The sequence below is a fragment of the Streptomyces sp. TRD_SC_5 genome, assembly GCF_056836825.1.
The window spans coordinates 6,485,001-6,597,115 of the sequence record NZ_JBWZZS010000001.1; the positions used below are offsets into that span (position 1 = coordinate 6,485,001).

The following is a 112,115-nucleotide window of genomic DNA, read 5'->3' on the forward strand; positions in this document are numbered from 1 at the left end:
GCCGGAGGTAGAGCACTGGATAGGCGATGGGCCCTACCGGGTTACTGACCTTAGCCAAACTCCGAATGCCGGTAAGTGAGAGCACGGCAGTGAGACTGTGGGGGATAAGCTCCATGGTCGAGAGGGAAACAGCCCAGAGCATCGACTAAGGCCCCTAAGCGTACGCTAAGTGGGAAAGGATGTGGAGTCGCAGAGACAACCAGGAGGTTGGCTTAGAAGCAGCCACCCTTGAAAGAGTGCGTAATAGCTCACTGGTCAAGTGATTCCGCGCCGACAATGTAGCGGGGCTCAAGCGTACCGCCGAAGTCGTGTCATTCCAGCACATACCCCCAACGGGGGCTGGGATGGGTAGGGGAGCGTCGTGTGCCGGGTGAAGCAGCCGCGGAAGCGAGTTGTGGACGGTTCACGAGTGAGAATGCAGGCATGAGTAGCGATACACACGTGAGAAACGTGTGCGCCGATTGACTAAGGGTTCCTGGGTCAAGCTGATCTGCCCAGGGTAAGTCGGGACCTAAGGCGAGGCCGACAGGCGTAGTCGATGGACAACCGGTTGATATTCCGGTACCCGCTTTGAAACGCCCAGTATCGAATCCATTAATGCTAAGGCCGTGAAGCCGTCCTGGAGCCTTCGGGCAAAGGGAAGTGGTGGAGCCGCCGGCCCAAGGTGGTAGTAGGTAAGCGATGGGGTGACGCAGGAAGGTAGTCCAGCCCGGGCGGTGGTAGTCCCGGGGTAAGGGTGTAGGCCGAGGGGTAGGTAAATCCGTCCCTCATTGAGGCTGAGACCTGATGCCGAGCCGATTGTGGTGAAGTGGATGATCCTATGCTGTCGAGAAAAGCCTCTAGCGAGTTTCATGGCGGCCCGTACCCTAAACCGACTCAGGTGGTCAGGTAGAGAATACCGAGGCGTTCGGGTGAACTATGGTTAAGGAACTCGGCAAAATGCCCCCGTAACTTCGGGAGAAGGGGGGCCATCACTGGTGATCCGTTTTACACGGTGAGCTGGGGGTGGCCGCAGAGACCAGCGAGAAGCGACTGTTTACTAAAAACACAGGTCCGTGCGAAGCCGTAAGGCGATGTATACGGACTGACGCCTGCCCGGTGCTGGAACGTTAAGGGGACCGGTTAGTGCGCTTTCGGGCGTGCGAAGCTGAGAACTTAAGCGCCAGTAAACGGCGGTGGTAACTATAACCATCCTAAGGTAGCGAAATTCCTTGTCGGGTAAGTTCCGACCTGCACGAATGGCGTAACGACTTCTCGACTGTCTCAACCATAGGCCCGGTGAAATTGCACTACGAGTAAAGATGCTCGTTTCGCGCAGAAGGACGGAAAGACCCCGGGACCTTTACTACAGTTTGATATTGGTGTTCGGTTCGGCTTGTGTAGGATAGGTGGGAGACTGTGAAGCATGCACGCCAGTGTGTGTGGAGTCAATCTTGAAATACCACTCTGGTCGTGCTGGATGTCTAACCTCGGTCCGTGATCCGGATCAGGGACAGTGTCTGATGGGTAGTTTAACTGGGGCGGTTGCCTCCTAAAGAGTAACGGAGGCGCCCAAAGGTTCCCTCAGCCTGGTTGGCAATCAGGTGTTGAGTGTAAGTGCACAAGGGAGCTTGACTGTGAGACCGACGGGTCGAGCAGGGACGAAAGTCGGGACTAGTGATCCGGCAGTGGCTTGTGGAAGCGCTGTCGCTCAACGGATAAAAGGTACCCCGGGGATAACAGGCTGATCTTCCCCAAGAGTCCATATCGACGGGATGGTTTGGCACCTCGATGTCGGCTCGTCGCATCCTGGGGCTGGAGTCGGTCCCAAGGGTTGGGCTGTTCGCCCATTAAAGCGGTACGCGAGCTGGGTTTAGAACGTCGTGAGACAGTTCGGTCCCTATCCTCTGCGCGCGTAGGAATATTGAGAAGGGCTGTCCCTAGTACGAGAGGACCGGGACGGACGAACCTCTGGTGTGCCAGTTGTCCTGCCAAGGGCATGGCTGGTTGGCTACGTTCGGAAAGGATAACCGCTGAAAGCATCTAAGCGGGAAGCCTGCTTCGAGATGAGTGTTCCCACCCCCTCTGAGGGGTTAAGGCTCCCAGTAGACGACTGGGTTGATAGGCCAGATGTGGAAGCCCGGTAACGGGTGGAGCTGACTGGTACTAATAGGCCGAGGGCTTGTCCTCAGTTGCTCGCGTCCACTGTGTTTGTTCTGAAGTAACGAACTGTGCCTTTACCGGTTTGTTCAACTTCATAGTGTTTCGGTGGTCATAGCGTTAGGGAAACGCCCGGTTACATTCCGAACCCGGAAGCTAAGCCTTTCAGCGCCGATGGTACTGCAGGGGGGACCCTGTGGGAGAGTAGGACGCCGCCGAACAAATTTTATGCCTCGGCCCCTGGACTTATGTCCAGGGGCCGGGGCTTTTTTGCGTTCAGGGCTCGTAGTCTCAGGACCGGAGTTGGTCCGAACAACGTATTCGAGTGAAAGCTGGGCTCCGATGGGAACTGTGGTGCATGTCCCCCAGACTCGGGACATGATCGGGGAGGAGCTCTCCGGCGACGAAGCCCTGACCGCTCTGCGGCACTACGGGGGACGCAAGTTGTTCCTCGATGCCTTTGCGCGTTTCCGGTACGCGGACGGCTTCAGCCACGCACGATCACTGGCCTTCCAAGTGGTGCTGGGCATAGTGCCGTTCGCCATCGCCGTCGTGGGCGTCGCCGCGAGCGTGCACACCGACAGTGTGGGCCGCGTGGTGGAGCTGACGCTCGGCCACATCGTGCCGGGCGCCAGCAATGAGCTGGTCGAAGAGGCTCTCGCGGACACCCGCCGCAGCGCCGGCGGCAGCACGCCCATCGCGGTCGCGATGTGGCTCGGGCTGGCCTTCGCCGTACTGAACCTGACCTCGGCCATGGGGCAGATCGAGCGCGGCAGCAACCGCATCTACGGCATCGAGAGGGACCGGCCCTTCCTCACGAAGTACGGACGAAGCCTGCTGTTGGCCCTGGGGGCCGGGATGCCCATGGTGCTGGGCTTCCTCGTCCTCGTCGCCGGTGAGGCGGTGGGGGATTCGCTGGTCGAGGCGCTCGGGTGGCCCGAGTTCCTACGCGACGTATGGCGGCCGATTCAGGTGCCCGTCGGTGTCCTGTTGGCCTTGCTGGCATCGGCGGTGATTTTCCGCTGGGCTCCCCGGCGCGACCAGCCCGGTTACACCTGGCTCGCCGTCGGATCCGCCGTACACCTGGTGCTGTGGGTGGTGGCGACCTGGCTGCTCGCCCTGTACGTCGCCGAGAGCGGCTCCTTCGGCGCGGTGTACGGGCCCCTCACCGCCTTCGTCGCCCTGATGCTCTGGGCGAACCTCACCGGGATCGCGCTGTTCCTGGGCATCGCGTTCGCCGCCCAGCTCGAGGCCGCCCGCGCGGGCATCCGCGAGCCGGTCAGGCCCGATCCGGGACCGGGGGCTTGAGCCGGGACGGGGAAGTCGACGTCTGCCGCGAGACCACGCACCCGCGACTGGTGGAACGTCAGGAGGAGGAGACCTCGGCAATGGAGCGTCCCGCCCACGCGGGCGGCTCCTCCGTCAGCGACGTCAGCCGCTCGCGGGTCGCGTCGGGGAACGGTGCCGCGCGGCCCGCCTTCCGGTCGACGTGGACCGCGAGCAGTTCGGTTGTCGCCACCGGCTCGTCGTACGCGTCGCCGACGTACAGCTCATGGGTGAAGCGCGCCTTCTTGGCGTCCACTCCCAGGACCCGCGTCCTTACGGAGAGTTCGGCGCCTTCCGCGACATCGCGCAGATAGCGGATGTGCGCCTCGACCGTGTAGAGGGAGCAGCCGGTGCTCTCCCGGTACGAGGAGTGCAGACCGGTCTCGATCATCATGGCGTCCGTCGCGTACCCGAAGACGAGGACGTAGAAGGCCTCGCTCATATGGCCGTTGTAGTCGATCCACTCGGGCCGTACGGTCTGGCGCAGGAGGGGGAGGGGCTCGGTCATGTCACTTCTCCAGTCGTCCGGTCGCCCGGTGTACGTCGACAACACCCTGGTCCCGCAGCGCGACCAGGTCCGCGATGGTGCGGCCGTCGGCCGCCTCGTCGCATCCGGCGACCACCGCGTCGTACAACTTCTTGTCCAGCTCGGGTGCTTCGAGCCGCGTCCAAGGTGCTTTCAGCGACGGGCCGAAGTGGTCCAGCATGTGGGCCATGCCGCCGTCGCCGCCCGCCAGCGCGAAGGTGAGCATGGGGCCCATGAACGCCCAGCGGAGGCCGGGCCCTTCGGTGATCGATTCGTCGATCTCGCGCACGGTCGCCTCACCGTTGGCGACCATGTGCAGAGCCTCGCGCCACAGCGCCTCCTGCAGGCGGTTGGCTATGAAGTCGGGGACTTCGCGCTGCATGGTGATGACGGACTTGCCCGCCACCTCGTAGAAGCGCGAGGCCCAGGCGACGGCGTGCGTGGCGGTCCGTTCGCCGCCGACGACCTCGACGAGCGGGATCAGGTACGGCGGGTTGAAGGGGTGCCCGACGACCAGGCGCCCGGGGTCGCCGGCGTCCGTCTGCATGTCGGTCATCGGGTAGCCGGAGGTGGACGAGGCGATGACGACTCCGGCGGGCGCGGCCGCGTCCAGCCGGGCCAGCAGATCGCGCTTGAGCTCCAGCCTCTCGGGCGCGCTCTCCTGTACGAACTGCGCCTCGGCCACCGCCTCTTCCAGCGTCGCGGTGACCGTCAGCCGGTCGGCCGAGGCGGCGTCGGCCAGGCCCAGCTGCTCCAGCGCGGGCCAGGCGGCGTCGACCAGGCGGCGCAGCTTCGCTTCGGCGTCGGGGGCGGGGTCCCAGGCCGTGACGTCGTAGCCGCGGGCGAGGAAGTGGGCGACCCAGCCGCCGCCGATCACTGGAGCACGCCGGGGTCGGCGGGCGCGCCCCACGGGATGCCCATGCACAGCTGGAAAACGGTCGGGTCGTCGAGGAGCCCCTCCGCGAGCAGCTGTTTGGCGAACCACAGCTGCCCGGTGTCGAAGACCTCCAGCTCCGGGCGCACGCCGAGCTCCTGGATGCGCTGGGCGCCCGTACGCAGCATGTCGGGGGTGGAGACGTACAGGTTGCTGCCGTCGCCGAAGTTGAGTGAGCCGCAGTCGAGGGTGCAGATGTCGGGCAGCAGGTCCTCGACGTGCGGCAGCCGGTCGAGGCCGCTCACCAGGTCGGTGCCGGGGAGGTGCCTGAGCGGCTCGTCGGGGTCGATGACCAGGTCGCCGCCCATGCCGGCGGTGAGGTTGATGACGACGTCGGTGCCGGTCTCCTTGATGCGCTCGACGACCTCGCGGTAGAGCCGCGGATCGCGCGACGGGTCGCGGACGTGGATGTGCACGACGGCGGCGCCCGCCTCTGCGGCCTCGACGGCCGAGCGGGCGATCTGCTCGGGGGAGACCGGCACATGCGGGCTCTTGCGGACGGTGTTACCGGCGCCGGTAAGGGCGCACGTGATGACGACTTCCTGGTTCATGGGCATGCGGGAGCCTCTCCTTGAGGAGTGGGGCAACGGGTGGGGATGGCGTGAGTTCAGGCTCGGGACGAGGGGACGGACAAGGTGGCTTCCACGTACGCGAGCAGCGCGGCCTGCATGTCCTCGGGACTCGTGCCCGGTCCGGTGCCGGGTGCGACGGCGAGCACCTGGGTGGCCAGGCCGTCGATCAGCGCCGTCAGCCGCAGCGCGTCGGCGTCCGGGTCGGTGGTGGGACGGAAGACGCCCTGGCCGACGCCGCGTCGCAGGACATCGGCGACGGTGGCACGCCACTGGCGGTAGTACGCGACGTGCAGCCGGCCCACGGCGGTGGAGCGGGCCGCCTCGGCCCACAGGTCGAGCCAGACGCTCCACCGCCACCGCTGCTGCTCGGTGTACGGCGTCTGCAGCTCGATCAGCTGCCGCAGCTCGTCCGCGGCGTTACCGGCGCCTTCCGCGCCGGCGACCCTGGCCGCACGGCGGGCGGTGTCCTCGTCCATGCACCAGCGAACAGCGGCTTCCAGCAGCTCGTCCCGGCCGGGGAAGTGGTAGTGGATGGCGGCGGTGCTCGTGGCGCAGGCCTCGGCGATGTCGGCGACCCGTACGGCATGGAAACCGCGCTCAGCGATCAGCCGCACGGTCTCGCGGACGATCTGGAGCGGCCTGCCGCCCTCGGGCGCCGCGACCGCCGCCGCACGATCGCGGCGTACGGCGGAGGACTTGGCGGAAGCCTCGGTACGGGACCCGAGCAGCCAGGCCGCGTCCACATCGGCGGTATCGGCGATACGGGCCAATTCAGCCACTGTGAACCGGCGTGCACCGCTGAGCGAACGCGACAGTTTCGACGGGTCCATGACGATCCGTCGGGCGAACTCGCGCTGGCTCACACCCGCGGCGCCGATCACCCGGCGCACCCGCTCGGCGACCTCACCGCCGGAGTCACCGACTCGGTTTCCGGGTTCTGGCTGCATGGTCGGCCACCGTACTCGCGCGTTGAGAGGATCGCAACGACCGCAATGGGTGAGGCCAGTCATTGCAGGAGATTGTGGCTGATGATGAGGTGCTGACTGGTGAGTCAGTCACCTGTATAAGCCGTGAAAACCCCCGGCACAGCGGTGATAGCGGACTTCTGCAACTTTGGGCAACTACCGATCAACTAGGTTCAGGCAATGGCCAGTTGCATTGTTATTGATGGTCGGACATGGGCATATACGCCCCAGCGTACGCGGGGCACTCAAGGGGAGGCCGAACATGACCGTAATCTCGCCACGTCGACTGGGCCAGCAATTGCCGAGCGTGCCCTTTTACTGTCCGGTGCCGTCCTTCGTCCACCCCTCGGCCGCGGCGCTCAACGACATCACTGTGCGGTGGATGCTCCGGCAAAGCCTCGACGCCGACGATCATCAGCGCAGGCGGCTGGCTCTCTGCGACTTCGGCGGTCTCACGGCGTCCACCATGTCGTACGGGCAGCTCGAACCGCTCACCCTGATGGCCAAGTTCCACGCCGTGCTCTTCTCGCTCGACGACGGCGTGTGCGACGAGGCCTACGTCACCGCGGATTCGCTCGCCCAGGAGACGTCCCGGATCGTGCGCGCCATAGAGGCCCCGACCGCCCACCAGCCGGATGATTCGCCGCACGCGGCGGCGCTGCGCTTACTCCGCCTCGAGCTGGAGCGGTATGCGTCCCGGCAGCAGATCCGTCGCTGGACCGACGCCATGCGCGTCTATACCTCGGGGCTGGTGTGGGAGGCGGCCTGGCGCCGCAGTCCAAGACTGCCCTCGCTCAACGACTACATCACGCTGTGGATGAGGGCCATAGGGATGGCCCCCTCCACCGCGATGATCGAGATCGTCGCCGGCTACTCGGTACCCGACAACGACCTGGAGGACCCGCGCGTACGGGCCCTCACCGAGATCACCTGGACGCTGGTCAGCTGGGACAACGACCTCTACTCCCGCAACAAGGAACTGCTGCGGGCCGGCGACGACCTCAACCTGATCGACGTCCTGTGCCAGGAACTCGGCTGCGATCCGCACCACGCGCTCCAAGAGGCGGTGGCGATGCGGGACCGCGTCATGGTGCTCTTCCTACGGCTGCGCGACCAGGTAATGAGGGAGGCGGGCGGCGGTCTGCGCCGGTACGTACAAGGGCTCGGCCAGTTCATCCGGGGGCACCTCGACTGGGCGTCCGCCTGCCCCCGGTACCAAGTGCCCTTCGCCCCGGAGGGCAAGCCGGACGAGGGGTGGTGGAAGCAGCGTCCGGCCGACGACAGCTTGGAGCCGCTTCCCCTCCCGACCATCTCCTGGTGGTGGGACCAGCTGGCGGTCAGTAACCGCGCCACCAGCGAATGACCGCCTGCCACATCCGCTTCGGTGCCACCGGCCTGCGCTGAGCAGGAATCATCAGCGGGCTGCGCACCGCCGCGGGCGGCGGTGCGGGCACGGACTCCGGTGCGGGCCGCGGCACCTGGGCGGGCTGTGGCACACTCGCGCCGGCCGGCGAATTCACCTGCCAGTCGGGCTGCGGCGTCCTGCGCGACGCCGTGGTCAGGGCGCCGGCGGAGTCGTCCAGCGGCTGGCACGCGGCGAACTTCACCGGAAGCGCGATCAGATGCCTGGACATGAGCGCACTGCTGTACTCCAGCTCGTGCTCCTCGACGGCGAGCAGCAGATCGGGAAGCCGCATCAGCAGTGCGTCGATGCCGGTGTCGGCGATGGCGCGCCCGATGTCCTGCCCCGGACACTCGTGCGGCCCGCCGCTGAAGGCCAGGTGGGAGCGGTTGCCCTGCATGGACGCGTGCGGGTCGGGGCGTACCACCGGGTCGACGTTGGCGGCGGCGATGCCGACGATCAGGGCGTCACCCTTCTTGATCTGCTGGCCGCCGAACTCGGTGTCACCCACGGCCCAGCGGCCGAAGATCGAGGTGAACGGGGGCTCGTCCCAGAGGGTCTGCTCGACCGCCTCGGGCAGCGTCATGTGACCGCCGCTGAGCTGGGCGCGGAAGCGCGGATCGGTCAGGACCATGCGCAGTACGTTGGCGATCAGATTCGTGGTCGTCTCGTACGCCGCGATCAGCACCAGCCGCAGATGTTGGCTGACCTCGTCGTCGGTGAGCCCGGCCGGGTGCTCGACGAGCCAGGTGGTGAAGTCCCCCTGGGGCGCCGCCCGGCGCTTGGCCACATGCCTGCTCAGTACGCCCATCACATAGGCATTGCTGGCGTTCGCCGTCGCCGTGCCCTTGATCATGTCGCGGGCGGACTGCACCATCCGTTCGTTGTACTCCTCCGGCATGCCGAGGATCTGGCACATCACCATCATCGGCAGGTGCTCGGCGAACCGGCTCACCAGATCGGCCTTGCCGTCCTGGCAGAAGCTGTTGACGAGCCGGTTGCTGTACCGGTTGATGTGGCGGCGTACGCCCCGGGTGTCGATGCGCCCGATGCTGTCGGTGACCGCGCCGCGCAGCCGCTCGTGTTCCCCGCCGTCGGCGAAGACGCAGATGGGCTGCCAGGTGAAGATCGGGGCCAGCGGGTGGTCGGGAGGCACGGTGCCGTCGGAGACCAGGCGCCAGCGGCGCGCGTCGCGGGAGAACTGCGAGGGGGTACGGGTCATGTGCAGGTTCTCGGTGTGTCCGAGCACCAGCCAGGCCGGTACGTCGCCGTTCAGCAGCACGGGCGCCACCGGGCCGTGCTCGGCGCGAAGCTTCTCGTACACGGCCATCGGATCGTTCGCGTGCTCGGGCCCGTACAGCCGGCGCAGGCCGCCCGGGCCCGTACCGGCGATGGCGTGGGCCGGGCATCCCGGGGGCGGAAGAGCCCCGTCGTCCGCTCCGGGGAGATGGTGGAAGGGGGTTGTCACGGTCACTCCAGGGATCGGGAGATCGGGCGATCAGGCGGGCTGTTGCAGGGACAAGGAGTGCAGATAGCGCATCAGCGTCAGGAGGGTGTCGCGGCAGGACCCGCGCCCTCGCGCGTCGCAGTCCACTATCGGCACTTCGGGGGGCAGGTCGAGGGCGGTGCGCAGCGCGTCCACGGGGTGCCGGGGCGCGTCGGGGAACGTGTTGATGGCGACGACGAACGGCACACCGCGCTCCTCCAGGCGACCGATCACGTCGAAGCTGACCTCGAGGCGGCGGGTGTCGATCAGCACCACCGCGCCCAGGGCGCCCTCGAACAGGCCGTTCCACAGGAACCAGAAGCGCTCCTGGCCGGGTGTGCCGAAGAGGTAGAGGATCAGTTCCTCGCTGATGCTGATCCGGCCGAAGTCCATGGCGACGGTGGTGGCGGTCTTGCCCTCGAGGTTGTCGTCGACACCGACCCCGGCCTGGGTCATGGTCTCCTCGGTGGTCAGCGGACGGATCTCGCTCACCGAACCCACCATCGTGGTCTTGCCCACTCCGAACCCGCCCACGATGACGATCTTCACCGCGGCCGTGGCCGTGTCGGGGAGAACGTCCTCGCTGCGCGGGCCGGTGATCGTGTCAGAGCTTCTGAAGTCCATGCATCACCGCTTCGAGGAGGGACCGGTCCGGCAGGGTTGCGCGGACGATGGGCGCCCGCGATTCGACCAGTTCGATGGTGAGGAGATCGGTGAGCAACGCCGTCACCACGCTGAAGGGCAGGGAGAGATACGCCGAGATCTCGGCCACGGACAACGGCGCCCGGCACAGCCGCAGAATGGCGGCCTGCTCGGGCTGCACCGTCGGCGTCGGTTCAGTGCGGGAGACGACCATCGTGACGAGATCGAGCGGGGCCCGCTCCTCGCCGTCCGGGCCGCCGGTGAGCACGTACAGCCGTTCCGGGTCCTTCGTCCCGGGTTGTCGCCGTTCTCGCTGTGGAGGACTCATACGGTTCGCCCGTCATGGCGCGGAGGGCTCGTCAGGTGGGCGCCGATACGGATGACCAGGTCTCGCATGCGGGTCCCCATGAGGCCCGCGTCCACCGTGTCGTCGGCGAGCACCGCGAGGTAGGCCCCGGTCCCGGCCGCCATCAAGTAGAAGAGGCCGCCGTCGACTTCGATGACGACGAGCCGCATCTTGCCTTCGCTGTACGGGATCTCAGCGGCGACGGCGGCGGCGAGGCTCTGGAGCCCCGCGCAGGCTGCCGCGAGCCGGTCGGCGGCGTCGGGGTCGCCGCCGTGCCGGGCGATGCGCAGACCGTCGGCGGACAGGACCACGATCTGCTGGACCTGCGGTACGCCGTCGGCCAGCTCCTTGAGCATCCAGTCGAAGTTCGCCCGTTGCTGGATCACTTGAGATCTCCCTTGTCCAACGCATCGTCAGGTTCGTCATCGGCGGACGGGTCCGGCGCCGTGCCGTTGAACCCCTTGGTGAAGGCTTCGAGCCAGAGCCCCGGCTCCGGCTCCTCCTTGTCCGCTCCGTGGGCGTTGCCATTGGCGTGGCCGTTGAGCGGCGGGCGTTGCTCGGGCGGCAGGTTGTGGGAGCCGAGCGGCGCCCGGCCCCGGCTGCGGCGCTGCGGAAGCCCCTGTGACGTCCATTCGGTCACCTCGGGGACGTCCTCCTCCCTGGCGACCGGTACGTGTACCGGCCGCTTCGGCTGAGAGACCGGCCGGGGCTTGCGCCTGGGGACGCGCGCCTCTTCCGCCTCGGACAGGCCGGACGGGCCCTGTTTGGGGACGGCCGTGGCACCGATGCCGTGGGCGAGCCCGGGGGCGCGCCCGGTGGTGACCACTTCGCGCGGCACGATGAGCACCGCGCGGACGCCGCCGTACGCGGACTGCCGCAGCGCGACCTTGAGGTCGTACATCTGCGAGAGGCGGCCGACCACGGCCATGCCGAGCCGCGGTGTCTCACCCAGGTCGTTGAGGTCGATGCCCGCCTGGGCCTGCGCCAGCATGCGCTCGGCCCGGGCCCGGGCCTCCTCGCTGAGACTGACGCCCCCGTCCTCGATCTCGATGGCGATGCCGGTCTGCACCTCCACGGCTGTGACATGTACGCGGGTCTGCGGAGGCGAGTAGCGCGTCGCGTTGTCGAGGAGTTCCGCGCAGGCGTGGATGAGCGGTTCGACGGCAGTGCCGATGATGGCGATCTTGGCGATCGAGTGCAGATCGACCCGCTGGTACTCCAGGATCCGGGACATGGCGCCACGCAGCACGCTGTACAGCGGTACGGGCTCGGGCCATTGGCGCCCCGGGCGGCCGCCGCCGAGTACGGCGATGGAATCGGCGAGGCGGCCGATCAGCGAGGTGCCGTGGTCCAGGCGCAGCAGGTCGTCGAAGACCGCGGGGTTGCGCCCGTGGTCCTCCTCCATCAACCGCAGCTCGCTGGACTGCTGGTGGACGATGGCCTGCACGCGGCGCGCGATGTTGACGAAGGCTCGCTGCGCGGAGTCGCGCATCGCTTCCTCGTTGTCGACGATCTCCAGGACGGAGCGCACCAAGGCGCGCTCGGGCATGGGGAGATCGCGGTACGCCGGGTTCCCGTCCACCATGTCCCGCATCACCTCGTCGGGCGACTGGCCCTGCCGGAGGCGGCGGATGGTGGCCGGCAGCAGCTCGTTGCTGAGGTGCAGGGTCTGCCGGTCGTGTCCGGTGACGCGCTCGTCGAGGAGTGCGAGGCGCTGCCCGTACTCGGCGCGCAGGGCGCGCATCGCCCGTCCGCGGCGCACGACTTCGGCGGCGACGGCCGTCACCACGGCGGTCGCCAGGGCGCCGAGCCAGACGACTGGTATCCGGGCGGAGTCCGGTACGACGACGCAGGCGACGGCGGTCGCCGCGGCCATGAGCAGGACGGGTGGCACGAGCGCGCGGAAGAAGGGGGATTTTCGGTCTGTCGGAGGCGATTCAACGCGAACCATGTAAACCCTCTGGCGGTCGATTCTGGGATGTGTTCGAACTATCAGACACTTGCGAACAAGTGCGTGATTTCATATCAACTCGGCGCGCTTCGAGCGAGCTTAGCCAGATCGGATCAGTGCGGCGGCAGATTCGCGTAACCCTCTGCACGGGCCCAGTCGGCGGGTTTAGACTCGCCAATTTTGCACACTGGGCTCATGCGTGTGCGCAAGGAGTAACCGAACGTGTGAGGATTAGGCCCTGTGTACGCGCGAAGGCCGCTTCCGCGGTAGCGGAAGCGGCCTTGGCTGTGCGATGGGGGGCGTTGACCGCCTCAGGCGATGGACGCCGAAACGATCGCCGCCACCGCGACGTTGCACGACGCCGTCACCCACACCGCCGGGTGCGGCTCGTCCTGGACCAGCGTTTCGCCCAGCTTGCCCGGCGTCACCAGGTCGACGACCAAGAACGCGACTGCCATCATCACGAGCCCCAGCACGCCGAACGCGGCCGTCGACACAAGTCCCTTGCCGAAGTCGTTGTACGTCGTCCAGATCGAGGTGAACACGATCCCGCCGATGCCGAGCAGCGCCGAGCTGAGCAGAAGCGCCGCGTTGCGGTTGCGCTCCTGCCAGATCTGCCGGCCGAGCTTGCCCGGCGTCAGGGCGTCCACCAGGAATATGCCGAGCGTCAGCAGCACCACGCCCAGGGCGCCATAGGCGGCGGAGCGGCCAAGTCCGTTGATGATGTCTTCCATTGGTCTCAGTCTCCGCGCGTGAAGTCGATCGTGGTCAAGGAGAGGCAAAACCTATCGCACGAGGTTCCTGGGGCTGCTGGACGGGTTGCGGGTCGGCGCAACGGCGTCCCGCCGGAGCGATTACGATCCGAACTCATGAGCGCTTCTGACCAGGACCAGGCAGTCACCGATCCCTCGCCCGTACCCGTACGGACCGGCGGTCTCACGCCCCGTCAGGCCCGGCGCATGCGCATCGCCGCCGCGTCGGTCCTGATGGTGGCGGTGGCAGCGGTGCTGGCCGTACGGATGGCGAGCCGGTCTTCGGTCCTGGTCGTCGGGGTGTACGGACTGGCGCTGATCCTGTGCGGCGTCGTGATCGAACTCAGCCGACGCGGGCGCACGCGGCTCGGCACCTGGCTGCTGGTGACCGGCCTGGCGGCGGCGGTGGCGGCGGACGCCTTCCTGATCCCCTGACGCGGGCCCGGACGCGGCTCGGCGCCACGGGCGAGTGATCCGCCCGAGGCGCCGAAGCCGCTGTGCGGGGCCGCAGGGCCCGGGACCTCTTAGTCGAGGTAGTCGCGCAGCACCTGCGAGCGCGAGGGGTGGCGCAGCTTCGACATCGTCTTCGACTCGATCTGACGGATGCGCTCACGCGTCACGCCGTAGACCTTGCCGATCTCGTCCAGCGTCTTCGGCTGACCGTCGGCCAGACCGAACCGCATCGAGACCACGCCCGCCTCGCGCTCCGACAGGGTGTCGAGGACCGAGTGCAGCTGCTCCTGCAGGAAGGTGAAGGAGACCGCGTCGGCCGGGACGACCGCCTCGGAGTCCTCGATGAGGTCACCGAACTCGCTGTCACCCTCCTCGCCCAGCGGGGTGTGCAGCGAGATGGGCTCGCGGCCGTACTTCTGGACCTCGATGACCTTCTCGGGGGTCATGTCCAGTTCCTTGGCCAGCTCCTCCGGGGTGGGCTCGCGGCCCAGGTCCTGGAGCATCTGACGCTGGACGCGGGCCAGCTTGTTGATGACCTCGACCATGTGCACCGGGATACGGATGGTGCGGGCCTGGTCGGCCATCGCGCGGGTGATCGCCTGACGGATCCACCAGGTGGCGTACGTCGAGAACTTGAAGCCCTTGGTGTAGTCGAACTTCTCCACCGCGCGGATCAGACCGACGTTGCCCTCCTGGATCAGGTCCAGGAAGAGCATGCCGCGACCGGTGTAGCGCTTGGCCAGCGAGACCACCAGGCGGAGGTTGGCCTCCAGCAGGTGGTTCTTGGCGCGCCGGCCGTCCTCGACGAGGATCTCCAGCTCGCGCCGGAAAATGGCGTCCTGCTCGTCCTCGTCCTCCAGCTTGTGCTCGGAGAACAGACCCGCCTCGATGCGCTTGGCGAGCTCCACCTCCTGCTCGGCGTTGAGCAGCGGCACCTTGCCGATCAGCTTCAGGTAGTCCTTGACCGGGTCGGCGGTGGCGCCGGCGACCATGACCTGCTGCGCGGGCGCGTCGTCCTCGTCCTCGTCGGACAGGACGTAGCCGTCACCCTGCTGCGGCTGCTTCGTCGGCTTCTCGTCCGCGTCGTCGGCGGCGGCCGGCTCGTCGGCCCAGGCGTCGCCCTGCGGCTCCTCGGGGGCCGCGGCGGCCTTCTTGGCCGCGGTCTTCTTCGCGGTCGTCTTCTTCGCGGCGCGCTTCGCCGGGGCCGCGGGGGCCTCGTCGTCGGCGGCGGAGTCCATTACCGATATTGACGCGGGAGCCGCCTGCGACGTCGCCGAAGCGGTCTTCTTGACGGTCTTCTTCACGGCGGCCTTCTTGGTCGCCGGACGCTTCTCCTCGTCCCTCGCGACGGTCTTGCGCGCACGCTTGACGGGCGCCTTGGCGGGAGCCTTGGGCGCCGTGACCATGAGGGTCACGCCTTCTTCGTCGAGGACCTGGTTGAGGCTGCGCAGCACCCGCTTGAGCTGGTCCGCGGGAATGCTGTCCGCCTCGAAGGCGTGGCGTACGTCGTCGCCGTTGATGTGACCCTGCTCCTTGCCGCGCTCGATGAGCGCGACCAGGGAAGGGGATTCCGCAATCTCCTGTGGGAACGGGCGGGACGGACTGACCGACACGAGGAGCCTCTCGTAGCAAAAATGATGACTAGGCGAGGTCGCATGACGTAAGGGGCAGCGCGACGACACCTGTGGGTTCATCGCACGCTCGCGCCATTTCGTTACGCCTTGAATAGAGTGACCTGAACCACTTTCCCGAAACGGCCCGCTCGGAGCCCCTCCGGTAGCGTGACGGCATGATCACCGGCACGGTCCATGTACTGATACTCGGCGGTACGACGGAAGCCAGGCAGCTAGTGCGGACACTGGTTCCGGTCCCCTTCCTGCGTGTGACGACCTCGCTCGCAGGACGGGTGACACAACCAAGGATGCCTGATGGTGAGATTCGCGTCGGCGGCTTCGGCGGCCCGGGGCCGATGGCGGCCTGGCTGAGCGAGCACCGGGTCGCCGCCGTGGTCGACGCCACGCACCCCTTCGCCGCCGTGATCAGCGCGAACGCGGCCACAGCGGCCGCCGCCGCCGGCCTCCCGCTGGTCGCCCTGCGCCGCCCCGGCTGGCAGCCGGGCCCGGGCGACCGCTGGCACCACGCCGACGACCTGGACGACGCGGCGGCCCGGCTGCCGGAGCTCGGCCGCCGGGTCTTCCTGACCACCGGCAGGCTCGGCCTGGCGGCTTTCGCCGGTCTGGACGGGCTGCACTTCCTCGTACGTTCCGTAGAGCCCCCGGAGCCGCCGCTGCCGCGCCACACGCGGCTTCTCCTGGACCGAGGCCCGTACACCGTGGAGGGCGAGAAGGAGCTGCTGAGTACGTACTCCGCAGACGTCCTCGTCACCAAGGACAGCGGCGGCCCCGCCACCGCCGCGAAGCTCACCGCGGCCCGTGAGCTCGGCCTGCCGGTCGTCGTCGTACGGCGGCCGCCACCGGCGCCGGGGGTGCGGACCGCCGCGGACGTGGCCGGGGTGGTGGCGGAGCTGGAGCGGCTGGGATGCCTCAGCTCCGGCCCGATTCCCGGCGCAGCAGATACGTGTCCATGATCCAGCCCTTGCGGGCGCGGGCCTCGGCGCGCAGCCGCAGGATCCGCTCCGAGACCTCGGAGAGCCGCCCGGAGACGAGGATCTCGTCCGCCGTGCCGATGTAGGCGCCCCAGTAGATGTACGGGTCCTCCTGGGCGTACCGCTGGAAGACCTGGTGCGCGTCGAGCATCACGACCACGTCGTCCGTGCCCTCGGGCCAGCCCTCCGCCAGCCGTCGGCCCGTCGTGATCTGCACGGGCTTCGCGACCTGGTTCAGCCCGGTGCGGTGGCGTGCGACCAGGGCGGACACGCTGCTGATGCCCGGCACGACGTCGTACTCGAAGACCACGTTCCCGCGCTCCAGGATCTCCTCCAGGATGCCGAGGGTGCTGTCGTACAGCGCCGGGTCGCCCCACACCAGGAACGCGCCGGTCCGGTCCTCGCCCAGCTCGTCGGTGATCATCGCCTCGAAGATGTCGGCCCGGCGGCTGCGCCAGTCGCCGACCGCGGGGGAGTAGCCGGCGCCCCCCGCCCCGCGGTCGCGGTCCGGGTCGCGCCCCTCGACCAGCCGGTACTCCCGCCCGGCCGCGATGTGACGGTCGAGGATCTCGTGCCGCAGCCGGATCAGGTCCGACTTCTCCTCGCCCTTGTCGAGGAGGAAGAAGACGTCGACTGTGTTGAGCGCTTTGACGGCCTGGATCGTCAGATGGTCCGGGTCGCCCGCACCGATGCCTATGACATGAATCTTTCTCACCGGAGGGAGTCTGCCGCATCGGGTCCGCCGGCCCCGTCCCGCCCGCGCAGACGTGGAGCGCTCCCGGCAGCCGGTACGGGCTCCTCCTGCCGCACGACACGGTCGGCCAGCTCCTGAGCCCACGCGGTGAGTTCGGTGAGGGCGATCCCGTACGGACGCGCGTCGCCGTACGCGGCGAGACCTGCGGCCCCGCGCCGCAGCAGCGTCGCACCGCCGTTCCTGTTGCCCCGGGCCGAGTGGGTCAGACCGACGGCGAGTTGGGCGAGGCCGCGCCACAGGGCGCGTTCCTCGTCGGGGCCGGACTTCCAGGCGTCCTCGAAGACCTCGTGGGCGTGGAACGGCATACCGGCGTCGAGCAGCCGCTGCGCCTCGCGCACCGTCTCGTCCCCGGTGCGCTCAACCCCCTCGGGCTGCCGGGCCACGCCCTCGGCCCCGTACGGCAGGGGCCGCCCGAGCCCGTCGCGCGGCCGCGCGTTGCGGGCTCGCCCCTCGGGGTCGCGGTCCCTCCTGTCCTGCTTGTCCTGTTCCCTTTCGTCCATCCGTCCATTGTGGCCGGAGTCGGGACCACGCACAGAGTGAGGTATGGTTCTGTTGCGCGCCCAGCCAGGGGAAACCCCAGGTCAGGCGGCACCGGGACGTGGCGCAGCTTGGTAGCGCACTTGACTGGGGGTCAAGGGGTCGCAGGTTCAAATCCTGTCGTCCCGACGGTGCAGTTCGCAGCTCAGGGGCCGTTTTCGAACGGCCCCTGACGCATGTGCGGGCACTGATGTGCCGTCAAATGCCGCTCTCTTCCTCCTCCTCCAGTACGAGCGGCTGCTCGGCCCAGATGGTCTTGCCGGTGGAGGTGTAGCGCGTTCCCCACTGCTGGGTCATCTGCGCGACGAGGAACAGGCCCCGGCCGCCCTCGTCGTCGGTGCGGGCGTGGCGCAGATGGGGCGAGGTGTGTCCGCTGTCGGAGACCTCGCAGATCAGCGCTCGGTCGCGGATGAGCCGTAGCTGGATCGGGCCGGAGGAGGCGTGGCGGATGGCGTTGGTGACGAGTTCGCTGACCACCAGTTCGGTGGTGAAAGAGAGTTCCTCCAGTTCCCATTCGCCGACCTTCTTGGTGGCGACGGCGCGGGCGAGGCCGACCGCCTCCGGATCGGCCGTCAGATCCCATACGGCCACCTGGTGGCCGCCGAGCCTGCGTGTCCGTACGAGCAGCAGCGCCACGTCGTCGTCCACGGCGCCGGGCAGCAGCGTCGTGACCGTACGGTCGCACAGCTCGTCCAACGGCCGCCGGTGCTCGGTGAGGACGGAACGGATCTTGTCGAGCTGGTCGTCGAGGTCCCGCTCGCGGCTCTGCACGAGGCCGTCGGTGAACAGGGCGAGGAGGCTGCCTTCCGGCAGTTTCAGTTCCGCCGTCTCGAAGGGCAGGCCCCCCAGCCCGAGGGGCGGGCCCGCGGGCAGGTCGGGGAAGGTGACGGAGCCGTCCGCGGGGTCGACCACGGCGGGGGCCGGGTGGCCTGCCCGGGCCATCCTGCAGAGGCCCGAAACCGGGTCGTACACGGCATACAGGCAGGTCACACCCAGCGCTTCGTCGTAGGGCACCGTGTGACCGTCGACGGGGACGGCCCCCTCGTTCGCCGCCTGCGTGACCAGGTCGTCCAGGCGCGCGAGGAGTTCGTCGGGTGCGAGGTCCAGCCGGGCGAGCGCCCGTACGCTCGTGCGCAGGCGGCCCATCGTGGCGGCCGCACGCACGCCGCGACCGACGACGTCTCCCACGACCAGCCCCACCCGCGTGCCGGACAGCGCGATGACGTCGAACCAGTCGCCGCCGACACCGGCCTTGTTGTCCGCGGGCAGATAGCGGTGCGCCAGCTCGACGCCGGTCAGTTCGGGCAGGTTCTGCGGCAGCAGGCTGTGCTGGAGCATGAGGGCCGCGGTGTGCTCACGGGTGTAGCGGCGGGCGTTGTCGATGCTGACGGCGGTCCGGGCGACGAGTTCGTCGGCCACCGCCAGCTCACCGGCGTCGAGCGGGTCGCGGCGGCGGTCCCAGGCGAACGTGACCACGCCCAGCGTGGCGCCTTCGGCGCGCAGCGGCACCACCAGCTGCGCGCGCGGCTGCGGCTGCCCGTCGGGGTCTTCCGTGGGGCCCAGGCGTTCCTGCACCGAGCTGCCCGAGGACAGGCTGCGCGCCTGGGGTGAATCCGGCGGGTAGTCGATCCGGTGCCGTCCCGCGTGGCTTTCCGGAGCGTTCGATCCGCTTCCCGGCCCCCACACGCGGATCACGTCACGCGCGGGCGTGGTCCCGGCGGCCGGCTGATCGCCTTCCAGTACGGCCTCCAGGAGGTCGACAGTGACCTCGTCGGCGAACTGCGGGACGGTGACCGCCGCGAGTTCCCGGGCCGTGCGGGCCATGTCCAGGGTCGTGCCCACCTGGCCGCCTGCCCGCACCAGGAGGTCCAGCCGCTGCTGCGCGAGGTAGCGGTCGGTGACGTCCATCGTCTCCTCGCACACCCCCAGCGAGGCTCCGGAGGTGTCCCGCAGCCAGTAGTACGAACAGGACCAGACATGGTCGCGCTCCGGTTCGGAGGGCGGGCGGCCGCGGTAATGGAGTTCGATGACGGGTTCGCCTGTGGCGATCACCTGCCGCATCGTCTCCTCCAGGGTCGGCGGATACCGGTCGGACAGGACCTCGCCGTCGGCCACCATCTCGTCCGGGCCCAGTCCGACGTACTCCGTGGCCCCCATCTCGTGGCAGAGGGCGACATTCGTCCACACGACCCGCAGGTCGTTGTCGTAGATCGCCAGGCCCACGGGCGACTGGGTGGCCAGCCCCCGCAGCATCGCCTGCATGGCCTCCCACTGCTCCGTCTCCTCGGCGTCGGCGACCGCGAGCAGCCGGGCGGGGCCGGTGCCCGCGGGGGACAGCGAGAGCATGGTCGAGGCCACACGGACGATGCGTCCGTCGCGGTGACGCATCAGCAGCTCCCGGCGGCGGACCGGTGCCGCGCCGGGCCGGTCCACGGCCGGCAGATCCGCGGCCGTTCCGCTCTCGTCCCTGCCGTCGCCGGCCCCGCGACCCGACAGGAAAGTGGCGATCGGCCGCCCGAGCACCTCCTGCGGCAGGTATCCCAGCAGCCTCTGCGCGCCCGGACTCCAGCCGACGACCATGCCGTCGGCGTCCAGCACGGCCGTGGCCGCTCTCGAGACATCGAGGGGGCCGTGGAAGTCGGCGTCCCCGGCTGCGTTTGCCGCGCTCATGGCACCTGCCTTGTCCGGCCCGCCCAGCGGGCGGCGAGCAGAAGCGCGATGTCGTCCGGCCGGTCGGCGGCCTGCCGGGCCTCCCGGATCAGGCGGTCCGCCGTCTCGTCGAGCGAGGACGAGCCGATGGCGGAGAAGGTGGCGCGCAGCCGCTCGATGCCGTGGTCGATGTCGATCCCCGGCTGTTCCACCAGCCCGTCGGTGAACAGCGCCAGGACGGCGCCCGGCTCGAGCCGCAGTCCGGTGACGGGGTACGACGCATCCTCGGCGACGCCCAGCACGATGCCGCCGGCCAGGTCCAGCACCTCCGTCGTTCCGTCGCTGTGGCGCAGCAGCGGCTGCGGGTGCCCGGCCCGTACGGCCTGCGCGGCGCCGGACACCGGATCGAGGACGATGTAGCAGCAACTGGCGAACTGACCGGGATCGATGTCGATGAGCAGGCGGTTGGTGTCACGCATGACCTCCTGCGGGTCCTGTCCGGCCAGGGCGAAGGCGCGTACGGCGCTGCGCAGCTGGCCCATCGTGGCGGCCGCCGCGACACCGTGTCCCTGTACGTCGCCCACCACCAGAGCCAGGCCCGCTCCCGTGCCGACCACGTCGTACCAGTCGCCTCCCACCTCCATGCCCTGGGTGCCGGACAGGTACCGCGCGACGGTGTCGACGTGCTCGACGACGGGGAGCCGGTGCGGCAGCAACGCGTTCTGCAGGCCACGGGCGAGGGCGGCTTCGGTGTCGTAACGCTGGGCTCTCTGGAGGGCCTGCGCGATGAGACCGGCCAGGGCGGTGAGGACCGTGCGCTCTTCCGGGCTGAAGCCGCGCGGCTGGTCGAAACCGAGGATGCACGAGCCGACGGGGCGTCCGGAGGCGATCAGCGGCAGGAAGGCCCTGGCGCCGACATGGGCGTCCATCGGGATGCCGGGGTACGCGGCGGCCAGGTGCTCCATGGACTCGAAGAACAGGGGGCGGCCCGTCGTGAGCGTCTCCACGCCGGGCAGCCGGGCGTCGAGTGCCACACCGTCGAAGCGGTCGAGGAAGCCCTGCGGGAAGCCGGTTTCCCAGGCCAGGTAGAGGTGTCTCTCGTTCAGCAGGTAGATCGCCAGCTGGCGGCCGCCGAAGGCCGGCAGCAGCTCGTCGGTGACCACCGAGGACACCTGGCGCGCGGTGACGGCCTCGGTCAGCGCGATGGCCAGGGCGACCGGGCGGTACAGCGCCGACGCGCGGTCGGCCGGCGAGCCGAGTCCGGCGCCCGGCCTGGTGACCGAGCCGGGAGCGTAGGCCGGGTGCTCCGCCGGGGCGAGCGTCGCGGTCAGGCCGTCGTGGCCCGGATAGAGCGAGACCGACAGCCACTCCTCGGGCCCGGCCGAGCGGCGGGCCGTGAAGTGGACGTCCTTGTCGGAGAGCAGCGCGCCCCGGAAGTGCTCCTCGTACGCGGGGTGCCCGAACCACGGCAGGACCTCCCACAGGACACGGCCGGTCAGCTGGGACCGCGCGTGACCGAGCAGCGTCTCCGCGCTGTGGTTCAGATGGGTGATCCGCCCGACCCGGTCGAGCGAGAGGATGGCGTGCGGCAGCCGGTCGGCCGCCTCCGCGACCACCGGTCCGGTGCCGAAGTCCACCAGGAAGCCCCGCAGGTGTCCCCCCGGTCCGCCGCCGGGCGGCCGGGCGCGGGCGGAGAGTTCGAGCAGGTGGGAGCGTCCGTCCGGGCCCCGCAGCCGCATTCTGCGCGTCGCCGGGGCGCCGGACTTCGCCACGTGGCGGGCGACGGCCCACAGCCCGTACGCGTCCTCCGGCGCCAGCCGCGCCGCCAGCGCCTCGATCGTGCCGGGAAAGGCCGCCGGAGAGGTGCCGAGGATGGCGCACAGCTCGTCGTCGGCCTCCACCGTGCCGTGGGACAGGTCCCAGTCGAAATTCCCGATCCGCACCGGCGGCGTGGTGGCGGACGGCAGCTGTACGCAGACCGGCTCGTCCTCCCACTCCACTGCCTGTCCGCTCGCGGACAGCTCGGCGAGCGCGGCGGCGAGCCGCTCCGCGGCCTGCCGCATCCGCCGGCGGTCGGTCTCGTCGACAGGGACACCGGTCGTGGCCGGGCGCAGCACCACCAGTACCCCGAATTTCTCGCGGCCGTCGGTGACGGGTACGTACAGCGATCCGAAAGGGAACGGCAGACCGGCCATGAGCTGCGGGAACCGGCGCATGGCCTCTTCGGCGTCGGCGAGGTGGACGGGCCGGCCGGAGCGGTGCGCCTCGGCCACCGGGAACGGGCGGTTCACATGCATGCGCCACCAGGGGCGGAACAGCGTGCCGGGCAGCCCGCCCAGCACCGCCAGCCGCAGCAGGCCCGGCGTGCGGGAGCGCAGATAGACGCCGCCGGCGAATCCGCCGGCAGACTCGATCGCGTTCACGGCGGCTTGGGCGAGCACCAGGGCGAGTTCGTCCGGAGCTCGGCCGTTGCTGTTCGGGTTCCCGGTCGTCGCCCCGCTCTCGCTCGGCGGTGCGGGCCCGGCCGCGCCGTACCAGGTCACACAGCAAGGATGCTCCCCGGTTGCGGTGCCGCGCATCTTCGCGTCAGCCGACTGCCGGGTTCTCCGTGACGGCGGGCGTCGGCCGGTGGCCCGGCCAGGCGGTCAGGGCGGTCGCCAGCTGGGCGCGCGAGCGGACGCCGAGCTTCTGATAGATGCGGGTGAGCCGGGCCTCGACCGTCTTCACGCTCAGATACAGCTTCGCCGCCGCCTCCTGGTTGCTGGCCCCCTGGCCGACCAGCAGGGCCAGGCGCAGTTCCGCGTCGGTGAGTGAGGACAGGGTGTCGCCGCGGGCCGGGGCGGGTTCGGCCGTACGGGACGACGTCTCCGTGGTCAGCCCCAGCCACGGCACCGCCCCCGCCCGTTCGAAGACGGCGGCCGCGGCGTGCAGCGCGCTCTGGGCTGCCGACCGTCTGCGGCGGCGGCGCTCCACGCGGGCCAGCGCGATCAGTGCCCGGCCGCGCTCCAGCGGCAGACCCGCCACGGCGAAACTCTCCGCGGTCCTGGACAGCACGTCCGCGGCCTCGTCCGGCTTCCCGCTCGCCGCCAGGTACAGCGCGTACGCCCGGTCGCAGCCGAGGAGCACCGTCGTACGGCCGAGGCGTTCGGCCACCGGCCGCACGGCGTCGAGCAGGGCCGCGGCCTCCTCCGGTGCGTCGTTCGCCAGCAGCGCCTCCGCGAGCTCCTCGTGCCAGCGCAGCATGGACGGGTCGACGGCCGACTGGGCGCGCTCGCCGGCCTGGACCCGGCGCAGGCTCTCCAGGGCCGACGCCACGTCCCCGTTGATCAGCTGTACCCGGCCGAGCGCGTACAGGCTGCGGGAGAGGAAGACGTGGTCGCCCTCCTCCTCGGAGGCCCGGACACTGCGCCGGGCGTAGCTCGCGGCGCGCTCGAAACTGCCGCCCGCCGTCTCCGCGAGGGCCAGGGCGTACCAGGCGGGCCCCGGTGAGAGACCGGCCTCCAACGTCAGGGCGAGCGACCGGCCGGCGTGGGCGAGCGCCGCGGCGCACTGTCCCTGCCGGGCCTCGATCTCGGCGAGCGTGCTGAGCAGCTCGATGGAGTCCTCGACCGGGCCGCGCCGCTCGACCAGCGGCAGCAGGGCGCCCAGCTGATCGCGGGCAATGGTGAGGCGGCCGTCGAACATGGCGTGGCGGATCGTCAGTATCTGCGCGGCGTTACGGATGCCGAGCGGGCGCTCGAACACCTCCAGGGCCCGCGCCTCGGCCAGTACCCGCTCCGCGTCCGGCGAGCCGAGCACGCGGTCCATGCGCGCCTGTACGGTCAGCGCCTTCGCCGCCGTCCTGCGGTCGCCCACGGAGCCGGCGAGTGCGGCGGACTCGACGGCGGCGGCCCGGGAGCGTACGGGATCGCCGTCGGCCAGAACGTACTTCACCGCCAGCCGGAGCAGGACGGCCGCGCGCAGCGCCGTATCGCCCTCGGAGTCCTCCATGGCGTGGACGTAGAGCTCGTCCAGGTTGCACAGTCCCTGGCCCGCCGTGTCCAGCACCGCGAGCCGCGCGCGGACCCGGTCGGCCGGGGCGGCGTCGCGGGCCAGCAGGTCGGTGGCCGCGCGCATGGCCAGGTCGGCGCGGGCGGCGCAGGCCGCCTCCTCGGCCGCGTCGACGAGCCGGGCGATCCGCTTGGAGCTGTGCTGTACGGGCGTGCATCCGGCGGCGAGCAGGGCGAGTTCGGCCGCCAGGGCGCTGTTGCCGCGGCGCCGCGCGACGTCGGCGGACGCGGCGACCTCGGTGGCCAGGGAACCGTCGGGGATGTCGGTGGCCAGGGCCCGGTGACGTACCGCCTCCACGGGATCGTCGACGACCCGTGCGAGCGCCGCGTGACCGGCGCTGCGCTCGGTCCAGCAGGCGTCGTGCACGAGTGTCGACGGCAGCAGGCCGGCCGTGAAGCCGACGGTCCCGTCCTCGTCGAGGGAGACCAGGTTCGCGCGTTCGGCGACGGCGAGATCGGCCTCGGCGGTGGGACGGCCGGCGCGGCGTATCAGGGAAGCGGTCGGCCGCAGGGCCAGCGCGGCCAGCAGGAGCGTGGAGCGTACGTCGGGCGAGGTGGCGCCCAGGAGCTGGCGGGCGAGATCGCGGGCGCGCCCCGACAACGACAGGGCCTCGGCGTGGTGCACCGGGGTGCGCGCGTCGGCGAGGGACCGGCCGACGGCGAGCGCGAGACGCGGATTGCCGCCGCTGGCCTTGTGGATGCGTCCGGCCATCCGGGAGGGCAGCCGGTGATGAATGAGGAGTTCGGCGATCTCGTCGGCCTGGAGCGGCGGTACGAACAGGACGTCGGCCTCGGAGGGTACCCACAGGGGCTCCGGTCCTGCCGGGCCGGGTCGCGGCGTACCACCGTGAAGAGGGTCGGAGCCGTAGGTGGGCGGGATCTCGACGGCGAGCACCCGCAGTGCGGACGGAGCCAGGTGCAGGGCGAAACGCAGGAGGTCGGCGCTGGTGTCGTCGATGCGCTGCACGCCGTCGACCACGAGCAGGACGGGTCCGTGCGCGGCGAGGGTCCGCAGGATCTGGGCGAGGGCGAGCCGCAGGGCGATGGGGTCCCAGCCGCCGTCGGGGATGAGTGCCTCGCGGCACAGCATGGCGACGGCGGTCCGTTGCGGGCCGGGCAGCCCTTCGAGAATGTCGTACGTCCCCGGTCCGCCGGGGCCGCCGGGACCGGCGGGGCCGCTGTGGGCCGTCCCGGTCGCGGGCCAGGACACGCCCGCCGCCACGGACGCGACGAGGGCTGCGGCCGCCGCACCCGGTATGTCCCGGTCGGCGGGGAGCGTGGCGAGCCAGATCACGGTCTCGCCCCGGGACTCGGCGCGCGCGGCGGCGGCGAGGGCGAGTTCGGTCTTGCCGACTCCGGCGGGGCCGGTGAGCAGGGCACGGCCGCGGGCGTGCAGGACCCGTTCGAGCCGCGCGAGGAGCTCCGTCCGTCCCACGGGCGCGGGCCGGTACACCGCCGACGTCACGAACCCACCACCACCTTCCGGTGTGCGCGAGCCCTCTGCCCGTGCGAGCAGAGAATACGAAGTCGGTGGCCGCCGTCCAGAGCCGTTGTCCGGCATGCGGACACACGCGGCGCGGGGCGCGCCCGCGATATGCCGCGGACACGCCCCTGAACAGTGTTGACATGGACCGCTGAGCGTCTCAGAAGGTGAGACTCCAGCTGTCGATGTAGCCGGTGTCACCCGATGCCACGTCGCGCACCTGGAGCTTCCAGGTGCCGTTGGCGACCTCGCTCGACGCGTCGACCGTGTACGTCGCGATGACGTTGTCGGCACTGTCCGAGGACGACGAGGCCTTCAGGTTGCGCACGGTGCCGTCCGGAGCGACCAGGTCGAGGACCAGGTCGCCGCGCCAGGTGTGCTTGATGTCCACGTCGACCTTGAGGGCGGCGGGAGCGTTGCCGGTCCGGCCGGTGACGGCGATCGAGGACGCGGCGGTCGAGTTGTCGTTGATCGTCACGTTCGCCGCATTGGTGAAGGTGGCGCCGGGGGTGGTGGTGCCGGTGACGGCGTTCACGGTCTTCGTCGTGTCGGCGATGCCCGTGCCGCAGCCGCCGGTGCAGGTGCCGGGCAGCGGCCGCGCGTTGGTCTTGATCGCGGACTCGATGTCGGCCGGGGTGAGGGTGCTCTTGGCCGACTTCAGCAGCGCGGCGAGGCCGGCGATGTGCGGGGCGGCCATCGAAGTGCCCTGGTAGGGCTTGTAGTTCTCGGCCAACTGCGTGGTGGTACCGGAGTTCAGCGTCGAGAGGATGCCGTTCTCGGGGGTGGTGACCGTACCGGGCGTGTCCGTGGCGCGACGGGTCTCGCCGCCGGGCGCGGAGACGTCGATGCTGGTGCCGTAGTTCGAGTAGTACGAACGGTTGCCCTCACGGCTGGTGGACGCCACGTTGATGACGCCGGAGCAGTTGGCGGGCGTGAAGCCGGAGGCGTTGGCGTTGCTGTTGCCCGCCGCGACGACCACGGTGGTGCCGCGCGACACGGCGCCGTTGATGGCGCTCTGGTAGACGCTCGGGCAGGTGGAGCTGGCGCCGCCGAGGCTCAGGTTGATGACCTGGGCCGGATTCGCGTTCGCCGCGACGCCCGGGACGGAGCCGCCGGACGACCAGGTGATGGCGTCGGCGATGTCCGACGAGGAGCCGCCGCACTTGCCGAGCACGCGCACGGGCTGGATCTTCGCGCTGTAGGCGATGCCCGCGATGCCCTTGGTGTTGTTGGTCGTGGCGCCGATCGTGCCGGCCACGTGCGTGCCGTGCCACGAGGAGTTGCTGGCCCGGGAACCGGTGCCGCACTCGCCGTCGGTGGCGTTCCAGTCGCCCTCGTCCTTGGCGTTGCTGTCACGGCCGTTGCCGTCGCGGGCGTCCGCGGACGAGGAGATGAAGTCGTACCCGGCGACGATGTTTCCGGCCAGGTCCGTGTGGGCGGCGTAACCGGTGTCGATGACGGCGACGGTGACGCCGCTGCCGGTGGTCTTGTCCCAGGCTCCGGGGACGTTCATGCCGCCGGTGGCCTCGAAGAGGTCCCACTGCTTGGCGTAGTCGGTGTCGTTGGGGGTGGCCGCCATCGCGTAGGCACGGATGTCGGGCTCCACGGACGCGACAGAGGTGTCGGCGCGGAACGCGGCCATCACCTCGGTGAGGTCCTTCTTGGACGCCTCGCCGCCCAGGTCGACCAGGGCGGCGCCGCCGGCCAGGCGGCGCTCGAACGCCAGGCTCTCGCCGGTCCTCTTACCCTTGGCGGCCGCGTCCTTCTTGGCGGCCGTGTTGGAACCGGCCTCGGCGGCCTCGGACTTGTAGGTGACGATGACCTTCTCGACCGGCGCGGTCGGCAGCTCGGTCATGGCCTGCGAAGCCGGGGCGGGCTTCGGGGAGGGGCCCGTGGCGGCGGCGGACGCCACGGAGGAGGTGGCAACGACGCCGGCGATCGTGGCGGTCGCGGCCACGACGGATATGAGTCTCCGCCTGGAACCGTTCAAGGTGTTCCCTTTCATGACGTACGTGCGGAGCGCAGGCGGCGGCGCTGGAGCCGCGAGTGGCGTGGGGGCCACGGGTCCGCGATTCCCGGGCCGGGTGAGCCCGTGCGCCGCCGCCGGCGCTACGACCCTGGGTCAAGGCCGTCCCCGGCGTAGCCCACCCCCTTTACATGCACCTGACACTTACGCATCAGGGGACGGGATTCGCCGGTGCGGCAGACAGTAGGGAACGGCGAGATGAACCCGATACGGGGAAAACCCTTGTCGCCCCCGCGAGGGGTGACGGCCGGGCGGGGGGAGGGTGGCTGTAGCGTCGGCCACCGGTATGGACACCCTCACCCTGTGGCAGATCGCGACGCTGGCCGCCGCGTCGGCCCTGGTCGGCTTCTCGAAGACGGCCGTCAGCGGCGCCAACACGGTCAGCCTCGCGGTCTTCGCCGCCGTGCTCCCGGCACGCGAATCGACCGGCGTACTGCTGCCCATCCTGATCGCGGGCGACCTGATCGCGGTCCTCGTCTACCGGCGGCACGCCCACTGGCCGACCCTGCTGCGGCTGTTTCCTGCGGTCGCGGTGGGAGTGGTGGCGGGCGCGGTGTTCATGCTGTGGGCCGACGACGGCGCCGTACGTACGTCGATCGGTGCGATCCTGCTGCTGATGGCCGGCGTCACGCTGTGGCGCCGACGCGGCCCGGCGGAGACGGCTGCGGAACCGGAGACCGGGCCGCAGGCGGGGGCGGGGCCCGGCCCTGGGACGGACACGGCGTCGCGCGGCGGCCGGATCAAGGCACGTTCGTACGGCGTGCTCGGCGGCTTCACCACGATGGTCGCCAACGCCGGCGGCCCGGTCATGTCGCTCTATCTGCTCTCCGCCGGCTTCCGCAAGCTCGGCTTCCTCGGCACGTCGGCGTGGTTCTTCCTGATCGTCAACACCTCGAAGGTGCCGTTCAGCGTCGGCCTGGGCCTGATCACCCCGCGGTCCCTGCTGCTGGACGCGGCCCTGGTGCTGTTCGTCGTCCCGGGCGCCTACCTCGGCCGCAAGTGCGTGGACCGGATCAACCAGCGGCTCTTCGAGCAGCTGGTGATCGGGGCGACCGTACTGGGCGGCCTTCAGTTGCTGCTGCGCTGATACGCCGTGGAGATCGAGGTGGTGCCCGAAATGGTGCGCACGGTGCGTTTCATGACGAAAGTGGAGACGTTACCGCGCCCCTTTCACGCTGGGAGAGACTCATGCCTCACATCAACCGACGCGACCTCGGCCTGCTCGCACTGCGCGTGGGCACCGGCACCGTGCTCGCGGCGCACGGTACGCAGAAGCTGCTCGGCTGGTTCGGTGGCGGAGGCGTGGAGGGGACCGCGACGGCCATGGAGCACATGGGCTTCAGCCCCGGCAGGCAGAGCGCCGTGGCGGCCGGGCTCGGTGAGGCGGGCGGCGGGGTGCTGCTGGCGCTCGGGCTCGCCACACCCGCGGCCGGCGCGGCGGCGGCCGGAGCCATGGCCGGGGCCGTCGCCGTACACGCGCCCGCCGGGTTCTTCGCCCAGTCGGGCGGCTACGAGTACCCCGCGTTCCTCGGTTTCACGGCGGCCGCCATCGGCCTCGCCGGAGCCGGCCGGTACTCGCTGGACCACGCCATGAAGCACCACTTCGACCAGCCGTGGACCGTGGCACTGGCCTTCACCGGCTGCGCGCTCGCGGCGGCCGGGGTCCTCACCAAGCGCAGCAAGGCGCAGGCGGAGGACGCCGCGCAGGCCGCGATGTAGGCCCCCGTGGCCAGGCCGGGACGTGCGACGGGGCGCCGTTCGGCGGGCCCGGCTGTTGCTCAACGCCGGGGAGGTTTCAGGCCGTTGAGCAGGGCGCGCAACACCGCGAGGTGGTGGGCGCGCAGGCGGTCGGCCGCTTTCGGGGCGGCCGGTGCGCCGAGAGCCTTGCGGGCCGCGTGGACGGTCAGTACACCGAGGACGAGCCGGACCACAGCGCTGCTGACGGCGAGGGAGGTCAGCGCCCACGCCGCATGGCCCATGGCTGTTGTGAACATCGTCGATCACACCTTCGCTGGTTGGGAAACCCCGGTGTATCGCGGGCGCTTGAGGGTCCGCAGCCACGCAGCCGCGCGGTATCGGCCCGGCCCCTGAGGTTCCGCGTAGCTGCGCCCCTGTCGGCCGGGCGGAGGCGGAGGCAGTATGCGGGCATGGCAAACGTGAACGAGCCGCGAGCCCCCAGAGGCAAGGGCCCGAAACGGGACCTTCCGTTCCCCTACGACCGGGACCCGTCCGGAGTACTGCGCCATCTCAACCGCCGCACCCGCCCCTTCCGCGTCCGGCTGGCGAACGACCCGGTCACGGCCGCGTATCTGGCGGCCGGCATGCGGCTGCTCAGCCGGCACCTCGGACCCGGCGCCCAGCTCGGCGCCCACGGCGAGCGGCCCTTCCTCAGCTTCCTCTCGCAGCGCGCCATTGCCGCCGAGGTCGCCAACAACCCGCGGCCTTTTCCCCGGCAGGGCAGTGTCGCGACGCTGCGGGACCGGTGGAGCGCGCAGTCGGAGTTCGTCGCCGACCTGATCCATTTCGCGGTGTGGCGGGAGAACTACCGGCCGCAATACCGGGAGCAGCGCGCAGCGAACACCAAGAAGCTGGTCAGCGGACCGGACTTCGTACGCGCCGTGCACGAGACGGCCTATCTGCACACCGCCGACGGTGTCGCCACGCCCTCCGTCCGGCTCGGCCTCGCCCTCATGACCGCGGCCGAGGGAGACGAAGAGATCATGAAGGCCGTCTCCGCGATGTACGAGGACTATCTCGGTTCGTGGAAGGAGCTGTACGCCGCCGTCATCCGGGAGCGCGGCCTGCGGCTGCGCCCCGGCCTCAGCATCGACGACCTGGCCAACGCGCTCTCCGCTGCCACCGACGGGATGACGCTGCGCGCCATCGGTGACCCCGGCGCCGGCGTCGTCGACCACGAGAACCGCCGCTCCCTCATGGGCACGGTCGCGCTCGCCGTGATCTTCGCGTTCCTCGAACCGGACGAGGAAGCGAGCGGCCTCACGCTGGAGCAGGCGGTCGCGGCGAGATTCGACGGACAGTGAACCCCGTCGCCGTCCCGGAGTCGGTCAGACGGGGCCCGGAGTGCGCGGGGGCGGCACCATCGCCCACCGGATCGTTCTGGTCAGCGCGTGTCCGGTGAAGCGCACACAGGTTCTCTCCAGAACCGGCAGGCGGGGCAGCCCGAGCGGCTCGCGGGCCCACATCGGCAGCGTCGAGACCGCGTTCGCGGCGAGAACGGCGTACGGCGCCCGGGTGATCCAGGGGAGAGGCGGGTGAAGCAGGATGAAACGGGCCGCTTCGCGAGCCTCTTGCGTGGCGCGCAGCTCGGGACGGTACGCACTCAGCCGTTCGGCCAGCTCGGCCCGCGTGCGTGGTGGGTCGCTCACACCGAGCGCTGCCGCCACCCGTGACGTATCGGCTATGTACGCGTCACAGCCGTCGGCGTCCAGCGGCCGGGCGCCGTAGAGCTGGTGGGCGCGCAGAAAGCTGTCGACTTCGGCGACGTGGACCCAGGCCAGCAGGTGCGGATCGGCGGCGTGGTAGGCCTCCCCGGCGGCAGTGGTCCCGCTCACCCGCTCGTGCACGGCCCGGACCCGGTCCACGGCTTGCTGCGCGTCGTCCGCCGTGCCGTACGTCGTCACGGCCAGGAAGGTACTGGTGCGCTGGAGCCGGCCCCACGGATCGCCCCGGTAGCCGGAATGAGCCGCGACGGCGGCCATGGCGAGCGGGTGCAGAGACTGCAGCAGCAGGGCCCTCAGCCCGCCGATGAACATCGAGGCGTCCCCGTGAACGGTGCGGATCGGCCTGTCGGGACCGAACCAGCGCGGCCCGGGTGTGAGGTGAATACGAGCCCGCGTGTCCGGACCCCTGGGGCCCGCGACGCGGGTGAACAGGCTGCTGCCGATCCGCGCGCGCAGGTGGGAGACGGCGGGTGGGGACACATCCATACGACCAGTATCCGCCGACCGGAATATGAATTCCGGCGGCCTGGAGCAGGCGGGAAACGCCCCTGAATGTTTGCATGTGTGACATACGTGGTCAGTCTTGGGGAACTCGTGGATCACAGCGAGGCCTATCGGTGAGGAGAGGACCGTGAGCGTTCCTGATCCATTGCCCGCCGCCGGCCGGGGCGGTGCCCTGTGTGCGGGCTGAGCGGAGAGATCCGGTTCGACGGTGGGCGCCCCGACATCGCCGGGGTCGAACGTATGACGGACCGGCTGGCGGCGCGTGGCCCCGACGGACGGGGGCTGTGGTCACAGGGGGCGGTGGCTCTGGGGCATCGCCGACTCAAGATCATCGACCTGTCCGAGCACGGGGCCCAGCCCATGACCGACGCGGAGAACCGGCTCACCGGTGTCTTCAACGGCTGCATCTACAACTACCAGGAACTCCGCGGGAGGCTTGAACGGCTCGGGCACCGCTTCTTCTCCACCTCGGACACCGAAGTACTCCTCAAGGCCTACCGCCAGTGGGGCACCAGCTGCGTCGACCACCTCCTGGGGATGTTCGCCTTCGTCGTGGTCGAGCACGACACCGGCCGTGTGGTGCTGGCCCGGGACCGACTGGGCATCAAACCGCTGTACCTGGCCGAGGACACGGACCGAATGCGGTTCGCCTCGTCACTGCCGGCGCTGCTCGCGGGCGGCGGGGTGGACACCTCACTCGATCCGCAGGCCGTGCACCAGTACCTGAGCTGGCACGCCACGGTGGCCGCGCCGCGGACCGTACTCGCCGGTGTGCGCAAGCTTCCCCCGGCCACCGTGCGGGTCGTCGAGCGGGACGGCAGGCACCACGACCACTGCTACTGGCAGCCGTCGTACACCCGCAGACCCGAGCACGCCGGCATGGACGCGGCCGACTGGCGGGACGCGGTACGGGACGCCCTGCGCACGGCGGTACGCCGCCGCATGGTCGCGGACGTACCCGTGGGCGTACTTCTGTCGGGTGGCCTGGACTCGAGCCTCATCGTGGCCCTGCTGGCCGAGGAGGGGCAGACGGACCTGGCCACCTTCAGCATCGGATTCGAGTCGGAGAACGGCGAGGAGGGCGACGAGTTCACGTACTCGGACATGGTCGCGAAGGAGTTCGCCACGGACCACCACCAGCTCATGATCCCCTCCGACCGCGTGTCGGCCGGGCTCGACGGGGCGATCGAGGCCATGAGCGAGCCCATGGTCAGCCATGACACGGTCGCCTTCCACCTGCTGTCGGAACAGGTCGCCAAGCAGCTGAGCGTCGTACAGAGCGGACAGGGCGCGGACGAGGTCTTCGCCGGCTACCACTGGTACCCGGCGATGGCCGCCGCCCGGCGCGAGCAGGAGCCCGCGACGTACGCCGACGTGTACTTCGACCGGCCGCACGCGGACCTGGCCCGGATGCTGCGGCCCCACATGCTGGCGGACCACGACGTCTCCGGCGACTTCGTCCGTGCCCATATGGCGGTGCCCGGTGCCGAGACCGCACTCGACGCGGCACTTCGGCTGGACACCCACGTCATGATGATCGACGACCCGGTCAAGCGCGTCGACAACATGACCATGGACTGGGGCCTGGAGGCGCGGGTGCCGTTCCTCGACCACGAACTGGTCGAACTGGCCGCTTCCTGCCCGCCCGGGCTCAAGCTGGCACAGGGCGGCAAGGGAGTGCTCAAGGACGTCGGCCGTCAGGTGCTGCCTCACACGGTCGTCGACCGGCCCAAGGGGTACTTCCCGGTCCCAGCGATCCGGCACATGGCCGGGCCGGTCCTCGACCGGGTGCGCGAGGCCCTGTCCGCTCCCGAGGCGCGGCGGCGGGGGATCTTCCAGGAGTCGTACGTCGCCGAGCTGCTGGCGGGGCCCGACACCCACCGGACCAAGCGGGGAGCCAACGCCCTGTGGCAAGTGGCTCTGCTGGAGATATGGCTGCAGACGCACGAAATCAGCTGATCGACGAGCGGCGCGGGCGGCAGCCGGGGCCTGCTCCCGCCACGCCTGCCCGGCCCGCGCCCACCCTGGCCGGCGCGCCGGGCCCGTCCGCGCCGCCCGAGCCGGCCGCGTCCTCCGGCCCCCGGCCGTTCACGTCGACGGCTCCCGCCACCGTGCCGCTGCCGGACGCCCAGGGGCTCCGGGACGCGCCGACGCCACTGGTCGTGCACGGCTGCTGGTACCCGTCGGCCGATCCCACCGGCGAACACGTGGCGTTCATCTGCGACCGCGGCGGCGTACCGCAGCTGTGGACCTCGACGGCCGACGGCAGTGCGGCCCATCTCCTGGACGCCGATCCCGACCCGGTGACGGAGGTGTCCTGGTCGCCGGACGGGCACTGGATCGCGTACACCTCCGCTCCGGGAGGCGGTGAGCACACCCGTGTGCTCTGTGTACGCCCCGACGGCACCGGACGCCGGGTGCTCGCAGGCGCCGAGCCGGGCCAGTTCGCCCATCTCGGCTGCTGGACACGCGACGGGTCGGCGCTGGCCGTCACGGTCGCCGAACCGGCCGCCGTAACCGTCGCGATTCCCGAGCACGGCTCGGCCCCTCCCGCGCCGGACGAATCACCCACCGACGGGTACGGTGCGGCGTTGCCCCCGGGCTGGGCGGAGCGGGACGGCCGTGCCACCTTGCTCGGCGACGGGCGCCGGGGCGGCGCGGGGCAGCCCGGCGCGCAGCCGGAGGCGGCGGGGACGGCTGACGGGCCCGCGGCGGGCGGCGGGCTGGCCGCGTACCTCGTCGACCCCGAGGCGGCGGTTTCGCCCGTCCTGCTGGCCGCCGAGGCCGGGGCCGCCTCCTTGCGGGTGTGCGACGTCAGCGCGGACGGCCGGCTCGCGCTCCTGCGGCACGGGCCGCGCGGCCGGCGGGAAGCGATGGTCGTGTGCACCACCGGCCCTCGGACGGTCTGCGCGGTGCCGGTGGCCGACGGCGATCCCTGGATCGGCCGGTTCGCTCCCGACGGGCGCACCCTGTGGCTGCGCAGCGACGCCGACCGCGAGTTCCCGGTCCTGCTGGCCGTCACGCTGGGTGCCGGTGGCGAGTGCCTGGGCCTTCGTGCGGCGGCTGGGCGCGACGCCGCCGGCCTTGAACTGCTGACCGTCGCCGACGACGGCGGCACGGCTGTACTGGCCTGGAACGTGCACGGTGCGAGTGAGCTGGAATCGGTCGCTCTGCCCGGCGCGGGAGAGGACGGCGCGACGGGGCCGCCACAGGCCGTACCCCTGCCGCACGAGGTGGTCACCCGTATCGCCGCCGCGGGCCCGAGCGGCATGTTTCTCGCGCTCTCCGGCTCCCGGCGCAGGCCGGGCGTGTGGTGGCTCCCCGACGGCGTGACGCCCGTGCGCACCGGTTGGTCGGCACGCGACGAGGACGCCGCGCCGCCGGGCCGCCCGCCGGTGCGGCCCACGCCGGTTCGCCTGCGGGCCCGCGACGGTCTCCCGATCGGCGGCTGGTACTACCGGGCGCCGGGCCGCGATCCCGGCCGCCCGGCACCCTGCGTGATCCACCTGCACGGTGGGCCGGAGGAGCAGGAACGGCCGGTGTTCAATCCGCTCTACCACGAACTGCTCGGGCGCGGACTGGACGTCTTCGCGCCCGATGTCCGCGGTTCGTCGGGCTGGGGCCGCTCCTTCGTGGACGCGGACCTGGGCACCGGGCGGTTCGCGGCCATCGACGACGTCGCCGACTGCGCCGCGCACGCCGTCACGGAGGGACTCGCCGACCCCACGCGGCTGGCGGTGATGGGCCGTTCGTACGGCGGTTATCTGGTGCTGGCGTCTTTGGTGTGGCACCCGGAACTCTTCCGTACCGGCATCGCGGTCTGCGGCATGTCGGACTTCGCCACCTTCTTCGCGGGGACCGAGCAGTGGATCGCGCAGTCGGCGGCAGCCAAGTACGGCCATCCCGAGCACGACCGGGAACTGCTGCAGTCGCTGTCGCCCATGAGCCGCATCGACGCGCTGCGGGCGCCGCTGCTGGCGGTCCACGGCGAGTACGACACGAACGTCCCACCGGGCGAGTCGGAGCAGATGGTACGAGCGGCTCGCGAGCGCGGCGTCCCCGCGGAGCTGCTGCTGCTGAGAAACGAAGGGCACGAGTTCCTGCGGGCGGACAACCGGCGGCTGTTCCGCCGTACCGCCGGGGACTGGATGGAGCGCCACCTCAAGGACTGAGGGGTCGGCGGCGGGGGGCCGGGGGGTCCGACGCTTGCGCAAAATAGGGGAGGGGGGTATACATGGCTCCTATAGATACCCCCTAGGGGTATAAAGTCTCGGCCCGTCCCACCAAACCTGAGGAGCAGATGTGTCCGTCCCCACGGCCACCAGCGCCACCGGCACCGGCACCGGAGCCGAGGTCGAGCTGGCCATCGGCGGTATGACGTGCGCCTCGTGCGCCGCGCGTATCGAGAAGAAGCTGAACCGGATGGACGGCGTCCAGGCCACGGTCAACTACGCCACCGAGAAGGCAAAGGTCACTTACCGGGGTGAGGATGTCTCGGTGGGGGATCTGATCGCGACGGTGGAGGCCACCGGGTACTCGGCGAAGGAGCCCGCGCCGGTACGCACGGAGCCGGAAACCGGCACGGCCGAGGAGCGGAGCGCTGACGACGAGCTGCGCCCCCTGCGGCAGCGGCTGATCACCGCGACCGTCCTCGCGGTGCCGGTGATCGCGATGGCGATGGTTCCGGCGCTGCAGATCGAGTTCTGGCAGTGGCTGTCGCTGACGCTGACCGCCCCGGTCGTCACGTACGCCGCCTGGCCGTTCCACCGCGCGGCGTGGACCAACGCCAAGCACGGTGCGGCGACGATGGACACGCTGATCTCGGTCGGTACCTCGGCGGCGTTCCTGTGGTCGCTGTGGGCGCTGTTCTTCGGCACCGCCGGTACTCCGGGGATGACGCACCCCTTCGAGCTGACGATCTCGCGCAGCGACGGTGCGGGGAACATCTACCTGGAGGCGGCGGCCGGGGTCACCGCGTTCATTCTGGCCGGGCGTTACTTCGAGGCCCGCTCCAAGCGCAAGGCGGGCGCCGCCCTGAAGGCGTTGCTGGAGCTGGGCGCGAAGAGCGTGACCGTACTGCGCGACGGAGGGCGCGAGGAGACGATTCCCACCGCCGAACTGGCCGTGGGTGACCGGTTCCTGGTCAGGCCCGGGGAGAAGATCGCCACCGACGGCACTGTCGTCGAGGGCACGTCCGCAGTGGACGCCGCGATGCTGACCGGAGAGTCCGTCCCCGTCGAGGTCGCCCCGGGCGACACCGTCACCGGAGCGACGCTGAACGCCGGCGGGCGCCTGGTCGTCGAAGCGACCCGGGTAGGCGCCGACACCCAGCTGGCCAGGATGGCCAAGCTCGTCGAGGACGCGCAGAACGGCAAGGCGGCCGCTCAGCGCCTCGCGGACAAGATCTCCGCCGTCTTCGTCCCCGTCGTCATCGCCCTCGCGCTCGGCACACTCGGCTTCTGGCTCGGCAACGGAGCCGGGCTCACTGCGGCGTTCACCGCCGCCGTCGCCGTCCTGATCATCGCCTGCCCCTGCGCCCTCGGGCTGGCCACCCCGACCGCCCTGATGGTCGGCACCGGCCGCGGCGCCCAGCTCGGCATCCTGATCAAGGGCCCCGAGGTCCTGGAGACCACCCGCAAGGTCGACACCATCGTCCTGGACAAGACCGGCACCGTCACCACCGGCAAGATGACCCTCCTGGCCGTCCACACCACCGACAACACCACCGAGACCGAGGTACTGCGCCTGGCGGGCGCCCTGGAGCACGCCTCCGAGCACCCGATCGCCCAGGCCGTCGCCGCCGCCGCCACCGACAAGACCGGCCCCCTGCCCGCCCCCGAGGACTTCGCGAACATCCCCGGCCTCGGCGTCCAGGGCATCGTCGACGGCCACGCCGTCCTCGTAGGGCGCACCAAGCTCCTCACCGAATGGGCCATGACCCTGCCCGTCGAACTCGAGCGCGCCAAGGCCGCCGCCGAAGCAGCCGGACGTACCGCGATCGCGGTCGCCTGGGACGGCGAGGCCCGCGCCGTCCTGGAAGTGGCCGACGCCGTCAAGGACACCAGCACCGAGGCCATCCGCCGACTGCGTGCCCTGGGCCTGACCCCGATCCTGCTCACCGGCGACAACCAGGCCGTAGCCGAGTCGGTCGCGAAGGAAGTGGGCATCGACGAGGTCATCGCGGAGGTCATGCCGGAGGACAAGGTCGACGTCGTCAAGAAGCTCCAGGCCGAGGGCCGCAGCGTCGCCATGGTCGGCGACGGCGTCAACGACGCCGCGGCCCTCGCCCAGGCCGACCTCGGCCTGGCCATGGGCACCGGCACCGACGCCGCCATCGAAGCCGGCGATCTCACCCTGGTACGAGGCGACCTCCTCGCGGCGGCCGACGCAATCCGCCTCTCCCGCAAGACACTCGGCACCATCAAGTCCAACCTCTTCTGGGCCTTTGCCTACAACATCGCCGCCCTCCCCCTCGCCGCCGCCGGCCTCCTCAACCCGATGATCGCCGGAGCCGCCATGGCCTTCTCCTCCGTCTTCGTCGTCGGCAACTCCCTGCGCCTGCGCGGCTTCAAAGCGGCCACCAGCTGAGGCCCTCATGGCCACAGCGAATCAACCGCCCCTGTACGAAGGACAGTCACCGGAGAGCCGGACGCTCAGGCGCAGACACAGCCCGAGCACCTGACGGAGCAACACCACCTCCGCCGCTCCGACTCCGCAGACCTTCGTGCAGGGGCGGTCCAGTGCGTGCGGAGTGGCAGGTACCCTGTGGGGGTACCTGCCACTCCGGGTTCTCCCGACCGTACGATGTGGCGCATTCCAACCGGCAATGACCTACCAGGCCGCGGCGAGCGACCCGCAAGCTGATGAAGCTCGCGGATGCGACTCTTCCCTGGAGCGAGACGCCCATAGAACTGCCGTTCGCTGCCTCCCTGTTGCAGCCGGTGCTCGTGGCGGCGGCGGTGCCTCTGCCGGCTGGCACGCTCATGGCGTTCCCGGACCCGTCACGCCGAACTGCTGCGCCTGGTCGGAAGCCCGGAACGCCGGCTGCGAGCCACTGTCCTCGGCGGCGCTCGAACTTGAACGTGCGCACGTCGCCGGTCGGCACATTTGACGGTAGCCGCCGACGACCGCGCTGTCGCGATACCCCGGCGGGGTATATGGAACGCCTGGAGGGGCGCATCGATGAGCGGCTGGCCGGCACGGCTGCCAGGGGCATGTCTACGATGGGCCCGATGTCGGACAACGAGCAGCCCGCGGAGCCGCAACCCCTGTTGCGGCTCCGCGGGCTGCTCGTCTTCGGCCTTCTCGTCGGGCTGCTGGGAATGCACGGTCTCGGCCTGGCACCTGCCGGGGCGCACGCGCAGACGCAGGCGCACGCGCACGTCCGTACGGCAGTGAACACACATGCCGCGGCCGCCACGGAGGCGCCGGGCGAGTGCGGTCACGAGGGGCACGGGCGCGGGCAGGACGGGCCCGCGGGTCATCACGCGGATCCGACGTGCGCCTCCGGTGCTCTGGCCGGGCCGCTGGAGTTTCCCGCCCTTGTCCCGACAGCGATCGGTCACGCCCCGCACGCCGAGGGGCTGGTCACCGCCCTCGGCAGCGGTCCCGCCGGAGGCCGGTCGCCTCCCGCTCTCTCGGAGCTCCAGGTCCTGCGGATCTAGGGCAGGCCACGCGCCGCCGCAACGCCCGTTCCGGGCGCGGTCTCGCGCTTCGCCATGCCCTTCCGCAGATCGACCCGAGGAGTTTCCGCATGAACGCGCACCACAAGCTGATCCGTCGTACCGCCCTCGTCGCCGCCACCGGAGTGGCCGCCCTGGTCCTGGCCGCCTGTGGCGATGGTGGTGGGCACGACATGGGCTCCATGGGGGAGTCCGGCTCTTCGCCGTCCGCGAGCGCTTCCGTGAAGGCCGGCGACCACAACGCGGCCGACGTCTCCTTCGCCAAGGAGATGATCCAGCACCACCGCCAGGCGGTCGACATGGCCGAACTGGCCGACACACGGGCCTCGTCCGCCGAGACCAAGGCCCTGGCCACGAAGATCAAGGGAGCCCAGGACCCGGAGATCAAGACCATGTCCGGCTGGCTCGAGTCGTGGGGCGAGGAAGTCCCCGGGGGCATGTCCGACATGGGCCACGACATGTCGTCCTCCATGCCCGGCATGATGAGCAAGGACGACATGGAGAATCTGGAGAAGGTCGAGGGCGCCGACTTCGACACGATGTTCGCCGAGATGATGATCAAGCATCACGAGGGCGCTGTCGAGATGGCCAAGACCGAGAAGGCGGACGGGAAGTACGACCCCGCCAAGAAGCTGGCCGGCGAGGTCATCAAGGCGCAGACGGCCGAGATCGAGCAGATGAACAAGATGCTCGGCAAGAGCTGAGCCGTTGTGGGGCCGGGCGGGCCGGCGGAGTGATCCGCCGGCCCGCCCCGCCCCGCCCCGCGTCGTCGGGCCGGGCCGGCGGGGTCCCGCTGCTGACGCCCGCCTCTCTGTAATCGGACCGTTCGCTCGGACGGTGACGGCCTCGGTCCGCGTCTCAGGCGCGGGCGGCGCGAGGCGGCCGGTGCGGTCCAGTCCGTAGAGGGCGGCGGCACACACGAGGCCGAGGGCGAAGAGGACCGGCCACGGCAGCGGGGACATCCCGCCGGACACATCGGCTCACACCGGCCATCACACCTGCCAGCACCGCGGCCGCGGCGAGTCGGCGCACAGCCGTGCGTCGTCGTCCGCCCCACCCGCCTCCGACAACCCCCGGTCCGGGCGCCGGTGCGTGAAGGTTGCCGTGGCCGGCCGGATCGGGTTCCGTACGGGAGAGCTGGGCCTTGTCGGCCGTACGAACCATCACCCGCTCCAGGAACCCTGGCGTCAGCCGTGACAGCAGTACCAAGGGCCGGCCCATCGGCCCGACGACCACTTCGCGCCGGGGCGTCCTCGCCAGCTTCACAATGGCCCGCGCGACGCGTTCGGGGGTGTAGACCGGGGACACTGCAACCGGCTTGCGGCCCGTGTAGTTCGCGGCGTGTTCCAGCAGCGGTGTATCGATCGTCGCCGGTAGCACGGTGCATACATGGAGGTCCTTGGCTCCGTCCAGCCGCAGCTCCTGACGCAGGCTCGCGCTCAAGGCCCGGACGGCGTACTTCGACATGCAGTAGGCGTGGGTGTACGGCTGAGTCGCCACGCCCAGCACGGATGAGACGTTCACCAGCGTCCCTCCGCCCTGCTCGCGCATCACCGGAAGGGCGGCCCGGGCACCGTGCACGTACCCCATGACATTGACGTCCAGCACTTTGCGGAAATCCTCCAGGGGCACCTCTTGAAAGGGACCGAACAGGGTGACCGCCGCCGCATTGACCCACACGTCGATGCGGCCGAACCGCTGAACCGCGTGCTGGGCCAGGTCCTCCATGGCTTTGGCGTCGGTGACGTCGGTGGGCACGGCGAGAGCTTCCGCTCTGTACCGGCCCTCGATGTGCCGCGCCAGCGCCGCCAAAGCTTCTTCGCGGCGTGCGGCCAGGACCACCGTGCAGCCCTTACGGGCGAACGCCTCGGCAGTGGCTCTGCCAATCCCACTGGACGCTCCGGTGATCACGACCACAGACCCGCGCACACGCATGCACCGTCTTCTCTCCAGCTTCGGCGGGGAAACGTGCTCCTGTTCCATCTGTACCCGTGTGCGGAGCCTGCCTGGCTTCGGCCGGGTGTCATCCGCTCGGATGGCGCCATGTCGCCCCGGGACCGCCGTGTGACGAAGGCAGCCGCGGCCAATTGATCACGGTCTAGCATCGCCGCATGCTCACCCTTCTCCACACCTCACCGGTCCACGTCCCGGTCTTCGACGCCCTGCGCGACCGCGAACATCCCGGCCTGCGAATGCGCCACGTGGTCGACGAGGAACTGCTGGCCCTGGCCCGCTCCGGCGGGCCCGGCGCCGCGGACTCCGCGATCGCCGCGGTGCTCGCGGAGGCCGTCGGCGGGGGCGGGGTCACCGCCGTGCTGTGCACCTGCTCCACCATCGGCGCGGCGGCTGAGGCGTACGCCGGGCGACTCGGCGTTCCCGTGCTGCGCGTGGACCGCCCGATGGCGGCTGCCGCGGTCGCCGCCGCACCGGAGCGCGAGGCCGTCCGCATCGCCGTGGTCGCCGCACTGGACAGCACCTTCGGGCCGACGTGCGACCTGATACGGGAAGAGGCGGACGCGGCGGGGCGGCCGGCCGCCATCCGCGCCGTGTCGGCCGAAGGCGCCTGGCAGCGTTTTGAGGCCGGTGACCGGGACGGCTACCTGGACCTCGTCGTGCAGGCCGTCGACACCATCACCGGGGTGGACGTCGTGGTGCTGGCCCAAGCGTCCATGGCGGAGGCCGCTTTCCGTACGCGCATCACCGTGCCCGTGCTCTCCAGCCCGGCGCCGGGCCTGCGCGCGGCAGCGGCGGCCGTGAGGTAGGGCCGTGGCGCGGCCGTCGGCAGTGCCCGTCGTTCCGGTTCACCCGGTCACTGATGTGTGGCCCCGGCGGGCGGGGGCAGCCGCACGGGGAGAAAGTGGTCTTGATCCCGTCACCCGACGGCGACAGGCAGGAGGCCGGCCAGCCATGACACATCCGTATCCAGATCCCGTACCGCCGTCCCCGACGCCGCCCCCCGGGCCCGGTCCGGGTCCGGGACCGCTGCCGGACCCGGGACCCCTGCCAGGCCCCGGCCCCGCGCCGGGCCCGGAACCAGGTCCCGCCCCCGCCCCGGACCCCGGCCCGCGTCCGGCCCCCGGTCCCGGGCCGGTTCCGCCGGGCCCGGCGCCGGATCCGATCCCGAAGCCGCCGGGGCCCGACCCCGTACCCGACCCGGAGCCCCAGCCGGGGCCCGCCTGAGCCTGATCAGCCGTCAGCCCGACGAGCGGTGAGTCCGACGAGCGGTGAGTCCGGTCAGCCGGTGCTCACCTCCGACCGGTCACCGCCCCAGAGGGTGTGGAACGAGCCCTCGCGGTCGGTGCGCCGGTAGGTGTGCGCCCCGAAGAAATCGCGCTGCCCCTGGGTGAGGGCCGCGGGCAGCCGCTCCGCGCGCAGCGCGTCGTAGTACGCGAGCGCCGCCGAGAAGCCCGGCGTCGGCACGCCCTGCGACGCGGCCGCCGCCACCACCGCGCGCCAGTCGTCCTGCGCCGCGCCGATCTCCTCGGTGAACCCCTTGTCGGAGAGCAGGCTCACCAGCCCGGGCTCGGCGTCGTACGCGGCCCTGATCCGGTCGAGGAACGCCGCCCGGATGATGCAGCCCGCCCGCCAGATCGAGGCCACCGCGCCCAGGTCGATGTCCCAGTCGTACCTCTCACCGCCGGCCCGGATCTGGTGGAAGCCCTGCGTGTACGACACGAGCTTGGACGCGTAGAGCGCCTGCTCCACCTGGTCGGCGAAGGCGGCCGCCTCGGCCTCGCCCAGCGGCGCCGCCGTCGGCCCCGGCAGCCCGCGCGACGCCTGCCGCAGATCGGTGTGGCCGGACACCGAGCGGGCGAAGACCGCCTCCGCGATTCCCGAGACCGGCACACCCAGGTCGAGCGCGATCTGGACCGTCCACCTCCCCGTGCCCTTCTGCTCCGCCTCGTCGGCGACGACATCGACGAAGGGCTCGTCGGTGGCGTCGTCGATGTGGGCCAGCACCTCGGCGGTGATCTCGATCAGGTACGAGTCGAGGCGGCCGGTGTTCCACGAGCGGAACGTCCGTGAGATCTGCTCGGGGCTGTAACCCGCGACGGCGCGCAGCAGGTGGTACGCCTCGGCGATCAGCTGCATGTCGGCGTACTCGATGCCGTTGTGGACCATCTTGACGAAGTGGCCCGCCCCGTCCGGACCGATGTGGGTGACACACGGGGTGCCGTCCTTGGCCTTCGCGGCGATCTTCTCCAGCAGCGGCCCCAGTGACTCGTACGACTCCGCCGACCCGCCCGGCATGATGCTCGGACCGTGCAGCGCACCCTCCTCGCCGCCCGAGATGCCCGTACCGACGAAGTGAACGCCGAGCTCCCGCATCTCCTTCTCGCGGCGCCTGGTGTCCTCGAAGTGCGCGTTGCCGCCGTCGATGATGACGTCGCCGGGCTCCAGCAGCGGCGCGAACTCCCGGATCACCGCGTCCGTCGGGTCGCCCGCCTTCACCATGACGACCAGGCGGCGCGGTCGCTCCAGAGCCGCCACGAAGTCCTCGGCCTTCTCGGCCGGTACGAACGTGCCCTCGTCACCGAATTCCTCGACGAGGGCGTGCGTCCTGGCCGCCGTGCGGTTGTGCACCGCGACCGTGAAGCCATTGCGTGCGAAGTTACGGGCGAGATTGCTGCCCATTACCGCGAGCCCCGTTACACCGATCTGGGCCTTACCACTCATGCGTGAGCTCCTGGGGGTGTCCGTGTCTGCGTGCGCAGGGATACGTACCAACGGCCCGGCCCGTTCACCGCCCCGGACCCGATTCGGGCCCGTTCGGCGGCGGTACGGACAGCTCCGTGCCCGCGGGAACCTCCTCGCATCGACGCCGGCGCCCGGCCACCCGTCAATATGCCACCGGCAGAGGTGAGTTCACCGTACGGACCCTTGTCACGGGCCGTACGGTGGCCCTACTTTTGCCGATTGTGACGTGTCCTACGCGTGACGTGAGTGGGGGGAACGAGCCATGGCCGCATCCGGTCGGCACCGCCGGTACCAGCCGAGCCGTATCAACCGTGCATCGCTGACGGTCACGGCCGGCGGAGCCGGGATAGCCCTGCCGCTGGTCGCGCCGGGAGCGGCCGACGCCGCCTCGGTGGACGTCTGGGAGAAGGTCGCGGCCTGCGAGTCGACGAACAACTGGCAGATCAACACCGGCAACGGCTATTACGGCGGGCTGCAGTTCAAGCAGTCCACCTGGCAGGCGTACGGCGGTACGGCCTACGCCCCGCGCGCCGACCTGGCCACCAAGGACCAGCAGATCGCCGTGGCCGAAAAGGTGCTCAAGGGACAGGGGCCGACGGCCTGGCCGCTGTGTTCCGTACGGGCCGGCCTGACCCGCGGCGGCGACGCGCCCGACATCAGCACCGGGCCGAAGGCCGCACCCAGGAAGGCGACGCAGCCCAAGAAGGCATCGGCTCCCGCCACGCCCGACGCCAAGGGCTCCGGCCCGGCCAAGGGCAAGGACGGAGCGAAGGGGAAGACCTACACCGTCGCCGGCGGCGACACCCTCTCCACCATCGCGGACGCCGAGGACGTCAAGGGCGGCTGGCAGCGCCTGTACGCCGCGAATCGGGAGACCGTCGGCAGCGACCCCGACCTGATCCTGCCGGGACAGAGGCTGGCTCTGGCCGGCGCGCCGAAATCCAAGCCGGGTACGAAGGCGAAGCCCCGGACCGGCAAGGGGACCGAAGCCGAACGGGCCTCGGTCACCAGACCGCCCAAGAAGGAGACCCGAGCCCCGGGGCTCACCGCCCCGGTGGAGACCGGCCCCAGTACGCCCTACCGCGCGGCCGGTTCCTCCTGGGCCAAGGGCTACCACACCGGGGTCGACTTCCCCGTGCCCACCGGTACCGCCGTGAAGGCCGTCGCCCCCGGCCGGGTCGTCTCGGCCGGCTGGGGCGGGGCGTACGGCTACCAGGTCGTCGTCCAGCACACCGACGGCAAGTACAGCCAGTACGCGCACCTTTCGGCGCTCACCGTCCGCGAGGGCCAGAAGGTCGGCGGCGGCCAGCGCATCGGCCGCTCCGGCTCCACCGGCAACAGCACCGGCCCCCACCTCCACTTCGAGGTGCGTACGGGGCCCGGATACGGCTCGGACATCGACCCGCTGGCCTACCTCAGGGCGGGCGGCGTCACAGTCTGAGTCCGCGAGCCCGGCGGCCTCGAAGGACGAACCCGCGTCCGCAGTGCCGGTGACACGGGCGCCGGTGCGGGTGCGGCTGCCCAAGTGGGCGTCGGTGCCGGTGACGTCGGGGCCTGCGACGGGACGCCGGGCAGCTTGCGCTGCCGCTCGGCGTGCGCCCCCAGCCGCTCCGTCGTCAGCAGGATCAGCCCGCCCGCCGCGACGACCCCGCAGCCCAGCGCCAGCGCCGTGCCGGTCGCGCCGTACCTGAAGTGCTCGCCGAAGAGCGTGATGCCCACGGCGGCCGCGACCACCGGGTTGGTCACAGTGACGGTGGCCAGTGGGGCGGCCAGACCGGCGCCCCGGTAGGACGCCTGAGAGAGCATCATGCCGGCGGCCGCGAGCCCCGCGATCGTCAGCAGGCTCGGCAGCTGCCCGGTCAGTCCGCCGAGGCCGCCCGACGACGTCCAGTCGACGGCCACCAGCTTGGTGAACACCGACGCGATGCCGAACGCGGCACCCGCCGCCGTCGCCAGCAGGATGCTGCGTACGACGGCACGGTGCACCCGCTGCGCCGCGAGGAACAGCACCGCCACCCCGCCGAACGTCACCAGTGCCACCGCCAGGCGCTCGCCGCCGTCCAGCGACTGCGCGTCGGCGGTGCCGGTGAGCGACAGCAGCCCCGCGAGCCCGGCCGACGCCATGATCGCGCCGCGCCAGGCGGCGGCGCCCGCCCGCCGACGTACGAACACGGCAGCCATCGGCAGCGCGAAGACGATGGTCAGCGCGCCCAGCGGCTGGACCAGACTCAGCGGCCCGTACGCCAGCGCCCCGACATGCAGCAGCGCGCCGAGCCCGTTGAGCGCCACCGCGGCCCACCACGCGCCGTGGCGCAGCGGAGCGTACGGGCGGGCCGGGGTCGTGGAGGCGACGCGCTCCTGGACGATGGCCCCGGCCGCGTAGGCGACAGCGGAGACCAGCGCCAGCAGTACGGACATCGCTAGAGCACTCATGCACTCAACGATGTCTCTTCGAAGCCTTCGAGTCGTCGTCCTTGAGCAGGCATTCGGACGTACTGCCGAAGTAGTACGGGGGTATGACCAAGGTCCTCCTCCCGGCTGTGTTCCCCCTACCACGGGTGGAGAAAGCAGGGCGCTCTCCCACCGGACCGGCGTGTGAGACTTGCCCGGTGGAGGGAAGGGCAGGGGACATGGACCTGGCGGAAGCGGCATCGGTGGGCGGGTTCTTCGCGCTGCGCACCGGGCCCCCCGTGGCGGGTGCTCACGTACCGCTCGCACGGATCTACGCGGGTGACACGGCCCCACTGACCTTCCGCGTCGACAAGGTCGCCGCCCGGCTGCGCGCGCCCGAGCGCAGAGTGGCCGCCTCCGTCGCGCATCTGGGGCTCGCCGCCCGGCTGTGGTCGCTCGCGCTGGGCCCGGCCGCGCTGTACGGCGAGTTCCCCGACCTCCCGCCGGACGATCTGCGGTGGGACGCCGACCTGTCCTCGCCGCACGACCTGTGGCTGTCGGCGCCACCGCGCCCGCTGCCCGCCACCGCCGAGCGCATCCGCGAGGTGGTCCAGTACGGCCATCTCGTGCCCCTCGCGGACGCGCTCCGCCACGACGGCCGGATCTCGCGCCGGCTGCTCTGGGGCAACGCGGGGTCCGCGCTGGCCGGCGCCGCCCGGGAGCTCCACGCCTGGGCACGGAAGAACGGCCGGCCGGAGGCGGGGGAGCGGGCCCTCGCGCTGGCCGCCGAGCTGTTGCGCCACCCTGACCTGCGCTCCACCGGCACTCTCGACGGCGCGTCCTTCCGCCGCCGCAGCTGCTGTCTCTACTACCGTTGCCCGTCCGCAGGCCTGTGCGGCGACTGCGTATTCGACCACTCTCCGCAGCGGTCTTCCGCACAGCGCGTATCTGAGTGACCATCAAGGGAAGACGACGACGGGGGAGGGCCGCGATGAAGGTGGGACTTCTCACTCGCGAGTATCCGCCGGACGTCTACGGCGGGGCCGGGGTCCATGTCGAGTTCCTGGCCCGGGAGTTACGGTCCCTCGCAGAGGTCGAAGTGCACCGCTGGGGCGCCGGTGACGCCCACGGCGCAGTCCACGGCCACCGCCCCGACGACGCGCTCAGAGGCGCCAACGAAGCCCTGCGCGCCTTCTCCGTCGACCTGTCGATGGCCGCCGCTCTCGACGGATGCGACCTGGTCCACTCCCACACCTGGTACACCAGTCTCGCGGGCCATGTGGGAAAGCTGCTCTACGGCATCCCGCACGTCATGACCTGTCACTCGCTGGAACCCCTTCGCCCCTGGAAGGCCGAGCAGCTGGGCGGCGGCTACACCCTGTCCGGCTGGGCCGAGCGCACCGCGATCGAGTCGGCCGACGCCGTCATCGCCGTCTCGCGCGGCATGCGCGCCGACATCCTGCGCAGCTATCCGGCGCTCGACCACGGCCGGGTGCGCGTCGTGCACAACGGCATCAACACCTCGCTGTACCGGCCCGACCCGCAGACGGACGTGCTGGAGCGCCACGGCATCGACCAGGATCGCCCGTACGCCCTTTTCGTGGGCCGGATCACCCGGCAGAAGGGCGTCCCCCACCTGCTGCGCGCGGCGCGCCGCCTGGACCCGGCCACGCAGCTCGTGCTGTGCGCAGGCGCCCCCGACACCCCGGAGATCGAGCGGGAGTTCCGCGAGCTCGTCGACGAGCTGCGCCGCGCGCGCGACGGCGTGCACTGGATCGAACGGATGCTGCCACGCCCCGATGTGATCCAACTCCTCTCCCACGCGGCGGTGTTCGTGTGTCCGTCGGTGTACGAGCCGCTCGGCATCGTCAATCTGGAGGCGATGGCGTGCGGTGCGCCCGTCGTGGCCTCGGCGGTCGGCGGCATCCCCGAGGTCGTCGAGCACGGCGGCACCGGACTGCTCGTACCGTACGAGGAGTCGGACCCCGGCGCCTTCGAGGCGGGCCTGGCCGATGCGGTCAACCGGCTGACGGGCGACCGGCACAGCGCGATGCGGATGGGCGCGGCGGGCCGTGAGCGTGCGGTGCGGGAGTTCGGCTGGGACGCCGTGGCGCGCCGCACGGTCGACGTGTACGAGGAGCTAGTCAAGTCCAAGTAGCGAGCAGGAGGCGGCAGATGCGCGGTGGACCTTCGGTGCTCGGGATCGTACTGGCAGGCGGGGAGGGCAAGCGGCTGATGCCGCTGACCGCCGACCGGGCCAAACCGGCGGTGACGTTCGGCGGCACGTACCGGCTCGTCGACTTCGTCCTGTCGAACCTGGTGAATGGCGACATCCTGCGCAACTGCGTACTGACGCAGTACAAGTCGCACTCGCTGGACCGCCATGTGACCACCACCTGGCGGATGTCCAGCCTCCTGGGCAACTACGTCACCCCGGTCCCCGCCCAGCAGCGGCTCGGCCCGCGCTGGTACCTGGGGAGCGCCGACGCGATCCTCCAGTCGCTCAATCTCGTACACGACGAACAGCCCGACTACATCGCCGTGTTCGGGGCCGACCACGTCTACCGCATGGATCCCCGGCAGATGCTGGGACGCCACATCGAGAGCGGTGCGGGGGTGACAGTCGCCGGCATCCGGGTGCCGCGCGCGGAGGCGTCGTCGTTCGGAGTCATCACGCCGGCGTCCGACGGGACGAGGATCGAGCGGTTCCTGGAGAAGCCCGCCGATCCGCCGGGTCTGCCGGGCGACCCGCGCCGGGTCTTCGCCTCCATGGGCAACTACATGTTCACGGCGAAGGTACTTGTCGACGCACTGCACCGGGACGCCGAGGACGAGCGGTCGGTGCACGACATGGGCGGGTCGATCCTGCCCATGCTCACCGAGCGCGGGGTGGCGCAGGTCTACGACTTCGACGACAACCACGTGCCCGGTGAGACGCCGCACGAGCACGGCTACTGGCGCGACGTCGGCACGCTCGACACGTACTACGACGCCCATATGGATCTGATCTCCGGCCACCCCCGGTTCAGCCTGCACAACCGGCGCTGGCCGGTCTACACCCACCCCGGCCAGCTGCCCCCGGCCCGCTTCGTGTCCGGCGGCATAGCGGGCGAGTCGATCGTCAGCGCGGGGTGCGTGATCCGGGGCCAGGTCACCCGGTCCGTGCTGTCGCCGGGGGTGGTTGTGGAGGAGGGGGCGGTGGTGCAGGGGTCGGTGCTGCACGACAACGTGCGGGTGGGCAGGGGAGCGGTGGTCCGGGGCTCGATCCTGGACAAGAACGTCGACGTACCGCCGGGGGCGACGATCGGCGTGAACCCGGAGCGTGACGAGCAGCTCTACACGGTCTCCAGGAACGGTGTCATAGCCCTGGGCAAGGGCCAGCCGGTCTCGTAGCCCCGCCACTGCCCCCGCGCAGCGGCCGGAGCCAGTCACTCGTTCAGCGTGGCAAACTTGTGCGGGCGGCCGGTTCACGGTACGTCGGCCTGCCCGGACGCGGGAGGCCCAGCAACACGAGCTACAGAGGATCGGCAGCGGCAATGACGGTGACAGAGGACAGTCCGGCGGCGTACGACGACATCCCGGACGACCAGGACGCTCAGGACACCCAGGCGTTCGGCCCCGGCATCGACCCCGACCGCATGGCCGTCTGCCTGAGCGTGCTCGACGAGCTCGACAAGCTGGACGTCGACCACCCCGACGCCGTCGCCGTCCGCCGCGCCACCGCCGGCATCTACCGCACCGTGAAGCAGCGCCGCCGCCAGGAGCGCCGTGCCGCCAAGACCGCCCACGACCGGGCCGTCACCCACGCCACCGCCACCGGCTCCGCCGAGCGCATCGACGACGAGACGCAGGGCGTCCTGCCGTCCTCATCGGCCACCGCCGAGATCGCGGGCATACTCCAGCGCCCCCGCTCCTGCTACATCTGCAAGACCCGGTACGTCGAGGTCGACGCGTTCTACCACCAGCTGTGCCAGAAGTGCGCCGCCGAGAACCGCGCCCGCCGCGACGCCCGCACCGACCTGACCGGCCGCCGCGCGCTCCTCACCGGCGGCCGCGCCAAGATCGGCATGTACATCGCGCTGCGGCTGCTGCGTGACGGCGCCCACACCACCATCACCACGCGCTTCCCGAACGACGCGATCCGCCGCTTCAAGGCGATGCCGGACAGCGACGAGTGGATCCACCGCCTCAAGATCGTCGGCATCGACCTGCGCGACCCGGCCCAGGTCGTCGCGCTCGCCGACTCGGTCGCGGCCGAGGGCCCGCTCGACATCCTGATCAACAACGCCGCGCAGACCGTACGCCGCTCCCCGCGCGCCTACAGCGAGCTGATCGGCGCCGAGTCCGCCCCGCTGCCCGCCGGTGAACTCCCGACCGCCGAGGTCATCGGCGCCTTCGGCTCCGGAGCCCAGCTCTCCCTGCCCACCGCCCGGCCCGAGGGTCTCACCGCCCAGCAGGTCACCGACCTGGCGCTGGTGACGGGTTCCGCCTCGCTCGCGCGTATCGAGGCGGGTACGGCGATCGACGCAGGCGGGCTCGTACCCGACCTGGACGACACCAACAGCTGGATCCAGACAGTTTCCGAGGTCGACCCGGTCGAGCTCCTCGAAGTACAGCTGTGCAACTCGACGGCGCCGTTCATCCTGATCAGCCGGCTGCGCCCGGCGATGGCCGCGGCCGCCGCCGAACGCAAGTACGTCGTGAACGTCTCCGCGATGGAAGGCGTCTTCAGCCGCGGCTACAAGGGCGCGGGCCACCCGCACACCAACATGGCCAAGGCCGCGCTGAACATGCTCACCCGTACCAGCGCCCAGGAGATGCTGGAGGCCGACGGCATTCTGATGACCGCCGTCGACACCGGCTGGATCACCGACGAGCGCCCGCACCCGGACAAGATCCGGCTCGCCGAGGAGGGCTTCCACGCCCCGCTCGACCTGATCGACGGCGCGGCCCGCGTCTACGACCCGATCGTGCGCGGTGAGGACGGCGAAGACCTCTTCGGCGTCTTCCTCAAGGACTACGCCCCCGCGAACTGGTAGGAAGCGGACACAAGTCCGGTGCGTGATGCCTCAGGAGAGGTGTTGCGCACCGGACTTGTGCGCCCCTGCCACCCCTTCCAGTACCGGCCGCCAGTCCTCCATCTCCCCCACGTCGAGGCCGACGACCTTCCCCGCGTCGTCCGCCTGGCGCAGGATCACCGCCTCCTCCGCCAGTGGATCCCGCGCGAAGGCCGCTGCCTCGCCGGGTGTCATCGCTCCGCCCTGGGGCCCCAGCGTCAGCTCGCTCTGCGGGGACAGCGGGCGCCCCGGCTCCGCCGTCGCCTTGTCGCTGGGTGTGAGCGACGCAACAAATGTGCGGTTTGCAGTGCGTGGTCGTGCAGATCGACCGGATCGCCGCTGCGGTCCGGGGCGTCCCACGCGCCCCGGCAGGCGTGCAGGAGGGACATCAATTCCTCGACGCTGTGCAGCTCCATGCCGTTCCTCTCCGAATGCCCGGCTTCGTACCCCCGAGCAGATCATGGGCGTACGGGACTCCGGCTGAACAGGATGCGAAGGGCAGCAGGCCGAAAGGTGACGTAGCCCATCGAGAACCATCGAGCGGAACCACGCTCATATGGGTACTCTGTTGGTCACGGACAGCCTCACCAAGGCCACTCCAGTGTGAGTAACCGGCGCCACCGCGACCGAACTGCCCCAAATTTCCTGACCCATCGGGCGCCAGGTCGTCGTTGGCCCCAGGCCGAGGCGACACGTCCGACGGGTTACGCGACACAAAGGAGTGCGCGGTGACGCCAGAGATGACAAAGCAGGACAAGCGTTCGCATGAACGCGGTGAATGGGCCGGTCAGGCCCGCCGCCGCAGGCCCGACGAACTGGGCAGCCTCGAAGTGTGGTCCCGATCGGCCCCCATCAGGCTGGCGGGTTACGAAGAGGATCTGGCCGAGTCGCACATCCTGCCGGGAATCGACTGAGCGGACTGAGTGCGACGGCGTCCCCCCTGCCCGGCCGACACGGCCGGGCAGGGGGGACGCCGTCCCTCAGCGGGGGCGGACCGGGGCCGGGAGCTCCACCTCCAGGAAGCGGCGCCGACGCGGCCCCCGGTACAGCAGCGCCGTCCAGCCGAGGCGGCCGAGCTCCGCAGCGCACCCGGTCAGCGTTTCCTGCTCCTCCTGGGCGGCGCCGCTGCCCGGTGGGCCGAGCCACTCCACCCGTGCCGTTCCGGGGCGCTCGCCCGCGCCGACGCGATAGCCGGTCGCGGTGCGCGCGCCGGCCGCGTCCACGGCGGAGGGAGCGAAGCCCGCCGCCTCCAGCACCAGGGCCACCGACCGCACCACCTGGTTGATCTCCCACGCCGCCGGTACGGCTTCCGGATCGTCCGCTTCCGTGTTCGTCAAGCGCCTGATCTGCATCAGCCCGTCGAACGCGACCCGCACCTCGGCGGCTCGCCGCCCGTCGGCTGCGCCGGGCGCCGGTCCGTCGCCGGTGGCCGCGTCGAACGCTCCAGACGTCATCACTTCCCCGCCCGCCTCACCGAGTACCGGATGGACGGCCGATTCTGTCAGGCGGCCGGTCCTGTCAGTGGGGCGACGTACGGGCGAGAGCCATCGGCGGGCGGAATTCGCGTACGAGCGTGCGGTGCCACCACGCGCGCGTGGCCCGCAGTTCGCGCCAGGTGGTGAAGCGGTAGCGGTAGACGCGGGCCCGGACATGCGTGGGCGGGGAGCCGGGGAAGGGATTGGAGCGCAGCAGCCGCAGCGTCGCGGGATCGCCTGTCAGCAGCCGCTCCATGAAGGGGTCGAACCAGGCGTACGCGTACGCGGGGGAGAGTGCCGCGAACCACATCATCCAGTCGAGGCGCAGATGGTACGGCGCGAACTGGCGCGGGAGCCTGCGCGGATCACCGGGCTTGCCTTTGAACTCGTACGCGCGCCACACCGTGCCCCCGTGCACCACAGCTTCGTCCGTACCCTCGACGACGATCTCCTGGCGGACGCGGCTGATGCTCCCGAACGCGCCGTACGCGTTGACGAGGTGGAGCGGATCGTACGAGCGGTTCATCGCCTGGCGCCGCGAGAACAGATTGCGCGCGGGCCGGTAGCTGAGGGCGAGCAACAGCGCGGTGACGGCGATGACCAGCACCTCGTACCAGAGCGGGGAAGCGGGCAGGGCGGGCGCGGTGACCCACGGCGAGAAGTCGACGGCCGAGAGCGCCAGGACGATCGTCAGCCAGTTCAGCCAGGCGAAATTGCCCGAGAGCACCAGCCACAGCTGGGTGAGGATCATCAGGGCGGCCGCCGCGCCCGCGACCGGCTGCGGGGTGAAGAGCAGCACGGGGACCAGCAGTTGGGTCACGTGGTTCGCCGCCACCTCGACCCGGTGCAGCGGCTGCGGGAGGTGGTGGAAGAACCAGCTCAGCGGGCCCGGCATCGGCTGCGTCTCGTGGTGGAAGTCGAGGCAGGTGAGCTTCCGCCAGCACTGGTCACCGCGCAGCTTGATCAGCCCGGCGCCGAACTCCACCCGGAACAGGACCCAGCGCAGCAGCCACAGCACCAGCACGGGCGGGGCGGTGCGCTCGCTGCCGAGGAAGACCGCGAGGAAGCCGGCCTCCAGGAGCAGGGACTCCCAGCCGAAGGCGTACCAGGTCTGCCCGACATTGACGATCGACAGATACAGGGCCCACAGAACCGCCCACATCAGCATCGCGGCCCACAAAGGCAGTTGGTCGGCCGCGCCCGCGATCAGCGCCGCCGCGAGCAGCACGCCCGTCCAGGCGCACCCGGCGAAGAAGCGGTCCGAGTAGTGGAGCCGGAAGAGGGTGGGCGACTGGCGCCAGGGCACCCGCCGGAGATGCGCGGGCACCGGCAGGATGCCCCGGGAGCCGATGAGCGCCCGGAACTGCAGGGCCGCCGTGAGGAACGCGACCAGGTACACGACGGCCAGAGCCCGCTGGAAGACCAGCCGGCTCAGCCAGTAGTCGGGCGCGGTGAACCACTCCATTACGCTCATTATCGGCGCAAGGGCGCTCCAGCCGCGATCCGCCGCAGTGTTCTGCCGAGACGCCGGGCGTACCAGCGCTGGCAGACGGGCACGACAGGTCCGGCGAGACGGGTGTACCAGCGGCCCGGTCGGCTGAACGCGGTGACGCCGAACCACACGGTCCCGTCCTCCGCCAGCTCCACGACGAACGACTCCTCGCCGCACTCCGGGTGCCCGCCGGTCGTCCCGTACGCGAAACCGGTCCTGTCGTTCTCGTACGCCGTCCAGACCACCACGCACGGCGCGGCCACCCGCAGTGGCCCGACGCCGAGCGACACTTCGACGGCCACGCCGGCCTCGGCCCGTGCCGCGTCCGCCCGTACTCGTGCGCCCGACGCCCGGTGCATCCGCCAGGTGGTCACCGCCGCGCCGGCCGCTTCGAAGGCGGCGCGGCCCGTGCCCACGGGCACGCGGTGGTGGAGGTGGTTGTAGCCGGCGGGCAGGGGGTCCTGCCGGGTGGCGCCGACCTCGGGGTAGTTGAAGGTGCTCATGCGAGGGTCTCCTTGTCGAGTCGTCGCCAGGCCAGCACCGCGCACAGCGCGAAGCCGAGCGCGTTGCCCAGGCCGTGGGTGGCGGCCATCCAGGTCAGGCTGGGGTGCGGAATGCCGGTCGCTTCGCCGAGCGCCCAGCTGAGAGCCAGCAGCATCGTGGCGACCAGGACGGCGGCCGAGACGGCGAGCAGCGTGCGGGTCGTCCGGTCCTGTCGGTCGTCGCGTACGTCCTGCCAGGTCAGCAGCGCCACCGCCCACATGCCAGCCGTCAGTACGAGCGCTCCGGCGAGCTCGGCCCAGTCGTCGATGAAGTACCCGGCGAGGACCAGCAGCGTGCCGAGCGGCACGCTCAGCGCCGCGAACCGCGCGGCCGGCCGTTCCGGGGCCACCCGGCAGACGAGCCCCGCGACCAGCGCGGCGGCGAAGCCCGCGAAGTGGAAGTGCGGCACGGTCAGCGCCAGGATCTCCAGGTCGAAGCCGAAGAGCTCGTGCCCGGAACGCTCGGCGACCAGCGCGAGCCCGGCGACCGACGGCGTCGCGAGTGCGGTGAGCACCGCGATCTCGGGAGGGGCGAGGGAGCGCGTACGGGCGAGGCGGGCCGGGGCGTGCAGTGCGAGAGCGGCTGTTCCGACGGCGTACACCGCGGCGAGCGCTGTCGCGGCTCCGCCGCGCGGCAGCCACAGGGCGACGGCCCCGGGCGCCGCGAGCAGCGGCCACAACCGCCGGATCCGGTCGAGCCCGGGCGAATCGACGAGGCGCAGTCCCATGGGGACGATCACGAGCATGCCGAGCATCACGATCAGGTTGACCAGCACGAACACCGCGCACCCCCTAGATTTGAACGCGTTCAATTCAATCTGGGGATGACCATACGGTGTCTGTTGAACGCGTTCAAGTCTCTGTTCCCTGGTTCGCTTCCGTTGGCTTGTGACCGCCGGGCGGGCACACACTTGAGGAGAGGTCCGTCGCGCCCTTCCGGGGCACAGACGGAAGGAGATCTTCATGCACCCCGTCGCCCTTGCCGGCGCCGCAGCCGGCCGTCTCGCGCACTACGCGGTGTCCGGCGTGGTCGGTGGTCTGATCATCCGGGGGGCCGCGAAACGCCTTCCCGACGCGAAACCCGTCGCACGCAAGGCCCTGATCGGCGGCATCGCCAACGGCATCGTCGCCGGGAGATGGGTCGCCTCGGCCGCCGAAGAGGCCCGGCTCAAGGCCGGGGACGTGCTCGCGGAGGCCCGGACCAGCCTCGGTGAAGAGGTCCCGCCGCCCTCGGCGGTCAAGGTTGACAACCGCGATCACGGACACGAGCACTGACCATGGCGGCCGTGGTCGTGTGCTCCGTGGCCGCGGGCCGAGCGCGGCTGACCGTTCCCTGGGTACGGGCCCGCCCCGGCAGCGCCGGACTCGTGGACGAACGGCTGACCGGCATCAGCGGGTTCCGCGCGCTGCGGATCTTCCCGCGTACCGGCAGCGTCGTGATCTGGATGGAACCGGACCGCCTGGACGTCGACCGGCTGGCGGCCGCGCTCGAGGAACCGCCGCCCGAGTCCGCACCGGCCACGCCCACCAGGTCCGCACCCGATTCCTCCACCGGTGAGGTGGCGCGGCTGGTGGTCGGAGGCGCCGTCCTCGCGCTCGTGGCGCTGCGCCGCCTGCTGCGCAGGCCACGGCTCACCCTTGGCTCCTCGGGATTCCTCGGCGCGGTCACGGTCTTCACCGGCCTGCCCTTCTTCCGGGGCGCGTTGCGCTCGCTCAGAGGCCGGGGTTCTCCGGGTACGGACACCCTCGTCACCGCCGCGACGGTCATCTCACTGGTGCTGCGCGAGAACGTCGTAGCCCTCACCGTCCTGTGGCTCCTGAACATCGGCGAGTTCCTCCAGACGCTGACCCTGCGCCGCACCCGGCGCGCCATCGAGGAACTGCTCACCGTCGGCGACGAGCGCGTCTGGCTCGTACGGGAAGAGGGCGTCGAGGCCGAGGTGGCGCTCGAAGACGTACGCCCCTTCGATGTGGTCGCGGTGTACGAGCACCACCGGATCCCCGTCGACGGACACATCGTCTCCGGCGAGGCCCTGGTCGACCAGGCGGCGGTCACCGGTGAGGCCCTTCCCGTGTACGCCCGTTCCGGCTCGCACGTCTACGCCGGCACCATCGTCACGTCCGGTTCGCTCCAGGTCCGTGCCACCTACGTCGGGGCCGACACCACGGTCGGCCGGATCATCAGCCGTGTCGAAGAGGCCCAGGCGGACCGCGCGCCGATCCAGACGGTGGCCACCCGCTTCACGCAGCGCTTCGTTCCGGTGTCCTTCGCGCTCGCCGCACTGACGTACTTCGTCACCCGCGACGCGAGACGCGCGATGACCATGCTGCTGATCGCCTGCCCGTGTGCGGCCGGACTGGCCACGCCCACCGCCATCAGCGCGGCCATCGGCAACGGAGCGCGCCGCGGAACGCTCATCAAGGGCGGAACGCACCTGGAGGGCGTCGGGCGGGTCACGGCCGTCGTGTTCGACAAGACCGGCACCCTGACCTTCGGGCGGCCACTGGTCACGAGCGTGGTCACCCTCAGCGACCGGTTCAGCGCCGACGAGGTGCTGAGCCTGGCCGCCTCCGGGGAACTGCACGCCCGCCACCCGCTCGCCCAGGCCATCGTCGCCCGTACCGAGGAACAGCACCTGCACGTTCCCATCCACCAGGCCTGCGAGGTCGTGCTCGGCATGGGCATGCGCGCCGAACTGGACGGTACGCGCCTGCTGGTCGGCAGCCCCGCCCTGCTGCGCCGCAGCGGCGTCGAGCTGACCGAGGAGGCGCAGGGGTGGACGCAGCGGCTGCGGGGCGGCGGCGAGACCGTCATCTGTCTGGCCCACGACGACGACCTGATCGGCATGCTGGGTGTCTCCGACGCCGTACGGGCGGGCGCCGAGACCGTCATCGGGCAGCTGAGGGACCTGGGTGTGTCCCGCCTGGTACTGCTCACCGGTGACGCTCCGGAGACCGCGCAGGTCGTCGCCGACGCGCTCGGCATCACCGAGGTGCACGCGCACGCGCTTCCGGAGGGCAAGCTCCAGCTGATCCGGGATCTCCAGGCCGAGGGCCACACGGTGGCGATGGTCGGCGACGGCACCAACGACGCTCCCGCGCTCGCGCTGGCCGATGTCGGGATCACCATGGGCGAGCACTCCTCGCACGTGGCGCTGGAGACGGCCGACATCGCTCTGGCGGGCAACGACCTGCGCCAGGTCGCCGCCGTCGTCGAACTCAGCCGCCATACGCTGCGCGTCGTACGCCAGAACTACGGCCTGGCCATCGGAGTCAACCTGCTCGGCCTGCTCGCCGGCGCCGGGGGCTCCATCAACCCCGTTCTCGCCGCCCTGCTCCACAACACCAGCAGCATCGCGGTCGTCGGAAACTCGGCCCGGCTGGTCAATCACACCCCGCACCTGCCGCGGGAGGCCCAGGAAAGGCTGAGCGCCGCCCCGCTCGAGGACCGCCGCGTGCGCTGAGGCCGGGCGGACCGGGGCGCCGTTGTCCCGCATGCGCCTGCCGCGGGCTGCGCCTAGCGTGAGCCCATGGACGCGGGCGCAGGGGGAGGCGATGCGGCGGAGTACTGCCGCTGCTGGGAGCGGAAAGGCGGTGTGGCGTGCTGCTTCTTCGAGGTGTACGGGCCCGCGCTCGGCCTGGGGGGATTCGACTGGGACCTCGACAGCGGACTCATGCGGATGGACGATTCCGCTCTCGCCGTGTTCGACCTGCGCCCCGAGGAGTACTCCGGCCGCCCGGAGGAGCTCGCGGTACGCGTGCCGCCCGCCGAAGCGGCCCGGCTGGACGCCCTGGTCTCCGAGGCGCTGAAGCACGGCAGCGTCACGTACGGCGCCTACTTCCGCATCCGCTGCCGCGACGGGTCCCTGCGCTGGACCCACACCCAGGGCTGCGTACGCCGCGACGCCGCCGGCCGGCCCCGCCGCATCATCGGCATCGTCCGCGACGCCACCCAGGAGCTCGCCGACTCCACCGACCGGCTCGAACACGACGCGGAGAGGCGTCGCAGGACCAGCGTCGTCCAGGGGACCACGGCCGCCCTCGCCCACGCGCGCACCGTGCAGGACGTCATCGACGTACTCAACGACTCCCAGGGCCTGGAGAACCTCGGGGCGGCCAGCCTGGTGATGGGGCTCGTCGAGGCGGGTCGCATCCATCTCGTCGCCGACGGACCCGACGGCTCCTTCGTGCCCGGCACCCGCTACACCCGGATCGACGAGCAGTACCCGATGAGCGAGGTCGTCCGCACCCTCGCGCCCCGCTTCATCGAATCGCCGGAGGACTTCGCCGAGTCCTACCCCATCCTGTGGCCGAACATCAGAGCGCTCGGCGTCACCTCCGCCGCGTATCTGCCGCTGATCGCCCAGGCCCGCCCGGTCGGCGCACTCGGCCTGCTCTACAGCGACCGGATCGGGTTCACCTCCGACGAACGCAACCTGCTCATCGCGCTGGGCAGCAGCATCGCGCAGAGCCTCCAGCGCGCCATGCTCTTCGAGCAGGACAAGGACCTGGCCGAAGGCCTCCAGCAGGCCATGCTGCCGCGCCGCATCCCCTCCGTCCCCGGCGCGCAGATCGCCGTCCGCTACCGCTCGGCCCGCCTCGGCCGCGACATCGGCGGCGACTGGTACGACGTGATCCCGTTGCCAGGCGGACGCGTCGGCGCGGTCATCGGCGACGTACAGGGCCATGACACGCACGCCGCCGCCGTCATGGGACAGCTGCGCATCGTGCTGCGCGCGTACGCCGCCGAGGGGCACACCCCCGCCACGGTGATGGCCCGCGCGTCCGTCTTCCTCCACGAGCTGGACACCGACCGCTTCGCCACCTGCACGTACGCCGAGACCGACCTGACCACGGGAGTGGTCCAGCTCGTACGGGCCGGGCACATCGACCCGCTCGTCCGCCACGTCGACGGCACCTGCCGCAGGCTGCCCGTCGCAGGTGGCATGCCGCTCGGCCTCTCCGCGGAGTTCGGGCAGCTCGAATACCCCGTCACGACCGTCGAACTCGACCCCGGCCAGACTCTGCTGCTGTGCACCGACGGGCTGGTGGAGCTGCCGGGCGCGGACCTCGACGACGGCATGCAGTGGCTCTCCGCCCTGGTCCGCAGCGGACCCCGCGACCTCCAGCAGCTGGCCGACAAGCTGTGTGAAGTGGTCGACGAGAGGGGTGGCGACGACGACGTGGCGCTGCTGCTCCTGCGCCGCCGCAAGGGCGCGGACGTACCGCAGACGGGCGGGCGGCTTCAGCAGCACGTCGCGCAGAACGACCCCGAAGCGCTCCGTTCGGCGCGGCACATGGTCCGTGCGGCGGTACGGGCCTGGGGTGCCGGGGAGCGGGCGGACGAGATCGAGCTGGCCGCCGACGAGCTGATGACCAACGCGCTGATGCACACGGACGGCGGAGCCATCATCACCGCCCGCGTCCTGACCGGGGCGCAGCGCAGACTGCGGATCGAGGTCGAGGACCGCTCCAGCGCGCTGCCGCGCCGCCGGGAGGCGGGGGAGTCGGGTGTGTCGGGGCGGGGGCTGATGCTGGTCGACCGACTGGCGGACGTGTGGGGCGTGGAGTCGAGGGGGAGCGGCAAGTGCGTCTGGTGCGAGTTTGCCGTGCCCGACCGGCTTTGAACGCTCCTGACCGTACCGTTCGGTAACGGTATGTGATCCGTACGTACTTGACCGTAACCGACCGCTCGGGATTGACTGCGGCTCTCCACCGGCCTCCGACGACGTGAGGGCTCATTGAGCACCGAGCTTCTGGCACCTCTTGATCTGGCGTTCTGGCACCTCGAATCCACCGAACATCCCATGCATCTCGGCGCGCTCGCTCTCCTCGAGAGCAAGGCCGAGGACGGCGAGGGCGACGGCGACTGTGTCGTGGACCTGCTCGCCGAGCGCGCCGCCGCGATCCCCCGGCTGAGGATGCGCGTACGCGCGGTGTTGCTGCCCGTCGGCGGTGCCGCCTGGTCCACGGCCAAGGACTTCGACGTACGCCGCCACGTCCGGCAGATCCGGCTCCCCGCGGGCGACTTCGCTGCCCACGCCACCGAGATCGCCGGGGAGCTGATGGAGCAGCCGCTCGAACGCGGCCTGCCGCCCTGGGAGATGTACGTCCTGACCGCCCCCGGGTCCCGCACGTTCGCCGTACTCGTCAAGCTCCACCACGCCCTCGCCGACGGCATGCGCGCCGTCGCCATCGGCGCCGGCATCTTCGACCAGATCGCGGGAGCCCGCGCGGCGGGCGCCAGGCGGGAGCGCAGCGTGCCGCCCCGGTCCTGGCTGCCGGGTCCGCACCAGGTCGTCGGCTTCGCCCGCGACCGCCTGGAGGAGGTCGGCCGGGCCGTCGGCATCGGCGCGTCCGTGATGCGGGCCAGCAGGTTCGACCTGTGGGGGGCCAGCGCCTTCGCGGCGGGGTCCAGCGGCACGCGACGGCTGGGCACCGCCGTGCTCGGACTCGACGACGTACTGAAGATCCGCAGGGTGGCGGGCGGCACGGCGAACGACGTGCTGCTCGCCGTCGTCGCCGGCGGCCTGCGGCGATGGATGCTGGAGCGCGGCGAACCGCTGCCCGGCGCGGACCCGCGCGCCCTGGTGCCCGTCTCCCGGCGCCGCCCCGGCAGCGCGGCGGGCACCGGCAACAAACTCTCGGCGTACCTCGTCGGGCTGCCCGTCCGCGAGCCCGCCCCCTGGGCTCGGCTCACGGCGGTGCGCCGGGCCATGGACCGCAACAAGGCCGAAGGGCCGGGACGCGGCGCCGGAGCGGTCGCCGTACTGGCCGACCACCTTCCGCCGCTCGCCCACCGGTTCGGCGCCCCGATCGCGGGCAGCGCGGCGCGGATGCTCTTCGACGTACTGGTCACGAGTGTGCCGCTGCCCCGCTCCACGCTCTCGCTCGGCGGCAGCCCGCTGCGCGCGATCTACCCGATGGCGCCGCTGGCGCGCGGGCAGTCCCTGGCCGTCGCCCTTTCGACGTACGGCGGCCAGGTGCATGTCGGCCTCGTCGCGGACGCCAAGGCGGTCCCCGACCTGGACCGGCTGGCCGGGAGCATGACCGACGAGCTGGCAGCCCTGCTGCGGGCGGCCACCGGCTGAGGCACGCTGGGAACATGCCTGAGCTGCCGGAAGTCGAAGCGCTGCGAGAGTTCCTCGACGAGCACCTGGTCCGCCGGGAGATCACGCGCGTCGTCCCGGTCGCGATCAGCGTCCTCAAGACGTACGACCCGCCGCTCTCCGCACTGGAGGGCGCAGCGGTCACCGGCGTCGGCCGGCACGGCAAGTTTTTGGACATCGGCGTCCTCGACATCGGCGGGGGCGGTCTGCACCTGATCACCCATCTCGCCCGGGCGGGCTGGCTCCGCTGGAAGGACGACCTGCCGGCCGAGCCGCCGCGCCCCGGCAAGGGGCCGCTCGCGCTGCGCGTCGCCCTGGCGGACGGTGCGGGCTTCGACCTCACGGAGGCGGGCACGAAGAAGAGCCTCGCCGTGTACGTCGTACGGGACCCCGCCGACGTGCCGGGCATCGCCCGGCTCGGCCCCGATCCGCTCGCCGACGGCTTCGGGCGCGACCGGTTCGCGGAGCTGCTGCACGGGGAACGGCGGCAGCTCAAGGGAGCGTTGCGCGACCAGAGCCTGATCGCCGGGATCGGCAACGCGTACAGCGACGAGATTCTGCACGCGGCGAAGATGTCACCCTTCAAGCCCGTCGCCAACCTCACCGACGACGAGATCACCACGCTGTACGAGGCGCTGCGCGCCACCCTCGGCGAGGCCGTCGAGCGCTCGCGCGGGGTGGCCGCGGGCCGGCTGAAGGCGGAGAAGAAGAGCGGGCTGCGCGTGCACGGCCGGACCGGGGAGGCCTGCCCGGTCTGTGGGGACAGCATCCGCGAAGTGTCGTTCAGCGACTCGTCGTTGCAGTACTGCCCGACCTGCCAGACGGGCGGCAAGCCGCTCGCGGACCGACGACTGTCACGGCTGCTCAAGTAGCGTCGTCAGCGGGCGTACGGGCTCACGCCTCGATCGTGACCAGACGCCTGCCGTCCAGCGTGCGGACCTCGAAGCGGTCGATCTCGCCGCCGCGCAGCGCCGAACCGCCCTCCGTGCGCAGCGGCTCCTCGTGGCCCTCGACGCCCGGCATCCCGTAACCGCCCGCCGGCACCGCCCAGGTGGTCACCGTCTGCTCCTCGCCGTCCTTGCCGACGGCGATCAGTTCGCAGGTCAGTGGCCCTTCGACGCGTGCGAGTTCGAGCCCCACCCCCGACCCCCAGCCGCGCTCCTGGAGCGCGACGGACGCCGATACGCCGGTGGCCGGGTCGGTGGCGGCGTACCGCTGCACCGTGCCACCGCCCTCTTCACCGGAGCGTGCCTGAAGGCCCAGCGCCGCCACCGGACCGGCGATGATCAGCACGGCCGCCGCGGCGACCAGCCGCAAGCGGCGCCTGCCGCGCCGGCGGCGCCCCGCCTCGACCCCGTCGATCAGCCGGTCCAGCAGCCCGGCCGTGGGCCGCTCCGGCAGTACGGCGGCGCCGCCGCCGGGATGGGCGTACGCGGCCAGCGTCGACTCGAGTCGGGCGAACTCGCCGAGCCGCACGGCGCACGTCGCGCAGTCGGCCAGATGTTCCTCGAAGCGGAACGAATCCGCTGGATCGAGGACGCCGAGCGCGTACGCGCCGACGTCCCGATGCCGCTGGTCCGAGTCCGTACTCATGGGGCAATTCCTAGGGGGTCTCGCGTGATACGTGGGGTAACCGACTGGTCGTCCTCAGGTACGGAATTCACACCGTTTCTGCTCAGGGCAAGAGGCGATCCGGCCGGATTCCTCCCTGGCCTGGAGGTTCTTGTGCGGCCCGGGAGGTCGCCGCAGAATGGGCGCGTGACAGGTGCGCATGTGGAGCTGCTGCTGGGCGCGTACGTCCTCGACGCCCTGCCGGCCGGCGAGGACGCGGAGGTCGCCTCGCACCTCGCACTGTGCGCCATGTGCCGCACCGCCTACCTGGAAGTGACCGAGGCCGCCGCGCTGCTGGCGCTGTTCTCGCTGGACGACCTGACGGCGGGCCACGACGACGCCTGACACCAGGTGCGAACGGGACCCGTATGTCCAGGTCACCCGACCTGCTCCTACACTCCCCACCATGTTGCGTGCACTGGCTGTCGACGACGAACGACCGGCGCTGGAGGAACTCCTCTACCTGCTGCGCGCCGACCCCCGGGTCCGCAGCGCCGAAGGGGCCACCGACGCCACCGAGACCCTCCGCCGGATCAACCGCGCACTCGACGCGGGCCCCGATGGCCACGACGCCATCGACGTGGTCTTCCTCGACATCCACATGGCCGGGCTCACCGGCCTCGACGTCGCCAGGCTCCTCGCCGGATTCGCCCGCCCGCCGCTCATCGTCTTCGTCACCGCCCACGAGGGCTTCGCCGTCCAGGCCTTCGACCTCAAGGCCGTCGACTACGTCCTCAAGCCGGTGCGCCGCGAGCGCCTCGCCGAAGCCGTACGCCGCGTCTGCGACCAGGTCGAAGCGAGCCCCGCGCCCACGGCGGCGTCCCCGCCCGCCGTCCCGCCGCAGACCGGCTCCGCCGACCAGATCCCGGTCGAACTGGGCGGCGTCACCCGCTTCATCCCGATCGACGACATCGCGTACGTCGAGGCGCAGGGCGACTACGCCCGCCTGCACACGCACGCCGGCAGCCACCTCGTACGCATCCCGCTCTCCACCCTGGAGGAGCGCTGGGCCGCCCGCGGCTTCGTCCGGATCCACCGGCGCCATCTCGTCGCCCTCGGCCGCATCGACGAACTGCGGCTCGACGCGGGGGCGACGACCGTACGCGTCGGCGACGCCGAACTGGCGGTGAGCCGCCGCCACGCACGCGAGCTCCGCGAGCTCCTGATGCGCCGCGCCCGCGGCTGACGGCCGAGAGGTGCCGGCCGGGCGCAGACCGCCGACGCGCCGAGCGCCCGAGGAGTCGTACGCCGAGCCGGAATCCGCCCTGAACGACTGCGGCGGAAGCGGCCGAAAGCTCGGCCGCTGACCCTACCCACCGTAATCACCGCTGCGTAGACTCGCGCCGATGTCCGCAGACCAGCCGCACTCAGACCAGCCTCCGTCAGACCCGCCGCCGCGCCGCGTAACCGTCACCGGCGTGCCCCGCAGTGCCCGGCGCCCGCCCGGGCACGCCCCGGCGCGGTCGGAGATCACGGAGCAGACGACGCTCGGAGCGACGTACGTACGCTCCCTCATGCGCAGCCAGCTGCGGACGGCACTCGTCTCGCTGGGCGCGCTCGTCCTGCTCGTCGGCTCGCTGCCGCTGCTGTTCTCGCTCCCCGAGGTCTTCACCGCCTCCGACCTGCCGTCGCCCGCACCCTTCGTCTGGGCGGCGCTCGGCGTCGCCGTCTACCCGGTGATGTGGCTGATCGCCCGCTGGTACGTCCGGCGCGCGGAGCGCAACGAGCGCGCGTTCAGCAAGCTCGTCGAAGGACGCTGAGTGAACCAGGCGTACGCGGTGGCCGCCGTCACTGTCGTCGTGCTTGCCACCGTCCTCATCGGCGCGCTCGGCCTGCGCATATCCCGTACCACCTCCGACTTCTACGTCGCCTCCCGCAGCGTCAAGCCGGGCCTGAACGCCGCCGCCATCAGCGGCGAGTACCTCTCGGCTGCTTCTTTCCTCGGCGTCGCCGGTCTTGTCCTCCTCCAGGGCCCCGAAATGCTGTGGTACCCGGTCGGCTACACCGCCGGATACCTCGTCCTGCTCGTCCTCGTCGCCGCCCCGCTGCGCCGCTCCGGGGCGTACACCCTCTCGGACTTCGCCGAGGCCCGCCTCGAATCGCCGCAGGTCCGCAGGCTCGCCAGCCTCTTCGTCGTCGGCATCGGGTGGCTCTACCTGCTGCCCCAGCTCCAGGGCGCGGGTCTGACCCTGGAGATACTCACCGGCGCACCGGACTGGGTCGGCGGCCTCGTCGTGGCGCTGGTCGTGACGGGGGCGGTGGCGGCGGGCGGAATGCGCAGCATCACCTTCGTGCAGGCCTTCCAGTACTGGCTCAAGCTCACCGCACTGCTCGTGCCCGCGCTGTTCCTCGTCGGTGCCTGGGCCGGGGACGACGCACCGCGTGCCGGATTCGCCGAGCCCGCCACCTTCCGCGAGCACACCGTCGTACGGATCGACGACACCGTACGCATCGACCTCGACCGGCCGCTGCCCGTCACCGTGACCGGCACTGTCGACGGCCGCCGCCACGACCACGAGCCGGTCGCGCTCGACGCGGGCGTCCACCGCATAGGCGCGGGTACGGAGCTGGGGTTCCCTGCCCGTGCCCAGGTCCCGGAGAAGGCGGGCTCCGAGCGGACGGGCGCGTCCAGCTGGTCGCAGCCGCTGGCCAGCAGCCGCGAGGAGCATCCGCTGTACGCGACGTACGGACTCATCCTCGCCACCTTCCTCGGCACCATGGGCCTGCCGCACGTCGCCGTCCGCTTCTACACCAGTCCCAACGGCACCGCCGCGCGCCGCACGACCCTCGTCGTACTCGGCCTGATCGGCGCCTTCTACCTGCTGCCTCCGGTGTACGGCGCGCTCGGCCGGATCTACGCCCCCGAACTGTCCCTCACCGGCGAGGCGGACGCCGCCGTACTCGTCCTCCCCGACCGGATGATCGGCGGCGTCGGCGGCGATCTGCTGGGAGCGCTGCTGGCGGGCGGGGCGTTCGCGGCGTTCCTGTCCACCGCGTCGGGGCTGACCATGGCGGTCGCCGGCGTCCTCACCCAGGACGTCCTCCCGTCCCGCGGCGTACGGCACTTCAGGCTCGCGACCGTCCTCGCGATGGCGGTGCCGCTCGCCTTGAGCATCGTGACGGTCAATGTGCCGATCGCCGACGCCGTGGGCCTCGCCTTCGCGGTGTCCGCCTCCTCCTTCTGCCCGCTGCTGGTACTCGGCATCTGGTGGCGCGGGCTCACGCCGCCCGGCGCGGTGGCCGGTCTCGTCGTGGGCGGCGGGGCGGCGCTGACCGCCGTCATGGCGACCAGGGCGGGCTTGCCGGCGGACGGCTGGGCGCATTCGCTGCTGGCCTGGCCCGCCGTCTGGTCGGTGCCGCTCGGGTTTCTGACGATGGTGCTGGTGTCGCTGGCGACCCGTGACCGCATACCCGCCGGGACTGCCGCGACCCTGGCCCGCCTCCACCTGCCGGAGGACCTGATGGGAGTGGGAGTCGAACGATGACCGGAATCGAGATCGCGGCGCTGGCCGCCGCGGGGGCCGTACTCCTGGCCGCGGGCATCGTCCTCGGCCGCGTCACCGCCCGCCACGGACGCGGCGAGGACCTCGACCTCGGGACGCCCGTCGAGCGCGCCACCTTCCACACCCTGCACACCGCCTCGCTCGCCGCGCCCCCGCTGCGCGCCGGCCTGACCGAGGACACCGCGCGCAAGGCCGCACGCAGGCTGCGTTCCCTGCTCGGCACCGAGGCGCTGTGCCTCACCGACCGCGAGAGCGTGCTCGCCTGGGACGGGCCCGGCGGCGATCACCACAGGGAGCTGGTGATGCGGCGCGTACGGGAGATGCTCGACTCCGGGCGGAGCCAGAGCGTACGCAGCGACTGCGAAGACCTCCAGTGCCCGCTGCGATGGGTGGTGATCGCGCCGCTGACCGGCGAGGAAGGCGTACTGGGCGCCCTCGTCGCGTACGGGTCACGGGAGTCGGCGGTACTGGTGCGAGCCGCCACCGAGGTGGCCCGCTGGGTGTCCGTACAACTGGAACTGGCCGAGCTCGATCGCTCACGCACCCGGATCGTCGAGGCCGAGATCCGCGCCCTGCGCGCCCAGATATCGCCGCACTTCATCTTCAACTCGCTCGCGGCGATCGCCTCGTTCGTACGAACCGACCCCGAGCGCGCCCGCGAACTGCTCCTCGAATTCGCCGACTTCACCCGCTACTCCTTCCGCCGGCACGGCGACTTCACCAACCTCGCCGACGAACTGCGCTCCATCGAGCAGTACCTGGCGCTGGCCGGAGCCCGCTTCGGCGACCGGCTCAAGGTGACCCTCCAGGTCGCCCCGGAGGTGCTGCCGGTCGCGCTGCCGTTCCTCTGTCTCCAGCCGCTCGTCGAGAATGCCGTCAAGCACGGACTGGAGGATTCCAGGGACGAGTTCAAGGTCACGATCGCCGCCCGGGACGCGGGCGCCGAGGCCATGGTCGTCATCGAGGACAACGGCGTGGGCATGGACCCGGAGCGGCTGCGGCAGATCCTCGCCGGGGAGCACACCACCTCGTCCGGCATCGGCCTGTCGAATGTCGACGACCGGCTGCGGCAGGTGTACGGGGACGACTACGGCCTGGTGATCGAGACGGGCGTGGGCGCGGGCATGAAGATCACGCTGCGGTTTCCCAAGTACCGCGCGGGAGTGCATTCGTCGGCGCCCGCCGAGCCCGGTCGTGACCGTGACCGTGACCGCGATGGCGATCAGAAGAGGTGGATGGCGAGATGACCCAGCGGCAGCCCCAGCTGCCAGGCCGGCATCCACACCTTCTCGCCCTCGTCCACGCCGATGTCCGCCGCCCGGTGCGAGGGGATCGCGCCGCCGAGGTCCGCGGCGAGCAGCTCCGTGCCACTGAGCCACCGCCATGACGCCAGGGCCAGTTCGAGATCCGGGCTGTCCACTTCACGGCGGCGGCCGGCGGCGGTGCGGTCGGCCAGCCTCTCCCGTACCCACGTCTCCCAGGGGTGCCCGAACGTGGTGAGCGAGAGCCACTCGTCGAGGCTGGAGACGACGCGGATGCCGGACAGCTCGTCCGAGCTGTCGGACAGATAGATGGTGAGCGCCAGGGTCTCGCGGCCGGCCCGGAACTCGATCGTGCCGGGTGGAATCAGATTGCCCGTGCGCAGCAGTTCGTCGGCGATGTACTCGGCGTACAGCCAAGCCATCGGAACCGCGAGCCTGCCTCCGCTGGTGCCATTCGTACTCTCGGGCAGCACAGCACTCCACCTTCTCCCGGGCTGATCTGTTCGGTGTTCTTCGGGGCACCGCCGAGCCTTCACTCTCAGAGACGCACAGCGTGCCGTCTTTACTCAACTTGACGCTGTGGTTTCGAAATCGGCCTGCTCTGCACGGGTACGGAGGGTGAAGAACTGACGCGCGGGGCGGGTGGTACGAACGTGCCTCAGGCGGCGTCGCGGCCGTACCCGGGAAGCACCTTCCGCAGCGCGCGCAGAGCATAGTACGTACGGGACTTGACCGTGCCCGCCGGTATGCCCAGAACTTCGGATGCCTCTGCCACGGACCGGCCGCGGAAGTAGACCTGCGTGAGCACCTCGCGGTGCTCGCCCCGCAGTGCCTTGACGGCTTCGCGGACGTCGAGCGCGGTCACGGAGCGTTCCACGTGGTCGTCGTGGAGCGCGGACTGTTCCAGTACGTCGTCGCCGACCTCGTGCGGCCGGGACCGGCGGGCGCGCCTGGCGTCGATCGCGAGCCTGCGGCCCACCGTGAAGAGCCAGGGGCGCATCGAGTCGTGGTCGCTCGCGAGCGCCTCCGGGTGCTGCCAGGCCCGTACCAGGGTCTCCTGGAGGAGATCTTCCGCGCGCTGCCTGTCCCCGTATGTGAGGCCCAGGAGAAAGCCGAAGAGTGCCTTGCCGTGCTCACGCTGAAGGTCGGCGATGGCTCGTTCGTCGGTGTGCTGCTCGATGGAGGAAGCGGAGGAAGTCACCGTTGACGCCCCTTCGGGAGACCGGGTGGCCGATGGCCGGACGGCCGCGAAGATATCCGCCGCCCGCCCGATGCGCCCGGGTGCGGGACGCGGCGGCCGAACGGGCGGCAGGGGCCGTGCGGTGAGCGGTCGAACGGTGCGCCGAATGGCGCGACGAACGGTCGCCACCGCGCGGCTGTTCCAGTGACGGCAACGGCCGTGTCCCTTGACTTCCCGATGACACCCGTATGGATTCATTTCACCAAAAGTCATACAAGATGAAAGTCGGTCTGATGGTGAAGCGAAAACTGCAAGGCGCGGCGGCCATGGCCGCGCTGCTGGTCGGGAGCGCCACCGCATGCACCGGACCACCCGCGGGACCCGCCTCGCCGGAGGGGGCCAAACGCCCGGCTCCGATGGCGGCGGGAGGTGGCCACGAGCAGCAGCGTGGCTTCACCCTCGTCGCGTCGGGCGACGTACTGCCGCACGCATCGATCATCCGGCAGGCCAGTGCCGACGCGGGTGGCAACGGCTACGACTTCGCGCCGATGCTCGCGGGCGTGAAGCCGGTCGTCTCCGAGGCGGACCTGGCCATCTGCCACATGGAGACGGTGTACGGCCCCGAGGGCGGCCCGTACACCGGCTACCCCAACTTCAAGTCGCCCCCCGAGGTGGCCAAGGGACTGGCCGCGACCGGTTACGACTCCTGCTCCACCGCCTCCAACCACAGCCTGGACGCGGGGGCCGAGGGGATCGACAGGACGCTCGGCGCGCTCGACAAGGCCGGCGTCAGGCACGTGGGCTCGGCGCGTACGGAGGCCGAGTCGCGGGAACCGGCGTGGCTGAAGGGCGGCACCGCCAAGGTGGCCCAACTCGCCTACACGTACGGCACCAACGGCTACCCGCTGCCGGAGGGGCGTCCGTGGGCGGTGAACCTGATCGACCAGGAGAAGATCGTCGCCGACGCGCGGGCGGCCAGGAAGGCGGGCGCGGACGTGGTCGTCGTCTCGCTGCACTGGGGCACGGAATGGCAGGACGAACCCGACGCGCAGCAACTGCGGCTGGGCAAGGCACTGACGGCGTCGAAGACGGACGACCGCCCGGACATCGACCTGATCATCGGCACGCACGCGCATGTCCCGCAGGCGTACGAGAAGGTCAACGGCACCTGGGTCGTCTACGGCATGGGCGACCAGATCGCCGGCGCGATGGTCAACCACTCGGGCGCGCACGACCCGCGCGGCAACCAGGGCACGATCGGCCGCTTCGCCTTCGAGCCGCCGGCGAAGGCGGGGGAGCGGTGGGTGGTGCGCAAGGCGGAGTTCATTCCGCAGTGGTTCGACACGGAGGCCGGTCGGGTGGTGAATCTGAACGCGGCGATCGAGGGGGGCGCGGACCACTCGGCCGTGCGGGACCGGATCCGGGAGGTCGTGCTGAGCCGGGACGCGGCGAAGGACGGCTTGGCCATGGGCCAGTAGCGCCGGGTGCGCGGGCGTCCTCGAACGCCGGACGGGCTGGACTTGCCGCTCAGCGGCACCATCCAGTCCCTCCGGCCACGGCGAGGCCAGTTCCTCGGCCGCCGCGACCAGGCCGTTGTGCGGGTCGCCGCGGAAGGTGTGGAACTCCCAGCGCACCTCGAAGGTGCCCTTCGTCCGCTCCGCCGCCTTACGGGCCTCCGCTCCCGCCGGCATCGGCGGCTGTACGTACACCGGCGCCGGCAGCGAGGCCGACCGGCATCGACCGGCTCGTCCCATCGGGTACTTCGGTCCCCGCTGCCGGTGTGGGTCGGGCTCCACGGCTTGAGGCCGTGCGAGCTATTAGTCATGAAAAAGGATCAGATGTACCCGGGGCGCCGGGTGATGCTGCGCCTCGCCGCGTGTCTCGGAGCCGCCACCGCCGTACGGTTCCTCGGCCCCGACCCGGCGCAGACGCCGGGACGCTACCCGTCGGGACCGCCCCCGGCGGCAGGGCCGCAGGCCAGTGCGCCGGTCAGGGGCTCGGCGTACCGGCTGCGGCCCATGACGGCGTACACACCGCCCAGGTCCAGCCCCGCCCGGCCGCCGGTGCGCCGCAAGCCCTTCCTGCGGATGGGGGGAATCGGCCGGAGCATGGTGCTGACCTTCGACGACGGGCCCGACCCGCGCTACACCCCGGACATCCTGCGCACGCTGCGGCGCTACGACGTACGCGCGATGTTCTTCGTGTGCGGGGAGATGGCGGTCGAGAACCGGGACCTGCTCCGCGAGATGGCCGACGACGGTCATGTCGTCGGCAACCACACCTGGTCGCATCCGCTGGTTCCCCGGCTGTCACCGGCCGGCATCCGCGCCGAGCTGGGGCGTACGAGCGACGTGGTCGAGCAGAGCGTCGGGCACGCGCCCGTCTGGTACCGCGCGCCGTACGGGGCCTGGAACCGCCGCTCCTTCGAGATCGGCGCCGAGCTCGGCATGGAGCCGCTCGGCTGGACCCTCGACACGCTCGACTGGCGCGAGCCGGGCACCGGGGCCATCGTCCGCCGGGTGCGCGCCGGAGCCGGCCCCGGCGTCGTGGTGCTCTCGCACGACGCCGGGGGCAACCGGCGGCAGAGCGTGCAGGCGCTGCGGACGTATCTGCCGGAACTGCTCGACGCGGGGTACCGGATCACTGTGCCGAGCACCGCGCGGCGGGGGTAGGCGCCGTACCTCTGAGGCCTCTCCGGTCGCCTCCTGTTCAGTGGGTGGCGACCAGGGAGGCGAAGACGACGACGTTGCCGGCGTAGCCGCCCCCCTTGGAATAGCCGCCGCCACAGGTGATCACGCGCAGCTCCGGCCTGCCCATGTCCCCGTACACCCGGGGGCCGGGGAACTCCTCCTTGGGGAAGACCTCGACGCCGTACACCTCGAAGACGGCGGCGCGGCCGTCATAGCGCGTCACCTCGATGCGGTGGCCCTTCTTGAGCGAACCCAGGTTGTAGAACACGGCCGGCCCCACCGCGTTGTCGACATGGCCGACGATCACCGAGGTGCCCCGCTGGCCGGGGGCGATGCCGTTCTGGTACCAGCCCGCGAGGTTGGGGTCCTGCGGCGACGGGGCCTCGATCCATCCCTCGGCGTCGAGTCCCACGTCCACGATGGGCGCGCTGACGCGGATGTCGGGGAGGCGGATGCGGGAGGCCGGGGCGTGCGGGAGAGGCCGGACGGCGGTGTGCGGTGTACGGGCGCCGGTGGCTTGGGAGTGGCGGTCCAGGGAGGCGGCCGACGCGGGCTGTGGCGGGCCGAGGGACACGTCGACGCCGTTGCGCATCAGCGCGAGTCCGGTGAGCATCACGAGGGCCAGGACCCCCCAGGGCGAGCGTTTTCTCGGCTCGGAGCCGTTGTACTCCTGGCCCATGGTGCTCCCTTCGACGCGTCTGTACGGACGCTAAGCGCGCGGGCTGGGGGCGGCGAGAGGTGAGGGGCGAACGGGTGGCGCGGTACCCGCGCGGTGACCCATCCGGGTAACTCGTCGTACAAGATATCTGACGGTCTGTGACCTGCGGCTCCGTCAGATCCGGACGCGCCGCACCGGCGTGTCGTCTCACCGGGGTGGACCAGCCCGAAATGCGGTAATCGCGGGTCCCGGTGAGTGTTCGTCATGGGAGGCGTACTCGTCGATCTTCCCGGAGCACCGCTCCGGGGCGCCGTCCCGTGGAGGTTCTACGATGCGTGTTTCACGCGCCTGCCTGGTGACCGCGACGGCCCTTGCGGCGGTCGGACTCGTCGCCCCCACTGCTACCGCCACCAACGGCCCGCGCAACGTCAACGTCAACCCGTACAGGGTCCACCAGGGCGCCGTGCTGACGATCAGCGCCTCCGGGTGCGGTCACGGCGGCACCGTGACGTCCCACGTCTTCCAGCGGCCCGCCCACCTTCCGGCCAGCGACACCACGTCGTACGCCACCGCCAAGATCAGGTACAACGCCACTCCCGGCAACTACCACCTGGCCGTCAAGTGCAATGACAACCCCAGGATGGTGACGCACCAGTTCACCGTCGTCGCGGGCCGGGGTGCCCATGGCGGTATCGGCGGATCGCTCGGCCCTTCCGACACGGAGATGCAGATCGGCGGCGGTCTCGTCGCCGCGGCTGCCATCGGCGGCAGCCTCTTCATCGCACGCAGACGCCGCCTGAACCGTACCGCGGTCTGAGCGCGCGGCCGCGTGTGGGCCGTACTCGCATGAACGCCCGTCGCCCCGCGTCCTTACGAGGACGCGGGGCAACGGGCGTACTGAGATCCGGGCGTCAGTGGTGACGGCTGCCGTTGCCGCGCCGGCGCAGTACGAAGACGACACCACCGGCGGCCGCGACGACCAGCGCCGCACCGGCGGCGATCTCCCCGGCGTCCATCCCGCCCTGGCTGCCGCCCACGCCACCCCTGGCGGGGCCGGCGGGGGAGCGGGTGGCCGTCGCCGTGGTGGTGACGGTCGGGCGCGTGAAGGTGGGCGTCGGCCGGGCGTCGCCGGCGATGGTGAGCTGAGAGGTGCCTGTCCTGCCATCGTCATGGCAGGTGTAGGTCACCGTGTACATGGCGCCACGTTTCGCGTCCCAGTCGACCGTGGCTGTCGCCGTGTCGCCCTGCGGGATCGAGACGGTGTCGAACACCGCCGAAGTCGCGTCCGCGCCGCCGGTGCACCCCGAGACGAACAGAGTGACCTGCCCGCCCGCGGCGATGGTGGAAGGGGTCGCGGTGCCGACCACCGCCGGCGCCTTGTCGTCGAAAGCCGAGGCGGCGGGGGCGGTGAGCGAGAGAGCGGCGAGGCCGAGCGCGGCGGCCGATGTCACACGTATCGCGCGCATGGACAATCCTCCGGGTCCTCGAGGGGCAGCGGCGGAATTTTTATCCACACATGGTAGGAAATGCACCTCGATACCCCGAACGCTAGGAGCGGTCACGGCGCCGCGCGATCACAGTCGCGCAAATGGGGTATCGGAGTACGCCACCCGGTGCGCCGCGGCAAGCCCCACACTGGGCCGATGCGCAGCTTCAGCGAAGACCCGGCACTGCGGCCGCCGCCTTGGCAGCCCTTGGTGTTCAAGGGCCACACGGCCACGGCGACCCTCCATCACGACCGCGTCGAGATCAGGCGAAGCCGCCTGGGCAGGCTCGGTGGGAACAAGGACGCGACGGTCGCCCTCGCCGACGTGACGAAGATCCTCAGCAGGGGTCCGACGCTCCTCGTCAACGGTTACGTGTTCCTCGCGACGGAAGCCGACCCCGGCCTGCCGCGCGGCCTCGCCGCCCGGCCGGCCGGGCAGATCGCGGGAAACCCGCACACGATCATGTTCACGCTGGCCCAGGCGAAGGCCTTCGCGGCCTTCCTGGAGTCCGCCGACGCGACGTGGCGCGCCAACGGCGCCGGCGCGGTGCGGGCGCCGGGGGCGTAACCCGTCGGTCCGCGTCGGCCGCCGCGGCTTCGCGGAACTACTTCGACGCGTCCGGGAACAGGTCCAGGAAGGGGCCGGCGGTGGCCGAGAGGCCGCGGCCGAAGGGGGCGTCGAAGTCCCAGATGAGGAAGAGCAGGAAGGCGATCAGGGCGCTGTAGAGCCCCGCCAGGAGCAGTTCGCGTCCCGTGCGGCGGATCTGGAGGGCGAAGATCAGTCCGACCGCGACCAGCGCTCCGGTGATCAGGCCGAACCAGACGACCCCGGGCATCGTGGCCTCCGCGCCCTGGCCCCGGGCGCCCCGGGCGTCGTCCGCCGCGGCCACCTGGTCGACCAGGGGCTGATAGGCCTGGCCCTCGTGGTCGGTCTTCGGCACATAGTCGGTGACGTCGCGGCGCACCTGGTCGAGGAGTTCGGTGCCGCGCTCGGTGAGGCTGCCGTGGTCGGCCATGTGCCGCCATTCGGTGTTGATGACGTACGTGACATACGCGTCGACATCGCTGCGGATACGGGCCCGGACCTCGGCGGGGTAGACCTCCGAGCGGGCGCTGACCTCGTGCAGGGCCTGGGCCTCCTGGCGTACGGACTCCTGGGCGGCGCTGCGGCCCTCCCAGACGCCGGCGATGGCGAGCCCGAGGACGATCGCGTAGACCACGCCGATCATCATCGTCATGTACTCGATGACGTCAGGGGTTTCGGACGGATCGTCGTCATCGCCGACGCGGCGGTGGTTGATGACCGTGATGGTGAGGACGACCGCGCAGGCGGCCGCCATCGCGATGCTCAGAACGAGCCATTCCGACATGGGATTCTCCGTCGGCTAGCGGGAGCGTGGGCGCAGTACGGCAGCGGCGAACACCGCGGGGGCCGTGACCAGGAGGGTGAGGGAAACCAGGGACGGGCCGTTCTGGGGCTCCTTGCGGGTGGCCTTGCGGTACACGGGGATGGCGACCGGAGTGGGGGAGGGCGGCTTCGGCCGGGCGGACGGGGTGGGCGTGGGGCTGGGGGACGGCTTGGGGGCAGGAGGCGGCGGCGGAACGGGCGGCGGCGGAGGGGGCGGCGGGGGCGCCGGTTCCGGTTCGGCGGGCGGCGGTGGCGGCGGGGGAGGGGGTGGCGGCGGTGGAGGCGGTGGTGGGGGCGGTGGCGGTGGCTCCGGAGCGGGAGCCGGCGGGGGCTTCGTTTTCGGGCCCGCCGTGCAGATCGCGCTTCCGCCCACGGCGACCGCCGAGCCCGACGACATCTCACCGCTGCGCGAAATGGAGGCGTACGAACAGTTGTCGGCCGCGGCCGGTACTGGGCTCAGTAACAGCCAGGTCAGGGTGACGGCGGCCAATAGGCGTCCTGGGAGCGGAGGGTGCACGTCCGGGAGCATGGACCGGGCAGGCCCCCGCCACGCCGCCATCCGGCCCAATTCCCCTGATGGACGGGACTTTCGATGCTTTGCGTTTGAGATCGCCGGGGCCCGCAGTGAAGGTCATTGCGAAATTTCTGCGAACGCGTTGAACACCCGGGGACCTCCGGCCCGTACCTAGGGCCATGAGCGACGCACAACAGCGTCGCAACACACCCTCGGTGCACAGGAGTCCACATGAAGACCTGGCGGAACGTCTCGCTCGCGGTGACGGCGGCGGCTGTGATGGCGCTGACGACGGCGTGCGGTCAGGACAACGCGACCGAGTCCCCCAACGGCCAGTCCGTGGGCAACGCCAACCCCGCGCAGCAGCCCGCGGACAGCGGCTACGGCTCGGACAAGGGCGGCTACGGCGACGCCGCAGCCGACGCGGGCGCGGAGCCCAAGACCGCCGGCCAACTCGCCGTCTGGGACAGCAAGAAGCTCGGCAAGGTGCTCACCGACAGCGAGGGCTTCACGCTCTACCGGTTCGACAAGGACACCGTCAGTCCGCCGAAGTCGAATTGCGAGGGCGACTGTGCGAAGGCATGGCCGGTGGTGCTCGCGGGCGATGCCACGGCAGCCCCCGGCACGGACGCCTCGATGCTCGGCGAGCTGGAACGAGCCGACGGCACCAAGCAGCTCACCATCGGCGGCTGGCCCATGTACCGCTTCGCCAAGGACACCAAGCCGGGTGACGCCAAGGGCCAGGGCGTCGGCGGTACCTGGTTCGCCTCCGCTCCCGACGGCAAGAAGGCCGCAGTGGGCGCGGCGGGCGGCGGCGCCGAGGATGCCGGCGCCGAGGATGCCGGCGCCGAGGAAGCCGGTGCCGAGGGCGGGGCCGAGAGCCCGGCCGACCTCGCGGGCATGTCCGTACGCAAGGACGCCAAGCTCGGTGACGTCGTGGTGGACTCCAACGGCATGACGGTCTACCGGTTCAAGAAGGACTCCGCCTGGCCGATGAAGACCGCCTGCACCGGCGCCTGCCTCGACAAGTGGCCGGTCGTCCCGCCGGTCGAGAAGAACGACACCGAAGGCATCCTCAAGAAGGGCTTCGTCACCTTCGACCGCCCCGACGGAATCAAGCAGCAGACGATCGACTGCTGGCCCGTCTACACCTTCTCGGGCGACGCGAAGCCGGGTGACACCAACGGCCAGGGCGTCGGTGGCACTTGGTACGCGGTCTCGCCCGAGGGCAAGCTGGTCGGCGCGCCCAAGTAGTTCCGCAGCGTCCCCACGCTGTGGCGCCCGGCCCGGCCGGCCCGTCCCTCCGCCCCGCCGCGGAAGGGACGGGTCGGTCGTTTGTGCCGCACATGCCCGCGGCGTGTGACCGAGAACGGACCGCTAATTTCCGTTTTTGCTCGCTCTGATGCCTGCCGATCAGTAGCCTCGGCTCGAACACCGGTCTAGGTCATGACCGGCTGTCCCGTGGCGATGAGTTGGAGACATTGATGGAGCGACCCGCCTGGGCACCACAGGGCATCGACCTCACGGTGCCGAGCGTGTCCCGGATTTACGACTTCTACCTGGGCGGTTCGCACAACTTCGAGGTCGACAGGGAAGCAGCCCGCAAGGCAATGGAGTTCATGCCGGGCCTCCCGAAGATCATGCAGGCGAACCGGGCGTTCATGCGCCGTGCGGTGCGCTTCGCGGCCGGCGAGGGCATCACCCAGTTCCTCGACATCGGATCCGGCATCCCGACGTTCGGCAACGTCCACGAGGTCGCCCAGGCAGCCAGCCCCGAGGCCCGTGTGGCGTACGTCGACCACGACCCGGTAGCCGTCGCGCACAGCCAGGCCGTCCTCGCGGGGAACGACCGGGCCGGCATAGCCGCGGCCGACCTGCGCAAACCGCAGGAGATCCTGAACAGCCCCGTCGTCAGCGAACTCATCGACCTGGACCGGCCGGTGGCGCTGCTTCTCGTCGCGGTACTCCACTTCGTCGAGGACGCCGACGACCCCCAGGACGCCGTCGCCACCCTGCGCGACGCCCTCGCGCCCGGCAGCCTCCTGATCCTCACCCACGCCTCCTACGAGGGAATCCCGCTTCCCGAGGAACAGGCGGGCGGCACGGTCGATGTCTACAAGAACATCAAGAACCCGCTGATCATGCGCTCCCGGGAAGAGGTCGCACGGTTCTTCGCGGGATACGAGATGGTCGAGCCGGGACTCGTGGCGATGCCCGAGTGGCGGCCGGAGACCCCGCTCGCGCAGGAGGATCCGTTCGCCTTCTCGGGCTTCGCAGGAGTGGGACGCAAGGCGTGAGCGTGCCATCGCAGGCACCGGGGCCCGGCTCCGAACGGGCGGCAGGACGGGCGGTAGCGGCCGGCCTCGACGCCGGGGGTGACCGGGACGACCGGGACGGCAGACTCAGCCGGTTCGCCACGATCTGGAGCCGGGCGATCTTCCCCGTCACCGCCACTTCCATGACCCGCCCCGAGGTCGAACGTCATCTGCTGCCGCTCGCACGGCTGTTGAGCGAAGCCCTGCACCGGCGGCCGTTCGACACCGGGCCCGGGCACGAGGTCGGCGCCGCCCTGGTCGCCGCCCACTGCACCGACCCGGACGCCCTCGTCCGTACGCTCGGAGTCATCGACTCCTACCTGGTGCTGTACTGCGCCGGGGAGGAGGACTCGCCCGCCGAGGCCGAGGAGCACCGGGCCCGCTGCGCCCGGCTCCAGCACGCCATCGCCGCCGGCTTCGCGCAGGCCCTCCGCGAGCGGACCCTCGCCGAGCAGGAGGCCCTCGCGCGGTCGTCGCTGCTGGCGAGCAGCGAGGCGCAGAAGGTGCTGCACGCCACGGAGACCCGCTTGCGCGCGGTCTTCGAAGGCGCGGCGATCGGCATCGGCATCGCCGACCTCGAAGGCAACATCCTGGAGGTCAACGAGGCGCTCATGCGGATGTTCGGCGGGCTCGACCACTACATGCGCGACCGGAAGGTGAGCGAGTGGGTCCACCCCGAGGACACGCCGCACGTGTGGAAGCTGTACGGCGAACTGGTGCGCGGCGAGCGCGAGAGCTACCGCGTGGACAAGCCGTACTACCGCACTGACGGCACCGTCCTGTGGACCAACCTGACGGTCTCGCTGCTGCGCGACGCCGACGGCCGGCCGCAGTACCAGCTGGCGCTCATGGAGGACACCACCGAACGGCGGCTGCTCAACCTGCGGCTGCGCTACGAGGCCACCCACGACGCCCTGACCGGGCTCCCGAACCGCACGCTGTTCTTCGAGCGCCTGGAGAAGGCCCTGTCCGCGGGCGACGGCATGCGCTTCGGCCTGTGCTACCTCGATCTCGACGGGTTCAAGGCGGTCAACGACAGCCTCGGCCACTCGGCCGGCGACCGGCTGCTCGTGGAGGTCGCCGACCGGCTGCAGAGCTGCGCGACAGCGCCCGGCGAGATGGTGGCCAGGCTCGGCGGCGACGAGTTCGTCGCGCTCACCACCGGTCCCGACACCCGCCAGGAGGTCGACGAGCTCGCCGCCCGCATCCTCAACGCACTCTCGTCCCCGATCCGCATCGAGGGCCGGGACCTGACCGTACGCGGCAGCATCGGCATCGTCGAAGGCCCGGCGGGCGAGCGCGGGCCCGCGGAGGTGCTGCGCAGCGCGGACATCACCATGTACCGGGCCAAGTCGGCGGGCGGCAACCGCTTCGAGACCGCCGACGCGGAGGCGGACGCCCGCGCCATCACCCGGCACGGGCTCACCAACGCGCTGCCCGCCGCGCTGGAGCGGAACGAGTTCTTCATCGAGTACCAGCCGCTCGTGCATCTCGGCGACGGCAGCGTGCACGGCGCGGAGGCGCTGGTGCGCTGGTGCCATCCGCAGCACGGCGTCCTCGGCCCGGACCGCTTCATACCCCTCGCCGAGCACACGGGGCTGATCGTCCCGCTCGGCCACTGGGTGCTCGAAGAGTCCGTACGCCAGGCCAGGTTCTGGCAAAAGCGGCACTCCGACGGCGGGCCGCTGCGGATCAACGTGAACCTGTCACCGATGCAGCTGCACCACCCCCGGCTGGTGGCCGACACGGTGGACGTCCTGGAGCGAGCCGGTCTCGAACCGGGCGCCCTGTGTCTGGAGGTCACCGAGTCGGCGCTCATCGGCGCCGACGACGACCTGCTCAAGCCGCTGCGCCAGCTCGCCGAAATGGGCGTCGACATCGCGCTCGACGACTTCGGTACCGGCTACTCCAACCTCGCCAATCTGCGCAGGCTGCCGGTGAGTGTCCTCAAGCTGGACCGTTCCTTCACCCAGTCCATGCAGCAGCACCCGGCCGACGCCGTCGACGTGAAGATCGTCGAGGGCATCGTGTCACTGGCGCACAGCCTGAAGCTGGCCGTCACGGTGGAAGGTGTGGAGACGGGCGCGCAGGCGGCCCAGCTGCGCGAGCTGGGCTGCGACACGGCGCAGGGCTGGTACTACGCCAGGCCCGGCGCACCCGACCGCATTCACACCTTGCTGCTGGCCGACGCCGTCTGACGGACCCGAGAAGCGAGGAGTACGTTCTGCAGCTCGCGCGCCGCGCGCGGCGGAGCCACGTCGCTGCGGTGCGCGAGCGCGATCGTACGGTGCAGGCCCGGCCGCGCGAGCGGCGTGACCCGCAGGTCGCGTCCCGCCCGCGCGGCCACCATGCGCGGCACGACCGCGAGCCCGAGGCCGGCCCGTACGAAGCCGAGAACGGCGTCCATCTCGCCGCCCTCCACCGTGAAGGACGGCTCAAAGCCTTCGGCGCGGCAGGCGGCGACGGTCAGCTCGCGCAGGTCGTAGCCGTGCCGGAACATCACCAGCGGCTCGCCCTCCAGATCCGCGACGCGTACGGACCTGCCGCTCTTTCCGGGACGGGGCAGTGAGGCGGCGGAGACCACGACCAGGTCCTCGTGCAGCAGCTCGACGGTGGTCAGGGCGGGGGAGGGCGTCGGCAGCGGCAGGACGACCAGGGCGAGGTCGAGCGCGCCACGCGCCAGTTCCCGTACGAGATCGTGCGAGCCGCCCTCCTCGATCAGCAGCTGGATGCCGGGATGCAGGTCGTGAAAGGTGCGCAGTACGTCCGGGAGCAGCCCGGTGCACAGGCTCGGCGTCGCACCGAGCCGCACCCTGCCGCGCCGCAGCTGGGCCAGCTCCTGGACCTCGTGGCGGGCGGTGTCCGCGTCGGCGAGGATGCGGCGGGCCAGCGGCAGCAGGGCCTCGCCGGCGGCGGTGAGGGCGATGTTGCCGCGGGCGCGGGTGAAGAGGTCGGCGCCCAGCTCCTTCTCCAGGGCGCGGATCTGCTGCGAGAGGGAGGGCTGGGAGACGTGCACCTGCTCGGCGGCGTGCGTGAAGTGCAGGGTCTCGGCGACGGTCACGAAGTAAAGAAGCTGCTGGAACTGCATGACTGCACCCTATCCACGATAGTCATTGCCTATCGGCATGAGCCGGACCATGTCTTGGACCTCTGAGGTGTCGCGCACTTAACGTCAGGGCCATGGCACTGGCTACGCGGACGGATCGGCAACCGTCACTCACGCGCTCGTTCTGGGGATCGACCGTCGGCAAGAAGACGGTGATGGCCGTGAGCGGCCTGATCATGCTGATGTACCTGGTCGCGCACATGCTCGGCAACCTGAAGATCTTCTTCGGTTCCGGCGAGTTCAACGCGTACGCGCACTGGCTGCGGACCATGGGGGAGCCCCTCCTGCACTACGAGTGGGCGCTGTGGATCGTGCGCGTGGTGCTGCTCGCGGCGGTGGTGATGCATGGAGTCGCGGCGTACCAGCTCAGCAGGCGCGACATCAAGGCGCGGCCGAGCAAGTACGTGCACAAGCGGCGGCGGGCGAGCTACGCGACGCGGACCATGCGGTGGGGCGGGATCATCCTGGCGCTGTTCATCGTGTGGCACCTGCTGGATCTGACGACGCTCACGGTGAACGAGAACGCCCAGTCGGGGCGCCCGTACGAGAACGTCGTCGCGACCTTCAGCACCTGGTACGGCAACGTCATCTACCTCGTGGCGATGCTGGCCGTCGGGCTGCACATCCGGCACGGCTTCTGGAGCGCCGCGCAGACGCTGGGCGTGGGGAACGCGCGGCGCGAACGGATTCTCAAGACCGTGGCCAACGGCCTCGCGCTGGTGCTGACCGCCGGATTCGTCTCCGTACCGGTCGCCGTCATGACTGGAGTGGTGAGCTGAGATGACCGACGACACCAACTACACCGATTTCACGGCTTACTCGACCGGCGCGCCGGTCGTCGACACCAAGGCGCCCTCCGGCCCCGTCGCCGAGCGCTGGGACACCCGCCGCTTCGAGGCCAAGCTGGTCAACCCGGCCAACCGCCGCAAGCACACCGTCATCGTCGTAGGAACCGGCCTTGCGGGCGGCGCGGCGGGTGCCACACTCGCCGAACAGGGCTACCACGTCGTCCAGTTCTGCTACCAGGACTCGCCGCGCCGCGCCCACTCCATCGCCGCGCAGGGCGGCATCAACGCCGCCAAGAACTACCGCAACGACGGCGACTCCATCCACCGACTCTTCTACGACACGGTCAAGGGCGGCGACTTCCGCGCCCGCGAGTCGAACGTCCACCGGCTCGCGCAGATCTCCGTCGAGATCATCGACCAGTGCGTCGCGCAGGGTGTGCCGTTCGCGCGCGAGTACGGCGGTCTGCTCGACACCCGCTCCTTCGGCGGCGTACAGGTGTCGCGCACCTTCTACGCCCGAGGCCAGACGGGGCAGCAACTGCTGCTGGGCGCCTACCAGGCGCTGTCCCGGCAGATCGCGGCAGGCAATGTGGAAATGCACGCCCGCACCGAGATGCTGGATCTCATCGTCGTCGACGGGCGGGCGCGCGGCATCGTCGCCCGCGACCTGATCACCGGCCGTATCGACACGTATTTCGCGGACGCCGTGGTGCTCGCGAGCGGCGGCTACGGCAACGTCTTCTACCTCTCGACGAACGCCAAGAACTCCAACGCGACGGCGATCTGGCGGGCCCACCGGCGCGGCGCGTACTTCGCCAACCCCTGCTTCACCCAGATCCACCCCACCTGCATCCCGCGCTCGGGCGACCACCAGTCCAAGCTCACGCTGATGAGCGAGTCGCTGCGCAACGACGGCCGCATCTGGGTCCCCAAGGCACAGGGCGAAACCCGCCCGCCGGCCGACATCCCCGAGGACGAGCGCGACTACTACCTGGAGCGCATCTACCCGTCCTTCGGCAACCTCGTCCCGCGCGACATCGCCTCGCGCGCCGCCAAGAACGTCTGCGACGAGGGGCGCGGCGTCGGCCCCGGCGGGCAGGGCGTCTACCTTGACTTCGCCGACGCGATCCGGCGCCTGGGCCGCAAGGCCGTCGAGGAGAAGTACGGCAATCTCTTCGAGATGTACGAGCGGATCACCGCCGAGAACCCGTACGAGGTGCCCATGCGCATCTACCCGGCGATCCACTACACGATGGGCGGGCTGTGGGTCGACTACGACCTCCAGACCACCGTCCCGGGCCTCTTCGCGATCGGCGAGGCCAACTTCTCCGACCACGGCGCGAACCGCCTCGGCGCCTCCGCGCTCATGCAGGGACTCGCTGACGGTTACTTCGTCCTGCCGTCCACCATCAACGACTACCTGGCCCGCAACCCCCACCACGACGACATCGACGCGAGCCACCCGGAGGCGGTCCGCGCGGTCGCGGAGACCAACGATCGCCTGGAGCGGCTGCTCGCCGTCGACGGCGACCGCACCCCCGACTCCTTCCACAAGGAGATCGGCGAACTCCTGTGGGAGTACTGCGGGATGGCCCGCACCGAGGAGGGCCTGCGCAAGGCCCTCGGCCGCATCCCGGAGATCCGCGAGGAGTTCTGGCGACGAATAAAGGTGCCGGGTACGGGCGAGGAGCTCAACCAGTCGCTGGAGAAGGCGAACCGCGTCGTCGACTACCTGGAGCTCGCGGAGCTGCTCTGCCTCGACGCCCTGCACCGCGGCGAGTCCTGCGGCGGCCACTTCCGCGAGGAGAGCCAGAGCGAGGGCGGCGAGGCGGAGCGCAGGGACGAGGAGTTCTCGTACGCCGCCGCCTGGGAGTTCGCGGGTACGGGCGCGGCGCCCGTCCTCCACAAGGAAGCCCTCGAATTCGCCTACGTCCACCCCACCCAGCGGAGTTACGCATGAGGCTCACCCTGCGCGTCTGGCGCCAGCGCAATGCCGAAGAACCCGGCGCCATGGTCACCTACGACGTGGACGACATCTCCGAGGACATGTCGTTCCTGGAGATGCTCGACACGCTCAACGAGAAGCTGATCCTGAGCGGAGACGAGCCGGTCGCCTTCGACCACGACTGCCGCGAGGGCATCTGCGGCGCGTGCGGCGTCGTCATCAACGGCGACGCGCACGGCCCGGAGCGCACCACCACCTGCCAGCTGCACATGAGGCACTTCGAGGACGGCGACACGGTCGACGTCGAGCCGTGGCGGGCCGGAGCCTTCCCGGTGGTCAAGGACCTGGTCGTGGACCGGTCGGCGTTCGACCGGATCATCGGCGCGGGCGGCTACATCAGCGTTCCGACCGGCGCCGCCCCCGAGGCGCACGCCACGCCCGTACCCAAGGCGGACGCCGACTTCGCCTTCGAGCACGCCGAGTGCATTGGCTGCGGCGCGTGCGTCGCGGCCTGCCCGAACGGCTCGGCGATGCTTTTCACCTCCGCGAAGATCAACCACCTCAATGTCCTCCCGCAGGGCGCGCCGGAGCGCGAGACGCGCGTCCTGGACATGGTCGCGACCATGGACGAAGAGGGCTTCGGCGGCTGCACCCTGGCGGGCGAGTGCGCCACGGCCTGCCCGAAGGGCATTCCGCTGCCGTCCATCGCGGCGATGAACAAGGAGTGGCTCCGGGCGACAAGAAAGGCGCCGCGCCGCTGACCCACGGCCCTTGGTGGTCATGGGCATGTGGTTGTGGGCATGTCATCACCTGCTGCTAATCTTCCTCGGCAAGATCGAGAACGGCTGGCAAGCGGGGGAAGATGGCCGGGCAGGCGCAACAGGGTGGCTGTCGCGTCCAGAAGAGCGGGATGGCCGCCGAGGCCGACAAGCTCGACCGGGCGGGCGACGACGTGGGTGACATCGGCTCCGCTCTCCAGGAACAGCTCTGCCGGTCCATCGCAGGTGTCGGCGACAAGAACACCCCCATCCAGGCCGTCCAGAACGCCCTGAACGTCTCGGCGCCCCTCGGCCGCCTCGCAGCCGCCGTCGCCCTGTCGCTGTCCGCCTTGGCCCTGGCCGGCTGCGGCCTCTTCGGCCCCGAGACCTACGAGGTCGACGAGAGGTCCGTCGAGGTGGACGCGGGCGACGACTTCACGCTGTCCGTACCGGCCAGTCCCTCGATGGGCGAGAACTGGTACGTGGCCGACCCAGGTCCCCACCGTGACGTCGTCCGGCTCCAGGGCCAGGACGAGGAGTACGAGGGCGACGGCGGGAACATCGGCGGAGGCGGCGGAACGCAGTCCTTCACCTTCCGGGCGATCGAGCCGGGCACTACGAAGATCAAGCTTCTGTATTGCCGGCTCGGCAGGTGCAACGCCGGTTTCGGCGATCCGGCGCCCTCGCCCTCACCGTCGGAGTCACCGTTCCCCGTTGCGAGCGGAACCCCGGGCGAGCACGACCGCGAGTACTTCATCTACACCGTCACCGTCCGATGACGGATCCGGGGCACCCATGGACCTCACTCCGCGCCGCCCCAGCCCGCTCCACACTCGCCCCCGTTCAAGACCCGAAGCCCCTCATCCGGACTGGTCAACGAACCCCACCGGAAAGGTCACCCGTTCCCACCTCGAACGGCAAACCGAATGGCGCGAAGGCGAGCGAGGACTTTCCGGAACCGGAGACGCCGGGAAGACGACGAGCGCGTCTCGCGGGATGTCGACGTCGACGTGCCGGAGGTTGTGCTCGGCGGCGCCGCGCACGCGCACATACGGGTCGTGGGCAGTGTGCATCGGCAGGACTCCGTACGCGGGGATTGTTGCGACAAACGGTTCGATTCTAGGCGCCGTCCGGGCCCGCCGGCCCACAAGCGCTCACGCGTGCGGGACAAGGCAGAATCCTGGGCTGTGATGATCACCGCGCGCGAACTCAACCGGGCCACCCTCAGCCGCCAACTGCTGCTGGAACGTGAGCCGCTGACCGTCCCGGAAGGGGTGCGGCGCGTGGTCGCGCTACAGGCGCAGCACCCCGCCTCGCCGTACCTCGCCCTGTGGAACCGGCTCACCGGTTTCGCTCCGGCCGAACTCGACGCCGCCTTCACCGGGCGTTCGGTGGTCAAGGCGACCCTGATGCGGATCACCCTGCACGCCGTGCACGCCGACGACTATCCGGCCTTCCGCGCGGCGATGCAGCCCACGCTGTACGCCTCCCGGCTCGGCGCCCGCTTCGCGGTCGCGGGGCTGACCCCCGCGGACGCCGACGAGCTGGTACCGGAGCTGCTGGCCTTCGCCCGTCGGCCGCGGACCTCGGCGCAGATGCAGGCGTGGGCCGAGGAGCGGCTCGGTGCCGAGAAGAAGGACGGGGCGTGGTGGGGGCTGAAGGCGTACGCACCGCTGCACCATGCCCCGACGGACGCGCCGTGGTCGTTCGGCCTCCGGCCGTCCTTCGTCGCGGCAGCGACCGGGCCCGTACCCACGGGCCGGGCGTTGGAGCCCCAGGCGCTGCGCACCCTCATGCTGCGCTATCTGGCGGGGTTCGGGCCCGCGTCGGTCGCGGACGTGGCGCAGTTCGCCATGGTGCAGCGGGCACCCGTCCGCGCGGCGTTCCGCGCTCTGGACGGCGCCGTCGAGCAGCTCCAGGGGCCGGACGGCGGCCCGCTGTTCGACCTCCCGGGCGCTCCCCGGCCGCCCGCCGACACTCCCGCGCCTCCCCGGCTCATGGCCATGTGGGACAGCATTCTGCTTGCTTACGCCGACCGCAGCCGGGTGATACCCCCGGCCTATCGCCCGCTGGTGATCCGGCGCAACGGCGACGTACTGCCCACCCTGCTGGTGGACGGCCATGTCGCCGGTGTGTGGCGCCCGGTGGACGGCGGTATCGAGGCCACGGCCTTTCACCCTCTGTCACCCGCCACCTGGGACGGACTCGCCGGGGAGGCCCAAGGTCTGACGGCGCTCCTCAGCGACCGTGAGGCGGCGGTCTACAGCCGGTACCACCACTGGTGGGCAAAGCTCCCCGAGGCCGAGGTGCGGATGCTGTGACCGGCGATTTCGTTCAGTGGTACGGGACAGAGCCCGTCAGCCCCACCAGGCGGGCCAGTCGCCGGTAGGAGTCGAGGAGTGCCTCCCGGTCGTACGTACTCGTGGCGACCAGGTACTCGTCGGCGCCGCTGCGGCCGAGCACCTTCTCCAGAGCGTCGGCGACCTCTTCCTCGGTGCCGTGGATGTGGCCGCGCCGGGATTCCTCGAAGAGCCCCCGCTCACGGTCGCTCATCGGCCGGGCCAGAACCTCGTCGACGGGTGCGAGCGGCGGGAACGATCCGTGGGTGCGCGAGTACGCCGATGCCCAGGCCTCGGGCACCAGAATCCGCCCGGCCTCCTCGGAGGTGCCCGCCACGGCGACCGTGCCCGACAGCACGACGTACGGCCGCTCGCCCCAGGGGGAGGGCCGAAAGGCCTGGCGGTATCCGTCGATGGCCCGCAGCATCTCGTCCTCGCCGCGCGCCGCCGCGATCACCAGCGGAAGCCCGGCTGCCGCCGCGACCTGGGCCCCGGCCCCTGTCGCCAGTACGAACGCGGGGACCCGCAGGCCCTCCCCGGGGTGGGCGTGCACCTGCGGATGCGCGCTCTGGTCGCCGGTGAAGTAGCCCAGCAGCTCGCCGAGCCGCGTGGCGAAGTCCCCGGCGTCCTTCTTGTCGTGGCCCAGCGCCCTGCGTATCCCGTCGGTGAAGCCGACGGAGCGGCCGAGCCCCATGTCGATGCGGCCGGGGAAGAGGGATTCCAGTACGCCGAACTGCTCGGCGACGACCAGCGGCTGATGATTCGGCAGCATCACCCCGCCCGTGCCCACCCGGATCGTGGACGTCGCGGCGGCGACGGCGGCGGCGAGCACGGTCGGCGCGGAACCGGCGACTCCGGGCACGCTGTGGTGCTCCGACACCCAGAAGCGGTGATATCCCAGCTCCTCGATCCGCCGTGCGAGGTCCACGGTGTCCCGCAGCGCCTGCGGGGCGTCGTGGGCCTCGCGCGTACGGGAACGGTCGAGTACGGAGAACCGGGTCTGCGCGATCACTGAGGTCACACCTTCGTCAACGCCTCACCCGCGTGGGGATTCCCGGCCCGCGACGACGAATCCGCCGGACACGTCCTAAGGTGCCGGAATGACTTCCGGTACGACGCACAGCAGCAGGCCACTGGCCGTATTCGACCTCGACGGAACCCTCGCGGACACGGCGCACCGCCAGCGCTTCCTGGAGCGCAAGCCGCGGGACTGGGACAGTTTCTTCGGCGCGGCGCCCCAGGATCCGCCGCTGCCGGAGGGGGTACGGATGGTGCGGGAGAGCGAGCAGGAGTGCGAGGTCGTCTACCTCACCGGCCGCCCCGAGCGGTGCCGGCGCGACACACTGGACTGGCTCGCCGCGCAGGGCCTTCCCGAGGGGCGGATCTGGATGCGCCGCGACAACGACCGGAGGCCCGCCCGCCACACCAAGCTGGAGATCCTGAAGCGGCTGGCGGCGCAGGGCCGGGAGGTCCGCATGCTCGTCGACGACGACGAACTGGTGTGCGTGGCGGCGGAGCAGGCGGGCTTCACGGTCGTGCGCGCCCGTTGGGCCGCCACTTCGGTGGCGCTCAAGGACGCGCAGGAGCGCGAGGGCCGTACCTGACGGGTTGTGCCGGTGTCAGGACCGGTGTCAGGGGCTGTCAGGCGTTGTCTTCGAGGCGGAAGCCGACCTTCAGACCCACCTGGTAGTGCTCGATCCGGCCGTCGACGATGTGGCCGCGCACCTGTGTCATCTCGAACCAGTCGAGGCCGCGCAGGGTCTGGGAGGCGCGGTCGATGCCGTTGCGGATGGCCTGGTCCAGGCCCTCTGTCGAGGTGCCGACGATCTCGGTGACGCGGTACGTGTGGTCGGACATGCGGCGCTCTCTCTCTGCTCCTTGCGGCGCGGGGGCGTCCCGGCGCGCGCTGCTACCACGGTGCCCCAGCAGGCGCCGGGGCGCATGTTCGGCTTCTGCCACTGTGCGGGTGCCCTGCGGGGCTTTCCACAACCGCAGGTGTTGGCCGGCCCTTACACCGCCACCGCCAGCGACAGGGCGAAGCGTTCCTCCCCATCCGTCCACCACTCGCGCAGATCCAGCCCCGCCCCGGCGAGTTCGCGACGTACACCCTCCCGGCGGAACTTCGCCGAGATCTCGGTGCGTATCTCCTCACCCGCCACGAACGACACCGCGATGTCCAGCTCCCGGATCTTCACCGTCATCGCCGTCCGCGCCCGTAGCCGCATCTCGATCCACTCGTGCCCGCGGTCCCACACCGCGACATGGTCGAAGTCGTCGGGATCGAAGTCCGCGCCCAGCTCGCGGTCGATGACGGACAGGACGTTCTTGTTGAACGCGGCGGTGACGCCCTGCGCGTCGTCGTACGCCGCGACCAGCGTCGCCTCGTCCTTCACCAGGTCCGTGCCGAGCAGCAGCGCGTCACCGGGCGTGAGAAGCGACCGCACCGACTTCAGGAAGACCGCGCGCTCGTCCGGCAGCAGATTGCCGAGCGTGCCGCCCAGGAAGGCGACCAGGCGCGGGCCGGGGGTCCCGGGGAGGGCGAGCCCGCGTGTGAAGTCCGCGATCAGCGCGTGTACGGACAGGGCGGGCCGCTCGTCGAGGAGCGACGAGGCCGCGGCGGTCAGCGCGCTCTCGCTGACGTCGACCGGGACGTAGCTGTGCAGCTCCGGCAGCAGCGCGTCCAGCAGGTGACGGGTCTTCTCCGAGGAGCCCGAGCCGAGCTCCACCAGCGTCCGCGCCCGCGTCGCGGCCGCGATCTCGGGCGCGCGGGCGATCAGGATCTCCCGCTCCGCGCGCGTCGGGTAGTACTCCGGCAGTCGGGTGATCTCCTCGAAGAGTTCGCTGCCGCGCGCGTCGTAGAACCACTTCGGCGGCAGCACCTTGGGAGTACGGGTCAGTCCGTGCAGTACGTCGGCACGCAGATCGGCGTCCGTCGCGTCCTCGGGCAGGGTGCGGGTCAGCAGAAACGGGCTCACGCGGTGGGCTCCTTGAGCGGGGTCAGCAGGACATCGGTGCGGGTGGCGGCGAGGAGTGTGCGGTCCGGGACCTCGCGCCAGTGCGGATCGTCGTCGTACGGCTCGGACGCCACGATCGTGCGACGCCCCGGCTCCGCGTGGTACCAGAGGGTGTCGCCCCAGGCGGTCGCGGCGACCGTCTCACCGTCCGTGAGCAGCAGGTTCAGCCGCGAACCGGGGGCCGCCTCGGCCAGCTCCAGGACCGTGTCGGCCAGCGCCTGCCCCAGCTCGTCGCCGTCGCGCAGCCGGTGCAGTACGAGCGCCCAGACCAGCGCCGAGTCGCACCGCGCCTCCAAAGCGAGCAGTTCGGCGGCCGGCAGCGCGCCGGCGAGCAGCACGGCCGAGCCGGGCCAGCCCTTGAGCGCGCCGTTGTGGCTGAACAGCCAGGGCCCGGCGGCGAACGGCGCCGCAGCCGCCTCCCCGTCCGCGCCCGCCTCCGTGGCGTCGCGGACCGCCGCCAGCACGGCCCCGGAGCGTACGACCCGGGCCAGGTCGGCGAAGGAGGCGTCGGACCACATCGGGCCCGAGCGCCGGTAACGGGCCGGGACCGGGTCGCCCTCGGCGTACCAGCCGACGCCGAACCCGTCCGCGTTGACGCTCCCGTAACGCTGGCGGCGCGGCGCCCACGCCTGGCGGTACAGCCCGTGGGCGGGCTTCACCAGGAGGTCACCCAGGGGTACCGGCGGGCCCAGGCAGGCGAAGTGACGGCACATCAGGCAACCACCCCGCCCGGTACGTCACGGGTGTCCGGCGCATCGCGTGCCGTACGGAACCCCGCGAAGATCTGACGGCGTACGGGCAGGTCCCAATTGCGGAACGTGCCACGGCAGGCCACCGCGTCGACCCCGAAGGAACCGCCGCGCAGCACCTTGTGCTCACTGCCGAAGAACACCTCGGAGTACTCGCGGTACGGGAAGGCCGCGAAGCCCGGATAGGGGAGGAAGTCGCTCGACGTCCACTCCCACACGTCGCCGATCAGCTGCCGTACGCCCAGTGGTGACTCCCCGGCGGCATACGCCCCCACCGGGGCCGGCCGCAGATGGCGCTGGCCGAGATTGGCCCGCTCCGGGGTGGGGTCGGAGTCGCCCCACGGGTAGCGCAGGGAGCGGCCCGACGCAGGGTCGTGCCGGGCCGCCTTCTCCCACTCGGCCTCCGAAGGCAGCCGCCGGCCCGCCCATCGCGCGTAGGCGTCCGCCTCGTACCAGCTCACATGCAGAACCGGCTCGTCCTCGGGTACCGGCTCCACGACACCGAAGTGCCTGCGCAGCCACTGCCCGCCCTCGCGGCGCCAGAACAGCGGCGCGCAGAGGTCGTGCTTGCGTATCTGCGCCCAGCCCTCGGCCGCCCACCAGCGCTCGTCGGTGTAGCCGCCGTCCTCCATGAAGCGCAGGTACGCGCCGTTGCTCACCGGCACCGTGTCGATGAAGAAGGCGGGGACGAAACGGTGGTGCGCGGGACGTTCGTTGTCGAGCGCCCACGGCTCGGTGGACGTGCCCATGCTGAACGGGCCGCCGGGGACGAGGGCTTCTCGCGGCAGGTCCGCCGTCGTCGCTGCCGTGGGGCGCGGCGGCGGGGGAGCGGTGAGAGCCACCGGTCCGCGCCGCAGCTGGTGGGTGATCAGCATGGTCTCGTCGTGCTGCTGCTCGTGCTGGGCGACCATGCCGAAGGCGAAGGCGGCGTCCAGCAGCGGAGTGCCGCGCAGCGGACTGCTTTCGAGTACGTCCAGGGCCCGGCCGCGTACGTCGGCGGCGTACACCCGGGCCTCGGCGGGGGCGAGCAGCGGCAGCGTGGGGCGTTCGGAGCGGGGGTGCTCGAAGGCGTCGTACACCGAGTCGATCTCGGGGCGCATGGCGTCCCGCCCCGCGACCGCCCGCAGCAGCCACAGCTCCTCCTGGTTGCCGATGTGCGCGAGGTCCCAGATCAGCGGCGACATCAACGGTGAGTGCTGGGCGGTCAGTTCGCCGTCGTCCACGCAGTCGGTGAGCCCGGCGGTGCGCTCGCGCGCCCTCAGCAGCGCGTCCACGGCGAGGGTGCGCAGTGATTCGGGGTCCGTCGTGCCGGAGCGGTCGCTCATGTGCGGATGTCCTTCCCGTGAGCGGGGTCGAGCAGGTCGTCGGCGGGGCATCGCCCGTGGATGACGTACCGCTCGGTGAACGCGGCGACGGCGCACTGCACCGCAGTGGACGCGCCGAGGCGGGGCAGCGCGTCGAGCGCCGCGTCGAAGCAGATCTCGGCGGCCGCCCGCAGCTCGGCGTCGGCCAGCCCGTACCGCGCGGCGTTGATCCACAGCGGATTGCGCGGCGCGGCCGGCGAACCAGCCGTCTCGGCGAGCGGCTTGACCGTGCGGTACGCGATTTCCGACGCCGCCGGGTCGTCGAAGAGCGCGGTGGTCACGGCGAGCGGGACGATCCAGCCGTCCTCGCCCGGCTGCGCGTCGATCATGCGCAGTTCGAGGTGACCGCGCGGCCGTACCGGTGGAAAGAGAGTGGTCAGGTGGTATTCGAGGTCCTCGCGGGTCGGCGGCCGCGGCGCCCCGGAGCGTATCCAGGAGCGGAACGACAGCCCGTCCGGTACGTCCCACGGCTGGTCGTCCGCACCTCTCACGCACATCACGGGAGCGTCCAGCGCGCGGTCCGTCCACGCGCCGCGCGGCTCCGCGTCGAGGGGCGGGGCGCAGGAGCGGCCGGGCTCGATCTCCGTCCAGATGGCCTGGCGCGTGGACCGCCATCCGGTACGACGCCGGTGGTGGAAGGGGGAGTTGGCGAACGCCGCCGACAGTACGGCGCCGAGGAGGTGAGCCAGGAGCCAGCGGCGCCCGTAGCCCAGCGCGCCCGGCTCCTCGTGGCCCGCGTCCAGGCAGACCTGGACGGACGCCGTCGAGCACATCATCGCCCGTCCGGCCGGACCCGCCCGGTTGAGATACGTCTCCATGGCGTCGTAACGGGGCTCGTGCAGGAGGCGTCTCGGAGGGTGCCAGGGATCCGTACCGATGCCGGTGAGGCCGAGGTCCCGGGAGCGCAGAACGGCGCGTACGGCGTCCAGATCCGCGGAGACGGAATCGATGCACTCCGTCAGGGACGACGCCGGGAGGGAGCTGAGTTCGAGCTGGCCGCCCGGCTCGACCGTGAGGGCCGAGGACAGTGGCAGGGCCCGCAGAGCGGTCATGGCCGCTTCGAGGCGGGCGGGTTCGACGGGGAGTTCGGGGAGGTGGAGCTCGTGGACGAACCATTCGAGTTCGACGCCTACCGTGCTCGGTGGACCTGTCTTGAAACAGATACCGCGCAGTAATGCTTCCGCACCGGCTTCGGTGACCGGTGGGCCTTGTGGAACGAAGTCACCCATGGGCATGGCCTGTGCCTCCTTGCCACGATCGTATGGAGTCCGCCCCGGGACCGGGACGGCCATCGCACCCCAGCTAAAGCCACAGACGCAGAATCGCACAAGAGTGTCCCGTCGGCGCGGAAACCCCGTTGCGCCCGGGCCCCGCCCTCGCGGACGATCTGACCGTGAGTGCACGACTGCGTGGAATCGCGAAAGAGACCGAAGAGATCGTCCGGGCGGGCCGGTACGCCGCCCCGGGCGGCCGTGGCGTGCCGATCGGCGAGGCACTGGCGGCCGCCCTGGCGGGGACCGGGGTGTACGGCCCCGACCCGGTCGCCGTCACGCCGGACACCGACCGTACGACGGCCTTCGACGTCACGGGGGAGAGCAGCCTGGAGGCCGCGCGCAGACTGACCGGCGCGGGACCCGGCCCGGTCGCCGTGCTCAACTTCGCGTCCGCGCGCAACCCGGGCGGCGGCTATCTGAACGGCGCGCAGGCGCAGGAGGAGGCGCTGTGCCGCGCCTCCGCGCTGTACGCGACGCTCCGGCGCGCTCCCGAGTTCTACGCGCACCACCGGGCCGACCGCAGCCCCTTCTACTCCGACCGGGTCATCCACTCGCCCGGCGTACCGGTCTTCCGGGACGACCGCGGCGCGCTGCTCGCCGCGCCGTACACCGTGGGGTTCCTGACCTCGCCCGCGCCCAACGCGGGAGTGATCCGCAGCCGTGAGCCCGGCGAGGCGCACCGCATCCCGGCGGCGCTCGCGTCCCGCGCCGAACGGGTCCTGGAGACGGCCGCCGCGTGCGGCTACCGTCGGCTGGTGCTGGGGGCCTGGGGCTGCGGCGTGTTCATGAACGATCCCGCTGCCGTGGCGGGCGCGTTCCACGCGCACCTCACCGGGGGAGGCCGCTTCTCGGGCCACTTCGACGAGGTGGTCTTCGGGGTGCTGGACCGCATGCGCGAGGCGTCCGTACTGGGCGCCTTCCGCACGGCGTTCGCCGCGCAGACGGAGCCCGGCGCCCCGGCGTTCGCCGCGCAGACGGAGCCCGGCGCCCCGGCGTTCGCCGCACCGACGGAGCCCGGCGCCGCTCAGCTCCAGCCGTAGCGCTCCCGCAGGCGCTGTACGACCCGGTCGAAGCGCGGCCGGTCCAGGGCGCACGCCTCCCGGCGCATCCCGTCCTCGTGCACCCGCAGCACCCGGTCGAGATCGACCCACGACTCGCGCCCCATCGAGTCCCACGGACCCGATCCGATCGCCGCCCACTCGCGGTCGTGATCGTGCCGCTTGCTGGACAGCCGTACGGCGAGCAGCGTGCCGGCCGCCTCGCGGGCGACCACCAGCACCGGCCGGTCCTTGCCGCGGCCGTCGTTCTCCTCGAAGGGCACCCAGGTCCAGACGATCTCGCCCGGGTCGGGATCGCCGTCGCGGTCCGGTGCGTACGAGGTCCGTACCGGACCGATCGCCTCGGGGTCGGCCTCGGTGGTCGCAGCCGGGCCGCGACGGCCGGGCAGTTCGGTGATGCCGTCGGAAGAAGTCGTCACCCGGGTGAGGTTAGGGCCTGGACGGCCCAGTCCGCACAGCGGCTCCGGCAGCCGGGCCGCAGGCTCGCTCCATGGCCACACGCATCCTGAGCGTCCTCGTCGCGGTCGGCCTCATGGGCACGGCGGCGCAGTTTCCGGTCCCCGGCGGACCGGACCCCGAGCCCCTTCACGCCGCCGCGCCGCGTACCGTCTCCGCCTGGCTTCCGTACTGGGACCAGGACGGGGCGTACCGCGATGCCCTGAGCCACGCCGCGCAGCTGCACACCGTCAGCCCCTTCTGGTACCAGGCCGTCTCGGCCGGGCGCATCGACGGCCATCCGGGCGCGGGGGAGCGGCGCGTCGTCGACGGACTGCACGCCGCGGGCGTCAAGGTCGTGCCGACCGTGATGGAGACGATGAAGCCCGGCGCGCTGGGCGCAATCCTCACCAGTCCCACGCGCCGCGCGACTCACATCCGTACGCTCCTGAAAATCGCCGAGAGCCGGGACTACGACGGCCTCGACCTCGACTACGAGACCATCGCCGCGAGCGGCGACGACACGTACACCCAGGTGCGCGCCGGGTACGCGAAGCTGGTCGAAGGCGTCTGCCGGGAACTGCACGCGGTGGACAAGCAGTGCGTGGTCACCGTGTCGCCCAAGACGGCGTCCACCGGCCGGATCTGGGACTACACCGCCATCGGGCGCGCGGCCGACCGCATGCGCATCATGGCGTACGACCACCACTGGAAGGGCGGCAAGCCGGGCCCGCTGTCCACCCCGCAGTGGTACGACGAGATCCTGCGCGTCGCCACCGCGGAGGTCCCGGCCGACAAGATCGAGGTCGGGCTGCCGGCGTACGGCTGGGACTGGCCTGCCGACGGCAAGTCCTGGGCGAAGCACGTCACGTGGAAGGAAGCGGAGGCGCTGCGCCGCGCGAAGGGCGTGCCGTACACGCTCGACGTGGCGTCCCGGACACCGCACTTCGCCTACCAGGACGGCGAGCAGCGGCGCGAGGTCTGGTACCAGGACGCGCGCGGCGTCGCCGAACACCTGCCGGTGCTGCGCAAGTACGGCATCACCAACACCGCCTTGTGGGCGCTGAATTTCGAGGACCCGGACCTGTGGCCGGTGCTGGCGCGCGGATGAGGTGACATACGCACGGGCCGCCCCGCCCCCGTGGGGCGTCGCCCTGCCCGTACGTACGCGAAGGATCAGATCCAGCCGTCCAATGAGGTCATGAACGCATCAAAGTCGTCACGGTGGATCGTATGGCCCGCACCCTTGACCGTACGGACCTCGAAACCGCGCTCGGCCAGTACGGCGGCCTTCACCGCGTCGATCAGGAAGCTGGGGTCGGCGAGCTGCACCAACGAGGGTACGACGGGCTTCGCGGGCAGCAGATCGACGCCGGACAGCGCGGCCAGTCCGAGCGCCGACGCCTCGTCCCAGACCCGGAGGGTTTCCAGCTCGATGTCGATGTCCGCCGCCTCCCAGCGCGGATTCATCGCCGCTATCCGCTCCCGGGTCGCCGCCTTGAACTGCGCGAACATCTCAGGACCGAAGCCGTCCCCCGGCGCGGCCAGGTGCCACGCCGGGTCGGAGAAGACCGCGCGCTCCGGCCGCAGACGCTCCACGGCGAGCGACAGGGTGAGCCCGCCGAGGGAGTGGCCGATGGCCAGTTCGGCACCGGCCGGGAGGGTTTCGACGACGTCGTCGGCGAAGATCTCCGGCGTGTACTCGCCGCGTTCGCTTGCACCGTGCCCGCGCAGGTCGACGGCGATGACCCGGTAACCCTTGTCGGCGAGCGCCGGACCGACCCGCCGCCAGGTGCGGTGGTCGGCCATGATGCCGTGGATCAGGAGTGCGAGGCGGTCGCCCTCGCCCCAGGTCTGGGTGTGAAGCTGCACGGTGGTGCCTTTCTGGTCGGTCGTACGGGCAGGGGGTTCAGCGCACGGAGCGGATCGGGCGTACGGCGAGCGCGCCCAGCACCGCGAGCGCCGCCGCGAAGAGGAAGAGGGTGGTGTAGCCGCCGAGGCCGACGATCACCGAGGCGATGAACGGGGCGACGATCTGCGGTCCCGCGTTGGCGATGTTGAGTACGCCCATGTCCCGGGCGGCGTCCTCGGCCTTGGGCAGGACCATCGTCACGAGTGCGGTGTCCACGGCCATGTAGCAGCCGAAGGCGAGGCCGTTGACGATGGCGAAGGCGAGCATCGCGGTCCAGCTCGTCGACACCGCGGGGATGACCAGGGCGACGGCCGACAGCGTGGCCGAAGCGCCGACGAACAGTTTGCGCCGGTCGAAGCGGTCCGACAGATATCCGCCGAGGACCGTCGAGACGATCATGGCCACGCTGGTGACCGGCATCAGGACCGCCACCGCTTCCTCGGGCTTCAGTCCGGCGGGCAGGACGGTGTGGTCCTTGATGATGTAGAGGAGGAAGCCGTTGACGGCGAAGTATCCGAGGACCAGCAGGGCGCGGCCGATGAAGGCCCAGCGGAAGTCGTGCGACTTCAAGGCCCCGGCGAACGCGGCCAGTTGTTCCCGTACCGGCAACGACTGCCGTACCGGCATCCGCTGTTCACGGGCGCAGGTGGTGAACAGCACGGCCGAGGCGGCGACCAGCGCGCCGAAGATGAGGTAGCCGGTGCGGTAGTCGTCGGAGAACGCGGCGCCGATGAGCGCGCCGAGGGTACTGCCGAAGGGCAGCCCGAGGCCCACGGCGGCGGAGGCCTTGCCGCGCGCGGTCATCGGGACGCGGTCGGGGACCACGGATGTGATGGCGGCCTGGTAGACGTTCATCACGGCCTGACCGAGACACCACGCGATGGTGATCATCAGGACCGTGTGCACGCTGCCGAGCAGGAACATCGCGGGGACGGCGAGCAGGCCGCCGCCGAGTATCCAGGGGTTGCGGCGTCCGGAGCGGTCGGAGAGGGCGCCGGCCACCGGGTTGAAGACGGTCGCGAAGATCGCGGAGACACCGGCCACCAGGCCGAGATTGGCGACCTTGTCCGCCGGGTCGACGTCCTCGACCTGGAGGGCGAGGAGTATGCCGCCGACGCCGATGTACAGCGTGTACATGGCGGTGTTGCCGACCAGAAGCAGAGGCAGCAGTCCGCGGCTCGGGCGGGGCGAGGGGACGGGGCCGTCGGCCTCGGTGGTGCCGGCGCCGGGGGTGCCGGGCGGGGAAAGGGCCACGCTGCCCTCCATGAGGAGTGTCAGAGGAGACGAACGGATGGAGGGTGGGAGTGAGAAGTGTTGACACGTGTCACCGACGTGTCAGCATTGTGTAGCACCCAAAACCGGCCATCCGCCAGACCCTGCTGCATACCGATCTGGAAAGATGCCGAAGGCGATGAGCCAGACACCGAAGCAGTCCGCCGCCAATCCCGCCGCCAACCCCGTCCCGACCAGCACAGATGTGGCCCGCCTGGCCGGAGTCTCGCGCGCCACGGTTTCGTACGTACTGAACAACACCTCGGCGGTGAGGATCAGCGAACCGACCCGCCGGAGGGTGCGGGAGGCCGCCGAGGAGCTCGGTTACGTGCCCCACGCGGCCGCGCGCAGCCTGCGGGCCGGGCACAGCCGCATGGTGCTGCTTCCGACGGCGCACGTACCCGTCGGCCCCCTCTACGGCCGGTTCTTCAACGAGGTCGAGTGGGCCCTGCGGGCGCTGGACTACACGGTCGTGCAGTACGGCAGCCTGGGCCTGGGCGCAGACGAGGCGGCTCGCGCCTGGGCGGAACTGCGGCCGGTGGCGGTCCTCTCCCTCGGCGAGATCGCGCTCAGCCCGCACGGGGTGCAGGTCCTGAAGCGCTCGGGCGCCAAGGCGGTCATCACCCTCGGCCCGCAGCGAGTGGAGGGCGCGCACGCGCTGGTCATGGACCAGCGGGCGATCGGCAGCGCGGCTGCGGCGCACCTGCTGGAGCGGGGCCGGCGCGCGATCGGCGTGGTCGTGCCGGCCGAACCGGGGCTGGACCTGTTCTCCAAGCCGCGCCTGGCGGGCGTACGCAAGGTGGTGGCGGCTGGGGAGCCCGGTGCCCGGGTCGAGCCGCTGACGATGGCGTACGACGAGGCATCCGCTGCCGCACTCGCCGGGCGCTGGCGCGATCTCGGTCTCGACTCGGTCTACGCGTACAACGACGAGTACGCACAGCTGCTGATGCGGGCGCTTCAGGACGCGGGTGTCGACGTACCGGGGGAGTGTGCGGTGGTCGGCGCGGACGACTTGCTGCTGGGGAAGCTGCTGCGGCCGCGGCTGAGTACCGTGCACATCGAACTGCCGACGGGGCGGGAGATAGCGGAGCTGGTCGACCGGGTGGTTCGCGACCCGGACGGCGAGGTCGAGCGCCACGACTTGATGGCGGCACACCCCGTCCCCCGAGAGTCCAGCTGACCGCCCGGCGGGGGCCTTCCCCTACCCACCCCTCCCCGAGCCGGGGCGCTGCCCCAGCCTCCGCTCCTCACCCGCCACCCACCGCCCGGGCGGGGGAGGGTCAGCGCCGCAGGCCCCCGCACCCGCACCCGGCACCCCACCCGATCCCCCGTCACACCGACCGCGACCGCCCCGCCGCCCCCAGCGCCCGCAGATCCGCCTCGATCAGCGCCGCCGCGTCCCGCAGCGCCGGCAGCAGCGCCTCCCGCGTCTCGCCCGGAGTCGCACCGCCCCCCGCATGCCGGGCCACGTTCACCGCGGCCACCACACGGCCGTGCCCGTCCCGCACCGGTACGGCCAGCGAGCGCAGGCCCTCCTCCAACTCCTCGTCCACCAGGGCGAATCCATCCGCCGCCGCCCGCTCGACGATCCGGCCGAGCTCGGCCGGCGAGGTCACGGTACGCCGGGTCAGCGCCGGCAGTACCTCCGGCAGCGGCGGACGCTCGCCCAGCGCCAGGCCCGCCAGCAGCACCCGGCCCATGGACGTGGCGTACGCCGGAAAACGCGTACCCACCGTGATGTTGACGCTCATGATGCGCACCGTGGGGACGCGCGCCACGTACCGGATGTCCGTGCCGTCGAGCACCGCCAGCGACGCCGACTCGTGCACGCGCCGTACCAGCGCCACCAGATGCGGCTGAGCGATCTCCGCGAGCCCCAGCTCCGACAGCCGCGCGCAGCCGAGTTCGAGCACGCGCGGCAGCAGCCGCCACCGGCGCCCGTCCGAGGCGATGTACCCCAGCTGCTCCAGCGTGAGCAGCGAGCGCCGCGCCGTCGCCCTGGCCAGCCCGGTCGACTCGGCGACCGCCGTCAGCGCCATTCCGTCGCCCCGGTCGGCGCCGAGTGAGCCGAGGACGGCCAGCCCGCGCGCCAGCGACTGGAGGAAGCCCGGCCCCAGTTCACGCTTCGCCTCCAGCGAGGTGTCCCGTACGGGCGCGGCCTCCGGCGCCGGGCGTGGCGCCGCCAGCGCTGCCTCCAACTCGCCCCGTACCGCGAGCAGTCCGGGCAGTACGGTCTCCCGCAGCGACTCCAGCGTGTGCCGGCTGGTGTGGCTGACCACGCTCACCGCGCACACCGCCCGCCCCGCCCCGTCGCGCACTGGCACGGCGACCGCCACCAGACCCGGCTCGATCAGCTGGTCGTCGCCCGCCCAGCCGTCCTGGCCCGCCCTCGCCGCCCGCTGCTCGAAGTCCTCCCGGCCCCGCGACCCGCCCGGCGGCGGCACCGCCGCGAAACCCGCGTCCACCGGATCCGCGTCCCGCCGCCCACGCCACGCCCGCCATCCGTCCGCGTCCCACTCCGCCGCGAACAGCGCGCCCGGCGCGCACCGCTCCGCCGGAAGCAGATCGCCGATCCGGAAGGCCAGCGACATGGTGCGCTGCCGCGTCGTCTGGAGCACGAACCGCACCCCCGCCACCCCGTCGTCCGGCACCGCCACCGACACCGACTCGTCGAACTCGTCCGCGAGCCGCTCCGCCGCCGGCCCGAGCGCCGCCGGAATCCCGCATGCCGTGAGGTACGCGCCGGGAAGCTCCATCAGCCGGGGCGCGAGCGCGACCTCCCGCCCGTCGCTGCGCGCCAGGCCGAGCCGGTCGAGGGTGGACACCACCCGGTCGACCGTGGAGCGGGCGAGGCCGGTCGAGCGTACGAGATCGCTGTGCCGCACCTGGTTCTCCGCGCCCGGCGCGGACAGGGCGCGCAGTACGGTCAGGCCGCGCTCCAGAGGGCCGACCGGGTCGACCGGGTCGGCGGATTCGTCGCGCGGCATGGGATTCCTCCTGGCAGGCCGTTGACACCGGACGGCGCTCGGCAGAGACTCGGGGGCGAAGCCAGATGTGAACGATAGTTCATTCTGCGAACAACGGCCAGCAGCCAGCGAGCACCACCCACCACTCCGGGAGAGACCCGATGAGCATCCGCGACGTCTACATCGTCGACGCCGTCCGCACCCCGATCGGCAAGTTCGGAGGTGCCCTCTCCTCCGTACGCCCCGACGACCTCGCCGCACACGTCGTCAAGTCGCTGGTCGCCCGTACGCCCGACCTCGACCCGGCGAGGATCGACGACGTCTACTTCGGCGACGCCAACGGCGCCGGTGAGGACAACAGGGACGTCGCCCGCATGGCCGTGCTGCTCGCCGGACTCCCCGTCTCCGTCCCCGGTGTCACCGTCAACCGGCTCTGCGGCTCCGGCCTGGAGGCCGTCATCCAGGCCGCCCGCGCCGTGGCGGTCGGCGACGCCTCCGTCGCCGTCGCCGGCGGCGTGGAGTCGATGTCCCGCGCCCCCTGGGTGCTCCAGAAGCCCGAGCGTGCCTTCCCCGCCGGCCACCAGGAGCTGCACTCGACCACCCTCGGCTGGCGCATGACCAACCCGCGGATGCCCGACGAGTGGACCGTCCCGCTCGGCGAGGGTGCGGAGCTCATCGCGGACAAGCACGGCATCACCCGCGAGCAGCAGGACGCCTTCGCCCTCGCCAGCCACCAGAAGGCGGCGAAGGCGTGGTCGGACGGCCTGTACGACGGCGAGGTCGTCCCGTACGACGGCGTGGACCTCACCCGCGACGAGTGCATCCGCGAAGGCTCCACCATGGAGGCCCTGGCCAAGCTGAAGCCCGTCTTCCGCAAGACCGGCAGCGTCACGGCCGGCAACGCCTCGCCGCTCAACGACGGCGCCGCCGCGCTCCTGATCGTCGACGAGGAGGGCCTGCGCGCCACCGGCCGTGAGCCGCTCGCCCGCATCCGCACCTCCGCCGTCACCGGCATCGAGCCGCAGCTCTTCGGCCTCGGCCCGGTCGAGGCGGTCCAGCGCGCACTCGCCAAGTCGGGCAAGTCCTTCGCCGACCTCACCACCTTCGAGCTGAACGAGGCCTTCGCCGCCCAGTCGCTCGGCTGCCTCGCCGAATGGCCGGACCTGGACCCCTCCGTCGTCAACCCGCGCGGCGGCGCCATCGCCATCGGGCATCCGCTCGGCGCCTCCGGCGCCCGCCTCGCCGGGTCCGTCGCCCACCAGCTCGCCGCCGCCGGCTCCGGCACGGGCCTCGCCGCCCTGTGCATCGGTGTCGGCCAGGGCCTCGCACTCGTACTGGAGCGCTGACCCGATGCGTACCACGGTAGGAATCATCGGAGCCGGCCCCGCCGGCCTCCTCCTCGCCCGGCTGCTGCACAACGCCGGCATCGACTGCGTCGTACTGGAGAACAGGACCCGCGACTACGTCGAACAGCGCCAGCGCGCCGGAATCCTCGAACAGGGCACGGTCGACGCGCTGCGCGTCTGCGGTGCGGGCGCCCGCATGGACGCCGAAGGGCTCGTGCACCACGGCATAGAGCTCCGCTTCGACCGGCGGAGCCACCGCATCGGCTTCCCCGAGCTGACCGGTGGACGGTCGGTGATGGTGTACGCGCAGACCGAGGTCGTCAAGGACCTCGTCGCACTCCAACTGGCCGAAGGCCCGCCCCTCTTCTTCGAGGCGCAGGCCCTCGCCGTCGAGAAGCCGGAATCCGACAACCCGGTCGTCCGTTTCACCCACGAAGGCCGCGAGCAGACCCTCGACTGCGACTACGTGGTCGGATGCGACGGCTTCCACGGCATCGCGCGCGCCGCCGTCCCGGACGAGATCCGGCGTACGTACGAGCGCACGTACCCCTACTCCTGGCTCGGCATCCTCGCCGATGTCCCGCCGTCCTGCGACGAGTTGATCTACGCACGCGGCGAGGACGGCTTCGCCCTCCACAGCATGCGCTCGCCCAGCGTCTCGCGCCTCTACCTCCAGGTCCCCAACGGCACCGACCCCGCCGACTGGTCCGACGACCGGATCTGGGACGAGCTGGACCGGCGCTTCGCGGTCGACGGCGACTGGAGCCTGGCCCGCGGCCCGATCACCTCCAAGTCGGTTACGCCGATGCGCAGTTACGTCACCGAGCCGATGCGCTACGGTCGGGTCTTCCTGGCCGGGGACGCGGCGCACATCGTGCCGCCCACCGGCGCGAAGGGGCTCAACCTGGCGGTGTCGGACGTACGGACCCTGGCCCGCGCCTTCGAGTACCACCACCGCACTGGATCGGACGAACTCCTCGACTCCTACTCGGACGTGTGTCTGCGGCGGGTGTGGCAGGCCACCCGTTTCTCGTACGACATGACTACGATGTTGCACAGTCAACCAAGCGAGAGCGTGTTCGACACCCGAGTGCATCTCGCAAGGCTGCACCGTCTCGCGTCCTCCCGGCCCGCCGCCGCCGAACTGGCCGAGAACTACACGGGACTTCCTCTCGACTGAGCCACCTCACGACCGAGTGACTGGAGATCCGCATGCCCCTGCTCGACCCCAAGACCTGGCAGCCCGTCCGGCTCTCGGGTGGTGAGTCGGACGTCGTCGAGCCCGCCACGGGCGAAACGCTCGGCCGCGTCACGCTCGCCACCACCGACGACGTCGGCACGGCCGCCCGGACCGCCGGGGTCGTGCAGCCGGCCTGGGCCCGTACGCCCCACTTCGTACGGGCCGCCGTGCTCCGCCGCGCCGGTGACCTCTTCGCCACGCACGCCGACGAGCTGCGGGAATGGCTCGTACGGGAATCCGGGTCCATACCCGGCAAGGCCGACTTCGAGCTCCACGTCGCCGCCCAGGAGTGCTACGAGGCCGCCGCGCTCGCCTCCCGCCCCGCCGGACAGGTGCTGCCGAGCGAAGCGCCCCGGCTGTCGTACACGCGACGGGTGCCGGTCGGAGTGGTCGGCGTCATCGCACCGTTCAACGCGCCGCTGATCCTCTCCATTCGCTCGGTCGCCCCCGCTCTCGCGCTCGGCAACGGCGTACTGCTGAAGCCCGATCCCCGCACCGCCGTCTGCGGCGGTATCTCGCTGGCCGCCGTGTTCGCCGAGGCGGGGCTGCCGGAGGGGCTGCTGCACGTCCTGCCGGGCGGAGCCGACGCCGGGCAGGCGCTCGTCGCGGACCCGGACGTGCCGGTCGTCTCCTTCACCGGGTCCACGGCGGCGGGTCGCGCGGTCGGCGAGGCGGCTGGCCGCGGACTCAAGCGCGCACACCTCGAACTGGGCGGCAACTCCGCCCTTGTCGTACTGGAGGACGCCGACCTCGAAGGCGCCGTCGCCCAGGCGTCCTGGGGCTCCTTCTTCCACCAGGGCCAGATCTGCATGACCACGGGCCGCCACCTCGTCCACGCCTCGCTCTACGAGGAGTACGTCGAACGGCTCGCGGCCAAGGCGGAATCCCTGGCCGTCGGCGACCCGCACCGTGAGAAGGTGCACCTCGGCCCGATCATCGACCAGGGTCAACTCGCCAAAATCCACGGCCTGGTGGAGGCCAGCACGGCGAGCGGCGCGAAGCTCGCGGCAGGCGGCACGCACCGCGACCTCTTCTACCGGCCGACGGTGCTCGCGGGCGTCGAGGACGACACACCGGCGTACGCCGAGGAGGTGTTCGGGCCGGTCGCGCCGGTCCGCTCCTTCGCCACCCTGGAGGAGGCGGCGGCGCTGGCGTCCGCGAGCCCGTACGGGCTGTCCCTGGGCATCGTCACCCGCGACACCGCGCTCGGGGTGCGGCTCGCGGACCGCATCCCCACCGGCATCGTCCACATCAACGACCAGACGGTGAACGACGAGGCGGTCGCGCCCTTCGGCGGAGTCGCGGCCTCCGGTACGGGCGCGCGCTTCGGCGGCGAGGCGAACCTGGAGGCCTTCACCGAAACGCGCTGGACGACGATACGCCGCGAACCGGCGGACCACCCCTTCTAGAGCGCCACGATACGAGTGCCGAGAGGGCCCCTTGAATCCGTTGCGAACGGCGGGGCCCTCTCGGCACACTGATCTTCCTAGCCCGCTTCCTGCGTGTCCTGCGAGGCCTTGGCCTCCTCGACGGACTTGCGGACCTCGTCCATGTCGAGCTTGCGGGCCTGCCCGATGACGTCCTCGAGCGCGGCCTCGGGCAGCGCGCCGGGCTGGGCGAACACCGCCACGTTCTCGCGCACGATCATCAGCGTCGGAATCGAACGGATCTCGAAGGCCGCGGCCAGCTCCTGCTGGGCCTCGGTGTCGACCTTGGCGAAGACAAGGTCGTCGTGACGCTCGGACGCGCTCTCGAAGACGGGTGCGAACTGCCGGCAGGGACCGCACCAGGAAGCCCAAAAATCAATCAGGATGAAGTCGTTGTCCGACACAACCTGATCGAAATTTTCTTGGTGAGCTCGACGGTGGACATGGGGTGCTCCTCTTCCTGGCATGGCGGGCGAAGCCTCCCGCACAACGGCATGCGGGCTCGCGATATTCCGCCTGCCCGGCTGGCCACGGCGCACACCCCCGACCAGACTGCCCGTATGACGAATGCGGCGGAGTACGACGTTGTAGTGGTCGGAGCCGGGCCCGTGGGCGAGAACGTGGCGGACCGCGCCAGGGCGGCCGGGCTGAGCACGGCGGTGGTGGAGAACGAGCTGATCGGCGGCGAGTGCTCCTACTGGGCGTGCATCCCCAGCAAGGCACTGCTGCGTCCGGTGACCGCGCGGGCGGACGCGCGCCGGGTCCCCGGACTGCGCCAGTCGGTGCGGGGCCCGCTCGACGCGGCCGAGGTGTTCGCGCACCGCGACTACTACGCGTCGAACTGGAAGGACGACGGCCAGGTGAGCTGGCTGGAGTCGATCGGCGCGGACATCCACCGGGGCAGGGGCCGGCTCGCGGGCCCCAGGCAGGTCGTCGTCGAGGCCCCCTCCGGCGAGCGCCGTACCCTCACGGCCCGGCACGCGGTGGCGGTGTGCACCGGCAGCCGTGCGGCCGTCCCTGACCTGCCCGGAGTCGCCAGGGCGAACCCGTGGACCAGCCGTGAGGCGACCAGCGCGGGCAAGGCGCCCGACCGGCTGGTGGTCGTCGGCGGGGGAGTGGCCGCCGTGGAGATGGCCACGGCCTGGCAGGCGCTCGGCTCCCGGGTCACCGTGCTCGTACGCGGAAAGGGCCTGCTCGGGAAGATGGAGCCCTTCGCGGGCGAGCTGATCGCCGAGGCCCTCAAGGAAGCCGGCGCCACCGTGCGTGCGGAATCCTCCGTCACCGCCGTGGAGCGCGAGGGCGGCAGCGGCCCGGTCGCTGTCGTCCTCGACGGCGGTGAACGGATCGAGGCCGACGAGGTCCTCTTCGCCACCGGCCGGGCCCCGCGCACCGACGACATCGGCCTGGACACGGTCGGCCTGAAGCCGGGCACATGGCTGGACGTCGACGAGACCTGCCGCGTCGAGGGCAGCGACTGGCTCTACGCGGTGGGCGACGTCAACCACCGGGCGCTGATGACCCACGAGGGCAAGTACCAGGCACGCATCGCGGCCGCCGCGATCGCCGCCAGGGCCCGGGGCGAAGCCCTGGACACCGCCCGCTGGGGCGCCCACTCCGCCACGGCCGACCACGCCGCCGTACCCCAGGTGGTCTTCACCGACCCCGAGGCGGCGGCGGTCGGCCTCACCCTCGCGCAGGCCCAGGCGGCCGGGCGCCGGGTGCGGGCGGTCGACTACGACATGGCATCGGTCTCGGGCGCCGGTCTGTACGCCGACGGCTACCGGGGACGCGCCCGCATGGTCGTCGACCTGGACCGCGAGACCGTACTCGGCGCCACCTTCGTGGGCCCGGGCGTGGCCGAACTGCTGCACTCGGCCACGGTGGCGGTGGCGGGCGAGGTCCCCATCCACCGCCTGTGGCACGCGGTCCCGGCGTTCCCGACGATCAGCGAGGTATGGCTGCGTCTCCTGGAGACGTACCGCGACTGATTCAGCGACAAGCCACCGACACGGAAAACAGGACGATTGGGAAGCCGGGTCGGGATGGCAAGGTGCAGGAGCCGCAGTTGCGACATGACTGCGGCCGGCGCGGCGATGGTCGGGCCGTGGCACGGAACAAAGGAACGAACTGATGGCAACAGGCACTGTGAAGTGGTTCAACGCGGACAAGGGCTTCGGGTTCATCGAGCAGGACGGGGGCGGCCCTGACGTGTTCGTCCACTTCTCCGCCATCGAGAGCACGGGCTTCAAGGAGCTCCACGAGGGCGACAAGGTCTCGTTCGACGTCACCCAGGGACCCAAGGGGCCGCAGGCGGAGCATGTCACCGTCGCGGGTTAGGACCCTTGCGGACTGCCCGGCCCCGCGGACTGACCCGCCGGGGCCGGGCACCCGTTTCTTCGCTCTGCCCGCCGCTGAAATTGCGTTGCCGGGTGCCCGGTCCGCTGCGAGGCTTCCGGTCATGCACGAGACCGCAACGAGCAGTTCACACGGCGTCGCTTCCCTCTTCTCCCGGGGGCGGCTTACGGCGATCCCGCGCAAGGTGGCCCGCCGCGAGCAGTTGCTCGTACACCTCGCACAGACGCTCTTCGAGCCGGACCGCGCCTACAGCGAGCGCGAGGTCAACGAGGCGCTGCTCACGGTGCACGAAGACTGCTCGGCGCTACGCCGCTACCTGGTCGTGGCGGGCCTGCTGACCCGCCCCAGGGACGGCAGCAGCTACCGGCGGCCCCGATAGCGGGCGGCGCGCCACACGACGGCCGCCCGGATCAGGCCCGTACGAAGGTCAGGTCTGAGGTGCGGGCTTGAGGACGGCGAAAGTCGCGCCGAAGGCGTCGGCGAGCCAGGCGATCCTGCCGACGTCCGGGACGTCCGCGGCGGGCATGACGACAGATCCGCCGTTCCCCTGGACCCGGGCGACCATCGCGTCCGTGTCCTCCACCGCGAAGTACGGAACCCAGCGCGACTCCTCAGCGGCACTATGGAGCGGGGCCACACCGCCGAACGAGGCGTCCTGCTGGTCGCCCTCGGCGGTGGAGAGCACCGTGTACGTCATGCCCGGCGCCTGCATCTCCTGCGAACGCCAGCCGAACAGTGAGCCGTAGAAGCGCAGGGCGGCCGCCGGATCGCCGATGTGCAGCTCGGCCCAGCACAGGGTGTTGTTGTCGGACGTCTTCTCCAGCCCCTTGACGGCGGTCGGCTGCCATACGGCGAACTCCGCGCCACCCGGGTCGGTGAGACAGGCCATCCGCCCGGAGTTCATGACGTCGAACGCTGCGACGCGAACGGTCCCGCCGCCCTGCTCGGTCGCCTTGACCATGGCATCGGCGTCGGGCGTCTGGAAGTACACCGTCCAGGCCGAACTGGCCCCCTCCTCCGTCAGCGGCCCGAGGGCGGCGACCGTCTTCCCGCCCTGCTGGAAGAAGCCGTATCCGCCCGCCTCGGGGCCCGCCGACAGGAAGTCCCAGCCGAAGACACTGCCGTAGAACGCGGCGGCTGCCGAGGTGTCGGGACTGCCGAGGTCGAGCCAGTTGGGGGACCCGGTGACGAAGTCGGTGCTGAGCATGGTGGTACGCCCTGCCTCTCTGGAGGTTTCCCGCGGGGGTGGCCGACGGAGCACCTGACACCCTTGCCGATCGCCTCCGTGGGGGCGTCGGCCATCGCAGGCACGGAGGCCCGGTTTCATCCTCATGGACCAGCGTCACCGGCCGGTCAGTGCTGGTGGCCGGGGGTCTCCTGCTCGTGTGCGCCGTCGGCCGACTCGGCGGCGTCGGCCGTCTTGCCGGTTGTGACGGTGAAGGCGGCGGTGCGGACCTTGCCGTCGTGCTGGAAGTCGAGGAAGAGCCGGTACGTTCCGGAGCTGGGGGCGGTGGCGGTGAAGGAGACCTCCGGGCCCGGCTCGGTGGTGCCGTCGTCGGGTTCGCCGTTGGGGTGGACGTGGAGGTAGGCGAGGTCGCCGGAGCGCAGGGCGACGAGGTGGCCGTACGCGCCGAGGTAGGGCTGGAGGTCGGTGACCGGCTTGCCGTCCTTCGTGACGTTCAGCTGGAGTTCACCGCTCTTTCCGGGGCGCAGTGCGCCGGTGAGGGTGACTTTGTATCCGTCGGTCCTGGCGGTGGTGGCAGGTGCGGGGAGGTCGGCGGGTGCGTACTTTCCGGCGACGGCGAGGTCGGCGCCGAGAGTGAGGGCCCTGGCTCCCTTCTTGGCGGGCTTGAAGTCGGCGAAGGCCCGGTAGCCGCCTGCTGCGGGAAGGTCGGCGGTGGTGGTCCAGGTGCCGTCGGCGGCGCGGGTGGGGTGGAGGTGGCGGTAGGTGGTGAGGTCGCGTGAGGCGACGATGAAGTGCAGTTCCTTGCCGTGTTCGCGTTCGTAGGCGGTGACGTTGCGGCCGTCCTCGTCCTGGATGGTGAAGCGGAGCTTCGTACGGTCGCCGGCGGTGACGCGGGGGGTTTCGAGGGCGAGGGTGTAGCCGCCTTCCGAGATCTGCAGACCGCCGGCAGCGGGTGACGCGGCGTCGTGCCCGTCGTGTCCGCCTGCGGCGGTCTCCTTCTCCTTCTCCTTCTCCTTCCCCTGTCCGTCGTGTCCTGCGGGCTGTTCGTCGGCGGCGACGACGGGGCCGACTCCCTTGCCGGCGCCGTAGGCCGTGCCGAAGGTCGCGGCGACCGCTGCGGCGAAGGCGGTGATCTTCAGTCCGGTGTTCATGACGCTCCCCTGGAGGTATGAGCCGCTGCTGAAGGAGCGGCCGATGTACTTCAAACATACCCCTGGGGGGTATAAAGTCAAGCCCGGAAGAGGCGCACCCGGCCCCTTCTGTCACCCCTCGTCGAGCAGTGGTCCGAAGGTCTCCCGCCCGAGCGCCTCCGCCTGCGCGGGGCCGAGGACCTGGCCCTGCGCCTCGGGGTGTCCGGCCGCCCAACCCAGCGCCGACGCCCTGTCCGTGAAGAAGTTCAAGGAGGAGCAGCAGGCGTCCACGGCAGGCCCCGCGCACGCGCCGGTGGATACGAGGACCACTGCGGACGCGGGTTCCCACACGGCCGTGCCGTCGCGGAAGGCGACCGTGATCTCGCGCCCGTTGTGCGGGTCGGCCGAGCGGATCTCGATGTCGCGGCCGAGCATCGGTGCGATGCCCAGCGCGTCGATCGCGCACATCGCCCACACCTGCGGACCGCCCGAGATCTTTACGCGGTGCGCGGTGGCCACGGGCGAGAAGGGGTACGCCGCGCGGAGCCGGCCGTCCGCGCCCAGCTGCAGATAGTCGTCGGCGGAGAGCCGGGCCAGCACCTCGGCCGGCGAAAGCCCGAAAGGCGCGGCCGCTTGGGTGAGTTCGTCGTCGGTGGGCGGTTGCCCACGGGTGGCGAAGGCGAGCAGTACCGCCTGCTGCACGGCGCGCTGCCCGCCCTCGACGGGTGCCCGCCGCCCGCGCCCGCCTCGACCGAGCACGTCGGCGGCGAAGCCCTCGCCGACGGCCGCGCGCAGGCGCTCGACGGAGGGCAGTGCGCCGACCGCGTCGTGTTCCGGCCCGTACAGCCGGCACGACAGGCTCGCGGCCTCTCCCTCCCGCACGAAGGGATCGACGCCATTGACCAGCAGGGTCGGCGATCCGTGCATGCCGAGCCGCACCGCCTCGCTCTCCCGGCTCACCTCACGCCATGCCACGTGTACGTCGTCCCGGCCGGCCAGTACCTCGGCCAGCCGCTCGCGCAGTACCTCCACCATGGGGCACTCGGGCACCGCCAGCACCGTCAGTTCCATGACTGCCTCCTCCTCGGTCCGTACGGGCGACGCTAGACCTTCCAGTGCGGTGGAAGGTCAAGGGCGTACGGTGAAGGCATGCGCATCGGAACCCTCGCAGCCGAAGCCGGCGTGAGCACCAAGGCCATCCGCTTCTACGAGGAGGCGGGACTGCTACCCGCGCCGCCGCGTACCCCCGGCGGGTACCGCGACTATCCGCCGGGGGCCGCCGACCGGCTGAACTTCATCCGCAACGCCCAGGCCGCCGGGCTCACGCTCGCCGAGATCCGTGACGTGCTGGGCATCAGAGACGGCGGACAGGCGCCGTGCGAGCACGTCGGCGTGCTGATCTCGCAGCACCTGCGCCAGGTCGAGGAGCGCATCGCCGAACTCACGCGCGCCAGGTCCGCGCTGCTCGACCTGAAGGCGGCGGCCGACGCGACCGACCCCGCCACCTGCCCCGACGGACCGATCTGCCGCATCCTGAACGCCACCGGCTGACCGAGGCCGTCGCCGGTGTTGTGCCGGATGCCGTTCTCCACCACGTTCTGTACGAGGCGTTCGAGCAGCAGGGCGTCGCCCGTGGTGACCGCCTCGAGCGTCTCCTCGTAGACGGTGACGGTCGACCGGCCGGCGCTCAGTGATCTCGTTACCCGCAGTCGCCAGGAGCAGCAGCCCGTTGATCAGCGCGACCCGCACCGACCTGCGCTCCACGATCACCATGGTCATCTCGGTCCTGGAACGCCGGGCCGAGATCGGCCTGCGC

The 112,115-nt window shown here is 71.1% G+C and carries 98 protein-coding genes, 1 tRNA gene, 2 rRNA genes and 5 pseudogenes (2 of these 106 cut by a window edge); 56 read left to right on the forward strand and 50 right to left on the reverse strand.

From position 1 onward, the window contains the following. From AC1P0E_RS29660 to AC1P0E_RS29670, 3 genes are all read left to right on the forward strand, one after another. Positions 1-2,169, forward strand: a 23S ribosomal RNA gene (locus tag AC1P0E_RS29660); it begins 956 nt to the left of the window's first position. A gap of 74 nt (positions 2,170-2,243) precedes the next feature. Next, positions 2,244-2,360, forward strand: a 5S ribosomal RNA gene (gene rrf / locus AC1P0E_RS29665). Between the two features lie 121 nt (positions 2,361-2,481). After that, on the forward strand, positions 2,482-3,447 hold the full coding sequence (locus tag AC1P0E_RS29670) for a YihY/virulence factor BrkB family protein (protein ID WP_482745178.1): 966 nt from the start codon (positions 2,482-2,484) through the stop codon (positions 3,445-3,447). A gap of 58 nt (positions 3,448-3,505) precedes the next feature. Here AC1P0E_RS29670 and AC1P0E_RS29675 read toward each other — a convergent pair whose 3' ends face one another. From AC1P0E_RS29675 to AC1P0E_RS29690, 4 genes and pseudogenes are all read right to left on the reverse strand, one after another. Further along, positions 3,506-3,973 carry a thioesterase family protein gene (locus tag AC1P0E_RS29675; protein ID WP_482745179.1) on the reverse strand — a complete coding sequence of 156 codons (468 nt, stop codon included), beginning with the start codon at positions 3,971-3,973 and terminating at the stop codon, positions 3,506-3,508. Between the two features lies 1 nt (position 3,974). Further along, on the reverse strand, positions 3,975-4,916 hold the full coding sequence (locus AC1P0E_RS29680; RefSeq protein WP_482745180.1) for a 3-hydroxyacyl-CoA dehydrogenase NAD-binding domain-containing protein: 942 nt from the start codon (positions 4,914-4,916) through the stop codon (positions 3,975-3,977). Beyond that, positions 4,868-5,482 (reverse strand): annotated as a pseudogene (locus tag AC1P0E_RS29685) (beta-keto acid cleavage family enzyme); the annotation flags it as partial. The pseudogene AC1P0E_RS29685 and the gene AC1P0E_RS29680, both read right to left, overlap by 49 nt. Before the next feature lie 50 nt (positions 5,483-5,532). Beyond that, complete coding sequence (locus AC1P0E_RS29690) at positions 5,533-6,444, reverse strand: TetR/AcrR family transcriptional regulator (RefSeq protein WP_482745181.1); 912 nt, start codon at positions 6,442-6,444, stop codon at positions 5,533-5,535. Between the two features lie 280 nt (positions 6,445-6,724). Here AC1P0E_RS29690 and AC1P0E_RS29695 point away from each other — a divergent pair, with 280 nt between their 5' ends. Then, positions 6,725-7,825 (forward strand): terpene synthase family protein, encoded by a 1,101-nt coding sequence (locus AC1P0E_RS29695; protein WP_482745182.1) that lies wholly within the window; start codon positions 6,725-6,727, stop codon positions 7,823-7,825. Here AC1P0E_RS29695 and AC1P0E_RS29700 read toward each other — a convergent pair. The 6 genes from AC1P0E_RS29700 to AC1P0E_RS29725 form a co-directional block, all read right to left on the reverse strand. Then, a complete protein-coding gene (locus AC1P0E_RS29700) occupies positions 7,800-9,332 on the reverse strand; it encodes a cytochrome P450 (protein ID WP_482745183.1) in 1,533 nt (510 codons plus the stop codon). The genes AC1P0E_RS29695 and AC1P0E_RS29700 overlap by 26 nt on opposite strands. Before the next feature lie 30 nt (positions 9,333-9,362). After that, on the reverse strand, positions 9,363-9,974 hold the full coding sequence (locus AC1P0E_RS29705) for a GTP-binding protein (RefSeq protein WP_482745184.1): 612 nt from the start codon (positions 9,972-9,974) through the stop codon (positions 9,363-9,365). Further along, the gene (locus AC1P0E_RS29710; RefSeq protein WP_482745185.1) at positions 9,955-10,320 is read right to left on the reverse strand and encodes a DUF742 domain-containing protein; all 366 of its coding nucleotides are present in this window, start codon (positions 10,318-10,320) and stop codon (positions 9,955-9,957) included. The genes AC1P0E_RS29705 and AC1P0E_RS29710 overlap by 20 nt, the downstream gene beginning before the upstream one ends. After that, a complete protein-coding gene (locus AC1P0E_RS29715; RefSeq protein ID WP_482745186.1) occupies positions 10,317-10,724 on the reverse strand; it encodes a roadblock/LC7 domain-containing protein in 408 nt (135 codons plus the stop codon). Before AC1P0E_RS29715 ends, AC1P0E_RS29710 begins: the two co-directional genes overlap by 4 nt. Next, positions 10,721-12,289: an ATP-binding protein gene (locus AC1P0E_RS29720; RefSeq protein ID WP_482745187.1), complete on the reverse strand. Its 1,569-nt coding sequence runs from the start codon at positions 12,287-12,289 to the stop codon at positions 10,721-10,723. The genes AC1P0E_RS29715 and AC1P0E_RS29720 overlap by 4 nt, the downstream gene beginning before the upstream one ends. Before the next feature lie 311 nt (positions 12,290-12,600). Continuing rightward, positions 12,601-13,023: a DUF350 domain-containing protein gene (locus tag AC1P0E_RS29725; protein ID WP_482745188.1), complete on the reverse strand. Its 423-nt coding sequence runs from the start codon at positions 13,021-13,023 to the stop codon at positions 12,601-12,603. A gap of 135 nt (positions 13,024-13,158) precedes the next feature. Between AC1P0E_RS29725 and AC1P0E_RS29730 the strand changes: the two genes are divergently transcribed. Next, the gene (locus AC1P0E_RS29730) at positions 13,159-13,476 is read left to right on the forward strand and encodes a hypothetical protein (RefSeq protein ID WP_482745189.1); all 318 of its coding nucleotides are present in this window, start codon (positions 13,159-13,161) and stop codon (positions 13,474-13,476) included. Positions 13,477-13,565: 89 nt separating this feature from the next. Here the strand turns inward: AC1P0E_RS29730 and AC1P0E_RS29735 are convergent, their stop codons facing one another. Continuing rightward, positions 13,566-14,900: an RNA polymerase sigma factor gene (locus AC1P0E_RS29735; protein ID WP_482745950.1), complete on the reverse strand. Its 1,335-nt coding sequence runs from the start codon at positions 14,898-14,900 to the stop codon at positions 13,566-13,568. After that, positions 14,889-15,188 (reverse strand): annotated as a pseudogene (locus tag AC1P0E_RS29740) (RNA polymerase sigma factor region1.1 domain-containing protein); the annotation flags it as partial. The pseudogene AC1P0E_RS29740 and the gene AC1P0E_RS29735, both read right to left, overlap by 12 nt. 95 nt (positions 15,189-15,283) lie before the next feature. Here AC1P0E_RS29740 and AC1P0E_RS29745 point away from each other — a divergent pair. Further along, the gene (locus tag AC1P0E_RS29745) at positions 15,284-16,081 is read left to right on the forward strand and encodes a cobalt-precorrin-6A reductase (protein WP_482745190.1); all 798 of its coding nucleotides are present in this window, start codon (positions 15,284-15,286) and stop codon (positions 16,079-16,081) included. On the opposite strand, the gene cobF is transcribed toward AC1P0E_RS29745, so the two are convergent. Next, positions 16,038-16,814, reverse strand: coding sequence for a precorrin-6A synthase (deacetylating) (gene cobF, locus AC1P0E_RS29750; protein WP_482745191.1), 777 nt, complete (start codon positions 16,812-16,814; stop codon positions 16,038-16,040). The two genes, AC1P0E_RS29745 and cobF, sit on opposite strands and share 44 nt — an antisense overlap. Continuing rightward, on the reverse strand, positions 16,811-17,353 hold the full coding sequence (locus tag AC1P0E_RS29755) for a DUF309 domain-containing protein (protein WP_482745192.1): 543 nt from the start codon (positions 17,351-17,353) through the stop codon (positions 16,811-16,813). Before AC1P0E_RS29755 ends, cobF begins: the two co-directional genes overlap by 4 nt. 92 nt (positions 17,354-17,445) lie before the next feature. Between AC1P0E_RS29755 and AC1P0E_RS29760 the strand changes: the two genes are divergently transcribed. Continuing rightward, positions 17,446-17,519: transfer RNA gene (locus AC1P0E_RS29760), tRNA-Pro, on the forward strand. Positions 17,520-17,588: 69 nt separating this feature from the next. On the opposite strand, the gene AC1P0E_RS29765 is transcribed toward AC1P0E_RS29760, so the two are convergent. The 4 genes from AC1P0E_RS29765 to AC1P0E_RS29780 form a co-directional block, all read right to left on the reverse strand. Next, the gene (locus AC1P0E_RS29765) at positions 17,589-20,060 is read right to left on the reverse strand and encodes a SpoIIE family protein phosphatase (protein WP_482745193.1); all 2,472 of its coding nucleotides are present in this window, start codon (positions 20,058-20,060) and stop codon (positions 17,589-17,591) included. Next, a complete protein-coding gene (locus AC1P0E_RS29770) occupies positions 20,057-22,582 on the reverse strand; it encodes a SpoIIE family protein phosphatase (RefSeq protein ID WP_482745194.1) in 2,526 nt (841 codons plus the stop codon). Before AC1P0E_RS29770 ends, AC1P0E_RS29765 begins: the two co-directional genes overlap by 4 nt. A 43-nt stretch (positions 22,583-22,625) precedes the next feature. Further along, complete coding sequence (locus AC1P0E_RS29775) at positions 22,626-25,553, reverse strand: AAA family ATPase (RefSeq protein ID WP_482745195.1); 2,928 nt, start codon at positions 25,551-25,553, stop codon at positions 22,626-22,628. Between the two features lie 178 nt (positions 25,554-25,731). Further along, a complete protein-coding gene (locus AC1P0E_RS29780; RefSeq protein ID WP_482745196.1) occupies positions 25,732-27,576 on the reverse strand; it encodes a S8 family serine peptidase in 1,845 nt (614 codons plus the stop codon). A 307-nt stretch (positions 27,577-27,883) separates the two neighbouring features. On the opposite strand from AC1P0E_RS29780, the gene AC1P0E_RS29785 reads away from it, so the two are divergent. Next, complete coding sequence (locus tag AC1P0E_RS29785) at positions 27,884-28,684, forward strand: sulfite exporter TauE/SafE family protein (RefSeq protein ID WP_482745951.1); 801 nt, start codon at positions 27,884-27,886, stop codon at positions 28,682-28,684. Positions 28,685-28,785: 101 nt separating this feature from the next. Next, complete coding sequence (locus AC1P0E_RS29790; RefSeq protein WP_482745197.1) at positions 28,786-29,316, forward strand: DoxX family membrane protein; 531 nt, start codon at positions 28,786-28,788, stop codon at positions 29,314-29,316. Between the two features lie 59 nt (positions 29,317-29,375). Here AC1P0E_RS29790 and AC1P0E_RS29795 read toward each other — a convergent pair whose 3' ends face one another. Beyond that, a complete protein-coding gene (locus AC1P0E_RS29795; protein WP_482745198.1) occupies positions 29,376-29,591 on the reverse strand; it encodes a hypothetical protein in 216 nt (71 codons plus the stop codon). Positions 29,592-29,744: 153 nt separating this feature from the next. On the opposite strand from AC1P0E_RS29795, the gene AC1P0E_RS29800 reads away from it, so the two are divergent. Beyond that, positions 29,745-30,638: a hypothetical protein gene (locus tag AC1P0E_RS29800; RefSeq protein WP_482745199.1), complete on the forward strand. Its 894-nt coding sequence runs from the start codon at positions 29,745-29,747 to the stop codon at positions 30,636-30,638. Positions 30,639-30,662: 24 nt separating this feature from the next. Here the strand turns inward: AC1P0E_RS29800 and AC1P0E_RS29805 are convergent, their stop codons facing one another. Beyond that, the gene (locus AC1P0E_RS29805; protein WP_482745200.1) at positions 30,663-31,544 is read right to left on the reverse strand and encodes an oxygenase MpaB family protein; all 882 of its coding nucleotides are present in this window, start codon (positions 31,542-31,544) and stop codon (positions 30,663-30,665) included. 192 nt (positions 31,545-31,736) lie between these two features. Here AC1P0E_RS29805 and AC1P0E_RS29810 point away from each other — a divergent pair, with 192 nt between their 5' ends. The 5 genes from AC1P0E_RS29810 to AC1P0E_RS29830 all read left to right on the forward strand — a co-directional run bounded on the left by AC1P0E_RS29810 (position 31,737) and on the right by AC1P0E_RS29830 (position 39,948). Then, positions 31,737-33,521: an N-acetylglutaminylglutamine amidotransferase gene (locus AC1P0E_RS29810; RefSeq protein WP_482745201.1), complete on the forward strand. Its 1,785-nt coding sequence runs from the start codon at positions 31,737-31,739 to the stop codon at positions 33,519-33,521. Further along, positions 33,494-35,734 (forward strand): S9 family peptidase, encoded by a 2,241-nt coding sequence (locus tag AC1P0E_RS29815; RefSeq protein ID WP_482745202.1) that lies wholly within the window; start codon positions 33,494-33,496, stop codon positions 35,732-35,734. The genes AC1P0E_RS29810 and AC1P0E_RS29815 overlap by 28 nt, the downstream gene beginning before the upstream one ends. Positions 35,735-35,864: 130 nt before the next feature. Further along, positions 35,865-38,150 carry a heavy metal translocating P-type ATPase gene (locus AC1P0E_RS29820; RefSeq protein WP_482745203.1) on the forward strand — a complete coding sequence of 762 codons (2,286 nt, stop codon included), beginning with the start codon at positions 35,865-35,867 and terminating at the stop codon, positions 38,148-38,150. A gap of 644 nt (positions 38,151-38,794) precedes the next feature. Beyond that, positions 38,795-39,226, forward strand: coding sequence for a DUF6153 family protein (locus tag AC1P0E_RS29825; protein ID WP_482745204.1), 432 nt, complete (start codon positions 38,795-38,797; stop codon positions 39,224-39,226). A gap of 89 nt (positions 39,227-39,315) precedes the next feature. Then, positions 39,316-39,948, forward strand: coding sequence for a DUF305 domain-containing protein (locus AC1P0E_RS29830; RefSeq protein ID WP_482745205.1), 633 nt, complete (start codon positions 39,316-39,318; stop codon positions 39,946-39,948). A gap of 154 nt (positions 39,949-40,102) precedes the next feature. Here AC1P0E_RS29830 and AC1P0E_RS29835 read toward each other — a convergent pair whose 3' ends face one another. Beyond that, positions 40,103-41,179, reverse strand: a complete 1,077-nt coding sequence (locus AC1P0E_RS29835; protein WP_482745206.1) for an SDR family oxidoreductase — start codon at positions 41,177-41,179, stop codon at positions 40,103-40,105. Positions 41,180-41,355: 176 nt separating this feature from the next. Here AC1P0E_RS29835 and AC1P0E_RS29840 point away from each other — a divergent pair, with 176 nt between their 5' ends. Next, positions 41,356-42,006 (forward strand): arylsulfatase, encoded by a 651-nt coding sequence (locus AC1P0E_RS29840; RefSeq protein WP_482745207.1) that lies wholly within the window; start codon positions 41,356-41,358, stop codon positions 42,004-42,006. 472 nt (positions 42,007-42,478) lie between these two features. On the opposite strand, the gene gndA is transcribed toward AC1P0E_RS29840, so the two are convergent. Further along, the gene (gndA, locus tag AC1P0E_RS29845; RefSeq protein WP_482745208.1) at positions 42,479-43,921 is read right to left on the reverse strand and encodes an NADP-dependent phosphogluconate dehydrogenase; all 1,443 of its coding nucleotides are present in this window, start codon (positions 43,919-43,921) and stop codon (positions 42,479-42,481) included. 283 nt (positions 43,922-44,204) lie between these two features. Between gndA and AC1P0E_RS29850 the strand changes: the two genes are divergently transcribed. Continuing rightward, entirely contained in the window at positions 44,205-45,383 is a 1,179-nt protein-coding gene (locus tag AC1P0E_RS29850; RefSeq protein ID WP_482745209.1) for a transglycosylase family protein, read from the forward strand. Here the strand turns inward: AC1P0E_RS29850 and AC1P0E_RS29855 are convergent. Continuing rightward, complete coding sequence (locus AC1P0E_RS29855) at positions 45,353-46,375, reverse strand: DMT family transporter (protein WP_482745210.1); 1,023 nt, start codon at positions 46,373-46,375, stop codon at positions 45,353-45,355. The genes AC1P0E_RS29850 and AC1P0E_RS29855 overlap by 31 nt on opposite strands. 197 nt (positions 46,376-46,572) lie before the next feature. On the opposite strand from AC1P0E_RS29855, the gene AC1P0E_RS29860 reads away from it, so the two are divergent. From AC1P0E_RS29860 to AC1P0E_RS29875, 4 genes are all read left to right on the forward strand, one after another. Next, positions 46,573-47,289, forward strand: coding sequence for a (2Fe-2S)-binding protein (locus AC1P0E_RS29860; RefSeq protein WP_482745211.1), 717 nt, complete (start codon positions 46,573-46,575; stop codon positions 47,287-47,289). Between the two features lie 35 nt (positions 47,290-47,324). After that, complete coding sequence (glgA, locus tag AC1P0E_RS29865; RefSeq protein WP_482745212.1) at positions 47,325-48,491, forward strand: glycogen synthase; 1,167 nt, start codon at positions 47,325-47,327, stop codon at positions 48,489-48,491. A gap of 17 nt (positions 48,492-48,508) precedes the next feature. Further along, the gene (gene glgC, locus AC1P0E_RS29870; protein ID WP_482745213.1) at positions 48,509-49,726 is read left to right on the forward strand and encodes a glucose-1-phosphate adenylyltransferase; all 1,218 of its coding nucleotides are present in this window, start codon (positions 48,509-48,511) and stop codon (positions 49,724-49,726) included. 143 nt (positions 49,727-49,869) lie between these two features. Beyond that, complete coding sequence (locus AC1P0E_RS29875; RefSeq protein WP_482745214.1) at positions 49,870-51,372, forward strand: SDR family NAD(P)-dependent oxidoreductase; 1,503 nt, start codon at positions 49,870-49,872, stop codon at positions 51,370-51,372. 30 nt (positions 51,373-51,402) lie between these two features. Here AC1P0E_RS29875 and AC1P0E_RS29880 read toward each other — a convergent pair whose 3' ends face one another. Beyond that, positions 51,403-51,585: a hypothetical protein gene (locus tag AC1P0E_RS29880; protein WP_482745215.1), complete on the reverse strand. Its 183-nt coding sequence runs from the start codon at positions 51,583-51,585 to the stop codon at positions 51,403-51,405. Between the two features lie 533 nt (positions 51,586-52,118). Here AC1P0E_RS29880 and AC1P0E_RS29885 point away from each other — a divergent pair. Next, positions 52,119-52,304: a hypothetical protein gene (locus tag AC1P0E_RS29885; RefSeq protein WP_482745216.1), complete on the forward strand. Its 186-nt coding sequence runs from the start codon at positions 52,119-52,121 to the stop codon at positions 52,302-52,304. A 66-nt stretch (positions 52,305-52,370) separates the two neighbouring features. On the opposite strand, the gene AC1P0E_RS29890 is transcribed toward AC1P0E_RS29885, so the two are convergent. From AC1P0E_RS29890 to AC1P0E_RS29905, 4 genes are all read right to left on the reverse strand, one after another. Continuing rightward, positions 52,371-52,844, reverse strand: a complete 474-nt coding sequence (locus tag AC1P0E_RS29890) for a hypothetical protein (RefSeq protein WP_482745217.1) — start codon at positions 52,842-52,844, stop codon at positions 52,371-52,373. Between the two features lie 64 nt (positions 52,845-52,908). Further along, a complete protein-coding gene (locus tag AC1P0E_RS29895) occupies positions 52,909-54,330 on the reverse strand; it encodes a lipase maturation factor family protein (RefSeq protein WP_482745218.1) in 1,422 nt (473 codons plus the stop codon). An 8-nt stretch (positions 54,331-54,338) separates the two neighbouring features. Continuing rightward, positions 54,339-54,860 (reverse strand): DUF1990 family protein, encoded by a 522-nt coding sequence (locus AC1P0E_RS29900; RefSeq protein ID WP_482745219.1) that lies wholly within the window; start codon positions 54,858-54,860, stop codon positions 54,339-54,341. After that, the gene (locus AC1P0E_RS29905; protein ID WP_482745220.1) at positions 54,857-55,681 is read right to left on the reverse strand and encodes a YndJ family protein; all 825 of its coding nucleotides are present in this window, start codon (positions 55,679-55,681) and stop codon (positions 54,857-54,859) included. Before AC1P0E_RS29905 ends, AC1P0E_RS29900 begins: the two co-directional genes overlap by 4 nt. A 181-nt stretch (positions 55,682-55,862) precedes the next feature. Between AC1P0E_RS29905 and AC1P0E_RS29910 the strand changes: the two genes are divergently transcribed. The 5 genes from AC1P0E_RS29910 to AC1P0E_RS29930 all read left to right on the forward strand — a co-directional run bounded on the left by AC1P0E_RS29910 (position 55,863) and on the right by AC1P0E_RS29930 (position 62,880). Continuing rightward, positions 55,863-56,174, forward strand: a complete 312-nt coding sequence (locus AC1P0E_RS29910) for a DUF1490 family protein (protein WP_482745221.1) — start codon at positions 55,863-55,865, stop codon at positions 56,172-56,174. Positions 56,175-56,176: 2 nt separating this feature from the next. Continuing rightward, positions 56,177-58,363 (forward strand): heavy metal translocating P-type ATPase, encoded by a 2,187-nt coding sequence (locus tag AC1P0E_RS29915; protein WP_482745222.1) that lies wholly within the window; start codon positions 56,177-56,179, stop codon positions 58,361-58,363. A 66-nt stretch (positions 58,364-58,429) separates the two neighbouring features. Beyond that, complete coding sequence (locus AC1P0E_RS29920) at positions 58,430-60,526, forward strand: SpoIIE family protein phosphatase (RefSeq protein WP_482745223.1); 2,097 nt, start codon at positions 58,430-58,432, stop codon at positions 60,524-60,526. Positions 60,527-60,640: 114 nt separating this feature from the next. Beyond that, a complete protein-coding gene (locus AC1P0E_RS29925; RefSeq protein WP_482745224.1) occupies positions 60,641-61,990 on the forward strand; it encodes a wax ester/triacylglycerol synthase family O-acyltransferase in 1,350 nt (449 codons plus the stop codon). 14 nt (positions 61,991-62,004) lie between these two features. Next, positions 62,005-62,880 (forward strand): Fpg/Nei family DNA glycosylase, encoded by an 876-nt coding sequence (locus AC1P0E_RS29930; protein WP_482745225.1) that lies wholly within the window; start codon positions 62,005-62,007, stop codon positions 62,878-62,880. A gap of 22 nt (positions 62,881-62,902) precedes the next feature. Here AC1P0E_RS29930 and AC1P0E_RS29935 read toward each other — a convergent pair whose 3' ends face one another. Then, positions 62,903-63,601 carry a zf-HC2 domain-containing protein gene (locus AC1P0E_RS29935; RefSeq protein ID WP_482745226.1) on the reverse strand — a complete coding sequence of 233 codons (699 nt, stop codon included), beginning with the start codon at positions 63,599-63,601 and terminating at the stop codon, positions 62,903-62,905. 165 nt (positions 63,602-63,766) lie between these two features. Between AC1P0E_RS29935 and AC1P0E_RS29940 the strand changes: the two genes are divergently transcribed. The 5 genes from AC1P0E_RS29940 (at position 63,767) to AC1P0E_RS29960 (ending at position 68,369) form a co-directional block, all read left to right on the forward strand. Beyond that, entirely contained in the window at positions 63,767-63,964 is a 198-nt protein-coding gene (locus AC1P0E_RS29940) for a zf-HC2 domain-containing protein (protein WP_482745227.1), read from the forward strand. A gap of 61 nt (positions 63,965-64,025) precedes the next feature. Beyond that, positions 64,026-64,805, forward strand: a complete 780-nt coding sequence (locus AC1P0E_RS29945; protein ID WP_482745228.1) for a LytR/AlgR family response regulator transcription factor — start codon at positions 64,026-64,028, stop codon at positions 64,803-64,805. A gap of 160 nt (positions 64,806-64,965) precedes the next feature. Further along, a complete protein-coding gene (locus AC1P0E_RS29950; protein ID WP_482745229.1) occupies positions 64,966-65,379 on the forward strand; it encodes a hypothetical protein in 414 nt (137 codons plus the stop codon). After that, entirely contained in the window at positions 65,380-67,104 is a 1,725-nt protein-coding gene (locus tag AC1P0E_RS29955) for a sodium/solute symporter (protein WP_482745230.1), read from the forward strand. After that, the gene (locus AC1P0E_RS29960) at positions 67,101-68,369 is read left to right on the forward strand and encodes a sensor histidine kinase (protein ID WP_482745231.1); all 1,269 of its coding nucleotides are present in this window, start codon (positions 67,101-67,103) and stop codon (positions 68,367-68,369) included. The genes AC1P0E_RS29955 and AC1P0E_RS29960 overlap by 4 nt, the downstream gene beginning before the upstream one ends. Here the strand turns inward: AC1P0E_RS29960 and AC1P0E_RS29965 are convergent. Together AC1P0E_RS29965 and AC1P0E_RS29970 are read right to left on the reverse strand one after the other, a co-directional pair. Next, positions 68,345-68,806, reverse strand: coding sequence for a hypothetical protein (locus AC1P0E_RS29965; protein ID WP_482745952.1), 462 nt, complete (start codon positions 68,804-68,806; stop codon positions 68,345-68,347). The two genes, AC1P0E_RS29960 and AC1P0E_RS29965, sit on opposite strands and share 25 nt — an antisense overlap. A 236-nt stretch (positions 68,807-69,042) precedes the next feature. Next, positions 69,043-69,585: a sigma-70 family RNA polymerase sigma factor gene (locus AC1P0E_RS29970; RefSeq protein WP_482745232.1), complete on the reverse strand. Its 543-nt coding sequence runs from the start codon at positions 69,583-69,585 to the stop codon at positions 69,043-69,045. A 272-nt stretch (positions 69,586-69,857) separates the two neighbouring features. On the opposite strand from AC1P0E_RS29970, the gene AC1P0E_RS29975 reads away from it, so the two are divergent. Then, positions 69,858-71,042, forward strand: coding sequence for a CapA family protein (locus AC1P0E_RS29975; protein WP_482745233.1), 1,185 nt, complete (start codon positions 69,858-69,860; stop codon positions 71,040-71,042). An 87-nt stretch (positions 71,043-71,129) separates the two neighbouring features. On the opposite strand, the pseudogene AC1P0E_RS29980 reads toward AC1P0E_RS29975, so the two are convergent. Then, positions 71,130-71,318: pseudogene (locus AC1P0E_RS29980) on the reverse strand (hypothetical protein); the annotation flags it as partial. 69 nt (positions 71,319-71,387) lie between these two features. Here AC1P0E_RS29980 and AC1P0E_RS29985 point away from each other — a divergent pair. Next, entirely contained in the window at positions 71,388-72,236 is an 849-nt protein-coding gene (locus AC1P0E_RS29985) for a polysaccharide deacetylase family protein (RefSeq protein ID WP_482745234.1), read from the forward strand. Between the two features lie 37 nt (positions 72,237-72,273). On the opposite strand, the gene AC1P0E_RS29990 is transcribed toward AC1P0E_RS29985, so the two are convergent. Beyond that, positions 72,274-72,933 (reverse strand): class F sortase, encoded by a 660-nt coding sequence (locus AC1P0E_RS29990; RefSeq protein ID WP_482745235.1) that lies wholly within the window; start codon positions 72,931-72,933, stop codon positions 72,274-72,276. Positions 72,934-73,243: 310 nt separating this feature from the next. Between AC1P0E_RS29990 and AC1P0E_RS29995 the strand changes: the two genes are divergently transcribed. Beyond that, entirely contained in the window at positions 73,244-73,729 is a 486-nt protein-coding gene (locus AC1P0E_RS29995; RefSeq protein WP_482745236.1) for a hypothetical protein, read from the forward strand. 94 nt (positions 73,730-73,823) lie between these two features. Here the strand turns inward: AC1P0E_RS29995 and AC1P0E_RS30000 are convergent, their stop codons facing one another. Then, entirely contained in the window at positions 73,824-74,378 is a 555-nt protein-coding gene (locus AC1P0E_RS30000; protein ID WP_482745237.1) for a hypothetical protein, read from the reverse strand. A 177-nt stretch (positions 74,379-74,555) separates the two neighbouring features. On the opposite strand from AC1P0E_RS30000, the gene AC1P0E_RS30005 reads away from it, so the two are divergent. Next, positions 74,556-74,966: a hypothetical protein gene (locus AC1P0E_RS30005; protein WP_482745238.1), complete on the forward strand. Its 411-nt coding sequence runs from the start codon at positions 74,556-74,558 to the stop codon at positions 74,964-74,966. Between the two features lie 37 nt (positions 74,967-75,003). Here the strand turns inward: AC1P0E_RS30005 and AC1P0E_RS30010 are convergent, their stop codons facing one another. Beyond that, positions 75,004-75,768, reverse strand: coding sequence for a bestrophin-like domain (locus AC1P0E_RS30010; RefSeq protein WP_482745239.1), 765 nt, complete (start codon positions 75,766-75,768; stop codon positions 75,004-75,006). Between the two features lie 783 nt (positions 75,769-76,551). On the opposite strand from AC1P0E_RS30010, the gene AC1P0E_RS30015 reads away from it, so the two are divergent. From AC1P0E_RS30015 to AC1P0E_RS30025, 3 genes are all read left to right on the forward strand, one after another. Further along, on the forward strand, positions 76,552-77,574 hold the full coding sequence (locus AC1P0E_RS30015; protein WP_482745240.1) for an SCO0930 family lipoprotein: 1,023 nt from the start codon (positions 76,552-76,554) through the stop codon (positions 77,572-77,574). Between the two features lie 230 nt (positions 77,575-77,804). After that, positions 77,805-78,617 carry an SAM-dependent methyltransferase gene (locus AC1P0E_RS30020; RefSeq protein WP_482745241.1) on the forward strand — a complete coding sequence of 271 codons (813 nt, stop codon included), beginning with the start codon at positions 77,805-77,807 and terminating at the stop codon, positions 78,615-78,617. A 122-nt stretch (positions 78,618-78,739) separates the two neighbouring features. Continuing rightward, positions 78,740-80,833 carry a putative bifunctional diguanylate cyclase/phosphodiesterase gene (locus AC1P0E_RS30025; protein WP_482745953.1) on the forward strand — a complete coding sequence of 698 codons (2,094 nt, stop codon included), beginning with the start codon at positions 78,740-78,742 and terminating at the stop codon, positions 80,831-80,833. Here the strand turns inward: AC1P0E_RS30025 and AC1P0E_RS30030 are convergent. After that, positions 80,803-81,723, reverse strand: a complete 921-nt coding sequence (locus AC1P0E_RS30030) for a LysR family transcriptional regulator (protein ID WP_482745242.1) — start codon at positions 81,721-81,723, stop codon at positions 80,803-80,805. The genes AC1P0E_RS30025 and AC1P0E_RS30030 overlap by 31 nt on opposite strands. A gap of 92 nt (positions 81,724-81,815) precedes the next feature. Between AC1P0E_RS30030 and AC1P0E_RS30035 the strand changes: the two genes are divergently transcribed. From AC1P0E_RS30035 to AC1P0E_RS30055, 5 genes are all read left to right on the forward strand, one after another. Further along, the gene (locus tag AC1P0E_RS30035) at positions 81,816-82,520 is read left to right on the forward strand and encodes a succinate dehydrogenase cytochrome b subunit (RefSeq protein ID WP_482745243.1); all 705 of its coding nucleotides are present in this window, start codon (positions 81,816-81,818) and stop codon (positions 82,518-82,520) included. A gap of 1 nt (position 82,521) precedes the next feature. Next, positions 82,522-84,489 carry a fumarate reductase/succinate dehydrogenase flavoprotein subunit gene (locus AC1P0E_RS30040; protein ID WP_482745244.1) on the forward strand — a complete coding sequence of 656 codons (1,968 nt, stop codon included), beginning with the start codon at positions 82,522-82,524 and terminating at the stop codon, positions 84,487-84,489. Continuing rightward, positions 84,486-85,235: a succinate dehydrogenase/fumarate reductase iron-sulfur subunit gene (locus tag AC1P0E_RS30045; RefSeq protein WP_482745245.1), complete on the forward strand. Its 750-nt coding sequence runs from the start codon at positions 84,486-84,488 to the stop codon at positions 85,233-85,235. The genes AC1P0E_RS30040 and AC1P0E_RS30045 overlap by 4 nt, the downstream gene beginning before the upstream one ends. 149 nt (positions 85,236-85,384) lie before the next feature. After that, entirely contained in the window at positions 85,385-86,011 is a 627-nt protein-coding gene (locus AC1P0E_RS30050; protein WP_482745246.1) for a protease inhibitor I42 family protein, read from the forward strand. A gap of 408 nt (positions 86,012-86,419) precedes the next feature. After that, complete coding sequence (locus tag AC1P0E_RS30055) at positions 86,420-87,553, forward strand: winged helix DNA-binding domain-containing protein (protein ID WP_482745954.1); 1,134 nt, start codon at positions 86,420-86,422, stop codon at positions 87,551-87,553. Positions 87,554-87,566: 13 nt separating this feature from the next. On the opposite strand, the gene AC1P0E_RS30060 is transcribed toward AC1P0E_RS30055, so the two are convergent. After that, the gene (locus AC1P0E_RS30060) at positions 87,567-88,583 is read right to left on the reverse strand and encodes an MsnO8 family LLM class oxidoreductase (RefSeq protein WP_482745247.1); all 1,017 of its coding nucleotides are present in this window, start codon (positions 88,581-88,583) and stop codon (positions 87,567-87,569) included. 88 nt (positions 88,584-88,671) lie between these two features. Between AC1P0E_RS30060 and AC1P0E_RS30065 the strand changes: the two genes are divergently transcribed. Next, entirely contained in the window at positions 88,672-89,175 is a 504-nt protein-coding gene (locus AC1P0E_RS30065) for a phosphatase domain-containing protein (RefSeq protein ID WP_482745248.1), read from the forward strand. A 37-nt stretch (positions 89,176-89,212) separates the two neighbouring features. Here the strand turns inward: AC1P0E_RS30065 and AC1P0E_RS30070 are convergent, their stop codons facing one another. From AC1P0E_RS30070 to egtA, 5 genes are all read right to left on the reverse strand, one after another. Further along, positions 89,213-89,428, reverse strand: a complete 216-nt coding sequence (locus tag AC1P0E_RS30070) for a dodecin (protein ID WP_482745249.1) — start codon at positions 89,426-89,428, stop codon at positions 89,213-89,215. Positions 89,429-89,580: 152 nt separating this feature from the next. Then, positions 89,581-90,546 carry an L-histidine N(alpha)-methyltransferase gene (gene egtD / locus AC1P0E_RS30075; protein ID WP_482745250.1) on the reverse strand — a complete coding sequence of 322 codons (966 nt, stop codon included), beginning with the start codon at positions 90,544-90,546 and terminating at the stop codon, positions 89,581-89,583. Next, a complete protein-coding gene (gene egtC, locus AC1P0E_RS30080) occupies positions 90,543-91,298 on the reverse strand; it encodes an ergothioneine biosynthesis protein EgtC (protein ID WP_482745251.1) in 756 nt (251 codons plus the stop codon). Before egtC ends, egtD begins: the two co-directional genes overlap by 4 nt. Further along, positions 91,298-92,659, reverse strand: coding sequence for an ergothioneine biosynthesis protein EgtB (gene egtB, locus AC1P0E_RS30085; RefSeq protein WP_482745252.1), 1,362 nt, complete (start codon positions 92,657-92,659; stop codon positions 91,298-91,300). Before egtB ends, egtC begins: the two co-directional genes overlap by 1 nt. Next, on the reverse strand, positions 92,656-93,927 hold the full coding sequence (gene egtA, locus AC1P0E_RS30090) for an ergothioneine biosynthesis glutamate--cysteine ligase EgtA (RefSeq protein WP_482745955.1): 1,272 nt from the start codon (positions 93,925-93,927) through the stop codon (positions 92,656-92,658). The genes egtB and egtA overlap by 4 nt, the downstream gene beginning before the upstream one ends. Positions 93,928-94,091: 164 nt before the next feature. Between egtA and AC1P0E_RS30095 the strand changes: the two genes are divergently transcribed. Then, entirely contained in the window at positions 94,092-95,012 is a 921-nt protein-coding gene (locus AC1P0E_RS30095; protein WP_482745253.1) for a TIGR02452 family protein, read from the forward strand. Here the strand turns inward: AC1P0E_RS30095 and AC1P0E_RS30100 are convergent. Then, the gene (locus AC1P0E_RS30100) at positions 94,997-95,449 is read right to left on the reverse strand and encodes a type II toxin-antitoxin system PemK/MazF family toxin (protein ID WP_482745254.1); all 453 of its coding nucleotides are present in this window, start codon (positions 95,447-95,449) and stop codon (positions 94,997-94,999) included. The two genes, AC1P0E_RS30095 and AC1P0E_RS30100, sit on opposite strands and share 16 nt — an antisense overlap. A gap of 71 nt (positions 95,450-95,520) precedes the next feature. On the opposite strand from AC1P0E_RS30100, the gene AC1P0E_RS30105 reads away from it, so the two are divergent. Next, the gene (locus tag AC1P0E_RS30105) at positions 95,521-96,576 is read left to right on the forward strand and encodes a glycosyl hydrolase family 18 protein (protein WP_482745255.1); all 1,056 of its coding nucleotides are present in this window, start codon (positions 95,521-95,523) and stop codon (positions 96,574-96,576) included. Positions 96,577-96,641: 65 nt separating this feature from the next. On the opposite strand, the gene AC1P0E_RS30110 is transcribed toward AC1P0E_RS30105, so the two are convergent. After that, positions 96,642-97,337, reverse strand: coding sequence for an alpha/beta fold hydrolase (locus tag AC1P0E_RS30110; protein ID WP_482745256.1), 696 nt, complete (start codon positions 97,335-97,337; stop codon positions 96,642-96,644). A 37-nt stretch (positions 97,338-97,374) separates the two neighbouring features. Then, positions 97,375-98,631, reverse strand: a complete 1,257-nt coding sequence (locus AC1P0E_RS30115; RefSeq protein WP_482745257.1) for an MFS transporter — start codon at positions 98,629-98,631, stop codon at positions 97,375-97,377. A gap of 157 nt (positions 98,632-98,788) precedes the next feature. Here AC1P0E_RS30115 and AC1P0E_RS30120 point away from each other — a divergent pair, with 157 nt between their 5' ends. After that, positions 98,789-99,829, forward strand: coding sequence for a LacI family DNA-binding transcriptional regulator (locus tag AC1P0E_RS30120; protein ID WP_482745258.1), 1,041 nt, complete (start codon positions 98,789-98,791; stop codon positions 99,827-99,829). A 151-nt stretch (positions 99,830-99,980) separates the two neighbouring features. Here AC1P0E_RS30120 and AC1P0E_RS30125 read toward each other — a convergent pair whose 3' ends face one another. Next, positions 99,981-101,636 carry an IclR family transcriptional regulator domain-containing protein gene (locus AC1P0E_RS30125; RefSeq protein ID WP_482745259.1) on the reverse strand — a complete coding sequence of 552 codons (1,656 nt, stop codon included), beginning with the start codon at positions 101,634-101,636 and terminating at the stop codon, positions 99,981-99,983. A 140-nt stretch (positions 101,637-101,776) separates the two neighbouring features. Here AC1P0E_RS30125 and AC1P0E_RS30130 point away from each other — a divergent pair, with 140 nt between their 5' ends. Genes AC1P0E_RS30130 through AC1P0E_RS30140 form a run of 3 tightly spaced genes read left to right on the forward strand, consistent with a single transcriptional unit; the run spans position 101,777 to position 105,610 of the window. Beyond that, positions 101,777-102,961, forward strand: coding sequence for a thiolase family protein (locus AC1P0E_RS30130; protein WP_482745260.1), 1,185 nt, complete (start codon positions 101,777-101,779; stop codon positions 102,959-102,961). A 4-nt stretch (positions 102,962-102,965) separates the two neighbouring features. Beyond that, positions 102,966-104,141, forward strand: a complete 1,176-nt coding sequence (locus tag AC1P0E_RS30135) for a 4-hydroxybenzoate 3-monooxygenase (protein ID WP_482745261.1) — start codon at positions 102,966-102,968, stop codon at positions 104,139-104,141. Positions 104,142-104,173: 32 nt separating this feature from the next. Then, positions 104,174-105,610 (forward strand): benzaldehyde dehydrogenase, encoded by a 1,437-nt coding sequence (locus AC1P0E_RS30140; protein WP_482745262.1) that lies wholly within the window; start codon positions 104,174-104,176, stop codon positions 105,608-105,610. A gap of 77 nt (positions 105,611-105,687) precedes the next feature. On the opposite strand, the pseudogene trxA reads toward AC1P0E_RS30140, so the two are convergent. Then, positions 105,688-106,073, reverse strand: a pseudogene (gene trxA, locus AC1P0E_RS30145) (thioredoxin). A gap of 115 nt (positions 106,074-106,188) precedes the next feature. Between trxA and AC1P0E_RS30150 the strand changes: the two are divergent. From AC1P0E_RS30150 to AC1P0E_RS30160, 3 genes are all read left to right on the forward strand, one after another. Then, positions 106,189-107,616 carry a dihydrolipoyl dehydrogenase family protein gene (locus AC1P0E_RS30150; protein WP_482745263.1) on the forward strand — a complete coding sequence of 476 codons (1,428 nt, stop codon included), beginning with the start codon at positions 106,189-106,191 and terminating at the stop codon, positions 107,614-107,616. 142 nt (positions 107,617-107,758) lie between these two features. Beyond that, complete coding sequence (locus tag AC1P0E_RS30155; protein WP_482745264.1) at positions 107,759-107,965, forward strand: cold-shock protein; 207 nt, start codon at positions 107,759-107,761, stop codon at positions 107,963-107,965. Positions 107,966-108,086: 121 nt separating this feature from the next. Continuing rightward, positions 108,087-108,362: a DUF2087 domain-containing protein gene (locus AC1P0E_RS30160; protein WP_482745265.1), complete on the forward strand. Its 276-nt coding sequence runs from the start codon at positions 108,087-108,089 to the stop codon at positions 108,360-108,362. A gap of 48 nt (positions 108,363-108,410) precedes the next feature. Here the strand turns inward: AC1P0E_RS30160 and AC1P0E_RS30165 are convergent, their stop codons facing one another. The 3 genes from AC1P0E_RS30165 to AC1P0E_RS30175 all read right to left on the reverse strand — a co-directional run bounded on the left by AC1P0E_RS30165 (position 108,411) and on the right by AC1P0E_RS30175 (position 111,370). Then, the gene (locus tag AC1P0E_RS30165; protein WP_482745266.1) at positions 108,411-109,190 is read right to left on the reverse strand and encodes a VOC family protein; all 780 of its coding nucleotides are present in this window, start codon (positions 109,188-109,190) and stop codon (positions 108,411-108,413) included. 146 nt (positions 109,191-109,336) lie between these two features. Next, positions 109,337-110,320, reverse strand: a complete 984-nt coding sequence (locus AC1P0E_RS30170; protein WP_482745267.1) for a hypothetical protein — start codon at positions 110,318-110,320, stop codon at positions 109,337-109,339. 111 nt (positions 110,321-110,431) lie between these two features. Continuing rightward, complete coding sequence (locus AC1P0E_RS30175) at positions 110,432-111,370, reverse strand: alkylmercury lyase family protein (RefSeq protein ID WP_482745268.1); 939 nt, start codon at positions 111,368-111,370, stop codon at positions 110,432-110,434. Positions 111,371-111,448: 78 nt separating this feature from the next. On the opposite strand from AC1P0E_RS30175, the gene AC1P0E_RS30180 reads away from it, so the two are divergent. Together AC1P0E_RS30180 and AC1P0E_RS30185 are read left to right on the forward strand one after the other, a co-directional pair. Further along, entirely contained in the window at positions 111,449-111,850 is a 402-nt protein-coding gene (locus tag AC1P0E_RS30180) for a heavy metal-responsive transcriptional regulator (RefSeq protein ID WP_482745269.1), read from the forward strand. A gap of 217 nt (positions 111,851-112,067) precedes the next feature. After that, positions 112,068-112,115 (forward strand): annotated as a pseudogene (locus tag AC1P0E_RS30185) (ABC transporter permease); its annotated part runs 138 nt beyond the window's last position; the annotation flags it as partial.

Excerpts from the sequence above, each read along its gene's own strand:
- AC1P0E_RS29670 (WP_482745178.1), top strand. The coding sequence starts at position 2,482 with ATGGGAACTGTGGTGCATGTCCCCCAGACTCGGGACATGATCGGGGAG.
- AC1P0E_RS29675 (WP_482745179.1), bottom strand. The coding sequence starts at position 3,973 with ATGACCGAGCCCCTCCCCCTCCTGCGCCAGACCGTACGGCCCGAGTGG.
- AC1P0E_RS29690 (WP_482745181.1), bottom strand. The coding sequence starts at position 6,444 with ATGCAGCCAGAACCCGGAAACCGAGTCGGTGACTCCGGCGGTGAGGTC.
- AC1P0E_RS29695 (WP_482745182.1), top strand. The coding sequence starts at position 6,725 with ATGACCGTAATCTCGCCACGTCGACTGGGCCAGCAATTGCCGAGCGTG.
- AC1P0E_RS29705 (WP_482745184.1), bottom strand. The coding sequence starts at position 9,974 with ATGGACTTCAGAAGCTCTGACACGATCACCGGCCCGCGCAGCGAGGAC.
- AC1P0E_RS29710 (WP_482745185.1), bottom strand. The coding sequence starts at position 10,320 with ATGAGTCCTCCACAGCGAGAACGGCGACAACCCGGGACGAAGGACCCG.
- AC1P0E_RS29720 (WP_482745187.1), bottom strand. The coding sequence starts at position 12,289 with ATGGTTCGCGTTGAATCGCCTCCGACAGACCGAAAATCCCCCTTCTTC.
- AC1P0E_RS29725 (WP_482745188.1), bottom strand. The coding sequence starts at position 13,023 with ATGGAAGACATCATCAACGGACTTGGCCGCTCCGCCGCCTATGGCGCC.
- AC1P0E_RS29730 (WP_482745189.1), top strand. The coding sequence starts at position 13,159 with ATGAGCGCTTCTGACCAGGACCAGGCAGTCACCGATCCCTCGCCCGTA.
- AC1P0E_RS29735 (WP_482745950.1), bottom strand. The coding sequence starts at position 14,900 with ATGGTCACGGCGCCCAAGGCTCCCGCCAAGGCGCCCGTCAAGCGTGCG.
- AC1P0E_RS29745 (WP_482745190.1), top strand. The coding sequence starts at position 15,284 with ATGATCACCGGCACGGTCCATGTACTGATACTCGGCGGTACGACGGAA.
- AC1P0E_RS29755 (WP_482745192.1), bottom strand. The coding sequence starts at position 17,353 with ATGGACGAAAGGGAACAGGACAAGCAGGACAGGAGGGACCGCGACCCC.
- AC1P0E_RS29765 (WP_482745193.1), bottom strand. The coding sequence starts at position 20,060 with ATGAGCGCGGCAAACGCAGCCGGGGACGCCGACTTCCACGGCCCCCTC.
- AC1P0E_RS29780 (WP_482745196.1), bottom strand. The coding sequence starts at position 27,576 with ATGAAAGGGAACACCTTGAACGGTTCCAGGCGGAGACTCATATCCGTC.
- AC1P0E_RS29785 (WP_482745951.1), top strand. The coding sequence starts at position 27,884 with ATGGACACCCTCACCCTGTGGCAGATCGCGACGCTGGCCGCCGCGTCG.
- AC1P0E_RS29790 (WP_482745197.1), top strand. The coding sequence starts at position 28,786 with ATGCCTCACATCAACCGACGCGACCTCGGCCTGCTCGCACTGCGCGTG.
- AC1P0E_RS29795 (WP_482745198.1), bottom strand. The coding sequence starts at position 29,591 with ATGTTCACAACAGCCATGGGCCATGCGGCGTGGGCGCTGACCTCCCTC.
- AC1P0E_RS29800 (WP_482745199.1), top strand. The coding sequence starts at position 29,745 with ATGGCAAACGTGAACGAGCCGCGAGCCCCCAGAGGCAAGGGCCCGAAA.
- AC1P0E_RS29805 (WP_482745200.1), bottom strand. The coding sequence starts at position 31,544 with ATGGATGTGTCCCCACCCGCCGTCTCCCACCTGCGCGCGCGGATCGGC.
- AC1P0E_RS29815 (WP_482745202.1), top strand. The coding sequence starts at position 33,494 with ATGGCTGCAGACGCACGAAATCAGCTGATCGACGAGCGGCGCGGGCGG.
- AC1P0E_RS29825 (WP_482745204.1), top strand. The coding sequence starts at position 38,795 with ATGTCGGACAACGAGCAGCCCGCGGAGCCGCAACCCCTGTTGCGGCTC.
- AC1P0E_RS29830 (WP_482745205.1), top strand. The coding sequence starts at position 39,316 with ATGAACGCGCACCACAAGCTGATCCGTCGTACCGCCCTCGTCGCCGCC.
- AC1P0E_RS29835 (WP_482745206.1), bottom strand. The coding sequence starts at position 41,179 with ATGCGTGTGCGCGGGTCTGTGGTCGTGATCACCGGAGCGTCCAGTGGG.
- AC1P0E_RS29840 (WP_482745207.1), top strand. The coding sequence starts at position 41,356 with ATGCTCACCCTTCTCCACACCTCACCGGTCCACGTCCCGGTCTTCGAC.
- gndA (WP_482745208.1), bottom strand. The coding sequence starts at position 43,921 with ATGAGTGGTAAGGCCCAGATCGGTGTAACGGGGCTCGCGGTAATGGGC.
- AC1P0E_RS29850 (WP_482745209.1), top strand. The coding sequence starts at position 44,205 with ATGGCCGCATCCGGTCGGCACCGCCGGTACCAGCCGAGCCGTATCAAC.
- AC1P0E_RS29855 (WP_482745210.1), bottom strand. The coding sequence starts at position 46,375 with ATGAGTGCTCTAGCGATGTCCGTACTGCTGGCGCTGGTCTCCGCTGTC.
- AC1P0E_RS29860 (WP_482745211.1), top strand. The coding sequence starts at position 46,573 with ATGGACCTGGCGGAAGCGGCATCGGTGGGCGGGTTCTTCGCGCTGCGC.
- glgA (WP_482745212.1), top strand. The coding sequence starts at position 47,325 with ATGAAGGTGGGACTTCTCACTCGCGAGTATCCGCCGGACGTCTACGGC.
- glgC (WP_482745213.1), top strand. The coding sequence starts at position 48,509 with ATGCGCGGTGGACCTTCGGTGCTCGGGATCGTACTGGCAGGCGGGGAG.
- AC1P0E_RS29875 (WP_482745214.1), top strand. The coding sequence starts at position 49,870 with ATGACGGTGACAGAGGACAGTCCGGCGGCGTACGACGACATCCCGGAC.
- AC1P0E_RS29880 (WP_482745215.1), bottom strand. The coding sequence starts at position 51,585 with ATGACACCCGGCGAGGCAGCGGCCTTCGCGCGGGATCCACTGGCGGAG.
- AC1P0E_RS29890 (WP_482745217.1), bottom strand. The coding sequence starts at position 52,844 with ATGACGTCTGGAGCGTTCGACGCGGCCACCGGCGACGGACCGGCGCCC.
- AC1P0E_RS29895 (WP_482745218.1), bottom strand. The coding sequence starts at position 54,330 with ATGGAGTGGTTCACCGCGCCCGACTACTGGCTGAGCCGGCTGGTCTTC.
- AC1P0E_RS29900 (WP_482745219.1), bottom strand. The coding sequence starts at position 54,860 with ATGAGCACCTTCAACTACCCCGAGGTCGGCGCCACCCGGCAGGACCCC.
- AC1P0E_RS29910 (WP_482745221.1), top strand. The coding sequence starts at position 55,863 with ATGCACCCCGTCGCCCTTGCCGGCGCCGCAGCCGGCCGTCTCGCGCAC.
- AC1P0E_RS29915 (WP_482745222.1), top strand. The coding sequence starts at position 56,177 with ATGGCGGCCGTGGTCGTGTGCTCCGTGGCCGCGGGCCGAGCGCGGCTG.
- AC1P0E_RS29920 (WP_482745223.1), top strand. The coding sequence starts at position 58,430 with ATGGACGCGGGCGCAGGGGGAGGCGATGCGGCGGAGTACTGCCGCTGC.
- AC1P0E_RS29930 (WP_482745225.1), top strand. The coding sequence starts at position 62,005 with ATGCCTGAGCTGCCGGAAGTCGAAGCGCTGCGAGAGTTCCTCGACGAG.
- AC1P0E_RS29935 (WP_482745226.1), bottom strand. The coding sequence starts at position 63,601 with ATGAGTACGGACTCGGACCAGCGGCATCGGGACGTCGGCGCGTACGCG.
- AC1P0E_RS29945 (WP_482745228.1), top strand. The coding sequence starts at position 64,026 with ATGTTGCGTGCACTGGCTGTCGACGACGAACGACCGGCGCTGGAGGAA.
- AC1P0E_RS29950 (WP_482745229.1), top strand. The coding sequence starts at position 64,966 with ATGTCCGCAGACCAGCCGCACTCAGACCAGCCTCCGTCAGACCCGCCG.
- AC1P0E_RS29960 (WP_482745231.1), top strand. The coding sequence starts at position 67,101 with ATGACCGGAATCGAGATCGCGGCGCTGGCCGCCGCGGGGGCCGTACTC.
- AC1P0E_RS29965 (WP_482745952.1), bottom strand. The coding sequence starts at position 68,806 with ATGGCTTGGCTGTACGCCGAGTACATCGCCGACGAACTGCTGCGCACG.
- AC1P0E_RS29975 (WP_482745233.1), top strand. The coding sequence starts at position 69,858 with ATGGTGAAGCGAAAACTGCAAGGCGCGGCGGCCATGGCCGCGCTGCTG.
- AC1P0E_RS29985 (WP_482745234.1), top strand. The coding sequence starts at position 71,388 with ATGAAAAAGGATCAGATGTACCCGGGGCGCCGGGTGATGCTGCGCCTC.
- AC1P0E_RS29990 (WP_482745235.1), bottom strand. The coding sequence starts at position 72,933 with ATGGGCCAGGAGTACAACGGCTCCGAGCCGAGAAAACGCTCGCCCTGG.
- AC1P0E_RS29995 (WP_482745236.1), top strand. The coding sequence starts at position 73,244 with ATGCGTGTTTCACGCGCCTGCCTGGTGACCGCGACGGCCCTTGCGGCG.
- AC1P0E_RS30000 (WP_482745237.1), bottom strand. The coding sequence starts at position 74,378 with ATGCGCGCGATACGTGTGACATCGGCCGCCGCGCTCGGCCTCGCCGCT.
- AC1P0E_RS30005 (WP_482745238.1), top strand. The coding sequence starts at position 74,556 with ATGCGCAGCTTCAGCGAAGACCCGGCACTGCGGCCGCCGCCTTGGCAG.
- AC1P0E_RS30010 (WP_482745239.1), bottom strand. The coding sequence starts at position 75,768 with ATGTCGGAATGGCTCGTTCTGAGCATCGCGATGGCGGCCGCCTGCGCG.
- AC1P0E_RS30015 (WP_482745240.1), top strand. The coding sequence starts at position 76,552 with ATGAAGACCTGGCGGAACGTCTCGCTCGCGGTGACGGCGGCGGCTGTG.
- AC1P0E_RS30020 (WP_482745241.1), top strand. The coding sequence starts at position 77,805 with ATGGAGCGACCCGCCTGGGCACCACAGGGCATCGACCTCACGGTGCCG.
- AC1P0E_RS30030 (WP_482745242.1), bottom strand. The coding sequence starts at position 81,723 with ATGCAGTTCCAGCAGCTTCTTTACTTCGTGACCGTCGCCGAGACCCTG.
- AC1P0E_RS30035 (WP_482745243.1), top strand. The coding sequence starts at position 81,816 with ATGGCACTGGCTACGCGGACGGATCGGCAACCGTCACTCACGCGCTCG.
- AC1P0E_RS30040 (WP_482745244.1), top strand. The coding sequence starts at position 82,522 with ATGACCGACGACACCAACTACACCGATTTCACGGCTTACTCGACCGGC.
- AC1P0E_RS30045 (WP_482745245.1), top strand. The coding sequence starts at position 84,486 with ATGAGGCTCACCCTGCGCGTCTGGCGCCAGCGCAATGCCGAAGAACCC.
- AC1P0E_RS30050 (WP_482745246.1), top strand. The coding sequence starts at position 85,385 with ATGGCCGCCGAGGCCGACAAGCTCGACCGGGCGGGCGACGACGTGGGT.
- AC1P0E_RS30065 (WP_482745248.1), top strand. The coding sequence starts at position 88,672 with ATGACTTCCGGTACGACGCACAGCAGCAGGCCACTGGCCGTATTCGAC.
- AC1P0E_RS30070 (WP_482745249.1), bottom strand. The coding sequence starts at position 89,428 with ATGTCCGACCACACGTACCGCGTCACCGAGATCGTCGGCACCTCGACA.
- egtC (WP_482745251.1), bottom strand. The coding sequence starts at position 91,298 with ATGTGCCGTCACTTCGCCTGCCTGGGCCCGCCGGTACCCCTGGGTGAC.
- egtB (WP_482745252.1), bottom strand. The coding sequence starts at position 92,659 with ATGAGCGACCGCTCCGGCACGACGGACCCCGAATCACTGCGCACCCTC.
- egtA (WP_482745955.1), bottom strand. The coding sequence starts at position 93,927 with ATGGGTGACTTCGTTCCACAAGGCCCACCGGTCACCGAAGCCGGTGCG.
- AC1P0E_RS30105 (WP_482745255.1), top strand. The coding sequence starts at position 95,521 with ATGGCCACACGCATCCTGAGCGTCCTCGTCGCGGTCGGCCTCATGGGC.
- AC1P0E_RS30120 (WP_482745258.1), top strand. The coding sequence starts at position 98,789 with ATGAGCCAGACACCGAAGCAGTCCGCCGCCAATCCCGCCGCCAACCCC.
- AC1P0E_RS30125 (WP_482745259.1), bottom strand. The coding sequence starts at position 101,636 with ATGCCGCGCGACGAATCCGCCGACCCGGTCGACCCGGTCGGCCCTCTG.
- AC1P0E_RS30130 (WP_482745260.1), top strand. The coding sequence starts at position 101,777 with ATGAGCATCCGCGACGTCTACATCGTCGACGCCGTCCGCACCCCGATC.
- AC1P0E_RS30135 (WP_482745261.1), top strand. The coding sequence starts at position 102,966 with ATGCGTACCACGGTAGGAATCATCGGAGCCGGCCCCGCCGGCCTCCTC.
- AC1P0E_RS30140 (WP_482745262.1), top strand. The coding sequence starts at position 104,174 with ATGCCCCTGCTCGACCCCAAGACCTGGCAGCCCGTCCGGCTCTCGGGT.
- AC1P0E_RS30150 (WP_482745263.1), top strand. The coding sequence starts at position 106,189 with ATGACGAATGCGGCGGAGTACGACGTTGTAGTGGTCGGAGCCGGGCCC.
- AC1P0E_RS30155 (WP_482745264.1), top strand. The coding sequence starts at position 107,759 with ATGGCAACAGGCACTGTGAAGTGGTTCAACGCGGACAAGGGCTTCGGG.
- AC1P0E_RS30160 (WP_482745265.1), top strand. The coding sequence starts at position 108,087 with ATGCACGAGACCGCAACGAGCAGTTCACACGGCGTCGCTTCCCTCTTC.
- AC1P0E_RS30165 (WP_482745266.1), bottom strand. The coding sequence starts at position 109,190 with ATGCTCAGCACCGACTTCGTCACCGGGTCCCCCAACTGGCTCGACCTC.
- AC1P0E_RS30170 (WP_482745267.1), bottom strand. The coding sequence starts at position 110,320 with ATGAACACCGGACTGAAGATCACCGCCTTCGCCGCAGCGGTCGCCGCG.
- AC1P0E_RS30175 (WP_482745268.1), bottom strand. The coding sequence starts at position 111,370 with ATGGAACTGACGGTGCTGGCGGTGCCCGAGTGCCCCATGGTGGAGGTA.
- AC1P0E_RS30180 (WP_482745269.1), top strand. The coding sequence starts at position 111,449 with ATGCGCATCGGAACCCTCGCAGCCGAAGCCGGCGTGAGCACCAAGGCC.